This window comes from Duganella sp. Root336D2, assembly GCF_001425005.1.
Classification (GTDB): domain Bacteria; phylum Pseudomonadota; class Gammaproteobacteria; order Burkholderiales; family Burkholderiaceae_D; genus Rugamonas.
In genome coordinates this window covers 1-110,470 of the sequence record NZ_LMDB01000005.1, presented here as the reverse complement: position 1 = coordinate 110,470, position 110,470 = coordinate 1, and the positions used below count along the sequence as shown (strand labels likewise).

Here is a 110,470-nt window from a genome sequence, read left to right as displayed (position 1 = left end):
AGGTAGGCCAGGCCCGTACTCGTCGTCACGGACATTCGCGCTCGGCGCAAGGAACTGTTGCACCAGGTAGGCATTGGCACCGTGGATTTCCACGCCGTCGGCGCCGGTTTCGATTGCACGGCGTGCGGCCATGCGGAAGTCGTCCACTGTCTGTCGTACTTCGGCGGTACCGAGCGCGCGCGGCACTCGAATATCCTGCATGAACAGGCGGCCGCCTTTGGCGTGCACCGCATCCGCGACCTTCTTCCAGCCCTCGGCGTGGGCATCTGTATGGATGCCGGGCGTCGCCATATAACCCTGGCCATCTTCCGAAGGCTGGGTGCCCTCGGTGACGATCAGGCCCATGTCGGCGCGCTGGGCATAGTATTCCGCTGCGAGCTCGCCCGGCATGCCGTCGAACTGTGCGCGGCTGCGCGTCATTGGGCCTATGGCAAGGCGGTTGGCCAGGGTATAGCGGCCGACGCGGACGGTTTCAAACAGTTTGCTCACGGCGCCGGAGATGTTCTGGGCATCCCGAATTCAACGATTTCGCGCCGGATCGCCGCGCTCGAAAAGACCATCGGCCTGCGGCTGCTGCATCGCACGACCCGCAAAATCGAATTGACGGAAGCGGGACAAATCTATTTCGAACGCTGCAAGCGCATCGTCGACGAAGCGCGCCTGGCGTATGAACAACTGGGCGGCATGCTGGCGCAGCCGACCGGCGTACTACGCGCCTCACTGCCGGTGGATTTTGCACAGACCTATCTTGCGCCCCTGATTGCGGAATTCGCGCAACTGTACCCCGGCATCACCTTCGACCTGGACTTGACGCCGCGCCGCGTGGACCTGGTCAGCGAACCATATGACATAGCGATACGCATGGGTGAATTGGCGGACTCACAACTGATCGCGCGCCAGCTTGCCCTGCTGACGCCGAAGCTGTACGCCTCGCCCGGCTACCTTGCGCAACATGGCGAACCGTCCGAAGCGGCCAGCCTCGCGCCACATTCCTGCCTGGGATTGGTGAAGTCCAGTACCTGGACCCTGCTCGATGGCGAGCAAAGCGTGCCTGTCACTGTCGGCAGCCGCTTCGCCATCAACAGTGTTGGCCTGATACGCCGCATGGCGACGCTCGATATGGGGATCCTGCTGCTGCCGGACGAAATCGTTGCTGACGATGTTGCGGCAGGACGCTTGCAACGCGTCCTGCCGCAATGGCATGGCAAACCGACGCCGGCGTACGCCCTGACCGAGACCCGGCTGGTGCCGGCCAAGACGCAGCGCTTTATTGAATTCCTGCGAGAGCGGCTGGCGCGGCAGGGCTGACTTCCTCTTTGCGGACGTATGCCAGGCGGTACAGCAAGGGCAATAGCAGCAGCGTCAGCGCAGTGGAAGACAGCACGCCGCCAATCACCACAGTCGCCAGCGGGCGCTGGACTTCGGCGCCGGTGCCGGTGGCAATCGCCATCGGCACGAATCCAAGCGATGCCACCAGGGACGTCATCAACACGGGCCGCAAGCGCACCAGTGCGCCGTTGCGTACCGCATCGGCCAGCGGCTGCCCCTGCTCGCGCAAGCTGCGGATGAAGGAAATCATCACCAACCCATTCAGCACCGCGACGCCGGACAATGCGATAAAGCCGACGGCTGCCGATATCGACATCGGAATGCCGCGCATCCAGAGTGCGAAAATGCCGCCTGTCAGCGCAAACGGAATGCCGGTGAACACCAGCGCGCCATCGCGTGCATTGTTAAACATTAGGAACAGCAGCGCAAACACCAGCGCGAGCGATGCCGGTACCACCACCTTCAGGCGTTGCGCGGCATTCTGCAGGTTTTCAAACTGCCCCCCCCAGGCCAGCCAGTAGCCGGCCGGCAGCTTCACGCCTTTCAGGATCGCTTGCTGCGCTTCTTCGACGAAGGAGCCGATATCGCGGTCCTGCATATTGACCGTGACCACCACGCGGCGCTTGCCCTGCTCGCGGCTTAGCTGGTTCGGGCCCGGCGCCGTGTCGAAGCTGGCGATTTCGGCCAGCGTGACGTAAGCTGGCCGCGCGCCATCCTTCTTCGGCAACGGCACCGGCAGGCGCTTGAGCAGTTCGATGTCCGAGCGCAGCGTTTCCGGCAGCCGCACCACGATGTCGAAACGGCGGTCGCCTTCGAACATGGCGCCGGCTTCGCGGCCGGCTGTGGCAGTGGCGATCAGCTCCTGCACCTCGGCGATGTTCAGCCCAAGACGCGCGGCGCGTTCGCGGTCGACCTGAATCTGCAGCATCGGCAGGCCGCTGGTCTGTTCGACCTTGACCCCGGAGGCGCCTGGAATCCTGTTGAGGATCGCGCCGATTTCGGTGGCTTTTGCGTTCAGCACGTCAAGGTCGTCGCCGAATACCTTGACCGCTACGTCGCTGCGCACGCCGGAAATCAGTTCGTTCACGCGCAGCTGGATCGGCTGGCTGAATTCATAGCTGTTGCCCGGCAGTTGCTCCAGCGTGGCGCGGATTGCCGCCAGCAGTTCTTCGCGGCTGCGCTTCGGCTTCGGCCATTCCTTCTCCGGCTTGAGCATGATGTAGCCGTCCGAAATGCTTGGCGGCATAGGGTCCGATGCGATTTCCGCCGTACCGGTACGGGCAAAGACGTTGGCAATTTCGGGGAACTTCGCCACCAGCGTTTTTTCAATCTGCTGCTGCATCTGCACCGATTGTCCCAAGCCGGTGCCGGGAATGCGCACGGTCAGCACAGCGAAATCGCCTTCGTTCAGGTTGGGCACGAACTCGGTGCCCAAGCGCGTTGCCAGCAGCACGGACAGGGCAAGCACCAGGCCGGCGGCGGTAAAGACGACCGGGCGGTTGGCCATCACGTAGTCGAGCAGTTCGCCGTAGCGGCGTTTGGCTGCCAGCATCAGGCGCCCTTCTTCCTCACTCACCGGTTTGTTCATGAATAGCGCCACGGCAGCGGGCACGAAGGTTATCGACAGCAGCATCGCACCCAGCAAAGCCGTGACGACGGTGAAGGCCATCGGGTGGAACATCTTGCCTTCGATCCCGGAGAGCACGAAGATCGGCAGGTACACGATCATGATGATCAACTGCCCAAACAGCAGCGGCCTGCGCGCCTCGTGGGCGGCGGCAAAGACTTCCGCAAAGCGCTCTTCGCGCGTCAGGGTCCGCCCCGCCTGCTGCTGCGCATGCGCCAGGCGTCGTACGCAGTTCTCCACGATCACCACGGCGCCATCGACAATGATGCCGAAATCGAGTGCACCAAGGCTAAGCAGGTTGGCGCTGACGTTGTTGGCCACCATGCCGGTGAAGGTAAACAGCATCGACAGCGGGATCACCATCGCCGTGATCAGCGCAGCGCGCAGGTTGCCGAGAAAGAGGAACAGCACGCCGATCACCAGCACCGCGCCTTCCAGCAGGTTGCGCTTGACGGTGTCGATTGCTTTCTCGACCAGCACCGTGCGGTTGTACACCGGCGTGGCCGAAACGCCGGCCGGCAGGCTGCGGTTGATGTCGACCATCTTCTTGTCGACTGCAAGCGCCACAGCGCGGCTGTTTTCGCCGATCAGCATGAAGACGGTGCCGAGCACCACCTCGCGCCCGTTGCGGGTGGCGGCTCCGGTGCGCAGTTCCGCACCAACACCCACCGTTGCAATGTCGGCGACGCGCACGGCCACGCCGTCGATGGTGGAGACCACGATATTGCCGATGTCGGCCACGGACTTGAGCTGGCCCGGGGCGCGCAGCAGGTACTGTTCGCCCTCTTTCTCGATATAGCCTGCGCCGACGTTGCCGTTATTGCGTTCCAGCGCCGTCACCACGTCCGACAGGTTCAGGCCATACGACGCCAGTTTGGCGGGAGTCGGTGCGACCAGGTATTCCTTGTCGTAGCCGCCGATCGAGTTGATCTCGGTGACGCCGGGTACATTGCGCAGTTGCGGCTTGATGATCCAGTCCTGGATTTCACGCAGGTCGGTCGGCGTGTAAAGTGTGCCGTCAGGCTTGCGCGCATCCGGCGCTGCATCCACCGTCCACAGGTAGATCTCGGACAGACCGGTGGCAATGGGACTCATGGTCGGCGTCAAGCCCACTGGAAGCTGGCCGCGCGCGTCCTGGATGCGCTGGCTGATCAACTGGCGGGCGAAGTGGATGTCGGTGCCATCCTTGAATACGACCGTGATCTGCGACAGTCCATAGCGCGATAAAGACCTGGTCTGCTCGAGGCGCGGCAGGCCGGCCATCAGCGATTCGATCGGGAAGGTGATGCGCTGTTCCACTTCCAGCGGCGAGTAGCCGGCGGCAGCGGTGTTGATCTGCACCTGGACGTTGGTAATGTCCGGCACAGCGTCAATCGGCAGCTTCTTGTAATTCAGCGCGCCCAGCACGGCCATGGCCAATACCGCGAACATGACCAGCCAGCGGTGGCCTATGCAAGCCTGGATAATTCTGCTTAACATGGCGGCTCCTTAATCTTCATGCTCGGCTGTGCCCTTGCCCTGCTCCGCCTTGACGGTGAAGCTGTGAGCGGCGGCGTACCTGGAATCCTTGCGCAGGCCCGAAGTGAGTTCCACCAGCTTGCCATCGGAGCGGCCGACCGTGACCGGCACCGGCGTGAACGCCTGGCCATCACGCTGGAAGACGACCTGCGTGCCGTTCAGCACTTGCAGCGCTTCTTTTTCCACGGCGACCGCCACTTCAGCCGAGCCGGTGACCACGTCCACGTCAACGAACAGGCCGGGACGCCAGGCCAGCTGCGGATTCTCCAGCACCACGCGGGCCCGCGCGGCACGCGTTTGTTCGCCGATCATGGCACTGACGAAACTCACCTTGCCATTGACTGCGGCACCGGAGGCAGCCGAATGCAGCACGGCGTCCGTGCCGACCTTGACGATCTCGAGGTCCTTCGCAGGCACCACGACTTCCGCCCAGACCTGGCGCAGGTCGGAAACGGTGAAGATCTTGGTTTCCGCACCAATCGCCTCACCGACGGCAATATGTTTGTCGACGATCAGGCCATCGAAAGGTGCGCGTATTTCCAGACGGTTGAACGGGCCCTTGCCTGAGCCGCTGGCACCGATCGCCACCAGCTTCTGGCGCGCGTTCTGCACGGCGATGCTGGCTTCATGCCATTCCTGCTCCGCCTTCAGGTAGTCCTGGCGTGCAGAGACCTTGTCTTCCCACAGCTTCTTTTCGGATTCATAGACCGAACGCGCAAGCGCTGCGCGCTTTTCGGCCGCGGCCAGGCTGCTGCGTTGCTCCGACACGTCGGCGCTGGCGACGACTGCCAGCAGTTCGCCCTTGCGTACCTGCTGGCCAAGATTGGCCAGCACTTCCTGCACGATACCGTCGACGCGCGGCGTGACGTGGGCGGTGCGGTCTTCGTTCAGTTTGACTTCGCCCGGAAGGCGAACGAAGGTTTCAAGCCGCGCGGCGCCGGCGGTGCGCACCTTGATATCGGCCGCGGCGACCTGCGCATCGGTGAACGGAATTGGCTGCGTGCCGCCGGCAGCGCCGCCGGCCGGGTGTTCGTCGTGATGTTCGCTGGCCTCGGCATCGGCCTTCGCAGCCGGGGCGATGCGCTCCCAGCCCAAAACGCCGCCCGCAAACAGGGCGGCAACGGCCACCATGGCCGCAATAGTAATTTTCTGACGCTTGTTCATTTTGAATCCTTGGAGTCCAGGTTGCCAACCAGTTTTGCCAGGTCGGCCCGGGCCCGGTAGAAGTCTGAAATAGCCCGCAGGTGCTGGCCCTGCGCCTGCACCCAGGTACGCTGTGCATCAAGCACTTCAACGTAATTGAATTTGCCGGCCTCAAAGCCTTTCATCGCCGCATCGGCTGCATATTGGGCGCCGGGCAGCACGTCCTCGCGCACCAGGCGCTCCTGCTGCATGGCCGATTGCATGCGCGCATGGGCCTGCAGCGCCTCCGCCCGAACGCGCTGGCGAGTGGCTTCCAGCTCCGAGCGGGCCTTGTCAGTGCGGCGCTCGGCTGCCAGGGTCGCACCCTGGTTGCGGTTGAAAAGCGGCAGCGGTACGGACAAGCCGATGATGTTCTGCCGCACGCGATCGCGCTCGGGTCCCTCGCTGCGCTTGCTGCCGACGATCAGCGCAACATCGGGCATGCGGGCGGCGCGCTCCATGCGCAGTGATGCCGCGCCTGCGTCGACTTCCGCGACGGCCCGCTCGATTGCAGGGGCGGAAGCGATAAGGTCTTCAAGCTGCGCACCGTGCGGGCCGGCTTCGGCCGGCGTTGCGGGCGCGGCCAGCGCCCCGATTTCGCTGCCCGTGTTGCCAAGCAGGCTGGCCAGCTTGATGCGTGCTTCGTCCAATTCACGCTGGGCGGTCACGCCTTCCATGCGCCAGTTGGCTTCCGCCACCCGCGCCCGCGCCTCTTCGACTGGGGAGACTTTGCCCGCCAATACGCGCCGTGCCGCCGCGTCGCTGGAACGGCGTCCGCTTTCACTGACCTGCGCCGCCAGGGCGAGATGCTGCTGGGCGAGATAAGTTTGATGGTAGGCGGCGACAACTTCCGCCTCGATCCGCGCCCGGCCAACGGCCAGGTCCAGAGTCGCCGCACGGCTGCCGGCCTGCGCCGCCGCCATGCGCGCGGCGCGCTTGCCGCCCAGTTCAAGCGGGATCGATAGCTGGACGGTCGAAGATCCGCCTTCGCTGGTTTTCCCTTCGCGCAGGTAGTCCAGCGAAGGATTGGGCAACAGCGACGCCTGGCGTCCGGCTGCGTCGACGGCAGAAACTTCCAGTCCCAGCGCTTGCAGCTCGGGATTGCTTTGCCGCGCACGTTCCAGTGCTTCGGCAAGCGTCAATGATGGTTGCGCCCATGCCGGGGCCAGGCAAATAGCCGCCAGCAAAGGCACGCAAATAGCTTTCACAATTTTGCTCCTTGATGATTGATGGGGAACGGCTGCATGCGGCAGCCGGATCAATCAGCGGAGCCTGTCGGGACGCGGAGGAATGTCCGGAATGAAGGAATAGATAGGGGGCTCAGTTGAAGCCATCGGGGCAATCGACTCGACTTGCTGCCGCATGTCGGCCAGGTTGGCAACAAACGGCGCGTGGGAATGGTGGCAGAAGTCGCACTGCGTGCAGCAGGCACTGTCCGTACCCTGCGCATCGGCCGCGGCGGCAACATGTTCGTCGAGCTGCGACACCTTGATTTTCAGGCAGCAGCTATCCGTTGCCGCCAGGGTCGCCTGGAGCGGCAGCACTAACAACAGCAGGATAACGAGGACGCGCCGGATATTCATGAAGCCGAATTATAGCAATTATCGATAGCGGTGCAGCAGCCGGTCGACGGTGCCGTCGGAAACCAGGCTGCCGATGGCACGCTGGACCTCGCGGAAAGGGATCGCGGATTTCTGCGAAAACGCGCACTGCGCCTTGAACGGGTCGAACTCAAAATCGATGCGCAGCTTGTGCTGCGGCTCGGAGTGCATCAGGTATTCGGCCGTCATGCGTCCCATGATTGCGTATTGCATGCGCCCATGCTGGATTTTCGAGATATTCAGTTCCATCGAAGGCGCATCTTCGCGCACAAAAGCACGGCCCAGCGCCGCATCGATCATCGAGTACGAATATCCAAGCACCGTGCCCACCGGTTTGTTCGCCAGGTCGGACAGGGCCCGGACCGGAGGAGCTTCGGGTCGTGAAACCAGCACGCCCGAATCGGGCATCAAGGGCTGGCTCCAGTTGAATGGGCCGGGCAGCCAGCGCGGCAGCACATAGCAAACGCCATCGGCACGGCCGCTCACCAGGTATTCGGAGACGCGCTTGGCCGGAACGCTGAGATAGCGGGCCTGCAGCCCCATTCGCTGCGCAATGCTGTCGCCCAGGTCCTTGAGCAGGCCATCGGCCAGGTCCCCGTCCTGGAAACGGGACAGGGGCATATTGTGATTGGTCGCCGCGATGAAGACCATCTCACCCTGGCCGGCAACTGCTGCAGGGCTCAAGGCAAGCAGCAGACACAGTGGCGCAAGACGAGAACGTAACATATTGGCATGATATCAGACGAGCTTGACCCAAGTCATGGATCGTGTGCGGCAACCGGGCGCAAACTTGTGCCAACATCAACACAGGAGGACATCATGTCTTATCGCACCATCGTAGTCCATGCCGACCGCGCGGCCAATGCCGAAGCCCGCATCGCGTTGGCAGCGGCCATCGCCGCCCGCGAAGAAGCCCACCTGGTCGGCGCCGCGATGACCGGCATGCCGCGCTCCATGCTGGCCGGCCGCAGCTATGAAGGCAGCGGCGTGTTCCTGGCCGACTACCTGCAGCGCGCCGAAGAACGCGTGCAAGTTGCGCTGGATCAGTTCAAAGGCCTGGCGGAGCGCCTTGGCGTCCCCTCTTACGAAGCGCGCAGCAGCAATGACGATGAATATGCGGGCCTGTGCATGCAAGCGCGCTACGCAGACCTGGTCGTACTGGGACAGGCTGCCGCCTCGGACAGCGATGAAGGCAGCCTGCTGCCCGACTTGCCGGACTACGTGCTATTGAATTGCGGGCGCCCGGTGCTGCTGGCGCCACGCGCCGGCCGCTTCCCGACCATCGGCAAGCGTGTGATGGTGGCCTGGAACGGCAGCATGGAAGCGGCGAAGGCAGTAACCGCCGCCCTGCCCTTGCTGCGCGGCGCCGAACAGGTAACGCTGGCGGTGCTGGGAAACAGCGCGGACACCCTGGGCGAGTCGCCCGGCGCCGATATCGCCCTGTACCTGGCGCGGCACGGCGTGAAGGTGGAGGTCCTGCGCAGGCCGGAACCGGTCGATCCCGGCAAGGCTATCCTGTCGCTGGCGGCCGACTTCAATGTCGACCTGCTGGTCATGGGCGCCTACGGCCATAGCCGCTTTCGCGAAATGATGCTGGGCGGCGCCACGCGCAGCATACTGGCAACGGCAACGCTGCCAGTATTGATGGCGCACTAATCAGGCGGTCAGCACGCCGCGGCGCATCTGGTCCAGTTCAATCGACTCGAACAGGGCCTTGAAGTTGCCTTCGCCGAAGCCCTGGTTGCCCTTGCGCTGGATGAACTCGAAGAACACCGGGCCCAGCTGGTTTTCGGAGAAGATCTGCAACAACAGGTCGCCCGGCTTGCCGTCGATCAGGATCTTGCGCTCGCGCAGGGCCTGCAACTGCTCGCCATGGCCGGGAATGCGGCGGTCGACCAGCTCGTAGTAGGTGTCGATGGTGTCGAGCAGCTTCACGCCGGCGCCGCGCAGGCTGTCCACGGTCGCGTACAGGTTGTCGCTGCCCATGGCGATGTGCTGGATGCCTTCGCCGCGATACGCATCGAGGTACTCCTGGATCTGGCCGGCGCGATCGGTGCCTTCTTCGTTGATCGGAATGCGCAGCTTGCCGCACGGGCTGGTCATGGCCTTCGACTTGACGCCGGTCACCTGGCCTTCGATGTCGAAATAGCGCACTTCGCGGAAATTGAACAGGCGCTCGTAGAATTCGGCCCACTCGCCCATGCGGCCGCGGTGCACGTTGTGGGTCAGGTGGTCGATATAGGTCAGGCCATGGCCTTTCGGGTTCTGGTCGACGCCTGGAATCGGCTCGAAGTCCACATCGTAGATGCTGATATTGCCGTTGCCCGGCCAGCGGTCCACCAGGTAGATCAGCGAATCGCCGATGCCTTTGATGGCCGGCAGGTTCAGCTCCATCGGGCCCGCCTTGCTTTCGAAGCCCCAGGCGCCAAGGCGCAGCGCGCGCTTGTACGCATAAGCCGCGTCCTTCACGCGGAAGCCGATGGCGCACACCGAAGGGCCGTGCAGTTCGGCGAAGCGCTGCGCGAACGAGTCTTTTTCCGCGTTCAGCAGGAAGTTGACATCGCCCTGGCGGTACAGTGTCACGTCCTTGCTGCGATGGCGGGCGACGGCGGTAAAGCCCATCGCTTCGAAGGTTTTGCCCATTGCGACTGGGTCCGGCGCCGCGTATTCGATGAATTCGAAGCCGTCAGTGCCCATCGGGTTCTCCCACAGGGAATCGGTCATTTGCTGTCTCCGGAAATGTGTGTAGATAACGGATATACTACGCACTGATTCTGGATTTTTTGCGCATCCTGCACGGAAAGCGCACTCAATTATGCGTATTTTGCGCATGACACAAGGACCTGATGATGATTACCGTCGACCGCCACGACCTCTCGCTGCTGAACGAGCTTCAGCGCAATGGAGAAGCGACCAACGCCGCCTTGGCTGAAGTGCTGCATTTGTCAGTCTCGCAGGTGGGGCGGCGCGTGCAGCGCCTGCGCGAAGCCGGCATCATCGACCACTACGCGGCCGTGCTGGAGCCGTCCACCGTAGGGCTGGACGTGATGGCCTTCGTCCATATCACGCTCGACCGCCATGGCGAAAAGCGCGGCGACGCCTTCGAAAAGGCGATCCGCGACGTGCCGGAAGTGATGGAGTGCTTTTCCGTGACCGGAGAAGCGGACTATGTGGCGCGCGTGGTGTCGCACGACCTGGCCTCGTTCGCCGACCTGATGATGAAGGAGATCCTGCTGCTGCCCGGCGTGGTGAACGTCAAGTCGAATATCGCACTGAAGAAGGTCAAGCAATCCACCGTGCTGCCGCTTGAGCACATCGTGCGGCCGAACCCGCGCAAACAGCGCATCGAGTTCGCCCGCACATAGGATTTACTTTACTTCGAGCGCGGTCACGGTCATCGCGCCGTTCGCGTTTTCCACGGTGAAACGTACCTTATCACCCGCTTTCACCTGGTCCAGCATGGCCGCATCCTTGGCGCGGAACACCATCGTCATCGCGCCCATGCCCAGGTTTTTCAGTTCGCCATGCTTGATGGTCAGCTTGCCGGAAGCCTTGTCGACTTTCTTGATTTCGCCATCGGCCGAATCGGCAACCACCGCTGGCTGTGCATGGTCAGTGACAGTATGCTGCGCCAGCGCGGACGTAGCGGCCGCGCATGCCACCGCCAGGATCACTGCTTGCAGGGTGCTGGTAAATACTTTCATTTGCTCTCTCCTTTAATTTGATGCGCCGAGCGATTCCGTCAATCGATCAGCGCCTTCACTATGATTTTGCCGTCCGGCGCTGTCGCCTCTTGCCGTACCAGCAGCTGGGTCGCCTTCGCCAGCCAGAATTTTGCGACGCTGCCGGGGCGGTTGTAGTCGGTGGTCAGCAGCCAGCAATCGACAGCGCCTTGCGGGCCCTGGATGGTTTCGCTGCCCACCACTTTCCAGGTGTAGCGCGCCGGGGCCGCGCCGCCAGGATGATAGAACATGATGCTGGCTTCATAGCCGGCAGCGAGGGGCAAGGCTTGCAGGAATTCGATGTCGGTTTCGAAATTGAAGGTCGGCTCAAGGGAGGCGAAGTCATAATCCTCCACCGTGCGCTTGCCTTCCTTCTCGCGGATGCGCTGGTGGGTGCGCGGCTTGAACGTATCCTTGTCGAAGCGGGAGTCGAGCATCACCACGCTGCTGTTAATGCCATCCCACCGCTGGCGAATCTGCATTCCCTCAGGCAGCAGCCGGACTTCACGCGTCCAGATGTCGACCGGCGTGTTGACTTCGCCATTGCGCACATAGCGCAGCCAGTGATGCGTGCCCTCCTTCACCATGTCCATGCGCGGCAACGGCACGCCGACCTTGATCTCGGCAGCGCCGACGGAAGCGCTGCAAAGTGCGAGGATAAGCAGCCAGCATTGATGCATAACCCAGTCTCCTTAAAAGTAGTGCAATTATGCCAGCACTGCCACTTATTTGCGCAGCTGGATTTTCCGCATTTAAATCATGATCTTACCGCTCGGCTCCCTTCCTTGTTAACAGACTTTTCCACAGAAAGCGTTAACAAGTGGGGCACTTATGTTAGCTTGACGAACCCGCAATAAGAGACAAGCTGATTCCATGACTTCAAAGAGTTCGGTTGTTTGCCTTGCGCTGCTGCTGGCGCTTTCCGCTGCACAGGCCGCGCCCCGATATGCCAGCGGCCAGCACCTGCAAGTGCGCTGGGAGCAGCAGGATGGCGGCAGGGGCGGCCAGCTTGAAGTCACGAACCGGGACCGCCATTCCTTGCCCGCGCGCGGCTGGTCGATCTATTTCAACTGCACCGAATGCGCCGTAGCGGGGCCGCTGGCGGGCAAGCTGGCGCTCGATGACCTGGGTGGTACGCTATACCGCCTTCGACCCGCGCCGGGCTTCGGCGGCCTGGCGCCGGGACAGGCGTTGAACGCGGCCTACCGCTCTCCCACTGCGGACGCCAAGGTCTACCGCGCCCCTTCCGGCCTTTACCTCGTGTATGAGGCGGCACCGGACACCGCGCAAGCGATAACGGACTACCGGTTGCTGCCGCTGCCGCGCCCCGACCAGCTTGAAAAGGGCCAGGCAGTAACGGCCCAGGACCTGTATCAACGCAACGCCAGTACCATCGCGCTTCCCGCCGAGGCCTTGCCGCCCATATTCCCGACGCCGCTGCAATTGCAAAAAGGGACTGGCGCACTGCACCTTGAATCCGCGCCGGTGGTCGTTGCCGGCGACGGTTTGAAGAATGAGGCCGTCATTGCCGACAGCCTGCTCAAGCAATACTGGCCTGCAAGCGCAACCGCGCCATCCGCAGCAACGCTGCGGCTCTGCGTGGCTGCCGTCGCCGGGCAAGCTTCGCCGGAGGCGTATATGCTGGCCGTCGATGCCGGCGGCATCGCCATCACCGGCAACAGCGCCGCCGGCGTCGCGCGCGGGCTGCAATCGCTGCGCGACCTGCTGCCGCTGCCGGCTGCGGGCGGCAGGAAAGTGGTGGACCTGCCCATGCTGACGGTCACCGACGCGCCGCGCTTCGCCTATCGCGGCCTGATGCTGGACGTCAGCCGCAACTTCCAGCCCAAGCAAACCATCTTCCGCCTGCTCGAGCTGATGGCGCGCTTCAAGCTGAACACCTTCCATTTCCACCTGACCGACGACGAAGGCTGGCGCCTTGAAATCCCCGGCCTGCCGGAATTGACCAGCATCGGCGCGGTGCGCGGGCACAGCTCCAGGCCTGGAGTACGGCTGCAACCGGAATACGGCTCCGGCCCCGATGCCGCAGACCCGCACGGCAGCGGCTACTATTCCCGCGCCGACTACCTGGAGATCCTGCGCTACGCGGCAGCGCGCCACATCGAAGTGATCCCGGAAATCGAAATGCCCGGCCACGCCCGCGCCGCGGTAAAGGCGATGGAGGCGCGCTACCGGCACATGCAGGCCGCCGGCCAGGCAGGTGCCGGCAAATACCTGCTGAACGACCTCTACGACCGCTCGCAATACAAATCCGCACAGAACTACAGGGACAACGTGATGAACCCGGGCCTCGAGTCCAGCTTCACCTTTATCGAACACGTGGTGAAACAGGTCGCCGCCCTGCATCGCGAAGCCGGAACCCCGCTGCGCTCCCTCCATGTCGGCGGCGACGAAGTACCCGCCGGCGCCTGGGAAAAGTCCCCGGCAAGCCGCGCCCTGATGGCCAGCAAAAGCCTGCAAACCAAGGCTGAACTGTGGGACTACTTCTACGACCGCGTCGACGACATCCTGCGCCAGAACGGCCTTGCCACCGCCGGCTGGGAGGAACTCGGGACGCACAAGCACACACCCAATCCGCATTTCGCCCAACGCGGTTTCACGCTCTACGTCTGGAATAACGTCGGCGATTCGGCAGACCTGGGCTACCGCCTGGCCAATGCCGGCTACGACGTCGTGCTGGCCCCGGCCACCAGGCAATACCTGGACATGAGCCACAACAGGAATCCCGACGAGCCGGGGGTCAACTGGGCAGCCTATATTGAACTTGATGATGTCTACAACTTCGTCCCGCTTGACAAGAGCCTGACCGACGCCGGCCAGCGCCGCATCCGTGGCCTGGAAGCCGCGTTATGGACCGAAACCATCCGCGACCCTGCACTGATCGACTACCTGCTCATGCCGCGCCTGCTGGCCGTGGCCGAACGTGCCTGGGCGGCCCCGGCGCACAGCGACGCCTGGCCGGCCTTCGCCAACGTCCTGGGACAGCGCGTGCTGCCGCGCCTCGACCTGGAGTCCGCGCCTTTCGGCCCGGTCTACTATCGCATCGCGCCACCCGGCCTGGTGCTGGAAGGCGGCAAGGTCTACGCCAACCATGCCCTGCCCGGCCTGGCCTTGCGCTACACCAGCGACGGCAGCAAACCAACTGCCAGCAGCGCGCTGCTGCAAGGCCCGATTGCCGACCGCGGCCTGGTCCAGGTGGCAGCCTTCGACCGCAATGGCAGGCGCGGAGGAATCTCGCGCATCGACAACCGCTAAAGAAACACAACGATCTTCCGAAATGGCGTATCCTCGCCGTCGCATGATTGCTTTTAATGCAACATTCAGAAACTATTCATTTCGGGAGACTACATGAAGAAGATATTGGGCGGCTTCGCCCTGGTAATTTGCGCAGCGCATATTCCTGCCAGCGCCAACACGATTTACCTGACGCGCCACGCCGAGAAATCCGCCACCGGCACCGATCCTGTGCTGACTGCCGAAGGACAGGTACGCGCCACCAACATCGCCGCGACACTCAAGGATGCGCAGGTCAAGCACGTCTATTCGACTGCCTACCAGCGCACGCAGCAAACGGCACAGCCCCTGACCACCTACCTGAACCTGCCGGTCACCAGCTACGATGCCGGCCAGCTCGCGACGTTCGCGCAGCAGTTGCGCGGCCTGCCCGACAATGCCCTGGTGGTCGGCCATTCCGACACCACGCCGGACTTGATCCGGCAACTGGGCGGCGATCCGGGCAGCGCCATTGCCGAAACGGAGTTCGACCGCCTGTACCAGGTAACGATTGCGGCCGACGGCTCCGTTACCACCAACCTGCTGCATTCGCTTCCAAGCAGCTTGAACCTGCCATGCGCCAGCGTGTCCCTGAACCAGTCCAGCCTGACCGCCACTGCGGGCAACTGGCTGTACTTCACCATCAACGTGCCTGAGTGCGCAAATACCCTGAACGTGAACATGAGCGGCGGCAGCGGCGATGGCGACCTGTATGTCCGCTTTGGAGCGCAGCCGACTGCCAATGATTATGCCTGCCGTCCCTACAAGAGCGGCAACACGGAATCCTGCGCGCTAAGCAACCCGCAGGCGGGGACCTGGCACATCGGCATCCGCTCCTACTCGACCTTCAGCGGCGTCTCGCTGAACGCCAGCGCGGCGCAATAGACGCGCGCTCACGCGCGCTGCAAGGCCTGCCCGCTGATTTCGGACAGGCATTTGCGCAGCACATTCAAGTCCACCGGCTTGACCAGGTAATGCTGCATGCCGGCCTCGGACGCGCGGTGGCGCGCCTCCTCATGCCCCCAGCCGGTCATGGCGATGAAAACAATATCCTCGGCCCCTTCGAGTTCATGGATGCGGCGCGCCGCGTCGTAGCCCTGCATATCGGGCAGGCCGATATCCATCAGAACGGCGTGCGGATGGAAACGCTGGGCCAGCGCGATCGCGCCCTGGCCATCGTGGGCCTTGGCGACCGTATGGCCTTCCATTTCCAGCATGACCCGCAACATGTCCGCGCCGTCTTCATTGTCGTCGACGACCATGATGCGCAGCGTATCATCGGCACGGCCTTTGAAAGCGCCGGAAGCGGGCCGCTCCTTGCTGCGCCGCTCCGGTACCACAATCGGCATGCGCAGGACGAATTCGCAGCCTTCGCCGCTGCCCTCGCTGGTAACAGAGACACTCCCGCCGTGCATGCGCGTGAATCTCTGGGTCAGGCTAAGCCCTATCCCCAGTCCGCCGAGGCTGTGCGCGCGCCCGGCTTGTCCCTGCACGAACAGGTCGAAGATGCGGGAGCGCGCCTCCGCCTCAAGCCCGGCGCCATGGTCGCGCACCACGAACACGATATCCTCGCCTTCCGCCTCCGCATACAGGTGAATGGTCGACCCCGGCGGCGAGAATTTGACCGCGTTGCCCAGCACATTGGCCAGGCTCTGGACCAGGCGCGCACGATCGCCAAACAGCAGCACGCTCCCCGGTGGTTGGCGCAGGTCCAGCGTATGGCCGCCTGCATCGATCTGCTGGCGGCAGATTTCCACGGCGTGCTGCAGCACTGTCGCAGCGCCGATCCGTTCGCATTTCAGGGCCACCTTGTCGTTGGTGATGCGCGCCACGTCCAGCAGGTCGTCCACCAGGCGGGTCAGGTGACGCACCTGGCGCTCCACCACCTGGCTGATGCTGCGCACCTTGGGGTCGGTATCCGGTATGGTGTTCAGCACGTCCATCGCGGTGCGGATCGGCGCCAGCGGGTTGCGCAACTCATGGCCGAGGATGGCCAGGAATTCATCCTTGCGGCGGTCGACTTCGCGCATTTCGTATTGGCGCCGGCGCGCACGCCCCGCCGACAGGGCTGCGCTGACCAGGGTTGCCCTGCGCACCGGGCGCTCAAGCAGTGTCGCGTTGCCGACCCGTTCAAAAATCCGTTGGATAGCGGGCGAGTCCAAGCCCTCCTTGCTCAGCACCAGTACTGGTAAATCCGACCAGGCCGGCTGGCCGGCAAGATAAGCGGTGAGCTCGCACAGGAAGTCGTCGTTGAAGGCTTCTTCGATCACGAACAGCGCAGCCGCGCCCTGCTGCAGCTCATTGACGACGGAGCCCAGTTCAGGGCAGATCTGGCAACCAAGGCGCGCCTGTCCCAACACCTCTTCAATCAGACGTGCGTCCTTGCCGACAGGGGCAAAGATGACGATGCGCTGCTCCAGCTCATTCATGCTCTGCTTCATCCTTGTCTTGCGACACATTCACCGGCACCCCGGTCAGGATGCCGCGGAAGTCCTTCAGCACCGGCCCCACTTCGATGCCTTGGTCGCTAATTGAGAAAGCGCGCAAAGTGGTTTCGTGCTTGCTGCCCCGTTTCTTAAAGACCGATAAGGCCTTGTGCACCGAACCGCCTGATTCGTAGTAGCGCAGCAGCAGCACGTTATCGGCCAGGTAGCTCACGTCGACCTTGCTCCCCATCGTCCCGATCATGCTCTGCTGCACACCGACCAGCAGGGTCACGACGCCGCGCTGCCCCAGGTAGGTCAGTACTTCACGCAAATGCGTGGTCAGGAAACGTGCTTCCGGCATCGCATTCATATAGCCGTTCAGGCTGTCGATCACGATTACCTTTGCACCTTCGTCGGCAGCAGTGCAGACCGCATGTGTAAACTGGCCGGGCGACAGTTCGGCCGGGTCGACCTGGTTCACCTGAAGCAGGCCTGAAGCCAGCGGCGTGCGCAAATCCATGCCAATGCCATCCGCGCGGTTGAGCAAGGTATTGTAGGATTCTTCAAACACGAACATTGCGGCCTTCTGCCCGCGGTCCGTGACGGCTTTGACGAATTGGGCAGCAAGGCTGGACTTGCCGGTTCCCGGCGGCCCTGAGACCAGGGTACTGGAGCCCTCTTCAATCCCGCCGCCCAGCAAGGTATCGAGCAATGGCAGCCCGCTTGCCACCTGCCCCCTGCTTGCAATCTCGCGCGATTCGGAGGCCACGATGCGCGGATAGGCAACGACACCGCCGGAAATGATCACGTAGTCATGCGGCCCCCGCCGGTAGTCGATGCCGCGGTATTTCAAGACGCGCACGACGCGCCGTTCGGCGCCATAGCCCGACTCGAGCTGCTGCAGCGAGATCACGCCATGCGCGATGCTGCGCACCTGCTGGTCGCCGCCTAAAGCCGTTTTATCGTCCAGGAACAGCGCGGTGCAGGCACGCTTGGCGAAGTACTGCTTCAGCGCCAGCACATGGCGCCGATAGCGCAGGGGGCTGCCCGCCAGGAGCTGCAGTTCCGACAGTGAATCGAGCACCATGCGGGTAGGATTGAGCCGATTGATCTGCGCCAGGATCAGCCGGTTGGTTTCGCCCAGCTCGACTTCGGAGGGGTGAAACACCGTGTACTGCTCATCCGGGTCAAGTACGCCTTCGGCCGGGATGATCTCGTGCACGGTGATGCCGTCCAACGTGAAGCCATGCGACTGCGCGACCGCGCGCAGCTCCACTTCGTTTTCCGCCAGGGTGATGTAGAGCACCGGCTCGCCATGCCTGGCGCCTTCCATCAGGAACTGCAAGGCCATGGTGGTCTTGCCCGTCCCTGGCTCGCCTTCCACCAGGTAAAGCCGGTGCTTGGTCAGGCCCCCGGCCAGGATCGTGTCGAGGCCGGCAATGCCGGTCGAGATAAAGGCGTCAGTCTGCTTGTTCTGCGGCTGGAGCATGGCGGTCCTGCACGAAGATTGTCGATAAGACACTTTAGCACTTGTTGCCAATCGGCTTGTTTCGATTGCCCTTTATTTGCGCAGCGGAATTTTTTCTAATTGAATCAACTATTTAGCCTGCCGTGCCGCGCCTTGTTAACAGGGTTTTCCACAGAAAGCGTTAACAACTTCTCCTCGCCCAACAGCCACTACCAGGGACTGCCCCCGGCTGCTGACGCATGCGGAATCACGCCACCCGCTCGCGACACCGTCAAACTCAATTATTGAACAAAAATCAAAAGTGTTTAGCAAATCCTGGGCTTAATCTGCAAATATTGCCCCGGTACACTGCGATCCATTGAAAAACTCTGCGAGTCTATTCCGATGCGATCCTCTACCGCCCTGTTAGCCCTTGCCACTGGCGCTTTTGCCATCGGCACCACCGAATTCACTCCCATGGGCCTGCTGCCCGTGATTGCCGACGGCGTCCAGGTCAGCATCCCCACTGCGGGCATGCTGGTCTCCGCCTATGCCGTTGGCGTCATGGCCGGCGCCCCGGTGATGACCTTGCTGTTCAGCCGTTTCGGCAAGCGCGCCGCCCTGATGGCGCTGATGCTGATCTTCACGGCCGGCAACTTGCTGTCGGCCTTCGCGCCAAGCTATACCACCCTGCTGCTGTCGCGCCTGATCACCAGCCTGAACCACGGGGCCTTCTTCGGCATCGGCGCCGTGGTGGCAGCCAGCGTCGTACCTAAAGAAAAGCAGGCCAGCGCCATCGCGGCCATGTTCATGGGCCTGACCGTCGCCAATATCGGCGGCGTGCCTGCCGCCACCTGGATTGGCCAGCAAGTCGGCTGGCGCGTAGCCTTCGCCGGTACCGCCGTGCTTGGCCTGGTCACGATCGCCGCTCTCTGGCTGGCCTTGCCCAAGGGCGAGCCTGGCACCCCGCCCAAGCTGCGGCGCGAACTGAAAGTACTGACGCGTCCCGAAGTGCTGCTCGCCATGGGCACCACCGTGATGGGTTCCGGCGCCATGTTTGCGCTCTACACCTACGTGGCGCCAATCCTGGCCGAAATCACCCATGCCACCCCGGGCTTCGTGGCGTTTGCCCTGGTACTGATCGGCGTCGGCTTCACGCTCGGCAACAGCCTGGGCGGCCGCCTGGCCGACTGGTCGCTGGACGGCGCCACCAAGCTGATTCTGGCTGCCCTCGCCGTGACCATGGCTGTGCTGCCGCTGGTGATGACGACCGAGCTTGGCGCTGCGATTGGCCTGGTGGTGTGGGGCGCTGCGGCCTTCGGCATCGTGCCGCCGGTGCAGATGCGTGTGATGCAGGCTGCAGCACAGGCTCCCGGCCTGGCCTCGTCGGTGAACGTCGGCGCCTTCAACCTGGGCAACGCGCTGGGGGCGGCCCTGGGTGGCGTGGTGATCGGCCAGGGCCTGGGCTATGCCGCGGTGCCCCTGGTTGGCGCTGCACTGGCGGCCGGCGGCCTGGCGCTGGTCTGGCTTGGCAATGCGGGCCGCCGCAATGCATCGGCTTCCGCCGCTTCCTCGTTCTGAGCCGGGAGTCTTCATGAGCGCTTCCTTGGCTCGCCTGACTGCCGGCGGCTTCAGCATCGGCATCGAGGCTCCGCTGGATAACGACTGGACGCATGCCGGCGAGCAGGCCAGGCAACAGGACGGCCGCCTGCCCGGCGAACCGGACCTGCAGCGCCATGCCGGACTGGCGCAACTGGCGGACCGCCTGGGTTTCCGCGCCCTGTGGGTGCGCGACGTGCCCATGTACGACCCGTCCTTTGGCGATGCGGCCCAGGTGTTCGAGGTATTTTCCTATCTTGGCTACCTGGCAGGCATCACCAAAGACATCCTGCTTGGCACGGCTGCCGTGGTGCTGCCGATCCGCCAGCCCCTGCTGACGCTGAAGTCGGCGGCTACGCTGCAGCGCCTGAGCGGCAACCGCCTGGTGCTGGGCGTGGCCAGCGGCGACCGGCCGGTGGAGTACCCGCTGTTCGGCCGCGACTTCGCCGAACGCGGAAGCAACTTCCGCGAGCAGGTCGCGCTGCTGCGCGACGGCGCGCAATCCGGCCTGCCACCGGGCCTGGATGTTTTACCGCGCATGGCAGCGCCGTTGCCGCTGATGGCGGCCGGGCTGGCCCAGCAAAGCCCGGCCTGGATCGGCGCCCGCATGGACGGCAGCCTGGCCTATCCCGGCACGCCCGAGGACCATGCGCGCCGGGTAGCCGCCTGGCGCGCCGTGGCAGGCGACAAGCCGTACGCCACCTTCATTCATCTGGACTTGAGCGAAGGCGCCGATGAACCAATGCAGCGCTGGCGCTTCGGCTTCCGCGGCGGCTGCGACGCCCTGGTCGAGGAACTGGCTGCGCTACGCGCGGCCGGGGTCGACCACGTAGGCCTGCATTTCCGGCGCAACCGCCGTGCGCTGGATGAAACTTTCCACGAGATCGCCGCAGACGTGCTGCCGCTGTTCCACGCTTGAACAGTTACTTGGAAGCTGGGCACTTCTTGCGAGGCGCCCAGTCCCACTGGCCGTTGTTCTTGACCAGTTTCATTTTCCATTTGCGGTTCTCGTCGGAGGCGCAGGTTGCGCTTGCAACCAGTTCTCCATTCGGCATCCAGGCTGGCATGCCCAGGTCAACGTACCTGTAACTTTGATCGGGGGCCGAAATAAAGTTGTACCCGGTCCAGGATACCTGGCCGTTCACCGCATAGATCGTCCACACATCGCCATCCAGGCCGTCCCCGTGTTCGCTGGCGAGATAAGCGCGGCGATCTTCCGAGAACAAGACGCTTTCGCCGCCTTTCATGACGGTTCCGGTCTGTTCGTCAATCAGCTTGCCGGTGAACTCGCCGCCATCCTCGACTTTGATCAGGATGAAGCCTTCTTTACGGTCGCAAAAGTAATGGTGGACGCCGTCCAACGGCTCGTCATAGGGAGGCTTGTCCTTGAATGTCTGGACGCCGGCCTTGGTGGTGACCTTCAACAGGTGCGCACCTTTTCGAGCCACGACGCCCGAAGCGAGCCGGTTGATGCGCACCTGCTCCTTTTCCGTCCCGGATGAAGGACAATTCAGCTCAAGGGGCGCAGCCTGGAGTATCGCGCTGCAAAGCGCCAGCGAGGCGAGGAGGATTGAATGCGACAGTCTTTTCATTCTATTTGATTACATCGTCGTTCCGGAGCTGCGCATTCACCTGCACCAGGCGTTGCACGAACCGGGTTGGATTGTTGACGGGATGGTACAGGTTAGGCGCTTTGATCATTGCCACCAGGCCCACGAACTCCGGTTCAGTGAGCAAGTCCAGCGCTTTGCCGTAGTAACTGATTGCAGCGTCCTCGAATCCGTGAACCTGTTTTCCCTCCTGGGTTCCCAGATAGACCAGGGCCGCATAAGCAGCCAGCTGCCGCTGCTTGTCCAGCTTGTGGTCCAGCACCAGGGCCATCACGTCGCGCCCGATGTCGATCTTCTTGCAGCAGTCGAAGACGCCACGGTAAAAGCGCTGGAATGCGCCCGTGGCGCCATCCAACCGCGTGTCGCCAAGGTACACGCTGCGCGCCAGCGAAGAAGTAATGGTCGCCAGCCCCTGCCCGCTCCACGCACTGAGGCCCCGATGGTTGAAGAAACCCGGGTCTTCAATCTTCAGCAGGATCTCCACCTGGCGCGGCGATAGCGGCATTAGCCCGGCTTGCGGCAAGCCCCGGGCGGCAGAAGGGAAAGCCACCCAGGCCCACGCCGCGGCAATGGCAAGGTAGCTGGCAACGGCTAGCAGGAATGCCAGCAAAGCTCTACGCGCAAATTTCAATGACGGTTCCCGTTCAACTTTCGAAGGCCGCAGACTTTAGCCGAACTGAAGTCCCAAAAGTCTATCGAATAGTCACGAGTCCGGACTTTCACATCAAATGTCGTATCATGCTGGCATGTTCGAATTCCCGCCAAACGTGTGCATCGCTACGACCTGATTAGCTGTCATGACTGCGGCGTGCTGCATAGCCGCCGCCCGGTGCGTCCGCGCGAGAAGGCACGCTGCGTGCGCTGCCGTTCGGTGATGTATCGAGGCATCCATTCCGACGCGAGCCGTATGGCGGCGATCACCCTGGCCGCGCTGATCGTGTTCGTCATCGCCCAGTGTTTTCCGATCGTTGAACTGGACGTGAACGGCAACGCCTCGCGCGCCACCCTGCTCGGTTCCATCATCGTGCTGTGGCAGGGACATATGCCGCTGGTGGCGGCGGCGGTCTTCATGTTTACCGTCCTGCTGCCGGCGGTCGAACTGCTGTCGCTGCTGCACGTCACCCTGGCGCTGGCGGGCGGGCACAAACCGAAGTCGTTCAACCTCCTGCTGTATGCGATTCACCTGGCGCGGCGCTGGGGAATGACCGAGGTGCTGATGATCGGCATCCTCATCACCATCGTCAAGATGACCAGCCTGGCCACGGTAGTGCTGGAACCTGGCTTGTTTGCGTTCGCCGCGCTGACACTGATGCTGGCCATTGTGGTCTCGTTCGACCCCAAAATGCTGTGGAACCTGGGCGACGCCCTGACGCCCCAGCCTGACGTGCCGCCGCCCGTTCCGCAAGCAGCGTTGTCATGCCACGTCTGCGGCCTGGTGTCGGCTGACAACGGCGCGCGGCGCCAGGACTGCCCGCGCTGCCATGCGCGCCTGCATCACCGCCACCCCGATAGCCTGGGGCGCACCTGGGCCCTGCTGGTTGCCGCGGCCATCCTGTACATTCCCGCCAACCTGCTGCCGGTGATGTACACCCATTCCCTGTTCGGCCTGGAGGATGACACCATCATCAGCGGCGTGCTGTATTTCTGGGACAGCGGTTCGCCCGCATTGGCCGCGATCATCTTCATCGCCAGTATCGTGGTGCCGCTGCTGAAGCTGGCCGCCCTGTCGCTGCTGGCATGGACGGCGCAGCGCCGCTCGCGCTGGCGCCCCTTGCAGCGCACCGTACTGTACCGGATGGTGGAATTCGTCGGCCGCTGGTCGATGCTGGACATCTTCGTCATTACGCTGACGGTGGCCCTGGTACGCTTCCAGACCCTTGCCACCATCACCGCCGGGCCCGGGGCCCTGGCGTTTTGCGCCGTCGTGGTATTGACCATGCTGGCGTCGATGCAGTTCGACCCGCGCCTGATCTGGGATCCTGTCCCGCCAAATGGAGAAAAACATGCCTGAACACGACGGCACCCCGGCCAACACTGCCGGTGCGCCCCTGCCCCAGCCCCAGGTCGAGAAGGCCAGCCACTGGCTGCCTTCGCTGGTGTGGCTAGTGCCGCTGCTTGCGGCGCTGATCGGCATCGGCCTGGTAGCCAAATCCTATTTCGACGAAGGCCCAACCGTGGTGGTCAGCTTCCGCAGCGGCGAGGGACTTGAGGCCGGCAAGACCAAGGTGAAATACAAGGACGTGGACGTCGGCCAGGTGCGCGCGATTTCCCTGTCGCCGGACCTGAGCAAGGTACTGGTGACCATCGACATGAACAAGGATGCGCGCCGTTTCACTGCCGCCGATACCCGGTTCTGGGTGGTGAAGCCGCGCATTGGCGTGAGCGGCGTATCGGGTCTTGGCACCCTGCTGTCGGGCGCCTATATCGGCGTCGATGCGGGTAAATCAAAGGAAAGCAGCCACGATTTCACCGGACTGGAAAAAGTGCCGCAAGTGGCGGGCGACCAGAAAGGCACCTACTACACCCTGCACGGCGAATCGCTTGGCTCGATCGATGCAGGTTCGCCGGTCTTTTACCGTCGCATCCCCGCCGGCCAGGTCATCAGCTATGACCTGGAAAATAACGGCCAGGGGGTGGCGGTCAAGGTCTTCGTCAACGCGCCCTACGACCAGTACGTCGGCAAGAACACGCGCTGGTGGCACGCCAGCGGCGTGGACCTGCAGCTGGACTCCGGCGGGTTCAAGCTGAATACGCAATCAGTGGCGGCGCTGCTGGTGGGCGGCATCGGCTTTGAGTCGGTTACCGGCCGCAAGCCCGACACCGTCGCTGCCGCCGGCACCGAATTCCCGCTGGCAGCCGACCAGGCCCGCGCCATGCGCGAACCGGACGGTGCGCCGATTACCACGGTGTTCTACTTCAACCAGTCGCTGCGCGGCCTATCTCCCGGCGCACCGGTCGACTTCCGCGGCATTGTGCTGGGCGAAGTGCGCTCGGTCGGCGTCGAGTTCGATCCTGTCAAGAAGGACTTCCGCATGCCGGTGACGGTGGACATGTACCCCGGCCGTCTCGGCCGCCGGTTCCAGGAGACCGTCACCGACGACAAGGACCGTAACGCCGGCCCGCTGGTGCTCGATCGCATGGTCAGCCACGGCCTGCGCGGCCAGCTCCGTACCGGCAACCTGCTGACCGGCCAACTGTACATCGCGCTGGACTTCTTCCCCAACGCGGCGCAAGTCAAGCTGGATATGAATGCCTACCCGCTCGAAGTGCCGACCGTGCCCAATGCGCTGGACGAGCTGCAGGCGCAGATCGCCAGCATCGCCCGCAAGCTCGATAAGGTACCGTTCGACCAGATCGGCAACAATTTGCGCGACTCGCTGAAGAGCGCCGACAACCTGTTCAAAAAAGTCGACTCGCAGCTCGTGCCGGAACTGCAGTCCACGCTGGGCGAAGCGCGCCACACCTTCGGCGCGGCGCAGCAGGTGCTGCAGCAGGACTCGCCGATGCAGTCCGACCTGCGCACGGCCTTGCAGCAACTGACGCAAACGCTGCAGTCGCTCAACGAACTGTCCGATTACCTCCAGCGCCATCCGGAAGCGCTGATCCGCGCCAAACCCCAGCCCGCGAAGGAGAACAAATGATGCGCCGGCATGCCCTGTCAGGTGGTGTAGTGCTTGCATTGTCGCTGGCCGGCTGCGCCAGTCCGCCGCCGGAACGCTTCTATAGTCTCAGCAACGGCATGGAAGCCGCCGCCGGCGTACCGAATCCCGGCTACTACATCGAGGTGCAGAACGTGACGGTGCCGCAGCAGGTGGCGCGCAGCCAGCTGGTGGTGACCTCGGGCGAAGGACGCATCGACCTGCTGGAGCAGGAACGCTGGTCCTCGCCGCCGGCGTCGGAGATCGGGCAGGCGCTGTCGCTGGCCGTGTCCGGCGAACTAGGCGCCATCGACGTGTTCCGCACCCAGCCGCCGGAAAAGGCCACGCTCTACCGCATCAGCACCAATGTGCAGCGCTTCGAATCGGCGCCCGGCAAATATGCGCTGCTCGACGCCGTCTGGAGCGTGCGGCTGGCGGGCAGCGCACAGGTCCTGACCTGCCGCAGCACCGCCCGTGAAGAAGTGGCCGCCGGCTACGACGCCCTGGTGATGGGCCACCGCCGCGCCGTGGCCAGGGTTGCGGCGGACATCGCCAAGGCCGTGCGCAGCCATGCAGCGGGCAAGGCGGCCTGCCCTTCCTAGCTGCCGGACTTCTCGATCAGGATCTTCGCCGCCTCCTGGCGCAGGGCGCTGTCCTTGCCCTGGCCGTCGCCGCCGATCTCGCGCATCGTGGCCGACATATGGGCGCCGGCGGCCATGGTGCCGACGGTGCGCACCGCGGCGCCCACCAGGGGTGCACCGGGAAACGGCAGCATGCTGATCGCGGTAGCGCCCAGGTGCACGGCGGCGGTACCTGCCGCCGTTGCCTGGGCCTCGAATTTCAACCTGTCCTGCATCGCATCCGTCACCTGGCCGATGCCCTCCTTGCTGGTGGTCGCCGCGGCATAGGCGGTATCGCCAACTTTCTTCGCGGTCTCGACCATTTTGGCGGGATCGAAATTGTCCACCGCGTCCTTCACTGCGGCCTTGCCGAGCCGCGCGGCGTCGCCGCCGGTCAGCGGCGCGTGGCCGCTGACCACCTTGGCCGCCCCGAACGTCGCTTTGGCGTCGTCCTGCACGCGGTCGGCAAGCTGCTTGAGTTCCTCGGCCGTAATGACGGGATTCTGCGCCACCGTCCTGGCATCCTCTCCCAACTGCTGCATCTTGCCGAACTGCCCGCTGATGCCGCTGGCGAACGGCGAGCCGTTAACGGGTCCACGAATGGCGTCGCCAAGCCGGCCCAGGCGCTCATTACCGGTGCCCGACTGCTGGACCGGATGCGGCGGCCTTGGCGGCAAAGCCTGCGGCTGGGGCTGCGGCTGTTGCTGCGCTTCGTTGCGATGGGCCATCCGATCCAGTACGGCGCCCGCGGCGGCAGTGCCCACGGCGGTTGCAAGTCTACTTAGCATGATGCGTCCTTTCGTTTGATGGCGTGGCATTCCCCATCTGTAGCACGGCCCGGCGGAAAGTTCCCGGCCGTCTGCGGTGGAACCGGCGCCGCGCATTCCCTACTCATCTCCAGCATCGCGTCCCCCAACCCATCACTGGAGAGTGAACATGAGCATCGACGTCTACCGCAACCTGATCAACCAGATCTGCGAACACGCGCAGATTCCGGACCCGCGCGCCCTGTACGACAAAGCCGAACTCGATATCGGCGGCACCCAATTCCTGCTGCGCCACGGCGGCGAACAGGCGCCGCATATCGTCAACATCTACTGCGGCCTGGGCCCGCTGCCGGCGGAGCCGCGCGAACTCGTGCTGCAACGGCTGCTGGAAACCAACCTGCTGATGGCCGGCTCGGGCCATAACGCCACATTCGGCTACAACACCGAAATCAAGCAGGTCGTCCTGTACTGCATGCTGCCGCTGGAGCAGTCCAGCGGCATGCTCACACTGGCCATGCTGCGCCACTTCGCAGCCGTGGCCGAACAATGGCGCACCAGCTACTTCCTCGACGAAAAGGAAACCTCGAACGACAAGGGCGGCAAGGCCGCCCAAGGCGCGCGCTCGCGCCTGGACGCGCAATTGCGCCAATCCGGCAGCGGAGCGGAAGGCAGCCCGGCGTAAGACGCGTCGCGCTTTTTTCTTTCACCGTCCTTATACACTCGTCCCGAAGGAGTTCCCATGTTTGGAAATTTCCCCGGCATCGCTTCGCTCAACAACACGATCGCGATGCACCAATGGCTGCAAAACCAGAACCAGGCAAACCCCGGCCAGGCTGCCCTCCGCGCCAGGCACGCGCCGGCCAGCCAGAGCCTGCAACCCTCGTCCAGCGCGCAGCCGGGCAGCCCGGCGCATGCCGGCGCAACGGCACATGCCCAGCTGCCGCCGCACATCCAGCAGATTGCCGACGCCCTTGAAGCGCGCGACGCCGAACTGGCGGCCGTAAAAGGCCCCTTGCTGGAAGACCTTGAGCGTCATGGGCCGCTCAACCTCGACATCCTGGCCCGCCAGTTTGCCCTGGAAGGCCAGGCCCTGCGCGGCGGCCTTGGCAAGGAAGCCCTGGACAGCCTTGCTTCCGGCGCGGTGCTGCAGCGCGCCGTATCGGGCCAGGTAGCAATCGGTATGCGCGGTGCCGTCAGCGAGGAAACCCTCGATGCCATCATCAACCCGGAAGGCCATCCCGAATTGGCGCCGCCCTTGCCGCCCGAGGCGCTGGCGACGATCGCGCCCGGACTGGGCGCCCCCGGTTCCGTCGCCCTCGAAGCGAACCGCGCCACGGCCCTCGATTCGGCCTACAGGAACGTCATCGCCAGGCTGGAAGCGGACGACCCGCGCGACCAGGCCATGATCGACAACGTCAAATTGAGCCAGGCAGCTTTCAAGGTCCGCATCGCCGACCGCGAAAACCAGCTGGAACTGAATGCACTCGCCTGCCAGATCGACGTCGAGAAAGCGTCGAACAAGATTCCGGTGCCAGGCGTCCGGGGCGAAACAAAGCGCGACGCCGATACGGCAATTGCCAAACCCAGGCTGGAAGCGGCCAAGGCGGAACTGAAGGCATTCCACCAGGCCAGCAACTTCATCCTGCATGCCGAGCACCTGGACAGCCTGAAAAGCCGGGCCATCAACATCAAGGAACAGGGCGTCAAGCAGAACCTGCCCAAGATCGCCAAGGTAGCCATCGGCCAAGGCCTGCCGCAGGCGGTTTCCTCCGCCGCGCATTGGGGCTATGCCCGCAACGCGGCGCTCCTGGCATCGACCGCTGTCCTGAACGGACATGTGAATCGTCCCGCCGAACTGGTGGCCGGTGTTGTCGCGCAGGCCGTCGCGCTGGGAACGGCGCACAAGCTGGTCGGCGACATTGCACGCGATGGACTGCACAGCCTCACCGAGGTCGGGGGTTGGGTACGCCCCATCGAGACAGTGCAGGCCGAAACCTACTTCCCCGACGCGCCGCGCATCGAGTTCAACACCCAGGGCAGCCTGCACGTGCATTCCGACCACGAGCATGCTGCGCTGAACGACGCCAGCATCAAGGATAGAAAGGAATTCCAGGACCACACGCTCAAGGGCGGCTTCGGCACCCTCAAAGGCGACTTCGCCGGCTTCGCCTCGTTCGCTTCAGCCAACGCGATCCGCGATGCCTTGAGCAATGCGACGGAACTGGCCAGTTCGATCCATGCCAGGGCTTCAGCATCCTTTGCAGGCGGCGGCGCCATGGCGACCGCCCAGAACCTGATGGCCCTGTCGGACCATCACGACGGCCTGCCCACGCGCGTGTTTTCCAAGCATACCAATCCGCGTTCGGCCTTGCAGCGCATGTGGAATTCGTCGCAAAAGCTTGACCTGACACAATCGGCCAACCGGGTGGATCTGTATAGCAGGATATGGGGCGCCGGCGTCGGCATGACCATGGCCACCGCCGTTCACACCTACGTCAGCGAAGCATTGGACCGCGTCCGCGATCCGAACGGCGGCAACGCGGCGAACCGGCTTTGCCATGCCGTACTGGAAGGCTTCAAGTCCTACCTGACCCTGATGCCGTTCTTCGCCGGCATCGTTGCCGACGCGGAGGGCAAGAAACTCAATCCAGCCGGCACCTCGGCCTTGACCAACCGCGTGTTATCCGGCCCGCTGAACGCCGCCTCGCCGGTCTACCTCAAGGACGGAGCCACGGCGACGCATACGGCGCCAGCGGGCAGCTTCAAGCGCATTCCGCAGGGCGCACACAACGTATTGCGCGGCATTTCATCGTTCCCGGCCCAGACCGGCGCGGTCCTGACCGAGAAAACAGGCCAGGGGGCGATGAAGGTAGTGAAAGGCACGGTCAAGCTTCCGGCCAAGGCAATCGAGGCAGCGCGTCACAAGCAGCCGCCTCCTCCCGACGAAGAGCAAGGGCGCAAAACGCAGCAGCCATAAGGCAACCGGGTCCGGCCTGCGCCGGACCTTTTTTATCCTGTCAGCGCGTATTGCCCAGCATTTCGCGCAGTTCCAGGCGGTTGTAGGCCACGCGCAGCGCATCGCGCGCACTGATCTCCTTGCGCGCAACCAGCTGCTGCAGCACTTCGTTCAAAGGCCGCGACATGCTGTCTTCCTTGCGTTTCATATAGTCGCCGATCATGTGCAGCTTGTCCGGATCGACGATGTAAGGCGCTATCTGCTGGTTATGATTGAACACCATCTCGCTGGCCAGCACATAATTGTCGCCATTCTCGGACGGCAGCAGGCTCTGGAAAATCACGCCGATCAGGGAACTGGCCAGCATGGCCGAGCGCTGGGCGCGCTGGTCGACCGGGAAGAAGCTTAACAGTTTGCTGATGGCGCCCACCGCATTCCCGGTGTGCATGGTGGCCAGCACCAGGTGGCCGGACTCGCCGGCGTGCAGCACGGTTTCAGCCGTATCGTAATCGCGGATCTCGCCCACCATCAGCACGTCGGGCTTCTGCCGCAAAGCCTCGCGCAGGCCGCTGGAGAAGCTGGCGGTATCGACCGGCACTTCCTTCTGCGAGATGATCGACTGCTTGCGCTGCAGGGTGTATTCGATCGGTTCTTCGATGGTGACGATATGGCCGTTGCGGTTGGTGTTGATGTAGTCCAGCATGGAGGCGATGGTGGTGGTCTTGCCCGACCCGGTCGGACCGGTCACCAGGATCAAGCCCTTGTTCGATTCCAGCATGGTGCGCACATAAGACGGCAGGCCGGTACGCTCCAGCGGCAGCGGCTCCAGCGGCAGGCGGCGCACCGAGAGCGCTACCTTGGCGCCGGCGCCAAGGCGGTAGACATTGCAGCGCAGGCGGCAGTTCTGCAGCACGAAGGGGCGGTCCAGCGCCTTCTCGACAATCTTGTCTTCCCAGTCCTCGTCGATACTGTCCAACAGGGGGCGCAGTTCGCCAAGCGTCAGCGGGCCTTCGTGGAACTGCTGCCAGCCGCGCGGTGTTTTCACCATCGCGGCAGCACCCTGCTCCAGGTGGATATCGGAAAAGCTTTGCTGGCCGCTGACCAGCTGCATGAACTTCTGCTGGAAGTCGCTGGCGCGCGAAGTATCGTTGGACATCAGGGTCACCCTCTAAGATGAAATTGATTCAGGCTACGTAATTCTACACAGTTGCGCATGCAAGACACACTTCCCGGTCCTGTACCGGCGCGCGCACACGATAGCGGAGCTGGCAGCAAAAATGCAAGATTGTGTTTACTATTGCCAATTAAATTCTGTTGAGCAGGTGCGGGCCGGAGTGACTATTAAGTTTGGACGAACATGAAGATCGCATGCCATATCCAAAGTGCTGAAGTCTACGAACTGGTACACAGCGTGCTTCTGCGCGCCGGCTTCGGCGTGCAGCGCTTTGCTTCGGAAACAGCGTTGCTGCGGGGCGTGCGGCGCGACGACGTGGACCTGATCCTGATCGACCTTGCCAGCGAACCGGAGGCGGACAACAGCCTGCTGTCCTGGCTGAACATGCGCAGCGGCGACGCGACTCCGGTGCTGGTACTTTCGCCCATGCGCAGCGCCGAACTCGCGGCCCTGGTGCTGAACGCCGGTGCCGACGACTTCGTGCCGCGGCCTTTCGAAGCGGTGGAGCTGCTGGCGCGCACCAACGCCCTGCTGCGCCGCAGCGGCAATGCCCCGCAGCGGCGCAGCATCGAATACGCCGGCTACAGCCTGGAACGCGACAGCGGACGCCTGCAGTTCCTCGGCCGGCAGATCGAACTGACTCCGCGCGAATTCAGCATGGCCTGGCTGTTCTTCTCCTCGCCCGGCGTCTACATTTCGCGCAGCACCATCGGCACCGTAATCTGGAGCACGGACAGCGAAGTGGCCGGCCGTACCATCGAGCAGCACGTCTACAAGCTGCGCAAGAAACTGCAGGTCGGCGACAAGCGCATCGTCATGATCCGCACCGCCTACACCCAGGGCTATCGCCTGGAGCTGTGCACGCCGGAGTGAACCGGCCAGGCTGCGCTCAATACGCGGCATCATTCGCCCCTCCCCCGCCAGCCTGTTCGGCCAGGGCCGCTTCCGGCAGGTTCTTGCGCACCTTCAGCGCATACTTGATCCGCTTGGCCGGATCGCGCGCGTTGTAGGCGCCCACCGCTTCCCAGGTCACGCCCATGCGCTGCATGTTCTGCCCCAGTATCCAGGCGCCGACCTGGATGCTGGTGCAGGCATCGTACAGGTCCTTTTCCTCCACGCCGTACTTGCGCAGCGTCGGCAGCCAGCTGCTGTTGATCTGCATCAGGCCGATATCGTAGCTGCCGTTCTTGTTGCGGTTGATGGCGTTCGGATTCAGGCCCGATTCGGTCTTGGCGATCGCATACAGCAGGTAGGGATTGACGCGGTACCAGGTCGCCGCTTCTTCCCAGCATGCGCGCGCCGGCAGGCTGGCCAGCGAAAGGCAGGCCGCCAATGCCGCGGCGCGGCGCTTAATTCGGTGTGTAGTTTCCATTTGCATACCTGAAGGTGTGGTCCTGGCCGCAGATCAGCGGGCGCATATCGGCATCCATGACGACGGTGCCGGCTGGGAACTTCAAAACGCTGCGCCCTTCCAGGTCGCTCCATTCCCAGTAATGGCAGGCGCCGGCAGCCGCCTTGACCGACGTAAGGTTGATCGAGGGGGCCGCCATCCAGCTGCTCGCTTCTATCCTGCGCGCCAACACGGAGCGCACCACGTTGGCGTCGCGCTGCACGTCCAGGTCGCGCCCGGCCCGGAGGTCGCGCTCGCTGGCGATATCGGCGACGGCGTGGATGGTGCCCTCCGATTCGATGGCCTGGAGCGCCCGCACGTTGCGCGCTTTCACTTCGCCGGGCGCATCGAGGTTGCCGTCTTTGTCCAGGGCAAGCGGCGCCCAGACTGCGCCGTCGAAAGTAAAGGCGCGGCTCAGGTTCATCACCATGCGCACGTCGCCGCGTACGCTGCCGGCCAGCGGCAGGTCGCCCCAGGCCTCGACCGGCGCCTTCCACGACGAGGCCAGGTTCCAGTGGCCGGTGGTGTCGCAGCTAAGCAGGGTGCGCGTGCCGGCGTCCATCGCCAGGCCCGGCTCGGCCACGCCGTTGGCATTCAGGCAGGAATCCCCGGTTGCTACCAGCGCGGCGCCGCCGAACCGCATGGCCGTGTTCATGCGATTGAGTTCGGGCTTGCCCGGCACTGCGCCGCGGTACAGGAAGTCCGCCGCCAGTTGGCCGGCGCCATCGTAGAACAGGTTCGAGGCCAGGTGGCCGGCGTCGGCCGCTGTCCCCTGCAGCACAGGAGCGGCGCCGCCGGCACAGGCTATGCCGCGATAAGGCGTGGTGTCCATGCGCCAGGATGCGCCGCGCGCAAAGGCCGGCTCGCGTACTGAAATGAATCCGCTGCCGGTCCCCGCGTGCAGGGCCACTGCCGCCAGGTCCTTGTCGCCGATCGGCTTGCCGCCGCTGGTGACCACCAGCGCGTCGAACTTGCCGGGTGCGGCGGTGGCATCGGGCTGGCGCACCAGCACGCAGGTGCCCTGCTGGTAGGCATTCAGGTCGGTAAAGCCGGCCGGCAGGAAATGCCCGGCGCGCAGCTGCTCCAGGCTGACCGCCAGCACCGCAGCGGCGGTCGGCGTGGCGGCCTTGATCTCGTCGTGGTGGGCCTGCATATAGCGCTCGGCCGCATGCACCACCTGCGCCTGGTAATAGGCGGCCTGCTGGCCGCGCAGCTCGTCAAGGGAGTTGTCGCTCATGCCGGTCAGGCCAAGCAGCAGCACGGCGCCGACGGCCAGCGCCGCCAGCAGCTCCAGCATGCCCACGCCGGATTGGCGGCGAGGGGCCGTCATGGCGCCACCGCCAGCCACACCGGTACACCGTCCGGCAAAGCCAGGCTGGCCAGAGCCGCCAGCGGGATGCCGGTGTCGCCGTAGACCGGCGACTGCAGGTTGGCGGCACCGCGCCGGTAGCTGCCGGCCAGCACCGAGTTGCGGGCCAGGCGCACGATTTCACGCGTCAATTCACGCCGCGGCGATTGGCGGGCGTAGATGTAAATGGTGCCGCCGGCATCGCGATAGTTACCCCAGGGAGTAGCGGGCGGCGCCTCCAGCAGGGGCCAGGCGCGCAGCACGCCGCTGGCTTTCAGCGTATCGATGCTGACGCTGGTGGCGCGCAGGTCATTCGCCTGGAAATAGGCCACCACCGCGCTGCGGTAGTTCGCCATGCCTTCGGCGCTGGCCTCGGCCAGGTGCTGCTGCCCGTCCGCAGCCTGGCGCTCGGCCAGCGCCACGTAGGCGCCCGCCATCGACATCACCAGAGCCAGTATCACGACATTCCACATGCTGCCTCCCCCGCGTGCTTTGATACGCCTCAGGCGCCCTTGAACGTCACGGCATTGCCGGCGCCGCCGGCCACCGTGCACACCGTGGTTGCATCGCTGACCGAAACCGGGAAGCTGGTGATGGCCTTGCCGCCCCCGCTGATCTCGACCCAGCCGCTGGCGCCGCTGATCAGGTTGACGCAGACATCCTTGGGTACCGCTGCATAAGTGATCTCGAAGCCGGCGGCGGTTCCCATTACCGTGACGGCGCCGCCCCAGCTGTTTTTCAGGGCGTTGCCTTCGGTGTTCCTGGCCAATGTGCCGGGAATGGCGTTGGCGGCGATCAGCGTCGGCACCAGGCTCTCCACCGGATACGATTGGCCGATGTACAGCTTGCGCACGGCGGTGCGCATGGCCACCGCCTCCTCTGTGGCCTGGTTCGACTTGGCGCTGCTGAACGCGCCGCCCAGCAGCGACACAGCGCCCAGCACCACCACGGCGGCGATGCCCAGGTAGGCGATGCCTTCCAGCAGGGAGGCGCCGCGCTGGCGGAACGGCGATGGCATGCGGCCGGAACGTTGCTGCAATTGGTACAGGTGATTCATGGTCATGCCTCCATTTGTGTAACTGGTCTGTCAGGTAAATCTGCCGGGCATCAGCCGATGCCGCGCGTGGCGGCGGCGATTTCCTGCTGGATGCCGAAGAAGCCGGTCACCAGCCAGGCGATCACCAGTGCCAGGGTGACGATGGCGAAGCCGTTCAATACTTTCATGCGCAAGGCGACTGCCTCCACGCCCTCCTCCATCCATTCCGCTGCCAGCAGCTTGAGCGCTTCCGAAAAACCTTTGTAGTCGGCGTACACGCACAGGTCGTCGATGATGGCGGGTGAAGGAAAGCCGTAGCCCGCATGGCGCAGCGCTTCGCCGCAATTGAGGCCGGAGCGCACGCCCATCAGCGCGCCGTCCAGGCGTTCCCGCAGCCAGGGCTCGGACTTGAGCGACAGCCGCGCCAGCGACTTCTCCACCGTGACGCCGGCCGCCTGCAGGGCGGCAAACGCCATCAGGAAGCCGCTGCCGACGATCAGGCGATAGATCGAGAACGGCGCGAAGCGGTCGAAAAACACCCGCATGTTGCCGCGCCATAGAGGCAGCGACGCCAGCATGGCGGCAATCAAGGCCACCGCTCCCACCACGGCGAACAGCATCCAGTCCTGCACCCAGAGCGACATGCGGTAGAGCGACAGCGCTGCGCCGTGCCAGCCGGCCGGATCGACCAGGCGCGTGAACTGCGGGATCACCAGGGCCCCGAACAGCCAGATGTACAGTGCGATCATGACCAGGATGGCAAGCGGGTAGGCGGCGCCGCCCAGGATCTCGGTCTTGATGCGGCGCCCGGCCTGCACCACGTCGACCAGCGCATGCAGGCTGCCTTCCAGGCGGCCGGACTGTTCGCCCGCCATGATGATCATCTGCTCGGTGCCGGGCACCCACCAGGCCAGGCCGTCCGACAGCAGCTGGCCGTTCTGCACCATGCGCCGGCAGTCGTCCAGCACCAGCGACAGGGTGCTGTCGCCGCCCGGGCCGGCATTGCGCCGCGCCAGTTCCTCCAGGATGCGCAGCAGCGGCAGGCCGCCGGCCAGCATCTTGGCGACCTTGCGGTACAGGCGCACCCGCTCGGGGGCGCTGAACTGGGTGCGCGCCCAGTAGCGCATGATTTCAACGCGCATCGCAGCCCTCCTCCACCACCTGCAGTCGGCGCCGCGCCAGGGCCGCGCCGGCGTTCAGGTGGCCCAGCACCTGTTCCGCCATGCGCGGATCAACCAGGCCCGCCGCCACCTTTTCCACCGCATGTTCGACCATGGTGCGCCCGCCCGAGCGCAGCCAATAGCCCAGGGCCGCAGCCTTGTCGCCGCGCCGCACGTGGCTGAAAAACTCGTCGTCCGGCAGGATGATCTCGGCCACCACCGTGCGCCCGATGCTGCCGTGTCCTGCGCAATGCTCGCAACCTGCCCCGGTCACGTGCACGCGCCGCAGGTCGGCCACCACTTCGCGCAGCCTGCCCATGACGGCGGGCGGCAGCGGAGCCGGAGCGGCGTGCAGGGGCAGCTTGCAGTGCGGGCACAGAGCCTTGACCAGGCGCTGGCTGATCAGGCCAGTGACCACCGTGTGGTCGGCCACCTGGCTGGCAGCCAGGCCCAGGTCAAGCAGGCGGTCGGCAATTGACAGCGCGCTGTTGGCGTGGATGGTGGTCCAGACCTGGTGCCCGGTCATCGCCGCGCGCACCGCGTTCTGGGCCGAGGCACGGTCGCGCACCTCGCCCACCATGATGGTGTCCGGGTCGAGCCGCATGGCGTTGGAAATGGCAGCGGCAAACAGGCGCGACCGCTCGTCTTCGGAGCCGGCATTGGTGACCGAGGTCTGCACCGCGCCATCGATCGGGTATTCGACCGGGTCCTCGATGGTGAGCACGTGGCGCCGGCCTTCCGCCTCGGCGATCTGGCCCGACAGGATGCGCTGCAGCGTGGTCGACTTGCCCGAGCCGGTCGGTCCGCCGATGATGTTCATGCCGATCGGCTGTTCCTTCAGCTGCTGCAGCATGGCGGCCTGCTGCTCGCTGAAGCCAAGCGGACACAATTCGCCGTCGCCGGCATCCAGGTACAACAGGCGCAGCACCATCAGCGTGCCTTCATTGGTCGGCACGGTGGCGATACGCACGCCGTGCAGCTCGGGCGGCAGCTTGTCGCGGTCGGCGATGCTGGCATCCTGGCGCTCGGTCGGCTTGTAGGAACTGTCGGAGACCGAGGCCATGGCGCCGTACAAGGTGGCCAGCAGGCGCTCGCCGTACTCGCGCGTCTGCACCCCGACCGGTGCCAGGTCGCCGCGCACGCGGAACAGGATTTCGGTGGCGCGCTGGCGCACGCGGATGTGGATGTCGGAAGCGCGCGCGGCGCAGGCGCGGCTCAGCAAATCCTTGGCCGTCACCTGCATCATCGAGTGTTCCTGGCGCCGCTCCACCAGCGAGCCATTGCCGCTGGCGTACAGGTGGCGCAGCTCGTCGATCTTCGCGTGCTCGACGCGGAACGGCTTCTGCATGCGCTGCAAACGCGCCTGGTAGGACAGCACGTGCGCATTCATGTCCTGCCCGACGGCCACCAGCAGGCGGCCGTCGGCCAGCAGGCACACCAGCTTGCGCTCCTCGGCGCTGGCTTCGTACTGGCCGGCATGGCTCAGCACCGCCGCTCCTTGCGGCGCTTCCGCCTGCGTGCTGCCAGAAGGCTGCGTGCCGGCCTGCATGCCTGGCAGCGCAATGCGCAGTTTCATCGCGCGCTCCTTGGTGCTGCCGCGACCGGCATCGGTGCCGGCGTGCCCGGATTGAAAGCGTTGACCTGCTGGGTGTAGCCGGACAGGCGGATGCGTTTGCGTCCCGGCGCGCTGGCCATCACTTCATTGTTCTGGATCGAGACGATGCGCATGCCGCCCGGCAGTACGCTGCCGACCTGCACCTCGGCCACGCTGCCGTTGGACATTTCCAGGGTGGCGAACATGGTGTCGCCCAGCCCTTCAACGGCGCGCACCACCGGGTCGCCGACCACCACGGGCTGGCTCAGCATGGCGCCCATGGTCTGCTTGGCGGCGATCTCGTTCTGTTTGGTGATGATGGAAGACTGCACCTCGAGCTGCTTTTCGCGGGCCCGCAGCAGCATGGTTTCCGCCTCGATGCGGGTCAGGCTGGCGGCCGTGCTCTCAGCGCGGACAGGCGCCGGCGGCAGCATGCAGAGTGCCAGCGTCAGCGCAGCGACGCCCCTGGTCCGATTATTTTGCATAAATGACTCCTTCAAGTAACCACGCCATACCGCGATAGCTGATCTTTTCAATGCGCACCCCGGGCCGCTCCAGCATTGCCGCCAGTTGTTGCGGCGCCACGCCCTGCGCATCGAGCTGGAAGCCGAAGGCTTGCCAGTCCTGCGTCGCCGGTCCCTCCGCTGCCGCTGCTCCGATGGAGGCGGCAACCGGTGCCGCCGCCCGCTTGTTGAGGCGCAAGGACAGTCCGAGGTTCTGCATCTGCGCCATCAGGGGTTCGATCGCCTGCGGCGCCGCCAGCAACTCCTCGCCGCGCGCCGCCGGCAACGCGGCCAGCACCCCGTTCAGCGTCGCCTTGTCGCCGGTCGGATCGATCACGGCCTGCGGCACCGCGTCGCGCAAGGTGGCCACCGTGGCGGCATTGCGCGACCACGCGTAGCTGAACTGGCCGCGCGTGCAGCTGTATTCGTCGAGCCGCCAGCCGCCGGGCGTCAGGTGGTCCAGGCGGTCGAAGCAGGCGCGGAATGCGGCCGATGGCAAAGGCTGGCCGATCCACGGCCGCTGCGCTGCGGTGGGCGCGGCGGCGCGCTGCGCCAGCACGAGCTGCGCAGCCTCGCGCCGCGCCTGCCACTGCTTCCATCCGAAGAACAGGCCCGCGCCCACCACGGCCAGCGCGACACCGGCGGCCAGGCGCCACTCCGGCGCCCGCTGGGCGGCGATCGGGCGCAGGCGCCACCAGCGGAAGATGCGCAGGCTGCCGTCCTTGCGGTGCGGCAGCAGGCTTTCGATGCGGCGCGCATTGAAGTTGTGGAAACCCTGCCCGGCCAGGCTTTCGTCGCCGATCACCACGTTCCAGCCGCCCAGCGCATAATCGCCGTACAGGCGTTCCAGCACTTCCTCCTTGCTGCCGGCGAAGTCGCCGTTGGGCAGGAAATTGGCGTCGCGCACGGCGAAATAAGCCCACTTCCCGTCCGGCAGCTGCAAGGCGGCCAGCCAGTTGTGCACCGGTTGCAGCAGGCCGTCGTAAAAAGCGCCCTCCATGGCGACGGTCTTCGATACCGCCGCCCCCAGCGAGTACAGGGTGCGTGCCGCGCCGTCGCTGCTTTGCGCATAGCCGGCCTGCGCGGTCGACTGGTCGCGCCGCACCACCATCAGGTCGGAGCCGATCTTGCGCCCCAGCTCCAGCGCTTCACGCTGCAGTTCTCGCGGCCGCGACAGCGACTGCCAGAACAGGCCGCAGACGAAGCGCGTCTTGTCGATCTGGATGATATGGATGCCCATGCTGCCCTCCTCAGGTACCGGCCATGGCCATCGGGGTGATCAGCACCACGATCACTTCCTTGTTGCTTTTGGCCTTGACGCCGCCGCCCAGCAGGTAGTTGTTCGGTTTGCCCACGCCCTGGCGGTCGACGTTTTCGTCGGTCTGCTCAAAGCCGCCGATCACCAGGGTTTCGCCCGACTTCATCGACACGCGCTGCAGGAAGTTGCGGGTATCGAGCTCCGGCGACTCGATGCGGCTGCCGTTGCTCTCGATCACGCGGATGCTGCGCAGGGTCGAGATATCGATCGAGAACTGCAGCATCACCGCGCCGTTGTTGAGGACGTGCGGCAGGATGCTCATGTTGAAGCCGGCCGTCACCACGCCCGGCACCATGGTTGTGGTGGTACCGACCTGCGCCACGATCGCGGTCTGCGAACTTTGCAGGTAGGTGGTCTGGCGCGCCACCTGCACCGGCACCGGCTGGTTGTTCAGCGTGACCACCGACGCCGTGGTCTGGCGCCGCACCTTGCCCTGTTCCGCCAGCGCTTTGGCGACCACGGTACTGCCGCTGAAGCGCGAGTTGCCGACGATCCCGGCCGACAGCGCCGACGCCCCCTGGGTGGTGTTGAAGGTGTTCTGCAGGCCGTACTTGTTTTTCAGGCTGTTGTACACCAGGTTCCAGTTGATGCCGAACTCGTCGCCCTGCTCCAGGCTGACCGACAGCACCGTAACGTTCATCACAATCTGGCGCGACAGGGCCTGGTTGGCGCTTTCGATATAGCTGCCGATGCGGTCCAGCGTATCGGGCGTGTCGACCACCGTGATGCTGCCGGTGGCCGGCGCAGCCAGCACCTTGCCATGCGGGGAAAGCATCACTTTCACCGCGTTCTCGATGCCGTTGTAGACCGACAGCTTGGATACCACGCCGGTATTCTGGCTATTGTTGGCCGAGACCGAGCTGCCGCTGTTGCCGCCCGTGCCTCCCGAGCCGCCGCCCGATCCGCCGCCGGCCAGGGAAGCCGCGCCGCTGGTGACCGACGCGGCAAACGAAGCATCGCCCGGCACGGCGCTGATCTGGAAGGTGCGCGCGTCGGTATGGTAGAACTGGATCACGCCGTCGGCATACTTCCAGGAGACGCCGAAACGCGCTGCGATCGTATCCAGCAAGCCCTTGAAAGAACCGTTGGCATAGCTGACGCGGATACCGCCCTGCAGGTCGGGCTGGAAGCTGACACTGGCGTCGGCGGCGCCGCTGCGCAGCGGCGCATCGCCGGCCACTGCCTGCTCGCCAGGCATGCCCTGCGGCAGCGGCAGCGCAGGCACGCCCGCCGGCTGGCGCATGGCTGGCGGCGACGGCAGGCGCCCGCCGCCGCGCTTGAAGGCGCTGGCGGCGACACTGGACGCATCGGCGTTGACCCGGCTCGGGATGCCCGAGCGCAGCGTCAGGCGCTCCGCCAGTTCGGACAGGGAATAGATGCTGCGGTCGAACGTCGCCGGCTGGTAGAACACGGCCGGCAGCGGCGGCTGCCCCAGCTTGACCACGTTCTTGCCCAGCCAGATGCCCGGTTCGTGCACCACGCGCGCCGATGCCGGCACCACGGCCCCGCGCGCATTGCGGCCCACTTCCTTGACCAGGCCCGACGTCGTTCCATCGGCGGCATCGGCGTTCGCCGACACCCGGTCGGCCAGGTCGGAGCAGCCGCTCAGGGACAGCACGGCGCAGGCCAGCACAGGCAGGCATTTCATGATCGGGCGGCGCATCATTGCACACCCCGGCCGATGATGCGCAACACCTTGTTGCCCTTGTAGAAAACGGCCTTGATCGGCATTTCAGCGCTGTCCATGCTGCCGACTACCGTGGCGATAGCTTCTTCAAAGCTGCCTGGCACGGTGGTGCGCACCTGCACCGCGTAGTCGACCGGCAGCTCCCATAGCAATTGCCAGCCGGCCGCGCCGGCCCAGCGCGCCAGCGCCGCATTCAGGGTCTTGTCGGCCGGGACGATGTCCCAGGCATCGGGTGCGGCGCGTACGGCCGGCTCGCCGGCCGGCGCCGCGACCGCAATGGCGCGGCCTTTGCCTGCGGCAGGGCGCAGCGCAGCTTTGGCAGGCTTGCCGCTTGCCGCGGCTTTCGCCGGTTCTGCGGCAAACGTGCCGCAGCACAGCGATAGGCCAAGCGCCGCGAAGGAGACCCTGGCCGCGCCATTCAACGTGATATTGAGGTTCAACGCTCTTCCTCCTGATGGCCATTGCTGGCAGATGACATCGACGAAGCCTTGCCGTCGCCAGGAGCGCTTGCATCGCAAGTGCGCCAGGGCTAAGAGGAATATAGTCGAAAGTACATTCCGAATTTCTCAACAAGGCTCAACAATCCTCACCCCGCAGGGAGGCGCGCATCAACGCTGGTCGGGGCTGACGGCGGCGGGGATCAAGGCCCAGGGCGAACGTTCGCCCGAAGGGGGCGCGGGAGCGCGCATCTTCGCCGGCGCGGCATCCTTGCCGGCCGGCGGCGCCGGCAGCGGCAAGGGCAAGGGCAGCTGCGTGGTGGCCGATTTTCCCGGTGCAGGGGGCGGCGGCAGCGCCGCCAGCTGGCGCGCGGCCTCCGCTGGAACCCCAGCCCGCCGGGCGCCGCCGGCCGCCGGCGCCGTGAATGCCCGGTCCGGGCCACTGATGCGCGGCGTGATCAGGAACAGCCGTTCGCGCGTACTGCGCGACTCGGTCTGGTTGCGGAACAGGCCGCCGACCAGGGGCAAGTCGCCCAGCACGGGGGTCTTCTGCTTGTCCGTCGCCATCCGCTCGGCGCGGTAGCCGCCGATCATCAGGGTCTGCTGCAGGTTCACGATCGCTTGCGTGCTGATGGTCGAGCGCGTGACGCGCACGTTGCTGCGCGAGTCCTTGCCTGGGCCGCTGTTGCCGGCGCCGTCGAGGGAGCCGTCCTCGATATCGACTTCCAGGTGCACCTTGGCGCCGTCCGCCTCGCGGATCAGGCGCGGGATTACGCGCAGCATGGTGCCGGCCGTGATGTCGGCCAGGTCGGCCACGCGCTCGCCCACCAGCGGCACGTAGGCGGTCTGGCTCAGGTCCAGCACCGCCGCCACGTTATCCAGCGTCAGCACGGTCGGTGTCGCCAATACGCGCGCCTCGCCCTTCGCTTCCAGCGCCTTCAGGCGGGCGTAGAAGCGATTGATGTTGCTGATCAGGAGCGTAGCCCCCGGCAGCGGCAGGTCGCTTCCCTGCGACTCGCCAGCCGTGGAATTGAACGTCAGGTTGCTGGTGCCGGCCCGCACGCCCCATTCCACGCCCATCTCGGCCAGGTTGCTGCGGTCCATGTCGATGATCAGCGCTTCGATCTCGATCTGCTGCGGCGGCACGTCAAGTTCGGCGATCAGGCTGGCATACATCTCGCGCTGCTGCACGTCGTCGTAAATCAGGATGGCGTTCATCGCCGCACTGGCTTCAATGCGGGGCTTGCCGTTTTCCGGGGCGCTGCCCTGCGGCTTCCTGCCGGAACCCTCGCCCTGCGGCGGCGTGGCGGGCAACGGCGCATTGCCGCCCTGGCCCGCAGAGAAGATCGGCACGAAGGCGTTGCCGCCGCGCGGTGCTTCCTGCACGCCGCGCTCGCTCCCCTTCGGCCGGTGCGAACGTTTCGGGCTGCCGACGTCGAACTGGTTGGTGTCGGCCAGCTTTTCGGCCGTAGCGGGTCCCAAGAGCAGCCCGCTCAGGATGGTTTTCACGCCGGGGATGATTTCGCTCTGGCCGCGCGCATTGATGGTGCGGTCCATGGCGCTGGCGTATTTCAGGCGAAACACCATCACCCGCCTGCCGCGCACCTTGGCGCGCTGTTCGTCGGGCAGCAGGATCTGGCGCGCGAACTTCACGTAGCTGCGCGGGCCGCTCACGATGACCGTGCCCACGTCCGGCAGCTCCCCCCAGCCGAATCGCTCGTCGAACAGGCCCACGCCGACCATGGCCGCCTTGGCATCCTGCACCGCATCGTCGCCCAGGTCGAGCCGTACCGAAGTGTGGTCGCTGGCCGGAACGATGTACAGTACTTCGTTGTAGACGAACCAGCCGCATTGGCACAAAGGCGCCAGGCGGTTGAGGAATTCGCTGCCGCTGTTGGCGGCCAGGCGGCCGTTCATCGCTTTCTGGCCCGGCACTTCCATCGACACGCGCACGCCGTACACGCGGCCGAATTCGTCCAGCACGGCGCGCAGGCTCATGCCGCTGGCGTTGATGGCAAATCCCGTTCCCTTCCAGGAAGCGGGGATGGCTGCCAACGCGCTGGCCGGCAACAGCAGCATTGCCAGCAACAGTAGCAGGCCCCTGGCGATGGCAGGGCACTTCATCGCTGCGCTCCCGCGAACAGGGCACGGATGCGCTGCTCGCTCTGGTCGGCGGATATGTGCTGGCGGGCGCGCACAGGGGCCATCGCCGCGCGCCACATGGCGAGCTGGTTGAACAATGGCTCCAGCGCCGGCGCGGCATCCAGCCAGCTTGCCGCCTGCGGCAGCCATTGCGAGAGGACCAGTGCGCCATCGGCCCGCAGGGCCAGGCCGGCTTCGAACTGGCGGGCACCCTGGAAACCGGTACGCGCGGCTTCTTCGACCTGGGCATCGCTCGCCTCGAGCAGCAGGATGGCAGCCAGTTCGGCGCCGCCGGATGCGAGCTGCAGGCAGGCCGATTCGCCGTCGAGAACGAGGGGCGCGTCGGCCGGCAGGTCCTCGAGCCAGCGTGCGATATCGTCGCTCATGGTTTATTTCGATTCGTTGAGAACGGTTTTCAGGGGTTTCTGCAGCAGGTTGAATTGCGCGGTCATCGCGCTATGGGTCAGCGATTGCTGCTCCAGCAGGCGGGTGAATTCGCTTGGATTGGGCTTTTCGCCGTTGGCCTGGCGCCGGTAAAACTCCTGCAGCTGCTCGCCAATGCCTTCGAATTTGCGGTCAAGGCGATGCAGGGATTGCACAACGGGGTTCAGCTTGCTGGACATGGCGCTCTCCTGGAAGGTGATTTACAGGTGAGTGGCGCCGCGGGGGATGGCGGTTCGGCCCTGCGCGGGAAAATTCAGGCGGCAGCCTGCACGCCAGGCAGGTTGGCAAGCGCCTGGCGCAGGGCCGCCGCCGCCGCTGTGAAATCGGCGCGCCATTCGCCGTTGTCGGCCTCCAGCCTGCAAGTGCCCGGCTCCAGCCTGTCGTCGCTTTCGCATGGCCAGGGCAAACCATGCGGCGGCGGCATATCCTGCGGGTGCAGGCGCAGCACGGCATTCACCAGCTTGGGCGGAGCTTCGCGCAGCAGGCGGCGGCAGCCTGCTGCTGCCTTTTCCCGCGCCGTCGTTTCAAGTAGCAGCCGGTCGTACAAGGCGCCGGCCAATTCGGCGACCATGTGCTGCGCCTGGTCCACGAATTCGGCCATGGCCGCGTCCATGCCTTGCTGCAGCCGCATGGCCTGTTCCAGCACGCCCACCTGCGCCTCGTGGACAGCCTGGCGAGCCTCTTCCTGGGCTGCCGCAAGCAGTTGCTGCGCCTCCTGGCGGCCTTGCTCGACGATCTGCCCCGCCAGCACATGCGCATCGGCAGTGCGCTCGATGGCGCCGCCGCGCAGTATGCCGTGTGCCGGCTGCAGGCGTGGGTCCGCGTCCAGGCGCGCTTTGCAGAAACCGGTCATGCAGATTCTCCTTGTAATCGCCCTTTGCCGGCTTGCTCAAGGCACAAGCACCAGCAGCGCAGGCGCCTGCGCGCCGCCGCCCCGCTGGCCGCCCCTGCGGCCATGCCACGCAGGACGAACGCCGTCAGCGCAGCACCCGCATCGGCAGCCGGTTCGGCTGGCAACGACAGGCGCAGGCGGTCCCACATGCCGGGAAAGCCGGCCTCCATGGCGCAGGCAAACTCGCGCAAGCCGTCGCATTGAAGGTCCCCGCCTGGCTGGCAAAGCCTTGCGAGCGGCTGGATAGCGGCCGTGGCAAGGCTCCAGCGCCGCTCTCCAGAGTGCAGTTCGGCCAACGCACCATGCCTGCCCTCGCGTACGGCAAGCAAAGCCCCGTAGAGCCGGGCCGCATGGAGCAGCACAGCCGCCTCGCATCCGGCGAATTGCTGCCAGCCGCTGTCGAATGCGCGCGGGAAGTCAGGGCGCACGCCGTGATCGCCGCACCAGAGCCGGTAGCCCAGGCGGCGGGACAACGGCGCAGCGGCGCCGGCCCGCATCGATGGATCGAACCACCAGTCAAGGAACTCCCCGGCCGCGGCATGCGCCACAATCACTCTCCCGCCGTTGCCGGCGCGCGCCGTTTGCGCAAGCCGGCAAACAGGCGATGGTTGCGCAGCAGGCCATGGCCGGCATGGGCCATCCCCGCCAGCACCAGCACAGCCAATACCGCCAGCGCAAAACGCAGGCCGGAGGCCGATTCCTGCGCCACATGAAACGGTCCGACCTTGGTCCAGGCAGGCGGCGCGGGCGCCGCTTCAGCGGGCGTCATCACAACCGACACCTTGTTGCGTCCCTCTTCCCCGCTCAAGCCCGGTATGCTTGACGAGACCAGGCGCCGCACACGCGGCGTGATGGCATCTTCATCCAGCGGCGGCCGATAGCGTATGAACACCGCGGCCGACGACGGCTGGATCGCTTCGCCCGGGGCGATACGCTCCGGCAGCACCACGTGCACCCGCGCCGACAACACGCGGTCGAACAGCTGCAAGGTCGATTCCAGCTCCTCCGACAGGCCGTGGATGTAGCGCACGCGCTCCTCCATCGGCGAGGAGATCATGCCCTGCTTTTTGAAAACCTCGCCCAGGTTGGAGCGGCTGCGGCGCGGCAGTCCTGCCGCCTGCATGGTGCTGGTGGCGCGCGACAGGTCGGCTTCCTTGACGGTCAGGCTGACACCGGACTTGTCCTGGTGCTTTTCGACCTCGATGCCCTGTCCGGTGAGTGCAAGGACGATTTCATTGGCATCGGCGTCCTGCAGTGAAGCCTGCAGGACTACCGCCTTGCCGCAGCCGGCCAGCGCGAGTACGCAAAACGCCAGGGGGAATAGGCGATTGAGCATGGCGCTTATTGCAGCTTGGTCAGCGAATCGATGGAGCTGCCGGCACGTGAAACCACCTTCGAGATGGTTTGCACCCGCAGCTGGTAATCGTTCAGTGCCAGCATCGCATGCATCAGGTGCAGCGAATCGCCGCTGGCCGTGGCGCGTTCCAGCATGCGCGACACATATTGCTGGTGGCGGTTGACGTCGCCCGCCAGGCCGGCGGCCCGTTCGGCCATCGCGGCAGCCAGGCTGTCTTTCCCGACAGCTTGCGGCGCCAGGTCCTGCTGGGCGCCGGAACGGAACTGCTGCTGTTGCACCTGCAGCTGCACTTTGAAGGTCGCCGCGCCCTCGCCCGCCGCAGCGGACTCGGGAACCTGCGGCCCTGGCTTGCCTGCCAGGCCGGATGCGGCGCCTTGCACCGCCATGCTGAGTCGAGTGTCCACGCTGTCTCCAGAAAGAAATTCAATCCACTGCAGATGGGTGGCAAGCGGAACGCGTGCGGTTCCCTCACAATTGCTCCTGCGGATCGAGGCAGTACACACCGCCGCAGCCGTGGCTGTCGGCCGGGTCGCAGCCGGCACCGCCGCAGCGCCGTTCGCAGGCCAGCCGAGAGCCCGGGCGCACCGGCGGCAGCGCCGCTGCGGGTTTCGGCAGCAGCCGGCGCAGCAAGGGATGGGCCTGGCCGCCCGCCATGGCGAGATGCCGCGCCCGGTCTTCCCCGTCGGACTCGCCCGCACCATCCGGCTCCTGCGCCCGCCCGGGAAGTGGGAGCGCCGGCACGCCGTCATCGCACATCGCATCGGCGTCCAGTGCGACGGACTCCGGCTTGTACAGCAGGCAGCCGCCCGCCATCTGCGAACGCGGGGGGCGCGGCCGCGGTGCTTTGGCCTGCTTGCAGTGCGGCGCTGGCGGCGCTTCCGCTTGCGCCGCCGGAGCGGGCGGCGACTGCCCCAGCATCTCCTTGCTCTTAATGCGCATTACGGTCTCCTTGCGCCGCCGCTTCGTCCGCACTCCAGCCCGGCAGGCCTGGCGGCGGATAGCCATGTTCTTCCAGCTCCACTTCGCCGCCCTGCTGCCCCATGCGCTGCAGTTCCAGCACCACGGCGAAAACCTGGGCTACCGCTTCGTAGCTGGCGCGCGGCACGTCCATGTCCGGCTTGCAGCCGGCATACAGGGTGCGGGCCAGCCACACATGGCGGATAACCGGTATGCCGCGCAGGCGGGCGCGCGCCATCATGGCCTGCGCCGTCGCGTCGCGCCCCTTGGCCAGCACCCGCGGCACCATGCCAGCCTCGGGATCGTAGAACAGCGCCACCGCGAAGTGGCTCGGGTTGACCACCACGGCATTGGCGTCGTCGGTGCGTTCCACCGGCGCCTCGTTGGCCCATTGGCGCGCCAGCTGCTTGCGCTGCCCCTTGACCATCGGGTCACCCTCCGATTCCTTGTACTCGCGCTTGATCTCCTCCATGTCCATCATCAGCTCTTTCTTGTGGAAGTACTTCTGCGTCGCGAAATCGATCGCAGCCAGGCCCAGGCAGATGATGACGACAGAGTGGAAGATGGACTTCAGTACCGCGATGAAGCCAAAGTAGGCATCCTTCGGTTCGCCGGTGGAGAGCTGGACGATCGCCGGCAGCGCGCCGCGCGCCAGCACGTACACCGTCCAGCCGATCAAGGCAGCCTTGCCGACAGCGATCAGCAGTTCGACCAGCTTCTTCTTCGAGAACAGCTGCTTGAAGCCGTTGACGGGATTCAGCTTGTCGAACTTGGGGGTGACCGCTTCCGGCGCGATCAGGACACCGAACTGCCCCCAATGCGCCGCAACGCCTGCCACGATGCAGATCAGGAAGCAGCAGAAAGTAACGATCAGCAGGGTGCCCGCGGCCTGCAGCATATCCCACAGCGTAGCCTCGAAAGGACGCCCCACACTGGCGATCCCCAGCTCGAACAGTCCGTCCAGCTTTTCGCGCCACAGTGGCTCTGTCGCGAAAGCCGCTTCCGCCACAGCGACCAGGGTTGCCAGCCGGGCCAGGTCGCGGCTGGACGCGACCTGGCCCTTCTTTCGGGCATCGTCGATCTTCTTGTCTGTGGGCTCTTCGTTCTTTTCTTCGCTCATGCTGCGCTCCTCGCGAGGCGGTCACGGCCCGTGCCGGGCGCCCAGCAGGCTGGCCGCAAGGTCCAGCAGGTTGGAGAAGTCGCCTGCTACGTGATGCGACAGGGTCGGCCAGTACAACAGCAGGATCACCACGCCCGTCAGGCTTTTGATCGGCGACGAAGCGAACGACACCTGCAGGTTGGGCGCAAACACGCCGATCAGGGCAAAGGCCAGTTCGATCAGGATCAATGGAATGATTACGGGCGCGCCGTACACCACGATGTGCCAGAAAAGCTCGCCGAAACGCTTGACCAGCAAGTCCAGATGCCCCGCCTCGTACGGCGGCGCCAGCGACCAGGCAGGCCAGGCCGCGTAGCTTTCGACGAGGATGCGCGCCAGGGCGACGAACAGGCCGGCCTGCACCATCACCAGCACGACAGCCTGCACCATCACGCCGCCGATGATGCTGGCATCGCGGTCGACCCCGGCGTTGTTGCTCTGGATCTGGATCGGCGAACGCTGGCTGTCCAGGATCGAGCCGACCGACTGCACCGCCCACAGCGGCATGGTCGTCAATACCCCCAGCAGCAGGCCGATGGCAGCCTCCTTGAAGATCAGCATGCTGCAGGTCAGCATATCGGGCCCGAAACGCTGCACCGCATAATAGGTCGGCAGCGCGGCCGGCAGCGCAATGGCCATTGCGGCCATGTTCTTCGCCATGCCGGTCAGGACGTTCAGGCCAAACCCCGGCAATATCACCAGGCACACCAGCACGCGCGGCGTCACCAGTGCCAGCGCCACCAGTGCATTCTGTATATCGAGCAGCAACGACGATTGCATTGCTTAGCGCCCCACGGCGGGCAGCATGGTGAACGCCAGGTCCGTGAGCTGGATCAGTTGCACGCCGATCCAGCGTCCCATGCTCGCCAGGGTAACGGCGACGGCCACCAGCTTGACCACATAGGGCAAGGTCTGGTCCTGGATCTGCGTCACCGCCTGCACCAGCGAGACGGTCACGCCGCACAGGGTTGCGATGACCAGCGGCGGCGCGGAAAGCATCACGGCCAGCCACAGGCCCTGCTGGAAAAAGTTCAAGGTATCTGCCACGGGGTTCCTTTCAGGCGTAAGAGGCGGCCAGCGCATGCAGCAGCTTGCCCCAGCCGCCAACCAGGGTAAACAGCAGCAGCTTGAGCGGAATGGTGATGGTTTGCGGGCTGACCTGCTGCATGCCGAGCGCCATCAACAGGTTCGATACCAGCAGGTCGATCACCACGAACGGGATGTAGATCAGGAAGCCGATTTCGTAACCGGCCTGCAGCTCGGAAACCACAAAAGCCGGAATCAGTACCAGCAGGTCGTTGTTGCGCGCCTGTTTCGCATAGTCCTCCGGCCACAGCTTCTTTGCCGATGCCAGGAACAGTTCGCGCTGGTCCGGATTGCCATGCTTGATCATGAATGCGCGCAACGGCTCGAAAGCGTCGATCGCCTTGGCCAGGCCTGGCGGCGCCTGCACAGCGGTTCCCGGCGGCGCCGGCTGCGCCATGCGCTGCCCGATCTGCTGGATCGTCGGCGCCATGATGAAGCCGGTCAGCACCAATGCAATACCGTAGATCGCCAGCGTGGGCGGCACTTGCTGCACGCCGATGGCGCTGCGCAGCACCAGCATGACCATGGACAGCTTCAGGAAGGACGTCGTCGTGACCACCAGCAGCGGGATCAGTGCCAGCCCCGCCAGCATCAGCGAGAATGAGACGACGTCCGTCTGTCCGTTCATCATGCCGCACTCCAGGACGTGATGCGCACCCCCAGGCGTCCATCGACGTCCACCGCCTCGCCGCGCCCAAGGTGGCGGCCGGCGCACACGATGGCGATACTGTCGGCACTGCCCTGGGAAAGCTGCAGCACGGCGCCGCTGGCCAGGGTGCGCAGCTGGCCCAGGCTCAGCTGGAGCGTGCCCAGTTCAAAACTGAGGGCCAGCGGCAGCTGGTCCAGGGCAGCATCCTGTATGCCGCCCGCTTCGTCTTCGCTGTCGTAGTTCAATTGCGTCTCCATGGTGAGTATGGTGAGCAGGCCTGGCGCCGCATAGCGCACCCGCGCCTGCATGCCGCCAAGCGGCAGGCGGCCCAGGCCCTGCGTATCGAAACGGGTGCTGTCCGGCAGGATGATGTCGCCCACGCCCAGTTCCTGCAGCGCCGATGGCGCCAGGACGTGGCTGGCCAGCGTGACCGGCAGCGAAATGCGCAGCGTTGCCAATGCTCCCAGCGGCTGCGCCCTGGGCTGCCATTGGTGGCGTTCCAGCAGGGCGAGCCAGGATTCGGGCGTGGCGCCGATGCGCGCACCGGTCATATGCGCGCCATCGTCAAGACGCAGGTACATGGCGGTCAGCGCGAACCCTGCTGGCGGCACCGCGCCGCGCCGCAGCGTACGCATGCCGCCCAGCGGCGTGCCCGCCAGGCGGCCCAGCAGCGCTCCATCGATCCACTCGCGCTGGGCCACCGGCGCCTGCGCCGCCGCCATGGGGTCGATCCCGGTCAGGCCATGCAGCAGCGCCGCGCCGTCCTCCAGGTAGAACATTCCATGCGGGCCCTCCAGTCCGATAGCGGTGCTGCCGGCTTCCGGCTGCGGATCGGCGGGCAGCGCGGCGCATTCGAGGTGCAGCGCCATGCCGGCATGGCTGCACCACAAGCCGCATGCCACGCGGCGGCTCAATGCAGCACTGGCGGCGCCGATCGCATCTTTCTGCAATCGCACGGTCTTCGCATGCGCGGCAGGCAGCCACTCCGTTTCAGCCATTTCGGCCCTCCGCTTAGAGTATGGTCAGGGTCACATCCTTTCCTATACGTCGCTCCAGGCGGGCGGTTAGTTCCTTCTGCTGGCTACGCAAGCGATCCGCGAGATTCTTGCCAGCAGGTTTCAGGTGATAGCTCACAGTGCACGGACCGGCATCGACTGCCACGCCCATCATCTCGCCCCCTGGCAGCTGCACTTCAAAGATGCCGCTGCAGTCACCAGCAGGAAGCAGGGCCACGATGTCTTCGGCGTCGAACGCCTCGGCACCTGGCGGCGCCGCGCCGGACAGCGCCGGTTCGGCATCGCCTTCCCCGCCGCTATCGCCACCGTCGCTGCTGCGACCCTGCCCGTCGCCGCTCCCGCCCTGGCCGGTACGCCAGGCGCCGTGGTCTTCGGCCAGCTGCTCGCGGACAGGATTGGGGGCGGCGCGAACCGTCCGTGGAGGCTCGGACCGGGCCGGTGCGGCCGGCTTGCCGTACGCCCGCGCCGGCCTTGGCGCAGCCTGTGCCGTTGCTGCCGGCTGCGCCGCGGCGGTGGTGGCAAAGCGCCATGCCGGCTGCTGCCCCGTGCGGACATTCGGCCGGCCCGGCAACAGCTCGTCCAGACAGCGGCCCGGCAGTACGGGAGGCAGACGGTTCATCCTCACTCCCCGGCCAGCCGGCTCAATGCTTTCAGCTCATCGCGCATGACGCCAAGCTTTTCCTGCTGCTTCTGGGCGCGCCGCGCCTCGGCGCGTGCTTCGAAAAAGCGCGCGCCTGCAAGCCGGGATTGACGCACAGCCTCATGGCAGCGCAGGTTCAGGCTGGCCGCTTCTTCATTCATGCGCGCATGGCGGGCCTTGGCAACGTGAAACTCACCCGTGGTGATTGTCATCTGCAGGAACCGCGCACGCGACTCCTGCCAGAACTGCGCGGCCTGGTGGACAGCTTCGCGCTTGCGCAATTTATAGTCGTGCAGCGCCTGGCGGCTGCTGCGCCAGCTCTCGCGGGCGCTGCTGCGTTCACGTTCGAGCCGCGCCAGTCTTTGCTTGCGCACGTGAAGCAGCTGGTCCAGGCTGCGGTCCGGCCGCCTGGGTTCAGCCACATCGACGACTTCCCGCTTGCCGCGCCTCATGCCTGCATCCCCATCAGGGTATCAAGCGTTTCCTGGAAAGGCGTGCCGCTGCCGCTGCCGGTGTACTGGCGCAGGAACTCGAGCTGCGCAGGGCGCAACTGCATGGCGCGGTCGGCCGCCGCGTCGGCCCCCGGCTGGTATTCGCCGAGACGAATCAACAGCTCCATCTCCTGGTAGCGCGATAGCAGTTCGCGGAACTGGCCGGCCGCGGCGCGGTGTTCGCGCGAGGTCACATTGCTCATCACGCGGCTGATGCTGGCCAATACGTCGATCGCCGGGTAATGGCCCTGCTCCGCCAGCTTGCGCGTCAGGAGGATGTGCCCGTCCAGCAGGGACTTCGCCTCGTCCCCGATCGGGTCCGAAGACGATTCGCCATCGACCAGCACCGTGTACATGGCGGTAATGGCTCCTTCCGGTGTGCTGCCGGCACGTTCGATCAGGCGCGGCAACATGGTGTAGACCGACGGGGTGAAGCCGCCGCGTGCCGGCGGTTCGCCCGCCGCCAGGCCGATTTCGCGCTGGGCCCGCGCAAAACGGGTCAGCGAGTCGACCAGCAGCAATACCTTTTTGCCGCGCGCACGGAACGCTTCGGCAATGGCGGTAGCGGTAAACGCCGCGCGCGCCCTTTCCATCGAGGTACGGTCGGAAGTGGCGCAGACGATCACGGTCTTGCGCACCAGTTCTTCATCGAGCTCGTGCTCCAGGAATTCATTCAGTTCGCGCCCCCGTTCACCAATCAGGCCGAAGACAATGGCCTCCGCCTCGCAGCCGCGCGCAATCGCCGCCATCAGGGTGGTCTTGCCGCAACCGGGTCCGGCAAATACGCCGATACGTTGCCCCAGGCCCATGGTCAGCATGCCGTCGATGGCACGCACGCCGGTAGGCAGCGGGGTGACGATACGCGGCCTTTCCACAGCCAGGGGGGCGTCGCGGATCACCGGCACCGTGGTACACCACGTGCACGCCACGTCGCTGGCGGCCGGTGCGCGGAACATCTGGCGACCGAAGCCGTCGAGCACGCTGCCCAGCAGGTGGTCGCCCACCTCGATCGTATGCGCGCGCCGCAGCGGTTCGATGACCGTGCTGCTGGAGACGCCTTCCAGCGGGCTGAGTGCCGACAGCACGGCGCAGCGCTCGGTAAAGCCGACCACTTCCGCCAGCATCGGGGCGCTGCCGCGCTGCTGGCCGTGGAGGTGGCAAAGTTCGCCGATCTGCACCGGCGGCATATGCGCTTCGATCAAGGTGCCCAGCACTTGCGCCACCTTGCCGCGGCTGGAGAAGCCGGGATGCGGCGGGAGCTGCGCACTCCACGCTGGAATTGCGGCGCGCATCTGCCGCAGGCTTGCCTCCACTCCGTTCACCAGCGCACCTCGATCGGCCCACGTCCTGCAAAGGTGATGCGGTTGCCGTCGATGGCGGTCAGGCGCACGCCCTTGTATTCGTCGCCCGGATAAAGGCGCTGGCCGTCGCTGGTCACGATGCTGGCCTGGTTGCCCGTCACCAGCTGCTGAATCTGGAATGGCAGCAAGGTATCGGCGCCGCCCAGTTGCACGTCGACCGGGAATCTGATGTCGTTCGCTTTGACGAAATCGGCCAGGATACGGCGGAAACGCAGGGTTTCCTCTTCGTCCAGCGCTCCCTTCATGCGCCATTCGCCTTCATCGAGCTGCAGTTCGAAGCGGCGCAGCATGTCCACCTCGGCCAGGCGTTTGCGGAAGGCCTGGGCCAGGGCTGCGGGCGTCGGCTTGGAGCTTTGCGGCACCACCGCCAGCGCGGCCGGTACCGGCCGCATGGCCGGCGCCGGAGCCGACCTGGCGCTGAAGGCCAGCGAGGCAGCGCCTGCCAGCACGGTGCTGGCGGCCACAGGCAGCCAGATGGCGCGGCTGCGATGCTTCCCCGGCTTTCCCTGCTTTCCAGGCGATGGCGGCGGGACCTGCGCCGCAGGCCGCGCACCCTGGCCCGGTCCTGCGCCAGGCTCAGGCCCAGGGCCGGCAACGCCGGCGGGCGGCGCCGGCGGCGGCTCGCTCCACGGAGCCGCCGCATCGGCAATGCCGATCCAGACCGCTCCGATTCGCGCGCTGGCGCCCGGCGCAAGAACATATTCCTCCAGTTCCGCGTCCGAGCCGGCAGCGCGCAGGCTTCCCTCCAGCGCCGCGAGCAGCCAGCGCTCGCCGTCATGGCGCAGCGTGGCGTGGCGGTTCGCTATGCCTGGATCAAGCAACACCACATCCGCATCGTCGCTGGCCCCGATCACGTAGCGCTCACCGCCCAGCGGCAGGCTGGCGCCGCGATGCAGTCCACTCAGGATCCGCAATTCCAGCCCGGATAGTTCGCCCATGTCTCCACCTCCACAGTTTCCGGCGCACCGATCGCGCCGCAACGATGAGTGGCAAGCCGGCTCCGGCAGGTTCCGTCAACTACGCTTCGATCATGCCGACCGGCTGGATCCGCAGGTGCTGGGTCAATTCGGAAAAGGCGAACACCGGCACCGAAAAGAACTCCTCTTCGATCAGCTTGCGCACCGAGCGGCGGATGTCCGCCGCCGTCACCAGCACTGGCGGCGCCACCGGAGAACTCACGCTGTGCGACAGCTCTCCCAGGCGGTCGAGGATCATCTGCTCGGTCTCGGGATCGATATCGAGATAGCTGCCCTGGCTGGTCTGGCGCATGGCGTTGCGCAGCAGGTCCTCCAGTTCCGGCGACAGCAGGATCACCTCGATCAGCCCGTTGCGCGCCACTTCAAAGCACAATTGGCGCTTCAGGGCCAGCCGCACATAATCGGCAATCACGTCCGGATCGCGTTCTTTGGGGGCCCAGTCCAGGGTCGTTTCCAGCAGCAGCCTGGCATTGCGCAGGGATACGCCCTCGCGTGTCAGGCGCTGCACCACTTCCGTCAGGCGCGGCAAGGTCAGGGTCTTGTTGACTTCCTTGCCAAGCTCCGGATAGCGCCGTTCTGCCCAGCGCGTGAAGCGGATCACTTCATTGACGCCGACGAACATCTGGCAGTTGCGCAGCATTTCGACTTCAATATCGGCGCCGCAAACAGCCTCCCAGCGCTGGTACTGCACGCCGGCTTCGGACAGCGCCGCTTCGTCCTCGATGCGCACCCAGGTCCGCCGGCGCCGCGAACCGGCCACTGGGGCTTCGACGGCAGTGAAGCCCAGCTCCTGCAAGCGTCCCGCCGCCTCCTGGGTCGAACCCCAACCGAGCCGGATCTCTTCGTCGATCAACGGCACCTCGGCCATCAGGAAATGCACCCGCCCTTCGGGAATGGAATGGTGGTATTCGAATTCGATAGGTTTCAGGTCGGGGATGCCGCGCCGCTCCAGCATGCCATTGCGCATGACGCGCACGGCTACGCGGATAGTCTCCGCATCGGGCGTATCGCGCATCGACTCCGGCATGCGCAGGATGAAGGGCGTGGTGGCGGAAAAGTTGGTCAGGTCGACGATGCTGGCGTTCTGCCGCTCCTTCTCCTGTGCCGCCCTCTCCTTTTCGGCGTCGGCCAGCGGCTTGAGCATGCCGATCACGCCCGCTCCAGCCAGGCCCAGTGCCAGCGTCAGGAAAACCAGGGTCGGCATGCCGGGAATGGCGCTGAACAAAAGCATGATGGCTGCCGTGGTGAGCAAGGCCTTGGGTTCCTTGAACAGCTCCCCCACAATGTCCTGGCCGATATTGCTCTCTTCGCCCTCGTCGCCATCGCCGCTCACGCGCGTGGTGATCATGCCCGCGCCGAGGGAGATCAGCAGCGCCGGAATCTGTGCAATCAGGGCGTCGCCGATGGTCAGTATCGAATACACCTGCATCGCCTGCGACGCTTCCATGCCGCGCTGCACGATGCCGATCGAGATGCCGCCCACCAGGTTGATGGCCACGATGCAGATGCCGGCAATCGCATCGCCTTTGACGAACTTCATGGCGCCGTCCATTGCGCCGTGCAGCTGGCTCTCCTGTCCCAGCTTGGCGCGTTTCTCCTTGGCCTCTTCCGCCGTCAGGATGCCGGCCCGCAGGTCGCTGTCGATCGACATCTGCTTGCCGGGCATTGCATCGAGCGAAAAACGGGCCGATACTTCGGACACCCGCTCCGAACCCTTGGTGATGACGATGAACTGCACCACCGTCAGGATCAGGAAGATCACCAGGCCCACCACCAGGTTGCCACCCACCACGAAATTGCCGAAGGTCTCGACGATATGTCCCGCGTCGGCCTCCAGCAGGATCAGGCGCGTGGTCGATACCGAGATCGCCAGCCGGAACAAAGTGGTCAGCAGCAGCACTGCCGGGAAAGTGGAAAATGCCGTCGGTCCCGGCATATACATGGCGACGATCACGATCAGCGCCGAAGCGCCAAGGCTGCAGGCGATCAGGATGTCCAGCAGCCAGACCGGCATCGGCAAGGCCAGCATGAAGACAATGCCGATCACCAGGCCGGCGGCAAGCAGCTCGGCGCGCTTGGCCACCTTGGCGGCGATCCCGTTCAGGAACAAGACGATAGCCATCGATTGCATGCTGTGATTTCCTTATGCAGGCTGGCGCCGGGAGATCAGCTCCAGGCAAGGTTGCGCACCGAACGCGCGGCGCAGTGCGGCCATGTCGGCGGACATGCCCAGCTCCGTCGCCGCGTAGCCGGCCAGCAGCAACAGGTTCTTTTCGCCAGGCCAGAGTTCCAGGCATGCGCTGGCCAGCGCATGGGCCTCCTCATGCTGCATCGCGCCGATGTGGCCCCAAACCAGGCCGATGGCCGCGCCCAGTTCTTCCGCCATTCCCGCCTTAGTGCTGCGCTGTCTCATCCTCGCCTCCCCCAGCGGTTTGCAATGCGCGATCCGGTTCGGCGTCGCTGCGCCGCATCTGCTGCCAGCGCAGCCGCAGCTGCACTGCCGTTTCCACCACCTGGACGGCGCGCAAGGCGGGACCTCGCGCTTCGAGAGGGTGCTTGAGCGCCTGCTCGATCAGCATTTTTTGCAGGCCGCGCAGCGAAGGCAGGGGGTTGCCGCGCCAGACCGGGTTATCGAAACTGAGCTCCGGCCCCACGGCTTCGGCCAGCAGCGCCAGTTTGGGATCGGCACTGGGCACCGGCGGAGGGAGCGACAAGGCTTCCTCCGCCGGCAGCAGCAAAGGCCGCGATTTGCCCGTCTGCAGCGAGGGCGCCAGGCTGTGGATCTCGCCGGCGTCGGCCAGTCCTTGCAAGCCGAGGCCTGCCGCATCGTTCAGGCGCGTGTTGATCACCGTAGCAACTCCTCGGCCGCCAGCCATTCGTGGTCGTCCAGGCCGTTCGCCTCGCTATCGGCGCAGCGGCGTACCAGGTACCAGCTGCCGTCGGCGAAAAGCGCCGGCAGCCATGCTCCCAAACGCCGCACATCGGCGCCGCGGCGGCGCAGCAGGATCCCTGCCTGCCGCGGCGGTCCTTCCCCTGCGCCCACGCCAAGCGCCAGCAGCACGCCGCGTTCCAGCGGATAGACAAACAATCGCGTGCCGCCGGCCAGCGCCGCCGTGGCCACGGCACCATGCAGGCGGGCCTGCGCGGCCAGCTGCGTATACAGCTCGTTCAGTTCTTCTTTCATTGCCTGCCCCTCATGGCATCGCGCTCGCCCCTGGAGCGCGCAGCGATACTGTCGCGCCATTCCTGTTCGCGGCGCTCCGCCTTGCTTGGCAACAGGGGAAGTTCGGAGTGCGCTGCGTGGGCCTGGCGCTGCAATTCGTCAAGCAGCTCGCGCCGGGTCGCCAGCTTGTCCGTTGCCCACAGGGTCGCAGGCAAAGCCTCCATGGCGGAGCGCAGCAGCGACCATGCCTTGCAGCGGGCCTCAGCACGCAGCGGCTTCACATCGCCCAATTGCGCCATCAAAGTGGCAGCCTTGGCTTTGCCCCAACCGGTTTCCGCAGCTGTCAACAGCTGCACCGCCAGTTCCGGCACATCCGGCTGCGCCACCAGCGCCGCCTGGTCGGCCAGGTCGCGCCGCAGCGTTTCGGCGAGTTCGAATACCGACCTGACGACGGTGAAGGCCTTTGCATCCGACATCGTCAGCCAGTAGCGCCCCATCCTGCGCTCAGGATCCCGCCGCAAATCCGCTCCCATGCCGCCCTCCCTTTAAAGTCCCGCCATCATGCGCGAGCGCAGGCTTTCCATCGCCGATACGCAGTGCTCCGCGCCGAAATTGCGTATCAGCGCCTTGAGCATGCTCAGTGGCGTCAGGGGCACGTCCACGCGGCCTTTTGCTTTGCCGCCGATCAGGAAGCGCAGTTCGCGCGTCGTCGGCAGCGGTTCTTCCGCCATCGACTCCATGGCGCCATGCAGTTCCTCGGTTTCCTGCAGCGTGTGGCGCAGGTCGCCCGAACTACGCTGCATCATGTCGCTCATCATCTCATTGAGCGCGCCTTTCAGCGCCCTCTTCCTGTAGGCGCTCAAGCCCTCCAACTGGTCGGCTTCGCGCAGTGCCTCCAGCAGGGCGTTATAGCTCTGGACCATATCGAAGCGTTCGGCAAGCATCGCTTCCGCAGCTGCCCGGCCCTGCTGGCTGCTGTCCTCGCGCAGCATCTCCAATGCACGCTGCACGGGATGCCATTCATCGTGCCCTTCGTCAAGCTGCCCCGGACTGCCCACGTGCGCTGCCTTGCTGGCCTGCTGGCTGCGTGATTTGTCGCGCAGCGAGCCGCGCGGCGCCGTCCTGACCGTCACCGGCACCCGGCGCTGTTCCAGCGTCTTGTTCAGGAAAGCCAGTTCTTCCTTCACGCCAGCCTCGATATCGACTGATTCACGTGACTTCAGGTCGACCGTCACGTGTGATTGCCGCAAGCTATTGGCGGAAGCAGCTTCCGGTTTCGCAAGCCGTGCCTGCAGCTCCAGTGCAACGGGGCTCGGGGGGGAGTTATATACGTTCTTCATGCGGCATCAGTGGCAGCGCCGGCCGGCGCGGTTCCGCACAAACGACGGTAAATCCAGACGCCTTTCCTCAACTTTTTTCAAAGTCTCATCAATGTTCACGGAAGCGCTACAGACTGCAAACCGGCTGCTATCTTTCACCTTACACAAGCCGGGGCGCCCACTGCACAAGGCGCCCTGCCCGACGATACCATCCTGCCCAGTGGGGGAACTCATGTACCAAACCATGCTTGCAGCCACCGATATCCATAGCACCGGCTACGCCGTACCGGTGCCGGTCCTTGCCAGTGCCAATGTCTTCAACCTGCCTCCGGCGCCGGCCAAGGCGCCCGGCGGCATCGACCTGGTGCATCTGTACCAGAAGCACCGCACCCACTTGCTGCGCTTTGTGCAGCGCTACCTGGGCAATCCGGGCGATGCGGAGGACGTGGTGCAGAACACCTTCGTCGAAGCTTTGCGCTGCGCCGACCAGTTCTCCGGCTTGTCCAAGCCTTCCACCTGGCTGTTCGGCATTGCCTTGAACCTTGCGCGCAACCAGGTACGCCGCAACTGCGCCGACCGTTACGAGGAAACCGACGACGGCTTCCTGGAACAGATCGTCGACACGCATGCCGATCCGGCCCTGCTGTGCGAGCTGCGCCAGATGGCGGGACTGGTGGAGAACCTGCTGGGGGAACTGCCGCAGGCCATCCGCAATACTTTCGAGGCGGTGCTGGATGGGGAAAAGAGCTACGAAGAAGCGGCCAGGGAGCTGGATATCCCGATCGGTACCGTAAGATCGCGTGTGGCCCGGGTACGCGCTGCGGCGCGCCGCCAGTGCGGACGCGAATGAAGGTTCAGCAGGCCGGAGGCTGGTCCAGCGCCAGGCTGGCATGCCAGGCCTGGGCCATGTCGGCCGTTTCCAGTATGGCATCCATCACGCTGCGCTCGTCGCCAAGGCGGGCCAGCGCAATCCTCCGTACCGCGATATGGCAGCCTTCGTCGGCGTGCCACATGCAATCCAGTCCGTCGAAGCGGGCGTTCCGGCCTAGCGGCGCGTAGCCGTCGTGGCCCTGCGCCGGCAACCGCGCCGAGATGGTGAGCCAGGCTCCCCCTTCAGCGGAATCCACCGCGGTACGCGTCACGACCAGCCCGAAGCGCAGCTCCAGGACGGGCGGAGAGGAGGCATCCTGGCCGCATAATGCGCAAAGCTCCGCCAGCAGCGCATTGGCTGCGTGGCCGGAGCCATCGAATTCCCTGCTTTCTGGATGTTCGGCTTGCACTGCGAATGCCCCATGTCGTCGCGCACGCGGCCCGGATGCCGCCCCGGGCCCGACGCTGGCCCATGGCCGGCATATTCTAGCAGGCTACCCTGTTACAGCATGTACAGTGTGCGCCAGATAGGGAGCCGCAGGGCCAGGATCGCCGCCACCGTGCGCGGCAGCCCCTCGCGCAGCTCATGCAACGCAGCTTCGGCAGGGCTGCCCGGAATGCAGCTTGCGAAGTGTCCCTGCAGCAGGCAGGCCACTTGGCGGCTGACGTCATGTGCGTCAGGCTGTGCATCGGCAGGTGCTTGCGCCAGGCATTGGTAGACCAGGCGCTGTGCCAGGCCGGAGTGCAGTCCGCCGCCCAGGCGCGGCGCGGCAAGCGCCTGGTAATGGTCGCCGAAGGTCGACTGGGCCGCGATAGCCCGGTTGAGACGCATGGCCGGCGCCGGATCGACGGTCTCGCTGCCAAGGAAGTACATCGCTGCCTTGCCGGCGGCGGCCAGGCGTGCCGCAAGGCGCGCGGTTGCCTGCAGGCTTTCGCATCGCGGGCCGGCCAGCTCCGGCAGGGATTTGGGCCCGGCTGCCAGTGCGTCGACGATCGCGCGCTGTGCCACGCTGTCGTCCCCGGGCGCGGCAGCGGGCGCTGGGGCGGTTTCCGCCACCGACGTCTGGACCAGCCCAAGCCTGGCAAGCCAGCCGGCCCGGCGTTCTTCTCCCATTCTGCGGGCGCCGCGCACGTAGACGTCTTCACGGAAGCTTGTATTGAGCAGGTAGTCGCGCATCGTTTCGCGCCAGCGGGGATCGGCAATGCCCGCCAGCAGCGCCTGCTGCGGCGCCGTCAGATAATCGTCCATGAAGGCAAGCGGCAGGTCCGCCGAACCGACGAAGTCGAGCCCTGCGGCAGCCAGCTCGCCTGCCACGTCGGCATGATAAAGCGGCTCCCAGCCGCTATTCAGGTATTCGTGCGCCAGGTAGCCGGCCTTGTCCCGCGCCAGGGAAGCCATGCGGTAACCCAATTGTTTGCTGCCGTCGAAGTAGGCGGCGCCGGCCTCCGCCAGCTTACGCGCCAGGTCGCGCGCCTGCTCCAGTTGCGCGATCCGCGGCACGGGATTGCAGTTCGCGTGCTCCAGCAACAGGCGCTGCAAGGGCAAGTTGCGGGTCCAGCCCGGCAAAGCGTTGTAGTTGACGTAGACGATGCCGCCGGGTTTCAGGTAGCGGCCGATGAAATCCACGACGCACTGGCGATTGGCGGGCGTGATCCAGCTGTAAATGCCGTACATGGTGATGTAGTCAAGCGGCGGCAGGTCGACCTTGCCAGACGCCAGCTCGGCAAAGCTGGATTCGAGCACCGTCATGTTTTCCAGCTGCGCCTCGTCCGCCAGTTGGCGCGCGGCTGCCACATGGGCAGGATTGAAGTCATTGGAATAGAAGCGGCCTTGCGGATGGCTGGCCGCCAGGATGTTCGACGTCAGGCCCATGCCCGCGCCCAGCTCGAAATACGTAAAGGTCCGGTCAGGCGGCACCGGCTCGACGCCGTTGAGGATGCAGGCAATACTCAGGTGGCTGGGACTTTGCTCGGCAAAGAACGCCGCCGGATAGTCCAGGTCCGCCACGTAGCCGTCGTTCCAATCCATTGTCACGCTCCTTGGTTGCAGATGACCGCGTGGCCGGAGTCGAGCAGCAAGCCGGCCAGCCGCGCCACTTCAAGCACGTTCTTGCCCTGCATCGCAGGCAGGTGCGCCAGCGCAGCGATGGCCTGGGGCCCGCCGGCCAAGGCATCCAGCATGGGCGCGAGAAGCGCTTCCTTCCGCCCTTCGCCCTCGGCGGCGGCCAGGGCCAGGCGGCATTTTCCCAGCCATTCCGCCTGGCGCATGGGATGCATGCGGCGCGCGCCCCTTACATAGACGTCGCGCCGGAATGCCGTATCCAGCAGGACGTCGCGCACCGTCTCGCGCAATACCGGGATAGTTTGCGCTTCCAGCAGCGCGTGCTGGGCTGGCGTCAGGTAGCGGCCGGGATCACTCCACCAAAGGTCGGCCGAGGCCACGTATTCCAGCTTGGCATCCGCCAGGGTGAGTGCCACGTCGGCGTGGTACAGGGCCTCCCAGCCGCGCTGGCTGAATTCATGGCATGCCGGACCGAAGGCGTCCAGGCGGCTGCGCATGGCAGGCGTATCGTTGTCTGCAAAATATGCCGCACTGGCGCCCCGCAGCTGTTCAACCTGGATGGCAGCATGCAGCCTGCCCTGCTCACGCGCCAGGCGCTGCAAAGGCAGGATGCTGCAGCAGCCTGGCATGGCGTTGTAGCCGACGTAGGCCACGCCGCCAGGCTTCAGGCAACGATTGAGAAGCGCAACGACCTGCTGCCGCTGATTTCGATCCAGCCAGCTATAAGCGCCGCGCAGGACGATGAAGTCCATCGGCGGCAAAGCAGCGTCCAGGTCCGTTCCCGCATCGGCTGCATGGAACGTCCCGTGCGGATGGCTGCCAGCGGCGGCAGCCTGCGCGGACCCGCCGTCGCAGCCCAGCACCAGGCAATTGAAGGCCCGGCTTAGCGGCACGGGTTCGATGCCGCCCAGCACACAGGCGAAGTTCAAGTGCTCCGGCCCAGGTTCCCACCAAAGCTTGTCCATATCGGCGTCTCCTGGCACTCAGGCTTTGCGGGTCAGGCGCCGGATGCGGTGCCAGTTGAAGCCCTCGTCGAGCGTTGTGCATTCCCGCTCGCGCGCGGGCCGTTCACGGTGCATATTCGCATTCGCGCTCATGTTGAACTCCTCTTTGGTGGGTCAGGGATCAGGTGGCGAAGTAGCGATCCCTGTCGGCGTTGCGGTAGTCCTTCATGCTCAAACGGCCGTCATGCTCACCGTTGGTGGCCGACTCCAGCTCCTTGAACAGAGCGTAGTTATCGGCCGCCATGCGCTGCGCCGCCTGCCGCACTTCTTCCGGCACCTGGATGGTATTGCCATCCTTGTCCGTGCAGTAGCCGGTGGTCGCCATCTGGCGCACCTGGTCGACATTCAGGAAACGAATACCGTGCTGCGCCTGGAATTCCTGCATGGTGCGGCTTGCCGCCGTGGCCGAATTCCGGTCGCCACTGCCCGTCCAGACTTCATCCGGATTCCTGATGTAGCGATAATCCGGCTGGTGGCCGCTGCGGCCCTGGATAGTGCCGTCCTTGACCGCTTCGGTGTAATCGCCCTGGCTCAATCTGCCGTCATGTTCACCGTTGGTTGCCGACTCCAGCTGTTTGAACAACTCGAAGTTGTTGGCCGCCATGCGCTGCGCAGCCAGTCGCACATCGTCCGGAACCGGACGGCTCCTGCCGGATTTATCCGTGTAGTAGCCTGTTTCCGCCATCTGCCGGACCTGGTTGACGTCCAGCAGATGGATGTCGTTATCTTTCTGGAAGTCCTTGATCGTCCTGGCCGCATCGGCGCGCGATGGCAGTCCTTCGAAGCCGCCCTCAGGCTCCAGCTCGAAACCGACATCACGCATAAAGCCGCTGCCCTTGCTGATCGAACCATCCTTGACCGCTTCGCCGAAGTCGCCGATGCTCAGCGAGCCGTCATGCTTGCCGTTCGTAGCGCTTTCAAGCTTCTTGAACAGCTCGAAGTCATTGGCCGCCATGGCACGGGCCGCATCCTGCACTTCCTCCGGCACCTGGATGAACTTTCCGTTCTTGTCCTTGCAGTAGCCCGTTTCGGCCATCTGCTGCAGCTGGTCGATGGACAGGTGGCTGATGCCATGCTCTTTCTGGAAATCGTTGATGGTCTTGGCAGCGCCATATTCGCTCGGGCGGTTCGACGAGATATTGCCGTTCATGATCGCGTTCATGAAGTCCAGCAGCGAAATGCCGCGCATCGTCGACGGATAGTCGGAACCGCCGTTGGCCGAAATGGTGCCATCCTTGACCGCATAGCGATAGTCCTCCTGGCTCAGCTTCCCGTCATGCTCGCCGTTCTTGGCCGATTCCAGCTTGCGGTACAGCTCACCGCCGTTGGCCATCATCTTCTGGGCCGCCAGTCGTACGTCGTCATCCACCAGGCGGGTCTTGCCGTTCTTGTCGGTGAAATAGCCCGTTTCAGCCATCTGTTTCACCTGGTCCGGCGACAGGTAGCGGATGCCGTTGTCCCTTTGGAAGGAGTTGATGGTCTTGGCTGCGCTGGATTCCGACGGTAGCTGGCTGCCGCCGTCGCCCGCAAGCAGCATGTTCCTGGCGGCGTTCTTCAGCCACGGTGGCAGGCCCAATTCGTCGAGAACGTCGGCCAGCGGATCGGACGAGCCCTGCTGACGCTGCGAAGGTGCAAACAGGATGTCGCTCGATTCCGCGCCAAGCGGCGAGCCCCCGGTAAACGACGGGCGGAAGAGGCCCGGCGTGTCGTTGTCAAAGGTGGTGGTGATCGTCGTGGTGGTAGTGGTAATCGTGGCAGACATGCTGTTTCCTTAGTCGAGTGATTAAAGGCGCGTCTACACTGCCGCCTGCGAAATCTCTTCCGCTTTCTTGATCAACTTGGTGAACACTGCCACGTTGTTGACGTCGCTCCTTGCGGCAGCGACTTCCTCCAGCTGGCGGACGTACTTCGCTTCGTTGGCGCGCGCTGAGCGTGTTCTTGAGTCGGACATTGTGACGCTCCTATTGCTGGTCGTTGATCGTCTTGGCCATCGCATTAAAGACCTTCAGCTTGGCCAGCGAAGTACCCTGCTGCGAAACCCACAGCTGGAACTCCATGGCTTCGGCGGCGCCCATCTGCGCGGCCTGGCCGAGCGGCATGGATTTGGTCTTTTCCATGGCTTGGCCCGGGCGCGCCTGCGATGGCGCGAACATGCTGTTCTGGTAACTGCTCATATGGTTCTCCTTTGATCGATGCAACAGAGGTGGAACCGGATGGTTCCACCCCTTCACCTCACTCCCTGGCGGGCTTGAGGGGGCTTAGATCAGGGACAAGGCGTTGTCCTGGCCAGCCTTCGCCAGCTTCAGTTTCGCGGCGTTGGCATTCACTGCTTCTTTTGCTGCAGCGGTAGCTTCCTGATCAGCGATAGCGCCGCCGGCGCCGATCCACGAAGTGATTGCGGTCATTCCAGACATGGTTACCTCCTTGGTTGTGGTTGAAGTTGCCGCCTTACGCATTGCGTTGCGACGGTAGCGATATGTGGAGGCCGGTGCGCCGGCAGTTCCATGCATCGAATTCGATTTTTGGTTTGCCTCTTGCGTGGAACCGTATGCCGTAAAGCCGCTACCTATCGGTGCGTTATGTAATGGAACATGCGCAGGAAAACCTCAACCATCAAAGGAGCAGATATGGGCATTCAATTTTCACCGGTCGGCGGCTTCAATTTTTCCTCCCAGGCCAGCGACCTTTTCAAGGACAGCCTGAAATTCAAGTCCAATGAAGACTTGATCAACATGCTGGGAAAGGACAACCTGAGTTCCGCTGCCCGCGACGCGATCAGTCACGAACTGGAGTCGCGCCTCAAGGCCAACCAGGCGGAAAAAAGCGGCGGTGGCGGTGGCGAGGACGAGGACGAGGACGATCTGCAAAAGCTGCTGAAGAAGCTGCAGGACGGCACCATCTCGGCGGAAGAAATGAAGAAGCTGGCGGGCATGCTGGGGGTGAGCGTCGCCACGCTGGAGAAGATCAAGGATAAGGGACGGGAAGAATCCGGAGCGGATATCACCAGCGGTTGAACAGGCTCCGGCTTGCGCTTGCGGCCTTGGGGGCCGCAAGCGCTTCACTTAGATGATGTCCTCCGCCGGGTTTGACGGCTTCTGCTCCGAGCCGCCGCCCAGGACCTTGGCAGCGGTATTGATAACTTCAGGCAGGACGGCGCGACCGATTGCGGCAAGTATTGGCAGCATTTCTGACTCCTTTCAAGGTTGATATGGTGTAGGGCAGCAGCGCCCCAAGCTGAGTGGCAGCAAACAGCGCATGCGTTCCATCGCAGCGCAACGGCAGCGCGGAACCAGCGCAGCCGGCGCAGCCACCTATCGGCAGGCCTGGTGCCGGGCGCATTTGCGCGGCCCCTGTCAGCGCTTGCCGGCGTTCTCACTTGAGACGAGCAAATGGACTACGCAGAACAACAATCACAGGCAGCTTCTCCTTCGCCGCTGGCCCATGCCGGCCAACTGGCATTCTGGCTGGACATGAATCCGGACATGCCGATCAGCGCAACGCCCTTGGCCAAGCCGGCACCGACCGCCCTGCCCGGCCTGGGCGAGCCCGGGCGCCATGTGGCGGACACCCTCGCCGAAGGTTATTTCCAGGCCGGCCCCATCATCCCGCGCAGCCATGCAGGCAAACTCGCACAAGTGATCGGCGGGCTGGTACAGCGCGGCATTCCACCTGTTTTCTGCATGGTCTACGACGCTTTCTGGCAGATGTTCGCGCCGCTCGACCCCGTCCTGCGCCAGCTACTGGGCGAGCGTTACCAGATGATGCCCACCGATATCTGGGCCTGGCACGTGGCGCCGCAGGAAAACGCCACCGGCTGGGGGCCGCACCGCGACCTGCACCACCCGCAAGCCGTCGGCGCCGATGGCCGCCCGCGGATACTCAATATCTGGATTCCGCTGACCGACGTCAGCCCCCTCAACGCCTGCATGTACGTGCTGCCGCAGAACCTGGACCGAAGCCTGGGGCCGGAGGGCGAACAGATAGAACTGGACCTGGGCGACTGGCAGAACGTGCGTGCGCTGCCCGCTCCCGCCGGCGCGCCCCTGGGATGGAATACCCACGTGCTGCACTGGGGCGGTCGCAGCAGCGCACGGGCCAGGCAGCCGCGCATCAGCGTCGGCATCTACTTTCATAACCGCGATTGCGACCTGCACGAAATCAATCCCGACACCGCCCGCACCGGCTTCGCTTCGCTCGATTTCGGACCCGGGCTGCAATTGCCGTTCGAAGCCAGGCTGCAGGCAATCGCCGGCGCAATCTATATGTACAACCGACGCATCCCCGGCGATTTCCCGGAAACCTGGGAGCACATCTTCCAGTTCGCCCGCCAGTACCGGCGCAACTGAGCTTAGCGCCGGTATTTTTTCAAGAGCGTGTTGAGGTGCGCTCGCCCGTGGGAACCGTACCAGTTCCAGATCTCCTCGGAAGCTTCGCGGTTGTTCTCGTAATAAGCCCGGTTCAACGCCAGCCACGAGTTAATGACGAGCAGCGGCTTGCGCAGGCGGATGAACTCCTTGCCGTAGCGCGCCGCCACAGGCGCGTCCATGTCCTCCGGCGTCGACAGCGAAATGGCAAAGCCGTCGATGCGCCCCAGCTTGAGTTTTTCGAAATTGAGGTCGGGATTGGAGGCGCCGGCATCGACTTCCACACCTGCGCTTTGCAGGTATTTGACGTGCGGCGCGCCTTGCGAAACACCGACGATACGCCCGCGCAAGGTGACCGCCGGATCGGCATCGACCGGCAGGTAGTCGCGCGCGCGCACAAAAACCACGACGTAAAGCGGCATGGCGCGCGCCGCATCAAGCTTGCCTTGCTTGTCGCGCGGATAAACGACATTCGGCAGTTCGCCCACCACCTGCGGATCAAACAGGGACATCGCATCGATCGCCCCCTCGTCCAGGCTTTTGTGCAGGCGCGCCGGCGGCATGCGCACCATCTGGACCCGGCAACGGGCGCTGGCCGCGGCATCGCGCGCGAGTTCGGCCAGTGCGCCAGGCGGCTCAGGAGCCTCCGGCCCGGAGCCGTTGTAATAAGGAGGCACCGCCTTGTCCGTATAGCCGTAGCGCAGCGGCTGGCAAGCGCCCTCCGCCTGCCCCACGAGCAGGAAACTTGTCAAAATGGATAACAACGGCCAGGCGCGCATCGAACTTCGGGAAAAGTGGACCCTGCAAGTATAGCGTTCGTCGCCATACACCGGCTTGGCCACTCGCCTACGTCCGGTCAGGCGTCACTCCTACATCCTGGCAGCGGGCTGCAATTATCATTGAAGCAGTAATCCTGCTGAACACGGAGGAAATCATGAGCAAGCCAAGCCAAGCCGGAAAAAATGGGCGCAACAGCAAGCTGCAAGAAACCCAGAACAGCAAAAATGCGGGCAACGCATCTTCTGCAAAAGGCAACAAGCAGTCAGCTGCATCCGAGGGCAAGTCCAGGCAACCAGGAACTGCCTCAAAATCCACGTGATCAAGCTATCGGCGGCCGGTTCTCCGGTGAGAAGTGGCTGTGCCGGCCGAAATGGTCGAGGGTCTTGTCCCAGGCCATATCGGCAGCGGCGCGTAATTGGTCGCGGCCCTTGGCTTGTGGGAACGACTCGATGAAACGATCATAGTCGGCGACGAAGTTGCGCGGATCGCCACCCGGCATGTCCATTTTCAGGTCAAGGCTGCGATCCAGCTGGTTGCCGACCCACATGGCCTCGTGCATCGAGTGGCCGCCGTCATAGTTCAGGAACATCATGGTGCCCAGCAAGGCGTCCTTCGGATCGACCTTCCCGCCCTGGTCCAGGATATCGCCCACCATGTGCATCACGATATTGGTCGATCCGGACACCCCGCTGACGAACGATACGCCATGTTCGAGTGCGGTGTGCAATTCCGGACTGGCCTGCTCCAGGTTGGGACGGTTCCGGTCTCCCGGATGCATGGCCGATTCCCTGCCGCGAACGATGTCGGGCTGGTGGTGCATGGTGATTCCTGATTTCGGCGCCATGCGGTTGGCATTGGCCGCTCCTTCCGTCAGCCGCGCGGCCGCAGGGCCCACTACATTGGCGTAATTCCGGTTCGCCTTGCCCATCCATGGCGCAGCGCCGTGGGCCTGCATGCATAGCGACATCTTGACGCTCACGTATGGAATCGCGATGCAATCAAAGCCATTGTCCATCGGTGCGCGCAACAGGCGCTTCAGCGCGCCGAGAGCATGCTCGGGGCGCGCATTGAAAAAGGCCTCAAGCTCCGGTGACTTGGTTTGCCAGCCCCGCCGCTCGTGACGCATCATGCCTTGCACCTGGAGCGCAACATCCTGCTGCGCTTGCCGCGGCAGCGCCTTCAACGCCAGGTCCAGGTGCAAAGCCAGCGCGCCCATGCCCTGTTTGACGTTCGCCGGCGGGTCGCGAACCAGTTCGGCGATCAGCACCGATTCCATGGCGCGCCCGTAGATGTTGTCGTGCAGCCGCGTCTCGTAGCCGTCCGCCGAGGCGGGGATGTCGTGGCGCAGGCGTTTCACCAGTTTGCCAAGGCCCTCCAATCCCGCTTGCCGGCAATCAGCCTCCACCTGGCGCAACCAGTCCTTGGTCTCGTCGGGCCGCAACTTGTGCTGCATGGTGCGGTCCATCGTTTCGTATCCCAGCTCTTTCAGGAACTGGCGGTGTTCGGGGCGGGCGTCGTGCCGCATATCCCGTATCGCGTAGCCGAGATGGGTCAGGCATTCCATCGGCATCCGCTTGGCCTCGCGCGGGGCGCGGGAGGGGCCCAGGTCCTTGCTCTCCTGGGCATGGACCATTTCGCCGACGTCCCTGACGATGTCGCCCAGTGCGCCCGCAGTCATCCGTGTGCGAGGATCACCCAGCCAGTCGCAGACATCCTGGATAAACTGCGCTGCGGGTGTTCCGTGCAAGTCGTAACGCCGCGTGGTGTTATGCAGCATGTTCACCGCAGCTTGCTTGCCCAACATCTCCGCGTACCGGGCGTCTGCCGGCGAAAGCGTGCCGCTATCGAGCGCAAGCTTTATCTTCGGCTCTGGCGATCCGCCGGCATTTCGCTGCCGGGGATCGTGGGCACGCGACTCATGCCCAAGTACCAGGACGTTGCCCACCATGTCGACGTTATGTTTGGTGTCCCATTTCACCATGTCCAGCACGGTGCTGTTGCAGCCTACCGATTGCGACGGCGGCCCCTCGGCTTGCGAAGTAGAGCCGCGCCATTGCGACTGCAAGGGATGTACCGTCCCGGCGCGCGGCGCAGGCATGCGCGCTGACGGCTGCGGGCTGCCTTGCGCCGGTGCGCGCGCCGGCGGCGACAAGGATTGCGTACCGCCCGCAGTCGGCGGCAAGGCTGGCAAGGGACTGTAGCCGGCTCGATTGAGCATTGCATCTCCATTCACTCTGTTCGGTCACCGAAACGACCTCACTTGGTGGCGCCAGCAACTGCTTTGGTTCCTCTTACGAATCATGGACGCTTGAGCCTGGAGCGCGCCGATGCCGCCCGCTCCCGCACGACGCACCCATGCGCATGATCGTTGATCAGCCCCATGGCCTGCATGAAGGCATAGACAGTTGTCGGCCCGACGAATTTCCAGCCCAGTTTTTTGAGCGCTTTGGAAAGGGCGATGGCCTCATCGGAAGTCGAAACGGTTTGCGGTGCGGCCATCGCATCCTGGGCCGGTTCGAACTTCCAGACGAATCGCGCCAACGATCCCTCGCTTGCGATCAGCTCTTTCGCGCGCTTGGCGTTGTTGATTACCGCTTCGATCTTGCCGCGATGGCGGACTATGCCCTCGTCCCGCAGCAGGCGCTCAACGTCCCGTTCCGAGAAACGCGCAATGCGTCCGATATCGAAGTTATGGAAAGCACGCCGGAAGTTTTCACGCTTGGCCAGAATCGTCCGCCAGCTCAGTCCTGCCTGGAACCCCTCCAGGCAGATCTTCTCGAACAGGCGGGCGTCGTCGACGACCGGAAAACCCCATTCGAGGTCGTGGTAATGCAGGAACTCCGGCGCAGCACCGCACCAACGGCATCGCGCGCCGCCATCTGGCCCAGCAAACAGTTCGCCCACCATGCTCCTCCCTAAAAAAAATGGATTAGGACACTCGTCCTACATAAATGGTAGGACGCTCCCGTCGACCTTGTCAAGCGAACATCTCATGCCGGACCCTGAATAAATTTGGCGGCGGTGTTATGCTCAGCGCGATAAATTCGTTGAGACCCGCATGAAATCCCTGGCTAACGCTATCGCACAATGGACCGAGGACGTCGAAGACTACCAGTCCCCGGTTACCAACCTGTACATGTACCGGCGCAACGAGCCGACAACGCCGAACGTTTGCCTGGTGGAGCCCAGCATCGTGATGGTCGCGCAAGGCGCCAAGCAGCTGGTGATTGGCGAACAGTGCTACCGCTATGATGCCCAGCGTTTCATGGTGACTTCCCTTAACCTCCCCGGCAGCTCGCAGGTACTGGAAGCGAGCCCGGACCACCCTTGCCTTGGCCTGGTGTATAAGCTCGACCTGCGCACCATTGCCGAACTGGCGACGCATAGCAGGCGACCAACGCCGGCCGACATTGCCATCCAGGGAGTGGCTGCTATCGGCAGCATGACGCCCGGGCTGGCCGAGCCCTTCCAGCGCTTGATCGCACTGCTGGACGAGCCCGAAGCCTTGCCAGTGCTGGCCCCTTTGATCGAACGCGAAATCCACTACCGGCTGCTGCTCAGCGACCAGTCCGCGCGCTTGCGCCAGATCGCCTCGGTTGGTACCCAGAGCTTCCGCATCGCACGAGCGCTCGACTGGCTGCGCCTGCATTACGCGCAGCCGCTGCACATCGACGAGCTGGCAGCGCACGTCAAAATGAGCGCATCCAACCTGCACCTGCATTTCCGCCAGCTGACTACAATGAGCCCCTTGCAGTACCAGAAGTGGCTGCGCCTGAATGAAGCACGGCGCCTGATGTTGAACGAGCAGCTCGATGCCGCCAGCGCTGCGTTCAAGGTCGGCTACGAAAGCCCCTCGCAATTCAGCCGCGAATACAGCCGCCTGTTCGGCGCGCCGCCCAAGCGCGATATCGACGCCATGCGGCGCGACGCTGCCGCTGCCTGATACGCCAAAGAGGATCAGGCAAGAAATCAGTGGAATCGTGCTATCAGTTGCCAAATCCCGCTCCCTAGAATGCAAGCTTGCATTTCCACATGAGCGGAGAGTACGGAATGATCACACTGAATATCAACGGCACGACGACACGCGTTGACGTCGCTGGCGACACCCCATTGCTGTGGGTGCTGCGCGATAAGCTGCAAATGACCGGCACCAAATACGGCTGCGGCATGGGCTTGTGCGGCGCCTGCACGGCGCACCTGGATGGCACCCCGATTCGCTCGTGCAGCACGCCGGTTTCGGCTGCGGTCGGGAAGAAGATCGTCACCATCGAAGGCGTCGACCGCGCGCGCATTGGCAAGGTAGTACAGGAGGCATGGAAAAAGCTGGACGTTGTGCAGTGCGGCTACTGCCAGTCCGGCCAGATCATGAGCGCTGTCGCCCTGCTGGAACGCAATCGCAAGCCATCGGACTCGGACATTGACGCCGCCATGGCCGGCAACATCTGCCGCTGCGCCACCTACGTGCGCGTCCGCGCCGCCATCCACGAAGCCGCACAGGAGCTGGCATGAACATGAATCTTCCCCGCATTGAAAACGGCAGCCGCCGCGATTTCCTGCGCAGCGCGGTACAAGCTGCGGCCGGCTTGACGCTGGCCCTGTACCTGCCTGGCACGCAGGCCGCGGCTCCTTCCGCCGCTGCAGTCCCGGAATTCGAGCCGAACGCCTTTGTCCGCATCGGGACGGACGGCATGGTCACCGTCATCGCCAAGCACGTTGAAATGGGCCAGGGTGCGTACACCGGCCTTGCCACCCTGGTAGCGGAAGAACTTGACGCGGCATGGTCCCAGGTTCGCGTGGAAGGTGCACCGGCGGACGCCCGCCGTTACAACAACCTGGCATTCGGAGCATTCCAGGGCACTGGCGGCAGTACTGCCATGGCCAACTCGTGGGAACAGATGCGCAAGGCCGGCGCCAGTGCCCGTGCCATGCTGGTCTCGGCCGCTGCGGCACAATGGAAAGTGCCTGCCGGCGAGATCCGCGTCAGCGAGGGCGTTGTCACGCACGGCGCAAACAAAGCCACCTTCGGCGAGCTGGCGCCAGCCGCAGCACTGTTGCCGGTACCGGCCGACGTGGCGCTGAAATCTCCCCGGGACTTCAAGCTGATCGGCAAGCACGCGCCGCGCAAGGACAGCGCGGACAAGGTCAATGGCCGTGCGCAGTTCACACAGGACGTGCACCTGCCAGGCATGCTGACGGCTGTTGTCGCCCATGCGCCGCGCTTTGGCGCCACGGTCAAATCCTTCGACGCCAGGAAGGCCAAGGCGATCAAGGGTGTGGTGGACGTGGTGCAAATCCCGAGCGGCGTAGCGGTGCTGGCGCATGACACCTGGAGCGCGAAAAAAGGCCGCGACGCGCTCAAGATCGACTGGGACGAATCCAGGGCGTTCAAGCTGGGCAGCGAAGATATCTTCACGCAGTTCCGCACATTGGCGCAGCAGCCTGGCCTGGTCGCCCATAGCGCCGGCGATGCCGACACCGCCCTTGCGCGGCCTGGCCGCGTGCTGCGCGCCACCTATGACTTCCCCTACCTCGCACACGCACCGATGGAGCCGCTGAACTGCGTCGTGCGCATCGGCGAAGGCGAATGCGAGTTGTGGTATGGCGCCCAGTTCCAGTCCATCGACCAGCCATCGGTCGCCGCGCTGCTTGGCTTGCCGCCTGAGAAAGTGAAGATCAACATGCTGTACGCCGGCGGCAGCTTCGGCCGCCGCGCCAGCAAGGACGCCGACTTCGTACTGGAAGCGGTGCAGATCGCCAAGGCAAGCAAATCGCGCGCACCAATCAAGATGGTCTGGCTGCGCGAAGATGACATGAAGGCCGGCTACTACCGCCCTGCCTTCCACCATGCGCTGGAGGCGTCGCTGGGCGAGGATGGCCGCCCAACGGCATGGCGCCACCGCCTCGTCGGCCAATCGATTCTGGCCGGCACTGCATTTGCCGGCATGATGATCAAGGATGGCATTGATGCTGTTTCCGTCGAGGGGGCGGCCAATCTTCCGTATGGCATTCCGGCCATGCGCGTCGAACTGCATACGCCGACAGATATCCAGGTTCCGGTGCTCTGGTGGCGTTCGGTCGGCTCGACCCATACTGCCTACTCCACCGAGACCTTTATCGACGAACTGGCGGGCACCGCCGGGCAGGACGCCGTCGCCTACCGCCTGGCGCTGCTCGACAAGCATCCGCGCCATGCGGGCGTATTGAAACTGGCCGCTGACAAAGCCGGCTGGGGCCAGCCGCTGCCGGCGGGAGCGAATGGCACGCGCCGCGGCCGCGGCGTCGCAGTGCATGAATCCTTCGGCACCTATGTTGCCGAAGTAGCCGAGGTGACCGTGAACGCCGATGGCAGCTTCACAGTCGACCGTGTCGTGTGCGCCGTCGACTGCGGCATGGTCGTTAATCCAGATGTGGTGCGCGCACAGGTCGAAGGCGGCGTTGGCTTTGCCTTGTCGGCTGCGCTGCATGGCGCCATCACGCTGAAGGACGGCGTGGTGGAGCAGTCCAACTTCCACGACTATGCGCCTATCCGCATCACCGAAATGCCGAAAGTGGAAGTGCATATCGTCCCGTCTGCCGAGAAGCCTACCGGTATTGGCGAACCGGGCGTACCGCCGCTGGCGCCTGCGCTGGCGAATGCACTGGCCGCCGCAACCGGCAAACGGGTGCGCAGCCTGCCGATCCGCACGGAGGAGTTGAAGGCCTGATGGAAAGTGTCGACTTGCAGGTGCTGGAGGCCGCCCGCCGCTGGGCGGCCGAAGGAAGGCGCTACGCGCTGATAACGGTGGCCCACACCTGGGGCTCGGCGCCCCGCCCGGCCGGATCCTGGCTCGTGATTCGCGACGATGGCCTTGCCGTCGGTTCCGTATCGGGCGGCTGCGTTGAAGACGACATCATCGCCCGCATGCGAGAAGGCCGCCTTGGCGAGCGCCTGCCATTCAGCCTGGATTATGGCGTCACCCAGGACGAAGCCGCGCGCTTCGGTCTGCCCTGCGGCGGCGCGCTGCAACTGGTGGTTGAACCGCAGCCGGACGCCGCGCAACTGAACGAACTGGCCAGCCGCCTGGAACGCGGCGAACTGGTATTGAGGGAAGTGGACCTGGCACAGGGCGCCTCAACGCAGGCCGCCGCGCGGCGCGGCGACACCCTGAACTGGGATGGCCGGCAACTGCGCACGGTGCATGGTCCGCAATGGCGCTTGTTCATCGTCGGCGCCGGCCAGATTTCCTGCTACCTTGCGCAAATGGCCCAGGCACTGGACTACGACATCACGATCTGCGAGCCGCGCTTGGAATACGGCGCTGAATGGCGCGTGCCGGGCACGAAGCTTCTCACTTCGATGCCCGATGACGCATTCCTGTCCATGCACGCCGATTCGCGCACTGCGGTCGTCGCGCTGACCCATGATCCTAAACTGGACGACATGCTGCTGTTGGAAGCCCTGCGCTCCCCTGCCTTCTATGTTGGCGCGGTAGGGTCGCGCGCCAATGACGGCAAGCGGCGCGAACGCCTGTCGCACCACTTCGACTTCACGTCCGAAGAGCTGGATCGGCTGCACGGCCCGATCGGCCTGCCCATCGGCAGCCACACGCCGCCCGAAATTGCCGTCGCCATCGTGGCGGAAATGACTGCCGTCCGCCACGGCGCGCCGATCGCCCTGCGTAACGTCCTGCCCTGAGGCCTTATCGAAGTTGCCAGACCAGGCCGAGCTTTTCAAAACCTCGAATAATCCAGCCGCCAAAATCCAGGTGCCTGGGTTCGTTCATCGCAGAGGTTGGGCGTGCATGATGGTGGCTGTGCAAACCCTCGCCCAGCAATAGCAGCGCAAAAAAGATATTGTCGCGCGATTCGTTTTCGCTGCCGGCCACCTTGTTTCCAAACATATGGCCGAACGAATTGACCGACCAGGTCAATTGGTGAAGCAAGGCGACCCGCGCAGCGCCGGCCCAGAAGATGCATCGATACAGTTCATCTTCGCCGCCCAGCCAATAGCCAACGGCGCCGGGCAAAATGAGGCCTGCCGCGACAATCGGCCAATAATAGTTCGACAGGAACGAAATGCTGCGATCGGCAAGACAATCCGGCGCATAGCGCGCTGACTGTGAGACACGTCCGTAAAGCATCCAGCCAACGTGGGCGTGGAACCAGCCTTGCAGTCGATTCGAGATGGGGCCGCGGTCGGAATACCATGGCGAATGCGGGTCGAATTGCTTGTCGGCGAAGCGATGGTGCCGCCGGTGGTCGGCCACCCAGCGGGTGATATCGCCTTGCATCGCCCAGGTTCCCAGCACGCCCAGGCACACCTTGATGAAGCCACTGGTCTTGAATGCATGATGCGTGAAATAGCGATGCATGCCGATGGCGACGCCCATCACGGTTAAAGCAAAGAAAACGGCAAAGACCAGCGCAGTCGCGACCGTTGGCGCAAGCTGCCTCCCGCCGCCGGCAGCCATGGCAGCCATCAACATCCAGGGCAAGAAAATGGAGGCCAGATTGAGAACCCTGTTACTCCAGTTTTCCTTCAGGTCTTGCGAGATACAGGGATCCTTCATCACCCACGCTCGAATTAATTCAACAACAATATACTATTATCAATCTTCCCCTCCCGCAACAAAGCTTTGGGAGGTGTCGCGCCGCAAGTCGGGCTCGGCATCGAACAGTGCCTCCAGCCAGCGCGCGAACACCTTCAGCTTGGGCGAAGCCATGCGGCCTTGCGGATAAACCAGCGAAACGGGCATCGGCGTGGGCGGCGTATCGTGCAACACCTGCACCAGCGCGCCGCTGGCGAGATGATCGCGGACAAGGTAGGTCGCCGTCTGTACCAGGCCCAGTCCCTGCAAGCCAAGCGTCGCATAAGCTTCCGCGTCGTTTGTCGCAAGGGTGCCGGGCATATCGATTTTGCGTTCGCCATCACTGGCGCTGAACGCCCAATCAAAGGGACGGCCCGTGCGTCCCGAGTAATGCAGGATCGCCTTGTGCTGCGCCAGGTCTTCAAGCGATTGCGGAGCACCATGCGCGGCCAGGTACGAAGGCGCGGCACAGCTCACGAAGCGCATGGTGCCAATCTGGCGCCCGATCAGGGCGGAGTCCTGCAGCGCCCCCACGCGCAAGGCGCAATCCACGCCGTCACGAACCAGGTCTGCCAGCCGGTCACTGAGATTCAGCACCAGCTCGACGTTCGGGTAGGCGCGGCAGAATTCCCCAAGCCGCGGTATCACCACTTTGCGTCCCACCGCGCCACCCAGCTCTACACGCAGCAGGCCCTGCGGTGTCGCGTTTTCGCTGGCGCGGAAAGGTGCCTCCGCTTCGTCCACCGCGGCGAGGATCGCCATGCAATGGCGGAAGTATGCCGTGCCGTCGCTGGTCAGCGCGAGCGTGCGCGTAGTTCGCTGCAGCAGCTGCGTGCCGAGGTAGGCTTCCAGCTTCTGGATCGTCGCTGTCAGCGCGGCGCGTGGCAGGCCGAGTGTTTCCGCCGCCTTGGTGTAGCTGTTTGCTTCCACGATGCGGACGAACGTTTGCATGGCTTTCAGGCGGTCCATGGCACTCCAATTGTTCACTTATTGTGAAAAGTATAGAGCATTTGTTGCCTAATTATCTTTTGGACCCGCTCGCGCAGAATGCCCCCATGCTTTCCACTACCGGAGTTCAAATATGAAAAATGACATTTCCCGCGGCATGGTGGCCTTGCTGGCAGGCGCCAGCGGTCTCATCGTCGCCAGCCTGTATTACGCGCAAACCCTGGTCGGCCCTATCAGCGCTGCAACCGGCCTTTCGCCTGAAGCAGCGGGCCTGATCGTGACCCTCACGCAGGCCGGCTACGCACTCGGGCTGCTGTTCGTGGTCCCATTGGGAGACCTGCTGGAAAATCGCAAGCTGGTGTTCGTTGCCCTGCTCTTTGCTGCAGCAGCACTGGCGGCAGCCGCTTCCAGCCAAACCGCAATGCAGTTCCTTGCTGCCTCGCTGGCCATCGGGCTCGGTTCTGTCGCAGCCCAGGTGCTGGTGCCCTTCGCCGCCCACCTGTCGCACGAAGCGACGCGCGGACAGACCGTTGGCAAGGTGGTGAGCGGATTATTGCTGGGGATTATGCTGGCCCGCCCCGCGGCGAGCCTGCTTGCCGATTTTGCGAGCTGGCGCGCAGTATTTGGCGCAGCCTCCGTGCTGGTGGCAGTACTGGCTTTCGTGCTGCGCGCGAAACTGCCTGAGCGCGTGCCTACCGCACCGCTTTCCTACCAGCGACTGATTGGTTCGCTGTGGCACCTGTTCCGCGACACGCCTGTGCTGCGTCGCCGTGCGGCTTATCACGCAGGCCTGTTCGGCGCCTTCAGCATGTTCTGGACGGTTGTGCCACTGGTGCTGGAAGGTGAACGCTTCCATTTGTCCCAGACCGGCATCGCATTGTTTGCCCTGGTCGGCATGGCAGGTGCTGTTGCCTCGCCCATCGCCGGCAGGCTGGCAGATAAAGGCCATACGCTGCCAGCAACCGCTGGCGCGCTCCTGCTCGGGGTTCTCGGCTTTGCGCTGCCGCTGTGGGTACCTGAATCGCGCGTCGTTGCAATCGGCATGCTGGCCATTGCTTCCATTGTGCTCGACATGGGAGTAGCTGCCAACCTCGTGCTGGGGCAGCGCGCCTTATTTGCGCTGGGCGCAGAGGTGCGCAGCCGCTTGAATGGCATCTACTTCGCAGTGTTCTTCACAGGAGGTGCACTGGGCTCGGCGACTGGCGCCTGGATCCTGGCAAACTACGGCTGGCGCGCAGCGCTGCTGGCCGGCATTACCTTCCCGGCCATCGCCCTGCTCTACTGGGTCACGGAAGCGCTGGCCTTGCGGCCACGCCATGCACCTACGCCGGCTCGACACCCTGGAACATATTGAAAACCCGGCCGGGGTCGTACTTCTTCTTGATTTTCGACAGGCGCGCATAGTTCGCACCGTAGTACGCCGGCTGCCATTCTTTCAGAAGCGGATCGAGATAGTTCACGTAAGCGCCGCCGCTGCTCCAGGCTTTCATCACACCGCGCATGCGGTTGGGGAACGTCGTGTCGTAGACGGCGCGCGACTGCCAGGTGGCGTATTCCACACTGAACAAGGCCTTGCGGTGGACAAAGGCGCTTGCATCTTCTGCGACACGGCTGATCGCACCACCCATGTGGTCGAAGATGTATGAACCGGAAATGCCGGCAGCCATGGCATCTTTCACCGACTGGTTCAACGCCGCGATGCCTGCCGCTGGCAGCAACGCGTTAAAGAAATCGGAACTCAGCACCTCGTCATAGCGGGTCTTGCGTCCTTCCGGCGAATAGCCGCTCAAGCTGCACTCCTTCAACGGAATCCCCGTGCACATGCTCCACGCCACACCGCGGTAAGGAAGCTGGCTGATGGCGGTGCTCATATCGTTGCTGGCAACACCTGTCGCAGCAAGGAAAGCGTTCCAATAAGGTTGCAGGAAACTGGAAGTGCCGAGGCAGTAGGCGGTAACGGTGCATGAGGCGCCACTTGAACCAAACTGCATGTAGATCTGCGCCCAGATATTGTCAGGCAGCGACTGCGGCCAACGCTGCCAGGCATCGAACATCGCGGCAAAATCCTGGAAACGGAAATCGGCGCGTGCGACGGTTATGTCCTCGATCCGATGGGTTTTGAAGGTAAAGGACGTGGCCACGCCGAAATTGCCGCCGCCTCCGCCACGCAAGGCCCAAAACAACTCTGGCTCCGTATGCGCATCGCAGCTAAGCAAGCGCCCATCCGCCGTCACTACCTCCGCCGCCAACAGGTTATCGCAGGTCAGCCCGAACTGCCGGTCGAGGATGCCGATGCCCCCGCCCATGGTGATGCCTGCAATGCCCACCGTCAGGCAGGTGCCGGAAGGGATGCAGACCCCGTTCGCAATCAAGGTGTCATATACCTCGGCCAGCCGCGCACCGGCTCCGACCTTGGTCGTGCCATTGGCATTGACCTGGATCGCATTCATTGGCGTGACGTTCAGTACGATGCCGGTGGTGGTCGACGTCCCGGCCCAGCTATGGCCGCCGCAGCGCGGCGTCACTGCCAGTCTATTGTTGCGCACGAAGGCCAGGCCGGTCCTGACATCCTCCACCGAATTGCACTTGATGATGGCCGCAGGTTTGGTGCCGTCGAAACGCATATTCGCCAGCAGGCTCGCGGCAGCATAGGCGCTATCGCCAGGTCGCAGCAACTGGCCGCCGAGTGAAGCCGATAAGCTGGTCCAGTTCAGCCCCGCCTCTCCCGGCGGAACCGGGGTCGAGGGACTACCGCTCGAACCACCGCCGCCGCACCCTGCCAGCAACGCTGCCGCCGCACCTCCCGATAACTCCAGAAACCGCCTGCGATCCATGTGCTCTCCCCTGATAACGCGCCAACTCGGCCGAGGGAAGTGATATTATCATTAAATCAATTAATTGGTATGTGATTGGTATACATCAATCAAAAGCCAGGGCGATAGCGAGGCCAATGAACAGCAAAGCAGTGCCACGCTGCAGTATCGCCATGCGCCGACCAGACATGATCCGCGCACCTGCTGTAGCAGCCAGCAGCACATAACTCAGGTGCGCGACAAAAGTGCACGCGACAAAGGTCAGGCTAAGCAGCAGGAAGCGCATGACATCCACCGCGCCCGGCGGCATAAATTGCGGGAACACCGCCGCGAAAAACAGGATCGCCTTGGGGTTGCTGCAAGCGACCAGCATGCCGCGCCGGAACACCGCACCGCGGCTGCTGCCCTCCGGCGCACTCGCCATGGCAGCAGCCCCCACCTGCCCCGCATTGCGCCATTGCTTGACGCCCAGCCAGGCAAGATATGCGGCGCCCGCCAGCTTGAGGGCGGAAAAAGCCGGTGGCCACGCCTTGAACAGCAAGCCCATGCCGCCCACAGCCACGCAAGAGACAAGGAATACTCCCACGGCATTGCCGGCGGAACCGTATGCAGTGCGGCGTGCGCCCAAGGTCAGCGTGGTGGAAACCGCCAGCAGCACGGCTGGGCCTGGGCTGAAGGTGGCGGCAAGGGCCATGGCAAGGAAAGCCAGCCAGAGGGAAAGGGTCATTGTTGTCATGCCGCCAGTATCCAGCCTGCAAGCAGGATTAAAAATACCCTAAAATTAACAACATCTTTAACTCAGAATTAAAAATGCATGGACAAGATGCGCAGCATGGAAGTCTTTGTGCGTGTGGTGGATGCGGGCAGCTTCAGCGCCGCAGCGCGCACGCTCGACATGTCGACCGTGATGGTCAGCAAGCACGTTGCCGCCCTCGAGCAACTGGTCGGTGCACGCCTGTTGCACCGGACCACGCGCAGCCAGAGCCTGAGCGAAATCGGCCGGCAGTACGCCGAGCAATGCCGGCATATCCTGCAACTGGTACACGCGGCGGAGACAGGCGCGCTTGCCATGCGTACGGTCCCGCGCGGCACGCTGAAGATCAGTGCACCAGCCGCATTCGGCAGCCGCTGCCTGGCGCCGGCCATGGCCGAATATCTCGAATCCAATCCCGAGGTAAACCTCGAGCTTGACCTATCCAACCGATTGTCCGACCTGGTGGAAGAAGGCCTGGATGCTGCCATCCGCATTGGCCCCTTGAAGGATTCCACCATGGTAGCGCGCCCGCTGAGGTCTTTGCAGATGATGGTGTGCGCAGCACCAGGCTATCTGGCGCGCCACGGCACGCCACGCACGCCCAGCGAACTGTCGCAGCATCGCTGCCTGGACTTTTCGCACTGGCGCCACGATGCGCGCTGGCGTCTCGGGCAGCTCGGCACAGAAGAAGGCACATCACCCCATTGTCGTATGCGCTCCAATAATGGCGAAGCCTTGCGCTTGGCAGCGGTCGCGGGCCTGGGCCTGGTGATGCAGGCCGACGCCGTGCTGGCGGACGAAATTGCCGCCGGTCGGCTGATCCCTATCCTGCTAGAGTTCTGGCCGGCGCCACGCCCAATGCACCTGATCTACCCACGCGACCGGCAGTCGACGCCCAAGCTGGCCAGCTTTGTGGAATTCGTGGTGCAGCGTTTCGGCACCACGCCTGGGGCTCGTGGGAAAACCGCCAGCTAGTCACACGGGGGTGGGCAACTCAGTTTTCCCCTATCAGGCGTCGCATAAGGAGAGATTTGAAATCTCTACGCGTATCACAAATGATATAGATATATGCGATGTTGGCCTGGATTTGGTAGATCAGCCGATTCATTCCGCTGACGACTTGCCGATATTGATGGAGATTCAGACTGCACAGCTCATCCGGAATAACACCGTTTTGTAGAAATACAGCAAATCTGGTCACGCAACCCAATTGGAATTGCAGAAAAGCTTCTCGAGGCTCCGCATTTGCAACGAATGCCTGAGGCCAACACCTTCAATCGATGGAGTGACGTCACGCATTAGGGCTGGATCGATAGAAATTGACCTGCTACCTAATTTAGTACGGCCCCGAACTGGAGTCTGCGGTTAATAACCCTTCCGCAAATTGCTTCGGTGTCAGATTCCTCGGCGTACTGTGCGGACGCTCCTCGTTGTACTCGCGGCGCCAGGCTTCGATCACCTGGCGTGCATGTCGCAGCGAGAGAAACCAGTGCTCGTTCAAGCATTCATCGCGAAACTTGCCGTTAAAACTTTCGACGTAGGCGTTCTGTTGCGGCTTGCCGGGCGCAATGAATTTCAGCTGGAGCTTGTGCTGATATGCCCATGTGTCCAAGGTTTTTCCTGCAAATTCCGGACCATTGTCTACGGTCACTGAGCTTGGTAAGCCGCGAGATTCTGCCAGGCGTTCCAGCACTGCGGCGACACGCCAACCAGGCAGCGAGGTGTCGACTTCAATTGCCAAGCATTCCTTCGTAAAGTCATCCACGATGTTCAGGCAGCGCAGGCGCCGTCCATCGACAAAGCCGTCCGAGACAAAATCCATCGACCAGCTCTGGTTAGCGCCCGTGGCCAGCACCCGGATCGTGCGCTCAACCCCAGCGATGCGTTTACGTTTCCTACGCCGAACCATCAATCCTGCCGCGTGGTACACGCGGTAGGTACGCTTGCAATTGAGCGTCCATCCTTCTCTGCGCAGCAGCACGTGCAGGCGACGGTAACCATATCGCCGTTTCTGGCCTGCGAGCGTCGTTAGCCTGGCCAGCAGTTCGTCATCGTCCGGACGCTTCGCTGCATACCGGAACAAGGATCTGGAAATCCCGATTAGCCCGCAAGCCCGTGTCACGCCCAGCGCATGGATACTCATTAAATGCGCGACGGCGAGTCGTTTCGCCTGCGGGCTTACCACTTTCGACTAACCATTCCTTTAACGCCGCGTTATCCAGCATGGCATCGGCCAGCAGATGCTTGAGCTTGGAATTTTCGGATTCAAGCTCCTTTAACCGCTGCGCTTGTGAGACCGTCATCCCGCCGAACTTCGTCTTCCAGTTGTAAAACGTCGCCTCGGCAATGCCGTATTTCCGGCTTAGGTCAGCCACCCTGGCGCCCGCCTCAGCCTCCTTCAACACGCCAATGATCTGCTCTTCCGTAAATCGCTTTTTCATGCCTGCCTCCCATGTTGTTGGCGCTGACCGAAAATTGACCCACCTAGAAGCTGTGTGCTGATCGAAAACTGACCCAGGTGTTCTACTACCCCTGCCCATAACTTAGGCAGGAGATTAATAGGTGATCACCATGGAAATGTTAGGCAAAATCCGCCGCATGCACCTGCGCGATAAGCTCTCACTGCACGAAATAGCGAAACGCACTGGTCTGTCCCGCAATACCATCCGGGCTTGGCTGCGCAAGCCCGATCCTAAGGCAGCGCCGAAGTACCAGCGCCGTCCAGTCCCACTCAAGATTGATCCTTACCGAGACTCGATAGTCCAGGCGTTGAAAGCCGACGCGCACCGCCCGAAGCATGAACGCCGGACAGCGAAGGCATTATTTGCCCAGATCCGTGCCGCCGGCTACAACGGCTGCTATCCGCAGGTAACGAAGTTTATTCGGGAATGGCGTCAGCAAGAAGGCAAGGCTCCCAAGGCATTCGTGCCGCTGCAATTCGAGCTAGGCGATGCCTTCCAGTTCGACTGGAGCGAGGAAGGTATTGTTATCGGCGGCGTTTATCGAAAGCTGCAAGTGGCCCACATGAAGCTGTGCGCCAGTCGGGCCTTCTGGCTAGTGGCCTATCCAAGCCAAGGCCACGAAATGCTGTTCGACGCGCATGCACGCTGCCTAGCAGCACTTGGCGGGGTTGCCCGACGCGGCATCTACGACAATATGAAAACGGCGGTCGACAAGGTCAACAAAGGCAAGGGGCGCATCGTCAACGCCAGATTCGCGGTCATGTGCGCACACTACCTGTTCGATCCCGACTTCTGCAACACCGCTGCCGGCTGGGAAAAGGGCGTGGTGGAGAAAAACGTTCAAGACAGCAGGCGCAGAATCTGGATCGATGCCCGCAACCGTCGTTTCGGCTCGTTCGAGGAACTCAACACTTGGCTAGGTGATCGCTGCCGGGCTTTATGGCAAGAGCTGCGCCATCCAGAGCACCGGGAATTCACGGTCGCGGAAATGCTGGAACAAGAGCAACTGCACATGATGCCCATGCCAGCGCCTTTTGATGGATACGTCGAGCAGTCGGTGCGCGTGTCTTCAACCTGCCTTGTAACTGTAGCGCGTAATCGCTATTCCGTGCCGTGTGAGTTGGCCGGCCAGGTGGTCAGTGCCCGCCTGTACCCTAATCGGGTCTGCGTTGCCGCTAGCGACACCATTGTCGCCAGCCATGTCCGCATTACCGATCGCGGCGACGTGCGTTACGACTGGCAGCATTACATCTCTCTGATCGAACGCAAGCCTGGTGCGTTGCCCAATGGAGCGCCGTTTGGCGACCTGCCTGCACCCTTGCAGAAATTACGGCACGGCTTGCTCCGCCATCCCGGTGGTGATCGACTGATGGCGCAGGTGTTGGCGGCCATCCCGGTCTCCGGACTGGATGCCGTGCTAGTGGCAGCAGAACTGGTCGTCGAATCAGGCGTCCTGTCTGTCGAACACGTCGAGAACGTGCTCGCCAGGCTGCACAGCACACCTCAACCTCCAAGCGCTGCCACGGCTCTGCAACTAACCGAGGCGCCGCTTGCCGATGCTGCGCGCTACGACAATTTGCGGGAACTGGCTCAATCGGAGGATGATCATGCGTGACCTTTCTGTTGAACTCAAGGGCCTGCGCCTGCACGGCATGGCTTTAGCTTGGAGCGAACTGGTCGCCAAAGGAGGCGCCACATTGGAAACAAGCAGTTGGCTGCTAGAGCACCTGTTGCACGCTGAGACCACTGATCGAGCAATGCGCACTGTTCGGCACCAGATGCATGTGGCAAAGTTCCCAGTGCATCGCGACTTGGCTGGCTTTGATTTTGATGCGTCTCGAGTCGATCAGAAGTTGGTACGGCAGCTGGGGACGCTGGCCTTTACCGAGACCGCCCAAAATGTTGTTCTGGTCGGCGGCCCTGGAACCGGCAAGACCCACTTGGCAACCGCTATCGCAATATCTGGGATCACCAACTACGCGAAGCGGGCCCGATTCTTCTCAACGGTTGATTTGGTCAACACGCTGGAACGCGAGAAACGCGACGGCAAAGCCGGGCGACTGGCGGCGGTACTACAGCGGGTGGATCTGGTGGTTCTCGACGAGCTTGGATATCTGCCTTTCAGCCAGGCCGGAGGAGCACTGCTGTTCCATCTCCTGTCGAAGCTGTACGAACACACCAGTGTCGTCATCACGACCAATCTGAACTTCGCGGAATGGTCTGGTGTATTTGGCGATGCCAAGATGACGACAGCATTGCTGGATCGCCTGACCCACCACTGCCACATCGTTGAAACTGGCAATGAATCCTATCGGTTCCAACATAGCAGCATGGCAGCCAAAGGAAGAATTCGGCAACGGGAGCAGAAGCGCAGTCGAAATGACGAAGTCACACCCTCCGCGCAATGATATAAATCGTTTATACCATTAACCCCCGATGCCGGACGAAGACAAGGGTGTCAGCGCAAAACGCTGACACCCTTGTCTTTTTTGTTACACTTATCCACAGTTGCCGGAAAGAATGGCAATATCCGCCCTGGGTCAAATTTCAATCAGCAGGGTGGGGCAGAATTCACGCAGCGCCAACACCGGTGCTGTCTCAGTCTCGAGCTGGTTCAGCTTGGTATAGGTGTAATTCCAGCGGCGGTCGGTCTCCGTAGCGGACGGGCGCAGGCTGGCAAGCGTGGCGCCATCCTGCCAGGCCACGGGCGTGGCGTAGCGCATCTTACGCGAGACATTGCCTTCTTTGTCGTACACCGTTTCGGTCAGGGTACCCATTGCGTCCACGCTTCCCACCTGCTGGCCTTTGCCGTTGTACAGGTAGTTGGTCGCTGCGGCGCTGCCCGCTACCGCGGCACGCAGGTCAGCCAGGCATAGACACGGCGCGCCTGCGCCCCAATCCCGCCGCAAGCTTCCAGATTCCCGGCACCGGCATCACACTCAGGGCCGGAGACGAAGTCCTGACTTACGTCGGCCGCAATCTCGAACCGCACCGCGGCTTCCCAAGTTTTATGCGCAGCCTGCCGGAAATCCTGCGCCGCAGGCCCCAGGCCCGCGTGCTGGTGATCGGCGGCGATGGCGTCAGCTATGGCGCACCACCGGCAGGCGGCGGGAGCTGGAAGGATGTCATGCGGAAGGAAATCGGCGATGCGGCCGACTGGAGCCGGGTGCACTTCCTGGGCCGCGTCCCCTATCCGCAGTTCACCAGCATCCTGGCACTGTCGCGGGCCCATATCTACCTGACTTACCCGTTCGTGCTGTCCTGGTCGATGCTCGAAGCGATGGCCTGCGGCTGCGTGGTCATTGGTTCGCGCACGGCGCCGGTGGAGGAAGTGATCCGCGATGGCGATAACGGCCTGCTGGTCGACTTCTTCTCGCCCCAGCAGATCGCCGAATGCGCCGTGCAGGTCCTGGCGGAGCCGGAAGCCTTCGCCATGGTCCGCGCACGCGCGCGCCAGAGCGTAGTGGAATGCTACGACCTGCGCTCGGTCTGCCTGCCGGCCCAGCTGGCCATGCTGGAACGGGCCAGGAACGGCGATTACAGCGTGACGGTGGCGTAAGCCTTCAGGTTGACGCTGCCCGGGATCTCGGCCATCGAGAGCACGCGCATATGCGGCACCGCGCGTTCAGCCAGGGCGCGGATATGGCGCCTCAGGTCCGGCGAGCAAAGCAGCACGGGCAGCATATTCCCCTTCATCATGCGCTCCGATTGCGCGGCAAGGCGCGACAGGAGCTGCTCCGCATAGCGCGGTTCCACTACCAGCGCGCTGCCGCTGTCGGCCGTCCGCACGCTGTCCATCAGCACTTGTTCGATGCCGGCATCCAGGGTCAATACGCTGAGCGAGGCGTGGTCGCCGATCAGGCCCTGGCAGATCGCCGGGCCCAGTTTCTGCCGCACTGCTTCGGTCAGGTAGCCCAGGTCTTTCGAATTGCGGCCGGCATCGACCAGCGTTTCGAGGATCAGCTCCAGGTTACGGATCGAGACCTTTTCGCGCAGCAGGTTTTGCAGCACTTTCTGCACGTCGCCGATGGACAGCACGGTCGGCACCAGTTCTTCCACCAGGCCAGGCTGGTCCTGGCGCACGCGCTGCAGAAGCCTGTCGGTCTCCGTCCGGGTCAGCAAGGTTGCCGACTGCTGCTTCAGGACCTCGCTCAAATGGGTGATGAAGACCGTGGTGGCATCGACCAGCGTATAGCGCGCAGCGCGGGCGATGTCCTTTTCAGCTTCTTCGATCCACACCGCCGGCAGCCCGTAGGTCGGCTCGCGCGTTTCAATCCCTTTGACCGGGCGCGCTTCGGCGCTGGCACGGATCGCCAGGGTGCGCTCCATCATGATTTCACCGCGCCCGGCCGGAACCCCGAACACTTGCAGCTCATAGGCATTGGCGCCAAGCTGCGCGCTGTCCCGGAAGCGCACGCTCGGCAGCACCATGCCCGACTCCAGGGCGTACTGCTTGCGGATCGCAGCGATGCGTTCCATGAAGACAGTCTGCTCGCCACGCACCAGCGGCGCCAGGGCGGCGCCAACGTGCACCTCGAACGGTTCCACGCGCAGCAGGTCGTAGCCGGTCTCGCCATCCTTCCCTTCGCCAGCCGAGCTGTCGGCGCTGTCTTCATCCGAAGTCCCGTTGCCGGCGGATTTGCGGCGCATCAGCCAGCCGACGCCGGCCAGCAGCGTCACCAGCAACAGCACCGGCACGGACGGAATCCCGGGCAGGAACAGCAGCACCGACAGCGCTGCCGCCACAATGAACATCGGCTTGGAAAAGGCGGTCATCTGCTTCAGCACCTCGCCGCTCAAGCTGCCGTCCGAGGCGGAGCGGGTCACGATGATACCGGTGCCCACCGCAATCACCAGCGCCGGCACCTGGGTCACGATGCCGTCGCCCACCGTCAGCAGGGTAAAGGTTTGCAGCGCCTGGTCCCAGCGCATCCCCATCTGCATGACGCCAATCACCAGGCCGCCCACGATATTGATCAGCATGATGATGATGCCGGCGATCGCATCGCCCTTCACGAACTTGCTGGCGCCGTCCATGGCGCCGTAGAAGCCGGATTCCTTTTCCAGCATCTTGCGGCGCTGCTTGGCTTCCTCCTGGTCGATGAAGCCCATGTTCAAGTCGGCGTCAATACTCATTTGCTGGCCAGGCATGCTGTCCAGGGTGAAGCGCGCGGCCACCTCGGACACGCGCTGGGCGCCATTGGTCACCACCACGTACTGCACTACCACCAGGATCAGGAACACGATCATGCCGATCACGTAATTGCCGCCCACCACGTAGGAGCCGATGGCCGAAATGACACGGCCGGCGTCGGCCTCGGACAGGATCAGGCGCGTGGCCGCCACATTCAGCGACAGGCGGAACAGCGTAGCGATCAGCAGCAGCGACGGGAAAGTCGAGAACTCGACCGGCCGCCCGATGTAGAACGTCAGCAGCAGGATCAGCATGGCAAAGCTGACGTTCGACAGGATCAGGAAGTCCAGCAGGCCAGAGGGAATCGGCACGAACAGCACGGTCAGGATGCCGACCACCAGCAGTACCAGCACCATATCGGTGTGGTTCTTGAACACCTTTTGCAACGCCAACATCATCTTGCCTTTCCAGAATTGCGCTTTGCCTCGCGCATCGTATACACCCACACCATGATGCGGGCAATTTGCGGGTACCATTTTTCCGGCACATAGCCGTCATGGCCGACTTCGCGGAACAGTGCCCGCGCCAGCGGCCGGTTCTGTACCACGGGAATACCATTGCGGCCGGCCAGTTCGCGCATGCGCGCCGCCAGCTCGCCGGCCCCTTTGGCCACCACTTGCGGTGCGCCGGAGACGCCATGCTGGTAGCTGAGCGCCACGGCCAAATGGGTCGGGTTGGTAATCAGCACGTCCGCCTGTGAGACCTTGGCCGCGGACTGGCTGCGCTTCAGCATTTCCTTGCGCAGGTCGCGCAAGCGGCCACGGATGCGTGGATCGCCTTCCCTGTTCTTGTGTTCGTCCTTCACGTCGCGCTTGCTCATGCGCATGCGCTGGCTGAACTCCCAGCGCGTGAACCCGAAGTCGAGCATGGCGATGACAATCAGCGCAGCCAGCATTTTCGCCAGCAGCGAGCCGCACAGCCCCAGCAGCGTATGCACATAGCCTTTGGCTTCCAGCGCCGGCAAGCTGGCCAGGCCGGGAATCATGTCGCGCACAATGTAGTAAGCCACGGCGCACAGCACCACCAGCTTCACGATCGATTTGCCCGCCTCGAAAAGGGTGCGTTTCGACATGATCTTCTTGAAGCCTTGCGCGGGATTCAGGCGGTTCATGTCCGGCGACAGCGGATGGAAACTGAACACGGGGCCGGTCTGCACCAGGTTGGCCAGCACCGCCACGACAATCAGCGCCAGGAACAACGGCCCCAGGATCGCCAGCATCGCCACCAGCAGTTGGCCCAGCCAGGCCGCCATCGCTTCGCTGCGCCAGTCAAGCGCCTGGGCGTGGGCCAGCATCTGCTGCTGCAGCCTAGCCGCTTCGCGCAAGGCGGCGCCGCCATAGGCATGGAACATCAGCACCAGGGCCGCCATCATCGCTGCCGCCGTGAAATCAGCACTGCGGGCGACCGAGCCCTTCTTGCGCGCCTGCTCCAGCTTGTACTGTGTCGCCTGTTCTGTCAGGTCGGAATCTTGTTCTGCCATTTAACCCAACACCTGTTCCCAATACCTGAAAATGCCGCTGTACACGCGTCCCATTGCCGGTCCCAGGCTGCCGGCCGTCAGCATCAATACCACGATGGACACCACGATCTTGACCGGCACCCCGATCACGAACATATTTATTTGCGGCAGCACCCGCGACACCATCGCCAGTGCCGCTTCCGCCAGCAGCAGGGCCAGCATCACCGGGATCACCAGCGATACGGCCAGCGAGAACATCAGCCCGAACTGGCGCACCACGGCCTCGGCCGGCAGCGCGGCCAGGCCGCTGCCGGGCGCGACCTGCTGCAGCGAATAGGCCAGCCCGCGCACGAAAGCATGGTGGCCATCCAGCGCGAAGAACACCACCACCGCCACCATATTCAGCATGGTGCCGAACAGCGGCGCGCTGCTGCGCGTGACCGGGTCGTAGACCGACCCCATGCCCAGGCCGCTCTGGATGTCCAGCACCTTGCCGGCCAGGGTGAAGGAGGCAAATCCCGCGTGCACGCCGAACGCCAGGGTGATGCCCAGCGCCAGCTCCAGCAGCGCGCCCGCAATCATCGGCCCCAGCTCCAGGCCGTGCGCCGGCAGCGGCAGGTCCAGGCTGTTGACCAGCATGACAGACAAGCCCAGTACCAGGAACACGCGCACCAGCAGCAGCCCGCCCAGCCCCGACATGATGGGCGACATCAGCAGCACGGCGCCGAGACGCAGCGTGGTATAGAACACGGCCAGCAGCCAGGCGATGTCGATGTTCAGGGTCATGCCAGATCAGAAATGCTGCGGAATCGAGGCAATCAAGCCGGTGGCATAGCCGACCAGGCGCTTCAGCATCCACGGCCCGCACACCACCAGCACCACCACGGCGGCGATGATCTTGGGGATGAAGGTCAGCGACGCTTCCTGCACCTGCGTGACCACCTGCAGGATGCTGATCAGCAGGCCGACCACCAGCGTCACCGCCAGCAAAGGGGCGGTAATCAGCAGCCCGTTCCACAGCAGTTCGGCCAGCATCTGGAGCGCGGAATCGGCACCCATGTTCAGCGGCTCTGGTAAGACTGCACGATATCGCCCATGCTGCGGCCGAACGTGCCTTCGCGCATGGACAACAGGCGCATGGCCAGGGCGTGGAAGCGCGCCGGATCCTGCAGGTCGCCATCGAGCGCCATCTGGGCGTAGCGCGCCGACAGGTTGTCGCGGTCCAGGCCGAGGGCGCGCGCAATGCTGGCCTCGGCCTCGGCACGCTTGCCGGCCATGGCCTGCACCACCGCCATGCCGCCGTGGCTCTCGCCGAAATTGCGGTCCAGGCCCAGCGCCGTTTCGAAGGCGGCAGTCGCGCCGGCCAGGTCGTTGCTGTACAGGCGGGCCCAGGCCAGCAGGTGCCAGGTACCGATATGGCCCGGCATGAAGTGCACCGCCTTTTCCAGCTGCTGCTGCGCGCTCTTCAGGTCGCGGCGCAGCATGCTGGCCATGCCCAGGCCGGCCCAGGCGCGCGCCTCGGTCGCGCTGGAAGCCAGCGCTTCCTCGAACAGCGGGACGGCGGCGTCGTTGTCGGTACGGGCCAGGGCGACCGAGCCGGCCACCACCAGCGCCTCGACGTTGCGGCCGCAGGCCAGCGAGGCCGTGCTGAGGGCTTCGGCTTGCTCCAGGTCGCCGTCGTCCAGGCACACGGCACTGGCCGCGCCCAGGAAGGCAGGCGCCTGGCTGAACGCGTCGCGGTAGCGCTGCACCAGGGCGCTTGCCTTGTCCAGGTCGCCCAGCCGGTGCAGCAGGCGCAAGGCGATGGTGACCGCGCCCGGCGCCGGGCTGGCGCCCTCACCTTCGACATACGGCGCCAGCGCGTGCCAGCCCTCTTGCCAGCGGCCCAGGAACAGGCAGGCCAGCGCAAAATTGTAGGCCAGGCCGCCATCGGCGAACCTTCCCAGCAGTCCGCCGAACAACTCGGCGGCCGGCTCCCATTGCTGCTGCGCCAGCAGCGTGTTGCCCAACATCGCGAGCAGACCCGGCTCGCCCGCATGGCGTTCGAGCGCGGCGCGCACATGGGTTTCCGCGCGCTGCGGCAGCCCGGCCGCGAAGCACAGCTCAACCACCGTCTGCAGCAGGGACAGGTTGTCGGGATCGCTAGCCAGGTAGGCTTCGTGCCGGGCCAGGCGTTCGAGTGGGGGCGTTTCTTGATGCTGCATAGTGTCTTTCGTTAGTGAGTCAGGACTGGCGCGCCAGCAAGTGGGCAATCGCCTGTTCTACCAGCTGGCCGCTGGCCGGGTCGCTTTCCATGGCCTGCTGGATGTCGTCCAGCATCTGGTGGAAGCGGGCATCATTGGCGACTTTGGTGCCAAAATGCGCCAGCAGCACCGCTTCCAGGAAGACCCGGAACGCCTTGCGGCCGCGCTGGGGATCGTCTTCAGCAATGTGGGCGACACGCAGTTCGATCAGGCTGGTCAGCCCTTCCGCCGCCTGGCGCGATGCCGCCGCCGCGCCCGGCCGGCGCCGGCGCGCCGGCGCCGCGCGGTCGAGCTGGCTGCGGATGGCCGCAACGAGCTGGGTGACCGGGCTGATCGAAGTCATGCTTTAGTGCTTGAAGTTGCCGGCATAAGCCGACAGCAGCAAGTGCTGGCCGTCGCCGTCCGCCTCGGCGCCGGTACTGTCCGCCGGCGCTGCCGCGCCTGCGGCGGCGATCCGGCTGTCCAGCTCGCCGATGATGCGCTGCATGTCGTCGTTCAGCGGCGGATTGGCATGATTCAGCTCAATCCCTTGCGCCAGCGCCGTACGTGCCCCGGCCAGGTCATCGGCAATCAGCAACAGCAGGCCGTGGCCGAAGTGCTGCAGCTCGGCCGGCACGCCGCTTTCCTCGAGGGGGCGCAGCACGCCGGCCGCGCGCTCGGCCTGGCTGGCGCCGAGCCAGAGCAAGGCCAGCTGCAGGCGCGCAGTGTACAGCGTCTGGTCAAGGGCAATCGCCGCTTCCATTTCGCCGGCGGCCCGGTCGTACATGCCCAGCTGGGCGTATTCCGCCCCCAGCAGGTAATGGGCCTGGGCGGTCGCATCGGGGCGCCCCACGGCTTCCTTCAAGTAGGCAATGGCACTGCCCGCCTCATTCCCGGCGCCGGCCTTGAGTGCCAGTTGTAACAGTTCGGCCTGGTCAAGCCCGGCGAGGATCGAATTGCTCATCTATGCGTCCAATCAAAATATCAGGTTAACGGGGTCGTCCTGCAGCATGCGCTTGCGCAGGGCGTCCAAAGCTTCCTTGTGCAGCTGGGAAATGCGCCCCCTGCTCAAGCCCAGCATATTGGCGATCTCTTCGAACGGCAGCTGCTGGAGGTAGTGGTAATGCAGCACCTGCCGCTGGCGTTCCGTCAGCTGGTGCAGCAAGGCATGGATGCGCTGCCTGAGCTGGCGCATTTCAATGCCGGCGTAGGCATTGTCGGGGTAGCCTGGCTCGTCGGCAAGATACATGCCCGAATCGTCGAGCACGAATCCCACCGCCAGGCCCACCGCCATTTCGGCCAGTTGGCCGAAGAGCGCGTCCGGGTCGGCCGGCGCTGCGCCGGCTGGCGCCAGGTCAGCCGAACGCGCCGCCAGGATGCGCTTGCGGGCCGCCGCCTGCTCCTGCGCGTCGCTGTACGACCTTATGCCGTCGAGTATAGCGCCGTTGATGCGCGCAGCGGCAAATGTCTCGAACTTGGCGCCATGCCCTGCCTCAAAACGGTCAACCGCCTGCAGCAGGCCTTCGCGCGCGAACTGCAGGAAATCGCCGAACTCCAGGCCGGCATGGGCGCGCATGCTGAACAGGCGGGCTGCCATGATGCGTGCGTACTCAAGATAGCGCTCGACCAGTTGCTGCCGCAGCGCCGGGTCGCGGCTGCCCCAGAAGCGCTGCCACAGGGCGGCGCCGGCATCCGGTTCACAGGCAAGCAAGGCGGCAGCCATGATCGGTTCTAGGCGAAAGTACCGAGCAGCGAGCGCACCACGAGATTCCAGCCGTCCATCAGCACGAACAGCAGGATCTTCAGCGGCAGGGCGATCGACGCCGGCGGCACCATCATCATGCCGAGCGCCATCAGGGCACTTGAAACGATCAGGTCCACCAGCAGGAAGGGCAGGAATACCACGAAGCCGATCTGGAAGGCGGCGCGCAGCTCGGACAGCATGAAGGCCGGCACCAGCTGGGACATGCTGATGTCGCTGACGTCCTGCGGCGGCGCCGCCTTGGCCAGCTCCACCATCAGGGCCAGGTCCTGTTCGCGGGTTTGCCGCACCATGAAGTCGCGCAATGGCGCACTGCCCTTGTCGAACGCGCTTTCGGTCGACAGCTTGCCCGCCATGTACGGCTGCAGCGCCTGCTCGTTGACCTGCTTCAGGGTCGGCGCCATGGTGAAGTAGGTCAGGAACAGCGCCAGGCTGATCAGTACAGTGTTGGGCGGCGTGTCCTGCATGCCCAGCGCCGTGCGCAGCATCGACAGCACGACGGCAATGCGGATGAAGGACGTCATCGACATCAGGATCGCCGGCGCCAGGCTGAGGACGGTCAAGCCCAGCAAGATGCGGACGGCCGCCGCAGCGTCCGTGCCGCCCTTGCCCAGCTGCACCTGTACGCCCGGCAAGGCCAGCGAAGGCTCGGCGGCAACGGCCGGCAGCGCCAGGCAAGCCAGGGCCAGCAGCAAAAAGTGGGGCCGCTTCATTGTGCATCCTTTTCCGCAGGCACGCTGTCGACGCAGCTGACGCCATGCTCCCCCTGCGCCAGCAGGTAGCGGCGGCCGGCGAACTCGACGACCGCCAGCGTGCTGCGCGGGCCGAGGCGCTGGGTTTCCAGCACGCGCAGGTGGCGCGCACCGGCGCCGGGCGGCGCCAGCTTGAGCTTCTTGCGCAGCACCTGCACCACGACAATCGCAGCCAGGGCGATCAGCAGCACGCCGACGCCGCCGCCGACGGCACTGCCGACCGGTACGTCGCTCTCGCGCTTGAACGGGATGGCCGCTGTCGAACTTGCCTGGCTGTTCATGCCTGCGCGCTTGCCTGGGCGACTTCGCTGATGCGCACGCCGAAATTGTCGTCCACCACCACCAGGTGGCCGCGCGCCACCACATTGCCGTTGACGATGACGTCGACCGGGCAATCGGCTTCCTTGTCGATCTTGAGCACCGACAGTTCTCGCAGGGCCATCAGTTCTCCCACCGTCGTGCGCGCCTCGCCCACCACCACGCTCAGGGTCACCGGCACGCTGTCCAGCAAGCCCAGCTTGCCGCCCAGCAGGGCTGGCCCCTTCTCCGGCTGCGGCTCGATGTGCACCAGTTCCACCAACTGCGTCTGGGCGGCCGCGCCGCCCTTGCTCGTACTGCTCATGCTTTTACTCCGTTCTTTGTTCCAGGCACCACTTCCAGCGCCAACTTGTTTCCGGCAACGCCGAGATGGCCGCCAAACAGCAGGCGGCCCTTATCGTCGCGCACCGCCAGCGCATCTTCGGCAAGGCTGTCCAGCCGGATGACGTCGCCCGCCTCCAGCGCCAACAGGCTGCCCAGTGTCACTTGCGCCTGGCCCACTGCCACCTGCAACGCAACGGGCTGCTGCGCCAGCAGCGCGACCAGGCTGACCGCCGGCAGCGCAGTGGCGGCGGCGCGCCGCGGCGCCAGCTGCAGCACCGCTTCATGGTTCAGCAGGCCATGGCAGGCCAGCTTGCCGATCCTCAGCTCGAACGCCAGGGCGCCCGACGCGTGGTCGCGCAAGCCGTGCGGCGCCTCCGCTTCAAGCGCCACGGTTTGTCCCAGCGCTTCGCGTGTAATGCCGTCGGCCAGCGCGGCCAGCGCCGCATCCGCCGCCGCCAGCGCCATGGCTGGCTGGCCCTGCTGCGGGGCATGGCGCCGGTCTGGCGCAAACAGCTGGCGCTGCAGTTGTCCTGCCAGCTCCGCCGGCCAGGCCAGCCACAAGCCGCGCCCGTCCGTGCCGGCACGGGCGTACTGCCACGGCGCGCTGTGCGGCGCCGCTTCCCAGGCCCGTTCGACGGCAACTTCCGGTTCGCGCATACCCCAGTCGGCCGCCCAGGCGGACAGGGCGCGCTCCAGCGTGTCGCGCACCGCGCTGAGGCGGCTGGCGCCCAGCAGCGCGTATGGACTGACTTCCATCAACGGTGGCCCTTCATATCAAACAATTGCTGGATCATGTCATTGGCTGTGCTGATCACATGGGACGACGCCTGGTAGCCGCGCTGCATCAGGATCAGGTTGCCGAATTCTTCGGCCAGGTCGACGTTCGAGCCTTCCAGATGGCCCGACTGCAGCTTGCCGAACGAGCCGTCGCCCGCATAGCCAAGGTGCAGCGCCGCGCCTTCGCGCATTTCGAAGCCGCCGGCGACCTGGTTCAGGTCCGTTTCGGACTGGAAGTCCGCCAGGGCGATACGCGGGCCCTTGGCGGTCTGGCCATTCGAATAGCGCACCGTCACGGTGCCGTCGGCGCCAATGGTCTGGTCGGTCCGCACGCCACTGCCAAAGCCGTCCTGCGTGGTCATGGCGAGCTGGGTCGACTGCCCGTTGTTCTGTACCGCGTTGAAATCCAGTTGCACCGCGAACTCGGGGTTCGTGCCGTCGGTGTAATTGAAGCTCAGGGTGCTGGAACCCGGCACGGCAAAACCGTTGGCGAATTTGATGGTGCCGCTGCCCACCTCGGTGCCGCCGCTATTGGTGACCTTGACGGTATAGTTGCCGCCGCCAGCGTTGCTGAAGCTCAGGTTGACCGTGACGTTGGAACCGGACGGCGCGATCAGGCTGACGCCATTCAGCGCCGCGGTCACCGGCGGGCTGGTCACGACGTTGGTCAGGATGCCGCCGATTTTCGCGACGGCGGTGGCTTTCGGCAAGCTGTGCTCGAGGTCGGCCAGCGTGACGTCGGACAAGTGGCCGCTGCTGTCCATTGTCTGCACCTTGTCGCCATGCGCGTTCACCAGGATGTTGTCGGCATTGAACTGGAACTGCCCAGCGCGCGAGTACAGCAGCTGGTCGTCGCGCTTGACGATGAAGAAACCGTTGCCGCCGATGGCCAGGTCGAGCGCATTGCCGGTGCTCTGGTCGGTACCGGTACGGAACATGACGCGCGTCGCCTGCGCCACCACGCCCTGCCCTTGCGCATCGCCCTGCCCGGCCGCCGGCTGGCCGCCGCCCTGCTCGAACAGCTCGGCAAACTGCAGCTGCGAACTCTTGAAGCCTGCCGTGTTGACGTTGGCCAGGTTGTTGCCGACGACTTTCAGGCCCTTCGCATGGCTCAGCAGGCCGGACGTGCCGATTAACAGCGTATCAAACATGGAATCTCCCTTGTTTTAGCGAATATTGACGACCTGGGACAGGCTGATTTTTTCCAGGAAGGAACCGCTGGTGGTGGTCACTGTCATCAGCGGCGTGCCGGAGGATACGTCCAGCGCCGTCACCTTGCCGGTGACCAGGCCGCTGCCCTGCTCCACGTCCACCGTGCGGCCCAGCATGCCCACCGACTGCATGGCGGACTGGTAGTTCAGCATGCTGTCCAGCTTCACGTTCAGCTGGCGGCTTTGCTCCAGGTTCGCAAATTGCGCGATCTGCGCCACGAATTCCTGGTTTTCCAGCGGCTTCAGCGGATCCTGGTTATTCAGCTGGGACGTCAGGATTTTCAGGAAATCCTCGATGCCGATATTGCTCGATTGCGATGCGGGACCCGCGCCCACTGCCGCAGTAGAAGAAATAGCCATTAATTGATGCTCCTTGTGCTGTCCTGTTGTGGCGCCTGGTACTGCGCCGTGTCATCTGCTTCGCTTGCCGTGCCGCGCGCGGCATCCACCTTGCGTCCGTTTACCGTCAGTGAAGCCAGGCGCCTGCCCTCGCCGCCCAGTTCACTGGCCAGGTTCTGGGCCAGGCTGCGCATCTGTTCCGCCTGCAATTCGGCGTCGCGCACGAAGGCGTGCACGCCGTCGCGTCCATAAAACAGGTGCAGCAGTTTTTTCTCGAACGGCTCGCCCGGCGCTTGCGCCTGCTGGCTGGACGGAGTCGGTTCCTGCAGTTCGCTTTCGCCCGCCGGCGCGCCATTGCGCGCTGCCAGCAAGTTCACGGCCGCGCGCTGCAGCGGAGCTGCGCCACGCAAGGCCGCGGGAGCATCGATGGCATCAACCCCGGCCTGCGCCGGCTGCGCCTCGTGCTGCCGGTCCGGCGCTGCCAAAGCCTGCACCGGCAGCGCGGCCAGCGCCGGCGCCGTCGTGCGGGCAGGCTGGGCCAGCGCGAAGGCCGGCGTGCCCGCAGCCGAAGACTGTGCCGCAGCGGCCGGCTGGGCCGCCGCTTGCGGTTCCGCTTGCTGCTGCGCCGCTGCCTGGGCCTGGGCCTGGGCCTGGGCCGCAACAGGCGCCGCGCCGGGCACCACCTGGCCGGCTTGCTCCCATGCGGCACGCTGCGCCTTGTTCGGCAAGGCATCCTGGCCGGCACGAGCGCCCGGCTGCTCATCGTCGGACGCTTGGTAAGGCTTCAATCCCTGTTCAAGCAAGGCCTGCTCCAGGTCGTACAGCCAGCGCGCATGGCGCGTACCGTCCATCTGGCGCACATCGCCGTTGCGGGCGGTGAGCGCACCGCCCGCTGCATCAATCATCGCTGTCATGCTGTCCCCCGTCCTGACTTCAACACATTCCACAATTCATCGGCGGCTTTGATGTCACCGTCCTGGCGCTGCCGCAGGAATTGCCGGCCCGCTTCGTCGCGGTGCTCTTCCACCGCATCCAGTTCGCGCCTTGCCGCCAGCATGCGCTGCCGCACGGCTTCCAGCGCCTGCACCGTCCGCTCGACGGCCTGTGCCTGCACGGCCTGGCGCAAGCGGCAATCGCCCAGGTAGCGGCCCAGTTGCGCAAAGCGTTCGGCCGGCATGGCCTGGCCGGCCTGGCTCAGCCCATTCCACTCCGCTTGCGCGGCATGCGCCAGGGCTTGCAGCCGGTCCAACTCGCGCTGCTGCACGGCCAGCTCCGCAGCGGCTGCTTGCAGCTCCGGCGCCAAGCCGTCGACTGCCCATTGGCGCGTCAGGCGCACCGGTTCCAGCGCATAACGGAATCCGCGCAGCTTCATGCACGCGTCCCGAGTGCCGCCTGCAGGCCGCCAAGGGCGCTGGCGCGCGTAGCCACTTCCGCCACCGGCTGACGCAGCACGCTGCGCAGCGCCGGCATGGCGGCCAGGGCACGGTCGATGCCGGGATTGCTGCCCGCCTTGTACGCGCCCATTTCCACCATCTGCCGGTTGCGCTCGTAGGTCGCCAGCACGTCCACCGTCTCGCCCATCAGGGCCAGCTCTTCCGCGCTTGCCAGCTCGGTGGCCAGGCGCGACGCGCTTTGCAGCACGTCAATGGCCGGGAAGTGTCCTTCGTGCGCCAGGCTGCGCGAGAGCATGATGTGGCCATCCAGCGTGGCGCGCACGATGTCCGACACCGGCTCGTTGAAATCGTCGCCCTCCACCAGCACGGTGTACAGCGCCGTGATGGCGCCGCCCTCCGCGCTGGTGCCGCAACGCTCGCACAGCGGCGGGATGTCGGCGAAGACCGACGGGGTGTAGCCGCGTGCCGTCGGCGGTTCGCCGGCGGCCAGGCCGACTTCGCGCCGCGCCATGGCGAAACGCGTCAGCGAATCCATCATCAACAGCACCTGCTTGCCCTGCTCGCGGAAATACTCCGCAATGGCGGTGGCGGCATGGGCTGCGCGCATGCGTACCAGGGCCGGCTGGTCCGAGGTCGCCACCAGCACCACGCTGCGGCGCAAGCCTTCCGGCCCGAGCTGCTTTTCAACGAAGTCGCGCACCTCGCGCCCGCGCTCGCCGATCAGGGCGATCACATTGACGTCGCTTTGCACGCCGCAGGCCAGCATGCCCAGCAAGGTGCTCTTGCCAACGCCGCTGCCGGCGAAAATGCCGACCCGCTGGCCGCAGCCGAGCGGCAGCATGGTATCGATGGCGCGCACGCCCGTTTCGAGCAGGCGGCTGATGCGCGGCCGGCTCAGGGGGTTGAGCGGCGCCGCGTGCAGGCTGCGCGTGGCCAGCGGCGGCAACGGGCCGAGGTCGTCGATCGGCGCGCCAAAGGCGTCGATCACCCGTCCCAGCAAGGCCTCGCCCACCGGCATGCCAGGCGCCTTGCCGCTGGCCACGATTTCGCAGCCGGCAGCGACGCCGCGCGGGTCTCCGTAAGGCATCAGGATTACGCGGCCCGGCCGCACGCCGACCACCTCGGCCAGCAGCCGCCCCTCGCCGCGCGGCAACAGCACTTCGCACTGTTCGCCGACCGCCGCATCCGGGCCGGCCGCCTCGATGCATTGGCCGGTGACGGCCAGCACCCGGCCCAGGCGGCGGGTCAGCGCTGCGTCACGAACGGCGTCGAGGTATTGCTGCATCAGTCGGCCACCTGGACGGTGCGGCGCGCCTCGCGCGCCGCCATCAGCGCTTCGCGCAGGGCTTGCATCTGCAGGTCCAGGCGCGCATCGAGGGTGCCGCGCGCGGTTTCGACCAGGCAGCCGCCCAGCACGACGCCGGCGTCGGGCAACAGCTGGACGCGCGGATCGGTTTCCGCGCCGGCCAGGCCTTGCAGCATTTCCAGGTCCTGGGGATGGACGTAGACACGCACCGGCTCCCCATCGCGCACCTCGCGCAAGGCTGCGGCGACAGCCGTGGCGACCAGCGCCCGTGCGGCGCCGCCCTCGCCCAGCATGCGGCACAGCGCTGCGTGCACGACTTCCACCAGCACGTCGTCCGCTTCCGCCAGCAGCGCAGCGCGGCTGGCGGCGAGGCTCTCGAGCACCTTGCGCACCTGCCCCGCCAGGGCAGCTGCATGCGCCTGCGCTTCTTCCTGCATGGCGTCCACGGCGGCGCGCGCCCTGGCCTCGCCGGCCAGCAAGCCGCGCTCTTCCGCTGCCGCACGGCGTTCGTCCAGTTCGGCTTCGAGCGCCTGTTCGCGCTGCGCGAGTTCGGCCGCGCGCCCGGCCAGCTTGTCCTGCTGCACGGCCAGGTCGGCCAGGCTGCGGCGCAGCGCCTCCTCGCCCTTGCCCAAGGCCAGGGCGCGCTCCTCCAGGGCCTGCCATTCCTCCTCGCCGGGGATGGCCGGACGCACGGCAGCCAGTGGCGGCACCGGTTTCAGTGCTTCCACCGCCGGGACCGCAGCCGGCCCCGGGGCCGCGGCACGCGAGGCCTGCGCGGCCGAACCTGGCCGCGCCAGGCGCCGCACACTGGCAATGTCGGCAGCGCGGATTATCGGGTCCATGGCCGCACCAGGCGCAGTAATGGTTTCAGCAGGCCTCGGCGGCCCGGGGCAGGCGCGGCAGGCACGCTGTCGGCCAGGCGGCGCGCGGCATCTTCCAGCAGGAAGCGCGCGAGCGCCGGCGCCGGCCGCTGCGCAGCGGCGGCTTGCACCGCCTCGCGCCGCGCCGCCGGCATTTGCGCCAGCAATTCATCGGCCCAGGACCAGGGGCCCAGCGCCAGCAACTGGCCCACCAGCGATGCAGGTTCCGCGGCCAGCAGGGCCTGCACCGGAACCAGGCCGGCACGCGCCAGCACGTCGCGCGGATTGCCGGCCGCCGGCGCCACTGGCGCCACCGCATCCGGGCCGCCCTCGAAGCCCAGCTCGCGCAACTCCTGCAGGTAGGCCTGCAGGGCCGCCTGGTCCGTGGCCGGCAATTCCGCCAGGATCAGGTCGCGGTCTTCCGCGGCCAATCCGTGCAGGACGGCCGCCGCCTGGCGATGTCCACTCATGGCTTGTGCTCCTTCGCCACCGCAGTGGCAGGCGCCGCGATCCAGCTGCGGATATCCTGCAGCAGCAACTGGCGCGTGGCCGGATCCAGGCGCGCAGCCGGCGCCTGCCTGCGGCCCGCCCGCAGTGCATAGGCGACAGCGACGGCCGCCACGATCACTGCAAGGACGGCGGTCAAGGCCCACGGCACGGAACCGGTGGCCGCGGCAGCTTCGGCCGAGGCGCGCGAAGCCGCGCTTGCCGCAGCCGAGCCAGCCAGCGCACCTTGCGCGTCGGGCGCCGCATTGCCCGCCGCCTGCGCCGGCGTCAGCAACTGCTCCATCGTATGCACCACAACGGCGTCGCCGCGTGCGGCGCTAAAGCCGGTCGCGGCCATCACCACTTCCTTCAGTTTCTCCTGCTGCTCCGCGCGCAGCGGCTGGCGCACCACGACCGCAATGGTCATGCGGCGGATGGCGCCACTGCCCGGCACGTGTTGTTCGACGCGGCGCCCGACCTGGTAATCGGCTTCGGTCAGGGTGCTGCCGCTGCCGGCTGGCTGGCCGCTGGCGACGGCCGGCGCGCCTTCACGGCTGGTCTGGCGCTCGCGCACCATGACGCCGGCTGCCGCCCCTGCTGCGCCACGGGCCGGCAGCACTTCTTCCGTCGTGACCTTGGTCTGGTCGAGGTTCAGCAGGACGTCGACGCTGGCCACGGCCTCGCCCGCGCCGAAGGTACGGTCCAGCACCTGGCTGACTTTTTTCGCCAGGTAGTCTTCGGTACCGCGCTTGAGGTCCAGCTGCGCTATCGACAATTGCTCGCCACCTTGTTCCGCTGCGACGCGGGTCAGCGCCACGCCCTGCTGGTTCAGTACCGTCACGTCGGCCGCCACAATATCGGGCACGGACGCGGCGACCAGGCGCTGGATGCCGGTCACCTGTTCCGGCGCCAACGCGTGACCCTGCTTCATGGTGACCGTCACCGAGGCCTTGGGCTTGGTGCCGCTCTTGCGGAACAGGCCCTGTTCAGGCAAGGCCAGGTGCACGCGCGCGGCCTGGATCTCCTCGATCGACAGGATGGTGCGGGTCAGTTCGCCCTGGATGGCGCGCTGGTAGTTCACCTTCTGTACGAACTCGGTCATGCCGAAGTCGGCGTTATTGAATACTTCGAATCCCACCGCCCCGTGCAGCGGCATTTCCTTGCCCATCAGCTTCAAGCGCGTCTTGTACACCAGGTCCTTCGGGACCAGGATGGTCGAGCCGCCGTCCGCCAGCTGGTAAGGCGTTTTCTGCTTGTCCAGTTCGGCCGTCATCGCCGCCGCATCAGCCGCCGCTACTTCGGAGAACAGCACCTGGTAGTCGGACCGGTAGGCCCAGAAGCCAAGCGCAGCCACCAGCGCGACTATCGCCACCACGCCCGCCGCCAATCCCGTCCGGGCACGCGGCGCCATGCCGCTCCACATCTGCATCATCGTCATCAATTACACCTGGGTACGCATTACTTCCTGGTAGGCTTCCAGCACGCGGTTGCGCACCTGGGCCAGCAGCTGGAAGGAAAGCTTCGCCTCTTCCAGCTTGATCATCACATCGTGCAGGCTGACCGGTTCGCCGGCCGCCAGCTGGCGCACGGCCAGGTCTGCCTCTGCCGCGCGCGTATTGGCCACGCCCATTTCCTGCGCAAACCAGCTGCCGAAACTGCCTTCCGGCGCTGCCGCCTGTGCCGTTGCCGGCGCCACTGTGTCCAGCGCATCCACGGCGCCGATCGCGCCGATCGCTTCCAAAGTCATTGCTGGCCTCCGATGTCCAGTGCCCGCGCCGCCATGGTCTTGGCAGCGTTCATGGCCGCGACGTTCGCCTCATAGGCGCGCAGCGCGGCGGTCATATTGACCATTTCCTGCGTGTGGTTGACGCCCGGATAGGCAACCATGCCCTGCGCATTGGCGAGCGGGTGGCCCGGTTCATGCGCCAGGCGCGGCGGCGCCGACTCCTGCACCACGCTCATGGACTGCACGCCGCCCACGGCACGGTACATGCTGCCGAATTGCTGGCTGAATCCCAGTTGCGCGGTTTGCGCCACCACGCGCATCGGGCGGTAGCCTGCTTCGCCTGGTGCGTAAGCGACGTTCATATTGGCGATATTGGCGGCGGTGGTATCGAGCCGCAGTTTTTCCAGCGCCATGCCGCTGGCGCTGATCTGGAAGAGCGCGTGATAGTCCATTTAGCGTTTTCCCTCGTTGATCGCTGTGCTCACCAGCGACATTTGCTTGCTCAGGGCCTTGAGCAGAGCCTGGTGGTGGAGGGTGTTCTCGGCCAGCGAAGCCATTTCCGTGTCGAGCGAGACCGGCTCCTGGCCGATGGACACGAACTCCGGGCGCAAGGCCGCCATCGGCAGCGTTGGCGTGCCGGCCTTCTGCTGGTCCATCAGCTGCGCCACCTGGGCTTCGAAGCTGACGCCCATGCGCTGGTAGCCGGGGGTATTGGCGTTGGCGATATTGTGGGCAATGGCCTGCTGGCGCATGATGGACGCATCCAGCGCCAGCCGCAACAGGTCCACGGTGCCCGATTCGATAATCGATTGCATAATCCAGTCCTTATTGAACGATCAGTTCCGCGTGCAAGGCGCCTGCCGCCTTCACTGCCCGCAAGATCGAGATGATGTCGCGCGTATTGGTCTTGACGCGCGTGAGCGACTGCACCAGGTCGGCGACGGTATTGCCGCCGGCAGTCACCAGGCCCGTTTCGCCGCGCTCCTCGACGTCCACCCGGCTGTTCGACACCTGCGCGGTGCGCACGCCCGCGCCGGTATTGCTGACCAGGAGCGGCTGCGACACGGTGTTGTCGGTCAGGATGCTCACTTTCAGCTCGCCGTGCGAGACCGCCACTTTGGAGATCCGCACGTCGCCGCCCGCCACCACGGTGCCGGTGCGCTCGTTGATGACCACGCGCGCACGGCGGTCCGGTTCCACGGACACGTTTTCGACGGCCATCAGGAAATCGTTCAGGCGCGAGCGGCGCGCTTCCGGGATATTGATTTCGATGCCGGAAGGATCGAGCGCCGTCGCCAGGTTGCCGCCCAGGCCGCGGTTGATCGCTGCGGCGACACGGCTGGCTGTCGTGTAGTCCGGCTCGGACAGCACGAAGGTGACGCTGTTGCCCTGCAGGGTCACGTCATTGACCACACCCCGCTCCACCGTCGCACCGCTTGGAATGGAAGCCACCGTCGGGTGGTTCTTCTGCTGCACATTGCCGTTCATGTCGTACTTGTAGCCGCCGACAGTCAGCGCTCCTTGCGCCAGCGCATAAACCTTGCCGTCCGGCCCCTTCAGCGGCGCCAGGATCAGCGTTCCGCCCACCAGGCTGCGCGCATCGCCCAGCGAAGTGACGGTCACGTCCAGCGTATCGCCTTCCCGTGCGAAAGGCGACAGGCTGGCCGTCACCATGACGGCAGCGGCGTTGCGGCTCTGCACATCTTCCGCAACTACAGTCATGTCGAAGCGCGCCAGCATATTGGCGATCGACTGGCGGGTTGCCTTGTTGCGGCTGGAATCGCCGGTGCCGGCCAGGCCGGTCACCAGGCCGTAGCCGGTCAGCGCGTTTTCACGCCAGCCCGAGACCTTGCCCAGGTCCTTGATACGAATCGTTTCGGCCTGCACCTGCACACAGGCGCACAGCCCCGCCAGCGCCAGCATGGCGCGCAGAATAAATTGACGCATAGGGATTACAAGCCAAACAGGGTCAGGAAACGCTGCCACCAGGCGGGCCGCTGGATTGCGGCCAGGTCGCCCTCGCCCGCATAGCTGATGCGCGCATTGGCGATGCGCGTCGACAGCACGACATTGGCCGCCGACACATCTTGCGGACGGATGCGGCCTTCGACCTTGATCTGCTGGCGCTCATTGTTCACTTCCAGCACCTGCTCGCCCGCCACCATCAGGTCGCCCGATTCCGTGATCTCGCGGACCGAGACGGTGAGCTGCGCCAGCACGCGGCCTTCACGCTCGGTGCGTCCGCGCCCGTCCATATCGTTATTGGTGTGCACCGACGCCGCGACCCGCTTGCCGCCGGTGCCTTGTGCGGCGAGGCCGATGCCAGCTTCGCGGCCCGCGCTGGTATTCGCGGTGCTGCTGGCGCTTGAGTTCTCATAGACCATGACGGTGATCAGGTCGCCGACCTTACGCTGCCGCAAATCGGAAGTCAGGGCCTGGTAGGCCACCGGATCATACAGGCTGGTCGCCTGCGCCACGGCAGCCTGTGCCAGCATCAGCGCCCCCATCCAATTCCACATCCTGCTCTTCATTCTTCTTTATCTTTCATCCAGCCTGACTTCACCCAGCCCGGTCACCCGCGCCATCACTACGCCGCCGCCGTTTGCCGGCCTGACCGCGATTGTTTGTCCTACCAGCGCATCGGCCTCGGCCACCGCGCCCACTTCAACCTGCATTCCAGGCCTGCCGGCCACCAGCCGCACCCTGTCGCCGCGCAATACAGCGTTAGCGGGCGCCAAATCCTTCCGCAACAGCACTTGCCCCGCACTGACTGCGTGCCGCAGCCGGCCGTTCCGCTGCAGCGCATCCGGCTCCGCCGGCTCGTCGCCGATGGCCTCGACGCGCTCCAGCTTTACTTCCACCTCGCCCTGGCCGATGCCGGCGCCTTCGGCCAAAGGCCCTCGCGCCACCAGCACTTCCTGCCAGGCCGAGATCCGCATCGGCACCACAATGGAGCGCTGCACCGCACCGCCGGCCAAAACATCAATCCACAGCGCGACGCGCCCGGGCAAGCGTGCGTTCGGCAGCGGACGCACTTGCAGCGCAAGGTCGCCTACAGGAACAGCGACTTCCGGCACTTCCGCTGCCGGCGCGGCCTCCAGCCTCGCGTAGCGGCTGCCGAAATGTTCGCGCAGGTAACGCTCCGCCTCCGCCACCAGCCGTTCGCCTGGCAAAGCCACGGCCTCGGTGCGCACGCGCACTGCCTCCGCACCGCGCCATTCGACCTGCTTGCCGCGCCAGCCCGGCTGACGGGCCAGCACATCGGCCAATTCCTGCCGGCTGCGCAAAGCGCTCTGCCCGGCCAGCGGCGCCCTGCCGACAGGCGTCGCGGCCAGCGCGGCATGGCTGGCATCCATCACTACCAGTTCTTCAATCGTGACCATCGGGCCGCGCACCGACGCTTCCTTGCGCAGTTCCAGTACGATCTCGGCGGCCGTGGCGTTCACCGCCAGCAGGAACAGCAAGCCCGCCCAAAACCGCATGACAACGATTACTTGCGCAGGTTATTGCTCATCGCGAGCATCTCGTCGGCAGCCTGGATCACCTTGACGTTGCTCTCATAGGCGCGCTGCGCCGCCATCAGGTCCACCATCTCTTCGACCAGCTTGACGTTCGAGGACTCCAGGAAGCCTTGTGCAATGCCGCCCAGGCCATCTTCGCCGGCACGTCCCAGGATCGCATCGCCGGACTGCGCCGACGGGCGATACAGGTTGCCGCCAAGGGCGACCAGGCCCTGGGTATCGGCAAAGCGCACCAGCTCTATCCGGCCGACTTCGTTGGAAGAGCCGCCCTCACGGTTGCGCACCAGAACCCGGCCATCTTGCTTGACGGTGATTTCCAACGCATCCAGGCCGACGTGGATGCCAGGCTTCAGCACATGGCCATCCGCAGTCGACAGGAAGCCGTCCTTGTCAACGATCAGCGAACCACCGCGGCTGTATGCCGGGGTGCCGTCCGTAGCGTTGACTTCAAAAAAGCCTTCGCCCTGGATCGCGATGTCCAGCGGCTGTTCGGTCTTGCGCAACTCGCCGGGGGCGAATTGCTTCACCAGCGACAGCATGCCGACGCCGCTGCCCTGCCATGCAGGACGCGCAGCATCCGCCTGCCCCGCCGGCGCGCCAAGTGCGCGATAAACCATATCCTCAAAGTTGACCCGGCCTTTCTTGAAGCCGGGCGTATTCACGTTCGCCAGGTTGTTGGCGATGGTGTCGACACTGCGCTGTTGCACGTTCATGCCAGTTGCAGCGATATAGAGCGCGTCATTCATTGCTTAAAACTCTCCGAGCTTTCTGATTGCTGAGCCAAGGACCTCGTCATAGCCTTGGGAGATGCGGTGCAGGGCTTCGAAATGGCGCACCGTCTCAGTCAGGCTGACCATTTCACGGGCGTTATCGACGTTGGAATTTTCCAGATAGCCGGAGCGCACCCGCGCAGCCACGGTGGCTGCAGCGGTTTCGAGCGAAGCGCCGCCTTGCGCGTACATGCCCGAGCCTACCGGCTCCAGGCGCTGCGCCTCGCGGAAGTACACAAGCTTCAGCTGACCGGCGACGCGCCCGTCCTGGAACACCTGTCCGGACGAATCGACGGTAAAAGGCCCGCCGGCGAGCACGATGTCGCCACTGGAACCCATGATGGGGAAATTGTTGGCGCCAACCAGGCGGCCACCTGCGTCAACACGCAGTGCGCCCTGGCGGGTGTAGCGCGGGCCATCCGGCGTCGCCACTTCAAAGAATGCTTCGCCCTCGACTGCAACATCGGTCTGCAAGCCGGTGAAGCGCATGGTACCGGCGCGCGCATCGATCGTGGACCCCGGCTGCACCGCCAATCCTTTTTCAACCTGTACGGAGAATCCCTGTTGCGCAGCTATCTGGCGCTTGTAACCTGGAGTGAGAACATTGGCGATGTTCTGGCTGATGCTCTGCATTCGCAGCAGATCTTGCTGCATGCCTTCTGCAGCGATCTTTGTGACGTCCAACTGATGATCCTTTTCCCGCGCAACGGCGTTGTTACTAAGATGACACGTTCATTTGACACCCAACAAGAACGCCGATCTTAGCCGCGGGATGAAACGCAAATCCTATCCAATTGTCACAATTTGATACATATTCTTGAAAAATGCACACTCTATTTTCAAAGTAGATACAGTTTTAGTGGTAGTTGCAACATTGTGTGCAATTTATGTTAGCAAATCGCAAATACTATCGTCATGCAGTTGTTCCTGCCCTCCTCACACGACAGTATTGTTGCGCGAGGTGAACTGCGTGAAGACAAGGATCCGACGCTCAATTGCGGATCGCGGGACGCGCGAATCGACTTCAATTCGGCCTTGAGTAGCTCTTAGGATTCGATTGAGCTCATTCAACTGGGGTAACTGATCCAGCTCTTCCGACACGCTACTTCCTAGCGCATTGCCGAATGCATCATGCAATCCGACCGCAAATAGTTGGTGCTTGCGTCAAACTCACCGTGAGCCGGCCGCAGATTCGGCCGACTCTTCGAATTGGGCACCAACCGACTTTCTAAAGGCGAGCCCTGAGACGCTAAATTCGCCTTGCCGTTAGCTTGAAGCCAGTAGCTCGGCCTGACATGCTCGACCTCGGGTGCAGCGCGTCATCAACTGAAAACACATCCCCGCGGACACGAATTACGTCAAGCTCATCTAGATAAGATGTTTGTGGGCCACTGTTGAACCGGAGTTTTGCTGGATCGCCACCGACCTTGATAAACTCTTAAGTCAATCGTTCGATTTGCGCATCGTCGAGCACTCGACTCGCAGGCGTCCTTAAACCTCCATTCATTCGTTCGAACTGTGAAGATCCGGACGTGACGAGTTCGGAAATCGGCTTACTGAAATTGTCGGGAAGCACGCGCCACATTGCTCTTGTTGTGCTCCAAGCACTGGCTTGGCGATCTCTCCGCCAACAACTGCTAACGCAAGTTCCTGCGGGTCTCCTAGTAACATCATATCGACGAACACATGACTTGCTGCGGCCCGACGCAGGGCCCATGCATCGCCACGTCTCACAACATCCACTCCACGGCTTTCAAGCTCTGTGAGCGCCCCATGTTTGAGTTCACGCATCCCATCGACACCATACGAAATCCCCTTAGCTGTCGATGTGCGAGCATCCCTCGTGGTCCCCTCATCCAATATGCGATGTCAGCTGGCAGATAGGAAATAGCGGAAAATTCGACCCCCAGGGTGGTCGCTACCGCTTGAGCAGCTTGCAGGACGTCGGCCACAACTGTTCCGTCAAGCTAGACCCGATTGCATTGCCGAATGCATCACGCCATCGATAGTCGCCTGGCGTCAATCGAGCAACCTATGACGTCCGCAGTACTAGCAGGCTGCTGAAATACTGTCTCCCCATCGTACCCGATGCGGTGCAGCCAATGTTATCCTGACATCCCATTTTCCAGATCCAAGACTCAATGCGCGGCGCCGACACCTTCACCGAGAGCCTGTTCACCATGCGTAAGTTGGAGGACTTCATCCCGGCGGATCATCCATTGCGCGTGATCCGCAAGATGGCCAATACGGCGCTGGAGCGAATGAACGGTCTATTCACCGAGATGTACGAGGCCGACACCAAAGGTGGGCGCCCGAGCATTGCGCCGGAAAAGCTGTTGCGCGCCATGCTGCTGCAAGTGCTGTACAGCGTGCGCTCGGAGCGCCAGTTGATGGAGCAGGTCCAGTACAACCTGCTGTTTCGCTGGTTTATCGGGCTGTCCATGGACGACGCCGTATGGGTGCCCACCGTCTTCACCAAGAATCGTGAGCGCCTGATCAAGCACGATGCCGTGGTCGAATTTTTCAACGAGGTGCTGGCCATCGCTGAGAAAAAGGAATGGCTCTCGGGGGAACACTTCAGCGTGGACGGCACGCTGATCCAGGCGTGGGCCGGCCACAAGAGCTTCGTGCGCAAAGACGATGACGAAGGCAAAGGTGACGGCGGTAATTTCGTAAGCGTAAAGCCAGCACCGTCTGGACGTAGGAATCGCCCCCATCCATGATCGAATTTTGGCACAGCAGTTGTGCCCACAAATTCAATTATGGACACAAATTTTCAACCAGTCATTGCA

General features: G+C 64.4%; 118 protein-coding genes and 2 pseudogenes (1 of these 120 cut by a window edge). 27 read left to right on the top strand and 93 right to left on the bottom strand.

Translation table 11 applies throughout. The features are described from left to right. A pseudogene (locus ASD07_RS31380) lies at positions 1-489 on the bottom strand (alkene reductase); it reaches 277 nt to the left of the window's first position. Here ASD07_RS31380 and ASD07_RS07980 point away from each other — a divergent pair. Further along, positions 451-1,308, top strand: a complete 858-nt coding sequence (locus ASD07_RS07980) for a LysR family transcriptional regulator (protein ID WP_055927738.1) — start codon at positions 451-453, stop codon at positions 1,306-1,308. The pseudogene ASD07_RS31380 and the gene ASD07_RS07980 sit on opposite strands and share 39 nt — an antisense overlap. Here ASD07_RS07980 and ASD07_RS07975 read toward each other — a convergent pair. Genes ASD07_RS07975 through ASD07_RS07955 form a run of 5 tightly spaced genes read right to left on the bottom strand, consistent with a single transcriptional unit; the run spans position 1,268 to position 7,941 of the window. Further along, on the bottom strand, positions 1,268-4,435 hold the full coding sequence (locus ASD07_RS07975) for an efflux RND transporter permease subunit (protein ID WP_055927708.1): 3,168 nt from the start codon (positions 4,433-4,435) through the stop codon (positions 1,268-1,270). The two genes, ASD07_RS07980 and ASD07_RS07975, sit on opposite strands and share 41 nt — an antisense overlap. A gap of 9 nt (positions 4,436-4,444) precedes the next feature. Beyond that, positions 4,445-5,638, bottom strand: coding sequence for an efflux RND transporter periplasmic adaptor subunit (locus ASD07_RS07970; RefSeq protein WP_055927705.1), 1,194 nt, complete (start codon positions 5,636-5,638; stop codon positions 4,445-4,447). Continuing rightward, on the bottom strand, positions 5,635-6,864 hold the full coding sequence (locus ASD07_RS07965; RefSeq protein WP_162246545.1) for a TolC family protein: 1,230 nt from the start codon (positions 6,862-6,864) through the stop codon (positions 5,635-5,637). Before ASD07_RS07965 ends, ASD07_RS07970 begins: the two co-directional genes overlap by 4 nt. Positions 6,865-6,918: 54 nt before the next feature. Then, positions 6,919-7,239 (bottom strand): hypothetical protein, encoded by a 321-nt coding sequence (locus ASD07_RS07960; RefSeq protein ID WP_055927699.1) that lies wholly within the window; start codon positions 7,237-7,239, stop codon positions 6,919-6,921. 18 nt (positions 7,240-7,257) lie between these two features. Continuing rightward, a complete protein-coding gene (locus ASD07_RS07955) occupies positions 7,258-7,941 on the bottom strand; it encodes an ABC transporter substrate-binding protein (RefSeq protein ID WP_162246544.1) in 684 nt (227 codons plus the stop codon). A gap of 135 nt (positions 7,942-8,076) precedes the next feature. Here ASD07_RS07955 and ASD07_RS07950 point away from each other — a divergent pair, with 135 nt between their 5' ends. Further along, positions 8,077-8,913 (top strand): universal stress protein, encoded by an 837-nt coding sequence (locus ASD07_RS07950; protein WP_055927694.1) that lies wholly within the window; start codon positions 8,077-8,079, stop codon positions 8,911-8,913. Here ASD07_RS07950 and hppD read toward each other — a convergent pair whose 3' ends face one another. Continuing rightward, entirely contained in the window at positions 8,914-9,981 is a 1,068-nt protein-coding gene (gene hppD, locus ASD07_RS07945; protein WP_055927691.1) for a 4-hydroxyphenylpyruvate dioxygenase, read from the bottom strand. It abuts the gene before it with no gap. Between the two features lie 122 nt (positions 9,982-10,103). Between hppD and ASD07_RS07940 the strand changes: the two genes are divergently transcribed. Next, a complete protein-coding gene (locus ASD07_RS07940; RefSeq protein WP_055927689.1) occupies positions 10,104-10,622 on the top strand; it encodes an Lrp/AsnC family transcriptional regulator in 519 nt (172 codons plus the stop codon). A 3-nt stretch (positions 10,623-10,625) separates the two neighbouring features. On the opposite strand, the gene ASD07_RS07935 is transcribed toward ASD07_RS07940, so the two are convergent. After that, positions 10,626-10,961, bottom strand: coding sequence for a copper-binding protein (locus ASD07_RS07935; RefSeq protein ID WP_055927687.1), 336 nt, complete (start codon positions 10,959-10,961; stop codon positions 10,626-10,628). 38 nt (positions 10,962-10,999) lie between these two features. Further along, positions 11,000-11,659 (bottom strand): hypothetical protein, encoded by a 660-nt coding sequence (locus ASD07_RS07930; protein ID WP_055927684.1) that lies wholly within the window; start codon positions 11,657-11,659, stop codon positions 11,000-11,002. A gap of 193 nt (positions 11,660-11,852) precedes the next feature. Here ASD07_RS07930 and ASD07_RS07925 point away from each other — a divergent pair, with 193 nt between their 5' ends. Together ASD07_RS07925 and ASD07_RS07920 are read left to right on the top strand one after the other, a co-directional pair. Beyond that, a complete protein-coding gene (locus ASD07_RS07925; protein ID WP_055927681.1) occupies positions 11,853-14,252 on the top strand; it encodes a family 20 glycosylhydrolase in 2,400 nt (799 codons plus the stop codon). A gap of 93 nt (positions 14,253-14,345) precedes the next feature. Beyond that, positions 14,346-15,155, top strand: coding sequence for a pre-peptidase C-terminal domain-containing protein (locus ASD07_RS07920; protein ID WP_055927678.1), 810 nt, complete (start codon positions 14,346-14,348; stop codon positions 15,153-15,155). An 8-nt stretch (positions 15,156-15,163) separates the two neighbouring features. Here ASD07_RS07920 and ASD07_RS07915 read toward each other — a convergent pair whose 3' ends face one another. After that, positions 15,164-16,699: a response regulator gene (locus ASD07_RS07915; protein ID WP_055927675.1), complete on the bottom strand. Its 1,536-nt coding sequence runs from the start codon at positions 16,697-16,699 to the stop codon at positions 15,164-15,166. Further along, a complete protein-coding gene (locus tag ASD07_RS07910) occupies positions 16,692-18,185 on the bottom strand; it encodes an ATPase domain-containing protein (protein WP_055927672.1) in 1,494 nt (497 codons plus the stop codon). Before ASD07_RS07910 ends, ASD07_RS07915 begins: the two co-directional genes overlap by 8 nt. Positions 18,186-18,548: 363 nt before the next feature. Here ASD07_RS07910 and ASD07_RS07905 point away from each other — a divergent pair, with 363 nt between their 5' ends. After that, on the top strand, positions 18,549-19,724 hold the full coding sequence (locus ASD07_RS07905) for an MFS transporter (RefSeq protein WP_055927669.1): 1,176 nt from the start codon (positions 18,549-18,551) through the stop codon (positions 19,722-19,724). Positions 19,725-19,737: 13 nt separating this feature from the next. Then, complete coding sequence (locus ASD07_RS07900) at positions 19,738-20,661, top strand: TIGR03571 family LLM class oxidoreductase (protein ID WP_055927665.1); 924 nt, start codon at positions 19,738-19,740, stop codon at positions 20,659-20,661. 4 nt (positions 20,662-20,665) lie between these two features. Here ASD07_RS07900 and ASD07_RS07895 read toward each other — a convergent pair whose 3' ends face one another. Together ASD07_RS07895 and ASD07_RS07890 are read right to left on the bottom strand one after the other, a co-directional pair. Further along, positions 20,666-21,334, bottom strand: coding sequence for a hypothetical protein (locus tag ASD07_RS07895; RefSeq protein WP_156397926.1), 669 nt, complete (start codon positions 21,332-21,334; stop codon positions 20,666-20,668). A gap of 1 nt (position 21,335) precedes the next feature. Continuing rightward, complete coding sequence (locus ASD07_RS07890) at positions 21,336-21,983, bottom strand: transglycosylase domain-containing protein (protein WP_156397925.1); 648 nt, start codon at positions 21,981-21,983, stop codon at positions 21,336-21,338. A 138-nt stretch (positions 21,984-22,121) separates the two neighbouring features. Between ASD07_RS07890 and ASD07_RS07885 the strand changes: the two genes are divergently transcribed. From ASD07_RS07885 to ASD07_RS07875, 3 genes are read left to right on the top strand one after another with little or no spacing between them, the layout of a single operon-like run. Beyond that, positions 22,122-23,363 carry a paraquat-inducible protein A gene (locus tag ASD07_RS07885; RefSeq protein ID WP_055927654.1) on the top strand — a complete coding sequence of 414 codons (1,242 nt, stop codon included), beginning with the start codon at positions 22,122-22,124 and terminating at the stop codon, positions 23,361-23,363. Beyond that, the gene (locus ASD07_RS07880) at positions 23,356-24,993 is read left to right on the top strand and encodes an intermembrane transport protein PqiB (RefSeq protein WP_055927651.1); all 1,638 of its coding nucleotides are present in this window, start codon (positions 23,356-23,358) and stop codon (positions 24,991-24,993) included. The genes ASD07_RS07885 and ASD07_RS07880 overlap by 8 nt, the downstream gene beginning before the upstream one ends. Next, positions 24,990-25,592 (top strand): membrane integrity-associated transporter subunit PqiC, encoded by a 603-nt coding sequence (locus tag ASD07_RS07875; protein WP_229207092.1) that lies wholly within the window; start codon positions 24,990-24,992, stop codon positions 25,590-25,592. The genes ASD07_RS07880 and ASD07_RS07875 overlap by 4 nt, the downstream gene beginning before the upstream one ends. Here ASD07_RS07875 and ASD07_RS07870 read toward each other — a convergent pair. Beyond that, the gene (locus tag ASD07_RS07870; protein WP_156397924.1) at positions 25,589-26,398 is read right to left on the bottom strand and encodes a hypothetical protein; all 810 of its coding nucleotides are present in this window, start codon (positions 26,396-26,398) and stop codon (positions 25,589-25,591) included. The two genes, ASD07_RS07875 and ASD07_RS07870, sit on opposite strands and share 4 nt — an antisense overlap. A 148-nt stretch (positions 26,399-26,546) precedes the next feature. On the opposite strand from ASD07_RS07870, the gene ASD07_RS07865 reads away from it, so the two are divergent. Both ASD07_RS07865 and ASD07_RS07860 read left to right on the top strand, forming a co-directional pair. Beyond that, positions 26,547-27,059: a CesT family type III secretion system chaperone gene (locus ASD07_RS07865; RefSeq protein ID WP_055927645.1), complete on the top strand. Its 513-nt coding sequence runs from the start codon at positions 26,547-26,549 to the stop codon at positions 27,057-27,059. Between the two features lie 57 nt (positions 27,060-27,116). After that, positions 27,117-29,354, top strand: a complete 2,238-nt coding sequence (locus ASD07_RS07860) for a hypothetical protein (RefSeq protein ID WP_055927642.1) — start codon at positions 27,117-27,119, stop codon at positions 29,352-29,354. A gap of 40 nt (positions 29,355-29,394) precedes the next feature. On the opposite strand, the gene ASD07_RS07855 is transcribed toward ASD07_RS07860, so the two are convergent. Next, a complete protein-coding gene (locus ASD07_RS07855) occupies positions 29,395-30,489 on the bottom strand; it encodes a type IV pilus twitching motility protein PilT (RefSeq protein WP_055927638.1) in 1,095 nt (364 codons plus the stop codon). Positions 30,490-30,690: 201 nt separating this feature from the next. Between ASD07_RS07855 and ASD07_RS07850 the strand changes: the two genes are divergently transcribed. Next, on the top strand, positions 30,691-31,380 hold the full coding sequence (locus ASD07_RS07850) for a response regulator transcription factor (protein WP_055927635.1): 690 nt from the start codon (positions 30,691-30,693) through the stop codon (positions 31,378-31,380). A 16-nt stretch (positions 31,381-31,396) separates the two neighbouring features. On the opposite strand, the gene ASD07_RS07845 is transcribed toward ASD07_RS07850, so the two are convergent. The 33 genes from ASD07_RS07845 to ASD07_RS07685 form a co-directional block, all read right to left on the bottom strand. Next, positions 31,397-31,879 carry a lytic transglycosylase domain-containing protein gene (locus ASD07_RS07845; protein ID WP_055927631.1) on the bottom strand — a complete coding sequence of 161 codons (483 nt, stop codon included), beginning with the start codon at positions 31,877-31,879 and terminating at the stop codon, positions 31,397-31,399. Then, complete coding sequence (pilV, locus tag ASD07_RS07840; protein WP_055927627.1) at positions 31,857-33,227, bottom strand: shufflon system plasmid conjugative transfer pilus tip adhesin PilV; 1,371 nt, start codon at positions 33,225-33,227, stop codon at positions 31,857-31,859. Before pilV ends, ASD07_RS07845 begins: the two co-directional genes overlap by 23 nt. After that, positions 33,224-33,718, bottom strand: a complete 495-nt coding sequence (pilM, locus tag ASD07_RS07835) for a type IV pilus biogenesis protein PilM (protein WP_055927625.1) — start codon at positions 33,716-33,718, stop codon at positions 33,224-33,226. Before pilM ends, pilV begins: the two co-directional genes overlap by 4 nt. Before the next feature lie 29 nt (positions 33,719-33,747). Beyond that, on the bottom strand, positions 33,748-34,302 hold the full coding sequence (locus ASD07_RS07830) for a type 4 pilus major pilin (RefSeq protein WP_229207091.1): 555 nt from the start codon (positions 34,300-34,302) through the stop codon (positions 33,748-33,750). 50 nt (positions 34,303-34,352) lie between these two features. Beyond that, positions 34,353-35,423, bottom strand: a complete 1,071-nt coding sequence (locus ASD07_RS07825; RefSeq protein ID WP_055927619.1) for a type II secretion system F family protein — start codon at positions 35,421-35,423, stop codon at positions 34,353-34,355. Continuing rightward, the gene (locus ASD07_RS07820; protein ID WP_055927616.1) at positions 35,413-37,017 is read right to left on the bottom strand and encodes a GspE/PulE family protein; all 1,605 of its coding nucleotides are present in this window, start codon (positions 37,015-37,017) and stop codon (positions 35,413-35,415) included. The genes ASD07_RS07825 and ASD07_RS07820 overlap by 11 nt, the downstream gene beginning before the upstream one ends. Then, a complete protein-coding gene (pilP, locus tag ASD07_RS07815; protein ID WP_055927613.1) occupies positions 37,014-37,520 on the bottom strand; it encodes a type IV pilus biogenesis protein PilP in 507 nt (168 codons plus the stop codon). Before pilP ends, ASD07_RS07820 begins: the two co-directional genes overlap by 4 nt. After that, the gene (gene pilO2 / locus ASD07_RS07810; protein WP_055927610.1) at positions 37,510-38,778 is read right to left on the bottom strand and encodes a type 4b pilus protein PilO2; all 1,269 of its coding nucleotides are present in this window, start codon (positions 38,776-38,778) and stop codon (positions 37,510-37,512) included. Before pilO2 ends, pilP begins: the two co-directional genes overlap by 11 nt. A gap of 10 nt (positions 38,779-38,788) precedes the next feature. After that, entirely contained in the window at positions 38,789-40,504 is a 1,716-nt protein-coding gene (locus ASD07_RS07805) for a PilN family type IVB pilus formation outer membrane protein (protein WP_082507200.1), read from the bottom strand. Between the two features lie 14 nt (positions 40,505-40,518). Then, positions 40,519-40,983, bottom strand: a complete 465-nt coding sequence (locus ASD07_RS30005; RefSeq protein ID WP_082591339.1) for a TcpQ domain-containing protein — start codon at positions 40,981-40,983, stop codon at positions 40,519-40,521. Between the two features lie 168 nt (positions 40,984-41,151). Continuing rightward, positions 41,152-43,104, bottom strand: coding sequence for a type III secretion system outer membrane ring subunit SctC (gene sctC, locus ASD07_RS07795; protein ID WP_055927607.1), 1,953 nt, complete (start codon positions 43,102-43,104; stop codon positions 41,152-41,154). Next, positions 43,101-43,508 (bottom strand): hypothetical protein, encoded by a 408-nt coding sequence (locus tag ASD07_RS07790; protein ID WP_055927604.1) that lies wholly within the window; start codon positions 43,506-43,508, stop codon positions 43,101-43,103. Before ASD07_RS07790 ends, sctC begins: the two co-directional genes overlap by 4 nt. Before the next feature lie 3 nt (positions 43,509-43,511). Continuing rightward, the gene (locus ASD07_RS07785; protein ID WP_055927601.1) at positions 43,512-43,745 is read right to left on the bottom strand and encodes a hypothetical protein; all 234 of its coding nucleotides are present in this window, start codon (positions 43,743-43,745) and stop codon (positions 43,512-43,514) included. A gap of 74 nt (positions 43,746-43,819) precedes the next feature. Beyond that, complete coding sequence (locus tag ASD07_RS07780; protein WP_055927599.1) at positions 43,820-44,419, bottom strand: HrpE/YscL family type III secretion apparatus protein; 600 nt, start codon at positions 44,417-44,419, stop codon at positions 43,820-43,822. Then, positions 44,416-45,006: a hypothetical protein gene (locus tag ASD07_RS07775; RefSeq protein ID WP_156397923.1), complete on the bottom strand. Its 591-nt coding sequence runs from the start codon at positions 45,004-45,006 to the stop codon at positions 44,416-44,418. Before ASD07_RS07775 ends, ASD07_RS07780 begins: the two co-directional genes overlap by 4 nt. 2 nt (positions 45,007-45,008) lie before the next feature. Continuing rightward, entirely contained in the window at positions 45,009-45,794 is a 786-nt protein-coding gene (gene sctJ / locus ASD07_RS07770; RefSeq protein WP_055927593.1) for a type III secretion system inner membrane ring lipoprotein SctJ, read from the bottom strand. Positions 45,795-45,799: 5 nt separating this feature from the next. Next, complete coding sequence (locus ASD07_RS07765) at positions 45,800-46,219, bottom strand: EscI/YscI/HrpB family type III secretion system inner rod protein (protein ID WP_229207090.1); 420 nt, start codon at positions 46,217-46,219, stop codon at positions 45,800-45,802. 64 nt (positions 46,220-46,283) lie between these two features. Further along, a complete protein-coding gene (locus tag ASD07_RS07760) occupies positions 46,284-46,754 on the bottom strand; it encodes a hypothetical protein (protein WP_055927587.1) in 471 nt (156 codons plus the stop codon). Then, complete coding sequence (sctU, locus tag ASD07_RS07755) at positions 46,744-47,892, bottom strand: type III secretion system export apparatus subunit SctU (RefSeq protein ID WP_082507189.1); 1,149 nt, start codon at positions 47,890-47,892, stop codon at positions 46,744-46,746. Before sctU ends, ASD07_RS07760 begins: the two co-directional genes overlap by 11 nt. 21 nt (positions 47,893-47,913) lie before the next feature. Then, positions 47,914-48,711, bottom strand: a complete 798-nt coding sequence (sctT, locus tag ASD07_RS07750) for a type III secretion system export apparatus subunit SctT (RefSeq protein ID WP_055927584.1) — start codon at positions 48,709-48,711, stop codon at positions 47,914-47,916. A gap of 3 nt (positions 48,712-48,714) precedes the next feature. After that, positions 48,715-48,978 (bottom strand): type III secretion system export apparatus subunit SctS, encoded by a 264-nt coding sequence (sctS, locus tag ASD07_RS07745; protein ID WP_082507188.1) that lies wholly within the window; start codon positions 48,976-48,978, stop codon positions 48,715-48,717. Between the two features lie 10 nt (positions 48,979-48,988). Then, positions 48,989-49,648, bottom strand: a complete 660-nt coding sequence (gene sctR, locus ASD07_RS07740) for a type III secretion system export apparatus subunit SctR (RefSeq protein WP_055927578.1) — start codon at positions 49,646-49,648, stop codon at positions 48,989-48,991. Then, the gene (gene sctQ / locus ASD07_RS07735; RefSeq protein ID WP_055927575.1) at positions 49,645-50,664 is read right to left on the bottom strand and encodes a type III secretion system cytoplasmic ring protein SctQ; all 1,020 of its coding nucleotides are present in this window, start codon (positions 50,662-50,664) and stop codon (positions 49,645-49,647) included. Before sctQ ends, sctR begins: the two co-directional genes overlap by 4 nt. Before the next feature lie 13 nt (positions 50,665-50,677). After that, a complete protein-coding gene (locus tag ASD07_RS07730) occupies positions 50,678-51,301 on the bottom strand; it encodes a hypothetical protein (RefSeq protein WP_055927572.1) in 624 nt (207 codons plus the stop codon). A 2-nt stretch (positions 51,302-51,303) separates the two neighbouring features. After that, the gene (locus ASD07_RS07725) at positions 51,304-51,774 is read right to left on the bottom strand and encodes a hypothetical protein (RefSeq protein WP_055927569.1); all 471 of its coding nucleotides are present in this window, start codon (positions 51,772-51,774) and stop codon (positions 51,304-51,306) included. Continuing rightward, positions 51,771-53,105, bottom strand: a complete 1,335-nt coding sequence (locus ASD07_RS07720) for a FliI/YscN family ATPase (protein WP_055927567.1) — start codon at positions 53,103-53,105, stop codon at positions 51,771-51,773. The genes ASD07_RS07725 and ASD07_RS07720 overlap by 4 nt, the downstream gene beginning before the upstream one ends. 26 nt (positions 53,106-53,131) lie before the next feature. Then, positions 53,132-54,112 (bottom strand): FHA domain-containing protein, encoded by a 981-nt coding sequence (locus ASD07_RS07715; protein ID WP_055927564.1) that lies wholly within the window; start codon positions 54,110-54,112, stop codon positions 53,132-53,134. 79 nt (positions 54,113-54,191) lie between these two features. Continuing rightward, the gene (gene sctV, locus ASD07_RS07710; RefSeq protein WP_055927558.1) at positions 54,192-56,282 is read right to left on the bottom strand and encodes a type III secretion system export apparatus subunit SctV; all 2,091 of its coding nucleotides are present in this window, start codon (positions 56,280-56,282) and stop codon (positions 54,192-54,194) included. 12 nt (positions 56,283-56,294) lie between these two features. Further along, the gene (locus tag ASD07_RS07705; protein WP_156397922.1) at positions 56,295-56,564 is read right to left on the bottom strand and encodes a hypothetical protein; all 270 of its coding nucleotides are present in this window, start codon (positions 56,562-56,564) and stop codon (positions 56,295-56,297) included. After that, positions 56,545-57,000 carry a hypothetical protein gene (locus ASD07_RS07700; RefSeq protein WP_229207089.1) on the bottom strand — a complete coding sequence of 152 codons (456 nt, stop codon included), beginning with the start codon at positions 56,998-57,000 and terminating at the stop codon, positions 56,545-56,547. Before ASD07_RS07700 ends, ASD07_RS07705 begins: the two co-directional genes overlap by 20 nt. Beyond that, complete coding sequence (locus tag ASD07_RS07695) at positions 56,997-57,335, bottom strand: hypothetical protein (protein WP_055927552.1); 339 nt, start codon at positions 57,333-57,335, stop codon at positions 56,997-56,999. The genes ASD07_RS07700 and ASD07_RS07695 overlap by 4 nt, the downstream gene beginning before the upstream one ends. After that, positions 57,332-57,847: a hypothetical protein gene (locus ASD07_RS07690; RefSeq protein ID WP_055927549.1), complete on the bottom strand. Its 516-nt coding sequence runs from the start codon at positions 57,845-57,847 to the stop codon at positions 57,332-57,334. Before ASD07_RS07690 ends, ASD07_RS07695 begins: the two co-directional genes overlap by 4 nt. A 12-nt stretch (positions 57,848-57,859) precedes the next feature. Continuing rightward, on the bottom strand, positions 57,860-58,654 hold the full coding sequence (locus ASD07_RS07685; protein ID WP_156397921.1) for a hypothetical protein: 795 nt from the start codon (positions 58,652-58,654) through the stop codon (positions 57,860-57,862). Positions 58,655-58,865: 211 nt separating this feature from the next. Between ASD07_RS07685 and ASD07_RS07680 the strand changes: the two genes are divergently transcribed. Then, complete coding sequence (locus ASD07_RS07680) at positions 58,866-59,483, top strand: RNA polymerase sigma factor (protein WP_229207088.1); 618 nt, start codon at positions 58,866-58,868, stop codon at positions 59,481-59,483. Between the two features lie 4 nt (positions 59,484-59,487). Here ASD07_RS07680 and ASD07_RS07675 read toward each other — a convergent pair whose 3' ends face one another. The 7 genes from ASD07_RS07675 to ASD07_RS30705 all read right to left on the bottom strand — a co-directional run bounded on the left by ASD07_RS07675 (position 59,488) and on the right by ASD07_RS30705 (position 64,983). Then, positions 59,488-59,913: a hypothetical protein gene (locus tag ASD07_RS07675; protein WP_055927543.1), complete on the bottom strand. Its 426-nt coding sequence runs from the start codon at positions 59,911-59,913 to the stop codon at positions 59,488-59,490. Between the two features lie 92 nt (positions 59,914-60,005). Continuing rightward, the gene (locus ASD07_RS07670; RefSeq protein ID WP_055927540.1) at positions 60,006-61,532 is read right to left on the bottom strand and encodes a class I SAM-dependent methyltransferase; all 1,527 of its coding nucleotides are present in this window, start codon (positions 61,530-61,532) and stop codon (positions 60,006-60,008) included. A 2-nt stretch (positions 61,533-61,534) separates the two neighbouring features. Continuing rightward, positions 61,535-62,530 carry a class I SAM-dependent methyltransferase gene (locus tag ASD07_RS07665; protein ID WP_055927537.1) on the bottom strand — a complete coding sequence of 332 codons (996 nt, stop codon included), beginning with the start codon at positions 62,528-62,530 and terminating at the stop codon, positions 61,535-61,537. Between the two features lie 160 nt (positions 62,531-62,690). Beyond that, positions 62,691-64,331, bottom strand: a complete 1,641-nt coding sequence (locus ASD07_RS07660; RefSeq protein WP_055927534.1) for a hypothetical protein — start codon at positions 64,329-64,331, stop codon at positions 62,691-62,693. Between the two features lie 33 nt (positions 64,332-64,364). After that, a complete protein-coding gene (locus ASD07_RS31375) occupies positions 64,365-64,520 on the bottom strand; it encodes a hypothetical protein (protein WP_200953780.1) in 156 nt (51 codons plus the stop codon). Positions 64,521-64,530: 10 nt separating this feature from the next. After that, complete coding sequence (locus ASD07_RS07655) at positions 64,531-64,743, bottom strand: hypothetical protein (protein ID WP_055927531.1); 213 nt, start codon at positions 64,741-64,743, stop codon at positions 64,531-64,533. Between the two features lie 84 nt (positions 64,744-64,827). After that, positions 64,828-64,983 (bottom strand): hypothetical protein, encoded by a 156-nt coding sequence (locus tag ASD07_RS30705; RefSeq protein WP_156397920.1) that lies wholly within the window; start codon positions 64,981-64,983, stop codon positions 64,828-64,830. Positions 64,984-65,196: 213 nt separating this feature from the next. Here ASD07_RS30705 and ASD07_RS07650 point away from each other — a divergent pair, with 213 nt between their 5' ends. Next, positions 65,197-65,583: a hypothetical protein gene (locus tag ASD07_RS07650; protein WP_055927528.1), complete on the top strand. Its 387-nt coding sequence runs from the start codon at positions 65,197-65,199 to the stop codon at positions 65,581-65,583. A gap of 48 nt (positions 65,584-65,631) precedes the next feature. Here ASD07_RS07650 and ASD07_RS32035 read toward each other — a convergent pair whose 3' ends face one another. Next, positions 65,632-65,754: a hypothetical protein gene (locus ASD07_RS32035; protein ID WP_255356985.1), complete on the bottom strand. Its 123-nt coding sequence runs from the start codon at positions 65,752-65,754 to the stop codon at positions 65,632-65,634. A gap of 204 nt (positions 65,755-65,958) precedes the next feature. On the opposite strand from ASD07_RS32035, the gene ASD07_RS07645 reads away from it, so the two are divergent. Further along, on the top strand, positions 65,959-66,915 hold the full coding sequence (locus ASD07_RS07645; protein WP_055927525.1) for a phytanoyl-CoA dioxygenase family protein: 957 nt from the start codon (positions 65,959-65,961) through the stop codon (positions 66,913-66,915). A gap of 2 nt (positions 66,916-66,917) precedes the next feature. On the opposite strand, the gene ASD07_RS07640 is transcribed toward ASD07_RS07645, so the two are convergent. Further along, positions 66,918-67,685, bottom strand: coding sequence for a hypothetical protein (locus tag ASD07_RS07640; RefSeq protein WP_156397919.1), 768 nt, complete (start codon positions 67,683-67,685; stop codon positions 66,918-66,920). 182 nt (positions 67,686-67,867) lie between these two features. On the opposite strand from ASD07_RS07640, the gene ASD07_RS30700 reads away from it, so the two are divergent. Further along, complete coding sequence (locus ASD07_RS30700) at positions 67,868-68,032, top strand: hypothetical protein (protein ID WP_156397918.1); 165 nt, start codon at positions 67,868-67,870, stop codon at positions 68,030-68,032. On the opposite strand, the gene ASD07_RS07635 is transcribed toward ASD07_RS30700, so the two are convergent. Further along, on the bottom strand, positions 68,033-69,931 hold the full coding sequence (locus tag ASD07_RS07635) for a hypothetical protein (protein WP_055927520.1): 1,899 nt from the start codon (positions 69,929-69,931) through the stop codon (positions 68,033-68,035). A gap of 80 nt (positions 69,932-70,011) precedes the next feature. Continuing rightward, positions 70,012-70,620 (bottom strand): DNA-3-methyladenine glycosylase I, encoded by a 609-nt coding sequence (locus tag ASD07_RS07630; RefSeq protein ID WP_055927517.1) that lies wholly within the window; start codon positions 70,618-70,620, stop codon positions 70,012-70,014. Between the two features lie 151 nt (positions 70,621-70,771). Here ASD07_RS07630 and ASD07_RS07625 point away from each other — a divergent pair, with 151 nt between their 5' ends. From ASD07_RS07625 to ASD07_RS07610, 4 genes are all read left to right on the top strand, one after another. Next, a complete protein-coding gene (locus ASD07_RS07625) occupies positions 70,772-71,656 on the top strand; it encodes an AraC family transcriptional regulator (protein WP_055927515.1) in 885 nt (294 codons plus the stop codon). A 107-nt stretch (positions 71,657-71,763) separates the two neighbouring features. Then, positions 71,764-72,222 (top strand): (2Fe-2S)-binding protein, encoded by a 459-nt coding sequence (locus ASD07_RS07620; protein WP_055927512.1) that lies wholly within the window; start codon positions 71,764-71,766, stop codon positions 72,220-72,222. Further along, a complete protein-coding gene (locus tag ASD07_RS07615) occupies positions 72,219-74,417 on the top strand; it encodes a molybdopterin cofactor-binding domain-containing protein (RefSeq protein WP_373922075.1) in 2,199 nt (732 codons plus the stop codon). Before ASD07_RS07620 ends, ASD07_RS07615 begins: the two co-directional genes overlap by 4 nt. Further along, on the top strand, positions 74,417-75,388 hold the full coding sequence (locus tag ASD07_RS07610) for an XdhC family protein (RefSeq protein ID WP_055927509.1): 972 nt from the start codon (positions 74,417-74,419) through the stop codon (positions 75,386-75,388). Before ASD07_RS07615 ends, ASD07_RS07610 begins: the two co-directional genes overlap by 1 nt. Before the next feature lie 4 nt (positions 75,389-75,392). Here ASD07_RS07610 and ASD07_RS07605 read toward each other — a convergent pair whose 3' ends face one another. After that, on the bottom strand, positions 75,393-76,262 hold the full coding sequence (locus tag ASD07_RS07605) for an acyl-CoA desaturase (RefSeq protein WP_055927506.1): 870 nt from the start codon (positions 76,260-76,262) through the stop codon (positions 75,393-75,395). A gap of 39 nt (positions 76,263-76,301) precedes the next feature. Continuing rightward, positions 76,302-77,249, bottom strand: a complete 948-nt coding sequence (locus ASD07_RS07600; protein WP_055927503.1) for a LysR family transcriptional regulator — start codon at positions 77,247-77,249, stop codon at positions 76,302-76,304. A gap of 112 nt (positions 77,250-77,361) precedes the next feature. Here ASD07_RS07600 and ASD07_RS07595 point away from each other — a divergent pair, with 112 nt between their 5' ends. Then, entirely contained in the window at positions 77,362-78,582 is a 1,221-nt protein-coding gene (locus ASD07_RS07595) for an MFS transporter (protein ID WP_229207087.1), read from the top strand. On the opposite strand, the gene ASD07_RS07590 is transcribed toward ASD07_RS07595, so the two are convergent. Continuing rightward, positions 78,551-80,062 (bottom strand): FAD-binding oxidoreductase, encoded by a 1,512-nt coding sequence (locus ASD07_RS07590; protein WP_082507187.1) that lies wholly within the window; start codon positions 80,060-80,062, stop codon positions 78,551-78,553. The genes ASD07_RS07595 and ASD07_RS07590 overlap by 32 nt on opposite strands. An 85-nt stretch (positions 80,063-80,147) precedes the next feature. Then, a complete protein-coding gene (locus ASD07_RS07585; RefSeq protein ID WP_229207086.1) occupies positions 80,148-80,777 on the bottom strand; it encodes a LysE family translocator in 630 nt (209 codons plus the stop codon). A gap of 78 nt (positions 80,778-80,855) precedes the next feature. Between ASD07_RS07585 and ASD07_RS07580 the strand changes: the two genes are divergently transcribed. Further along, positions 80,856-81,770 (top strand): LysR family transcriptional regulator, encoded by a 915-nt coding sequence (locus ASD07_RS07580; protein WP_055927495.1) that lies wholly within the window; start codon positions 80,856-80,858, stop codon positions 81,768-81,770. 361 nt (positions 81,771-82,131) lie between these two features. On the opposite strand, the gene ASD07_RS30000 is transcribed toward ASD07_RS07580, so the two are convergent. After that, a protein-coding gene (locus ASD07_RS30000) for an IS3 family transposase (RefSeq protein WP_156397917.1) occupies positions 82,132-83,236 on the bottom strand; the annotation gives its coding sequence in 2 pieces (ribosomal slippage) (positions 82,132-82,987 and positions 82,986-83,236; 1,107 coding nt in all). A gap of 130 nt (positions 83,237-83,366) precedes the next feature. Here ASD07_RS30000 and istA point away from each other — a divergent pair. Together istA and istB are read left to right on the top strand one after the other, a co-directional pair. After that, on the top strand, positions 83,367-84,872 hold the full coding sequence (gene istA, locus ASD07_RS07565; RefSeq protein ID WP_156397930.1) for an IS21 family transposase: 1,506 nt from the start codon (positions 83,367-83,369) through the stop codon (positions 84,870-84,872). Beyond that, positions 84,865-85,665, top strand: coding sequence for an IS21-like element helper ATPase IstB (gene istB / locus ASD07_RS07560; RefSeq protein WP_055927489.1), 801 nt, complete (start codon positions 84,865-84,867; stop codon positions 85,663-85,665). Before istA ends, istB begins: the two co-directional genes overlap by 8 nt. Before the next feature lie 132 nt (positions 85,666-85,797). On the opposite strand, the gene ASD07_RS31640 is transcribed toward istB, so the two are convergent. Beyond that, the gene (locus tag ASD07_RS31640; RefSeq protein ID WP_055927486.1) at positions 85,798-86,166 is read right to left on the bottom strand and encodes a hypothetical protein; all 369 of its coding nucleotides are present in this window, start codon (positions 86,164-86,166) and stop codon (positions 85,798-85,800) included. Between ASD07_RS31640 and ASD07_RS07550 the strand changes: the two genes are divergently transcribed. Continuing rightward, the gene (locus tag ASD07_RS07550; RefSeq protein ID WP_229207094.1) at positions 86,088-86,816 is read left to right on the top strand and encodes a glycosyltransferase; all 729 of its coding nucleotides are present in this window, start codon (positions 86,088-86,090) and stop codon (positions 86,814-86,816) included. The genes ASD07_RS31640 and ASD07_RS07550 overlap by 79 nt on opposite strands. On the opposite strand, the gene flhA is transcribed toward ASD07_RS07550, so the two are convergent. From flhA to ASD07_RS07410, 28 genes are read right to left on the bottom strand one after another with little or no spacing between them, the layout of a single operon-like run. Next, the gene (flhA, locus tag ASD07_RS07545) at positions 86,795-88,849 is read right to left on the bottom strand and encodes a flagellar biosynthesis protein FlhA (RefSeq protein ID WP_055927478.1); all 2,055 of its coding nucleotides are present in this window, start codon (positions 88,847-88,849) and stop codon (positions 86,795-86,797) included. The genes ASD07_RS07550 and flhA overlap by 22 nt on opposite strands. Then, positions 88,846-89,931: a flagellar biosynthesis protein FlhB gene (locus tag ASD07_RS07540; protein ID WP_055927475.1), complete on the bottom strand. Its 1,086-nt coding sequence runs from the start codon at positions 89,929-89,931 to the stop codon at positions 88,846-88,848. Before ASD07_RS07540 ends, flhA begins: the two co-directional genes overlap by 4 nt. Continuing rightward, positions 89,932-90,696 carry a flagellar biosynthetic protein FliR gene (locus ASD07_RS07535; RefSeq protein ID WP_082507183.1) on the bottom strand — a complete coding sequence of 255 codons (765 nt, stop codon included), beginning with the start codon at positions 90,694-90,696 and terminating at the stop codon, positions 89,932-89,934. A gap of 6 nt (positions 90,697-90,702) precedes the next feature. Then, positions 90,703-90,969: a flagellar biosynthesis protein FliQ gene (gene fliQ / locus ASD07_RS07530; protein ID WP_055927473.1), complete on the bottom strand. Its 267-nt coding sequence runs from the start codon at positions 90,967-90,969 to the stop codon at positions 90,703-90,705. Positions 90,970-90,971: 2 nt separating this feature from the next. Then, on the bottom strand, positions 90,972-92,114 hold the full coding sequence (locus ASD07_RS07525; RefSeq protein WP_055927469.1) for a tetratricopeptide repeat protein: 1,143 nt from the start codon (positions 92,112-92,114) through the stop codon (positions 90,972-90,974). Between the two features lie 19 nt (positions 92,115-92,133). Next, a complete protein-coding gene (locus ASD07_RS07520; protein ID WP_055927466.1) occupies positions 92,134-92,496 on the bottom strand; it encodes a hypothetical protein in 363 nt (120 codons plus the stop codon). Positions 92,497-92,499: 3 nt separating this feature from the next. Continuing rightward, positions 92,500-93,096 (bottom strand): lipopolysaccharide assembly protein LapB, encoded by a 597-nt coding sequence (locus tag ASD07_RS07515; protein WP_055927462.1) that lies wholly within the window; start codon positions 93,094-93,096, stop codon positions 92,500-92,502. Positions 93,097-93,108: 12 nt separating this feature from the next. Beyond that, positions 93,109-93,855, bottom strand: coding sequence for a sigma-70 family RNA polymerase sigma factor (locus tag ASD07_RS07510; RefSeq protein WP_055927459.1), 747 nt, complete (start codon positions 93,853-93,855; stop codon positions 93,109-93,111). An 8-nt stretch (positions 93,856-93,863) separates the two neighbouring features. Next, positions 93,864-94,607, bottom strand: coding sequence for a flagellar type III secretion system pore protein FliP (gene fliP / locus ASD07_RS07505; protein ID WP_055927457.1), 744 nt, complete (start codon positions 94,605-94,607; stop codon positions 93,864-93,866). Continuing rightward, on the bottom strand, positions 94,604-94,927 hold the full coding sequence (locus ASD07_RS07500) for a flagellar biosynthetic protein FliO (RefSeq protein WP_055927453.1): 324 nt from the start codon (positions 94,925-94,927) through the stop codon (positions 94,604-94,606). Before ASD07_RS07500 ends, fliP begins: the two co-directional genes overlap by 4 nt. Then, positions 94,924-95,268: a flagellar motor switch protein FliN gene (gene fliN, locus ASD07_RS07495; protein ID WP_055927448.1), complete on the bottom strand. Its 345-nt coding sequence runs from the start codon at positions 95,266-95,268 to the stop codon at positions 94,924-94,926. The genes ASD07_RS07500 and fliN overlap by 4 nt, the downstream gene beginning before the upstream one ends. Beyond that, the gene (locus ASD07_RS07490) at positions 95,265-96,044 is read right to left on the bottom strand and encodes a FliM/FliN family flagellar motor switch protein (RefSeq protein WP_055927445.1); all 780 of its coding nucleotides are present in this window, start codon (positions 96,042-96,044) and stop codon (positions 95,265-95,267) included. The genes fliN and ASD07_RS07490 overlap by 4 nt, the downstream gene beginning before the upstream one ends. After that, entirely contained in the window at positions 96,044-97,216 is a 1,173-nt protein-coding gene (locus tag ASD07_RS07485; RefSeq protein ID WP_055927442.1) for a flagellar hook protein FlgE, read from the bottom strand. Before ASD07_RS07485 ends, ASD07_RS07490 begins: the two co-directional genes overlap by 1 nt. Positions 97,217-97,231: 15 nt before the next feature. Beyond that, the gene (locus ASD07_RS07480; RefSeq protein ID WP_055927438.1) at positions 97,232-97,636 is read right to left on the bottom strand and encodes a flagellar hook assembly protein FlgD; all 405 of its coding nucleotides are present in this window, start codon (positions 97,634-97,636) and stop codon (positions 97,232-97,234) included. Further along, positions 97,636-98,529, bottom strand: a complete 894-nt coding sequence (locus ASD07_RS07475) for a hypothetical protein (RefSeq protein WP_156397916.1) — start codon at positions 98,527-98,529, stop codon at positions 97,636-97,638. Before ASD07_RS07475 ends, ASD07_RS07480 begins: the two co-directional genes overlap by 1 nt. Beyond that, positions 98,526-98,987 (bottom strand): flagellar FliJ family protein, encoded by a 462-nt coding sequence (locus ASD07_RS07470; protein ID WP_055927435.1) that lies wholly within the window; start codon positions 98,985-98,987, stop codon positions 98,526-98,528. Before ASD07_RS07470 ends, ASD07_RS07475 begins: the two co-directional genes overlap by 4 nt. Further along, positions 98,984-100,294, bottom strand: coding sequence for a FliI/YscN family ATPase (locus tag ASD07_RS07465; RefSeq protein WP_055927432.1), 1,311 nt, complete (start codon positions 100,292-100,294; stop codon positions 98,984-98,986). The genes ASD07_RS07470 and ASD07_RS07465 overlap by 4 nt, the downstream gene beginning before the upstream one ends. Further along, positions 100,294-101,157, bottom strand: coding sequence for a FliH/SctL family protein (locus ASD07_RS07460; protein WP_055927428.1), 864 nt, complete (start codon positions 101,155-101,157; stop codon positions 100,294-100,296). The genes ASD07_RS07465 and ASD07_RS07460 overlap by 1 nt, the downstream gene beginning before the upstream one ends. Next, positions 101,145-101,645, bottom strand: coding sequence for a hypothetical protein (locus ASD07_RS07455; protein WP_055927425.1), 501 nt, complete (start codon positions 101,643-101,645; stop codon positions 101,145-101,147). The genes ASD07_RS07460 and ASD07_RS07455 overlap by 13 nt, the downstream gene beginning before the upstream one ends. Continuing rightward, a complete protein-coding gene (gene fliF, locus ASD07_RS07450; RefSeq protein WP_057246277.1) occupies positions 101,642-103,099 on the bottom strand; it encodes a flagellar basal-body MS-ring/collar protein FliF in 1,458 nt (485 codons plus the stop codon). The genes ASD07_RS07455 and fliF overlap by 4 nt, the downstream gene beginning before the upstream one ends. Positions 103,100-103,102: 3 nt before the next feature. Next, positions 103,103-103,408 carry a flagellar hook-basal body complex protein FliE gene (gene fliE, locus ASD07_RS07445; RefSeq protein WP_055927420.1) on the bottom strand — a complete coding sequence of 102 codons (306 nt, stop codon included), beginning with the start codon at positions 103,406-103,408 and terminating at the stop codon, positions 103,103-103,105. Next, positions 103,405-103,839: a flagellar basal body rod protein FlgC gene (gene flgC, locus ASD07_RS07440; RefSeq protein WP_055927417.1), complete on the bottom strand. Its 435-nt coding sequence runs from the start codon at positions 103,837-103,839 to the stop codon at positions 103,405-103,407. Before flgC ends, fliE begins: the two co-directional genes overlap by 4 nt. Further along, positions 103,840-104,202: a flagellar basal body protein gene (locus tag ASD07_RS07435; RefSeq protein ID WP_055927414.1), complete on the bottom strand. Its 363-nt coding sequence runs from the start codon at positions 104,200-104,202 to the stop codon at positions 103,840-103,842. A 10-nt stretch (positions 104,203-104,212) separates the two neighbouring features. Further along, complete coding sequence (locus ASD07_RS07430; RefSeq protein WP_055927410.1) at positions 104,213-105,334, bottom strand: flagellar basal body P-ring protein FlgI; 1,122 nt, start codon at positions 105,332-105,334, stop codon at positions 104,213-104,215. 5 nt (positions 105,335-105,339) lie between these two features. Further along, complete coding sequence (locus ASD07_RS07425) at positions 105,340-105,918, bottom strand: flagellar basal body L-ring protein FlgH (protein WP_082507182.1); 579 nt, start codon at positions 105,916-105,918, stop codon at positions 105,340-105,342. A 6-nt stretch (positions 105,919-105,924) separates the two neighbouring features. After that, a complete protein-coding gene (flgA, locus tag ASD07_RS07420; RefSeq protein ID WP_055927403.1) occupies positions 105,925-106,869 on the bottom strand; it encodes a flagellar basal body P-ring formation chaperone FlgA in 945 nt (314 codons plus the stop codon). A gap of 8 nt (positions 106,870-106,877) precedes the next feature. Continuing rightward, positions 106,878-107,654, bottom strand: a complete 777-nt coding sequence (gene flgG / locus ASD07_RS07415; protein ID WP_055927402.1) for a flagellar basal-body rod protein FlgG — start codon at positions 107,652-107,654, stop codon at positions 106,878-106,880. 3 nt (positions 107,655-107,657) lie between these two features. After that, entirely contained in the window at positions 107,658-108,362 is a 705-nt protein-coding gene (locus ASD07_RS07410) for a flagellar hook-basal body protein (RefSeq protein WP_057246278.1), read from the bottom strand. 1,457 nt (positions 108,363-109,819) lie between these two features. On the opposite strand from ASD07_RS07410, the pseudogene ASD07_RS07405 reads away from it, so the two are divergent. Further along, positions 109,820-110,344, top strand: a pseudogene (locus tag ASD07_RS07405) (IS5 family transposase); the annotation flags it as partial. Positions 110,345-110,470 lie beyond the last annotated feature (126 nt).

Excerpts from the sequence above, each read along its gene's own strand:
- ASD07_RS07975 (WP_055927708.1), bottom strand. The coding sequence starts at position 4,435 with ATGTTAAGCAGAATTATCCAGGCTTGCATAGGCCACCGCTGGCTGGTC.
- ASD07_RS07970 (WP_055927705.1), bottom strand. The coding sequence starts at position 5,638 with ATGAACAAGCGTCAGAAAATTACTATTGCGGCCATGGTGGCCGTTGCC.
- ASD07_RS07960 (WP_055927699.1), bottom strand. The coding sequence starts at position 7,239 with ATGAATATCCGGCGCGTCCTCGTTATCCTGCTGTTGTTAGTGCTGCCG.
- ASD07_RS07950 (WP_055927694.1), top strand. The coding sequence starts at position 8,077 with ATGTCTTATCGCACCATCGTAGTCCATGCCGACCGCGCGGCCAATGCC.
- hppD (WP_055927691.1), bottom strand. The coding sequence starts at position 9,981 with ATGACCGATTCCCTGTGGGAGAACCCGATGGGCACTGACGGCTTCGAA.
- ASD07_RS07940 (WP_055927689.1), top strand. The coding sequence starts at position 10,104 with ATGATGATTACCGTCGACCGCCACGACCTCTCGCTGCTGAACGAGCTT.
- ASD07_RS07935 (WP_055927687.1), bottom strand. The coding sequence starts at position 10,961 with ATGAAAGTATTTACCAGCACCCTGCAAGCAGTGATCCTGGCGGTGGCA.
- ASD07_RS07930 (WP_055927684.1), bottom strand. The coding sequence starts at position 11,659 with ATGCATCAATGCTGGCTGCTTATCCTCGCACTTTGCAGCGCTTCCGTC.
- ASD07_RS07925 (WP_055927681.1), top strand. The coding sequence starts at position 11,853 with ATGACTTCAAAGAGTTCGGTTGTTTGCCTTGCGCTGCTGCTGGCGCTT.
- ASD07_RS07920 (WP_055927678.1), top strand. The coding sequence starts at position 14,346 with ATGAAGAAGATATTGGGCGGCTTCGCCCTGGTAATTTGCGCAGCGCAT.
- ASD07_RS07915 (WP_055927675.1), bottom strand. The coding sequence starts at position 16,699 with ATGAATGAGCTGGAGCAGCGCATCGTCATCTTTGCCCCTGTCGGCAAG.
- ASD07_RS07910 (WP_055927672.1), bottom strand. The coding sequence starts at position 18,185 with ATGCTCCAGCCGCAGAACAAGCAGACTGACGCCTTTATCTCGACCGGC.
- ASD07_RS07905 (WP_055927669.1), top strand. The coding sequence starts at position 18,549 with ATGCGATCCTCTACCGCCCTGTTAGCCCTTGCCACTGGCGCTTTTGCC.
- ASD07_RS07900 (WP_055927665.1), top strand. The coding sequence starts at position 19,738 with ATGAGCGCTTCCTTGGCTCGCCTGACTGCCGGCGGCTTCAGCATCGGC.
- ASD07_RS07895 (WP_156397926.1), bottom strand. The coding sequence starts at position 21,334 with ATGAAAAGACTGTCGCATTCAATCCTCCTCGCCTCGCTGGCGCTTTGC.
- ASD07_RS07880 (WP_055927651.1), top strand. The coding sequence starts at position 23,356 with ATGCCTGAACACGACGGCACCCCGGCCAACACTGCCGGTGCGCCCCTG.
- ASD07_RS07875 (WP_229207092.1), top strand. The coding sequence starts at position 24,990 with ATGATGCGCCGGCATGCCCTGTCAGGTGGTGTAGTGCTTGCATTGTCG.
- ASD07_RS07870 (WP_156397924.1), bottom strand. The coding sequence starts at position 26,398 with ATGCTAAGTAGACTTGCAACCGCCGTGGGCACTGCCGCCGCGGGCGCC.
- ASD07_RS07865 (WP_055927645.1), top strand. The coding sequence starts at position 26,547 with ATGAGCATCGACGTCTACCGCAACCTGATCAACCAGATCTGCGAACAC.
- ASD07_RS07860 (WP_055927642.1), top strand. The coding sequence starts at position 27,117 with ATGTTTGGAAATTTCCCCGGCATCGCTTCGCTCAACAACACGATCGCG.
- ASD07_RS07855 (WP_055927638.1), bottom strand. The coding sequence starts at position 30,489 with ATGTCCAACGATACTTCGCGCGCCAGCGACTTCCAGCAGAAGTTCATG.
- ASD07_RS07850 (WP_055927635.1), top strand. The coding sequence starts at position 30,691 with ATGAAGATCGCATGCCATATCCAAAGTGCTGAAGTCTACGAACTGGTA.
- ASD07_RS07845 (WP_055927631.1), bottom strand. The coding sequence starts at position 31,879 with ATGGAAACTACACACCGAATTAAGCGCCGCGCCGCGGCATTGGCGGCC.
- pilV (WP_055927627.1), bottom strand. The coding sequence starts at position 33,227 with ATGACGGCCCCTCGCCGCCAATCCGGCGTGGGCATGCTGGAGCTGCTG.
- pilM (WP_055927625.1), bottom strand. The coding sequence starts at position 33,718 with ATGTGGAATGTCGTGATACTGGCTCTGGTGATGTCGATGGCGGGCGCC.
- ASD07_RS07830 (WP_229207091.1), bottom strand. The coding sequence starts at position 34,302 with ATGAATCACCTGTACCAATTGCAGCAACGTTCCGGCCGCATGCCATCG.
- ASD07_RS07825 (WP_055927619.1), bottom strand. The coding sequence starts at position 35,423 with ATGCGCGTTGAAATCATGCGCTACTGGGCGCGCACCCAGTTCAGCGCC.
- ASD07_RS07820 (WP_055927616.1), bottom strand. The coding sequence starts at position 37,017 with ATGAAACTGCGCATTGCGCTGCCAGGCATGCAGGCCGGCACGCAGCCT.
- pilP (WP_055927613.1), bottom strand. The coding sequence starts at position 37,520 with ATGCAAAATAATCGGACCAGGGGCGTCGCTGCGCTGACGCTGGCACTC.
- pilO2 (WP_055927610.1), bottom strand. The coding sequence starts at position 38,778 with ATGGGCATCCATATCATCCAGATCGACAAGACGCGCTTCGTCTGCGGC.
- ASD07_RS07805 (WP_082507200.1), bottom strand. The coding sequence starts at position 40,504 with ATGAAATGCCTGCCTGTGCTGGCCTGCGCCGTGCTGTCCCTGAGCGGC.
- sctC (WP_055927607.1), bottom strand. The coding sequence starts at position 43,104 with ATGAAGTGCCCTGCCATCGCCAGGGGCCTGCTACTGTTGCTGGCAATG.
- ASD07_RS07790 (WP_055927604.1), bottom strand. The coding sequence starts at position 43,508 with ATGAGCGACGATATCGCACGCTGGCTCGAGGACCTGCCGGCCGACGCG.
- ASD07_RS07785 (WP_055927601.1), bottom strand. The coding sequence starts at position 43,745 with ATGTCCAGCAAGCTGAACCCCGTTGTGCAATCCCTGCATCGCCTTGAC.
- ASD07_RS07780 (WP_055927599.1), bottom strand. The coding sequence starts at position 44,419 with ATGACCGGTTTCTGCAAAGCGCGCCTGGACGCGGACCCACGCCTGCAG.
- sctJ (WP_055927593.1), bottom strand. The coding sequence starts at position 45,794 with ATGCTCAATCGCCTATTCCCCCTGGCGTTTTGCGTACTCGCGCTGGCC.
- ASD07_RS07760 (WP_055927587.1), bottom strand. The coding sequence starts at position 46,754 with ATGCGCATTAAGAGCAAGGAGATGCTGGGGCAGTCGCCGCCCGCTCCG.
- sctU (WP_082507189.1), bottom strand. The coding sequence starts at position 47,892 with ATGAGCGAAGAAAAGAACGAAGAGCCCACAGACAAGAAGATCGACGAT.
- sctT (WP_055927584.1), bottom strand. The coding sequence starts at position 48,711 with ATGCAATCGTCGTTGCTGCTCGATATACAGAATGCACTGGTGGCGCTG.
- sctR (WP_055927578.1), bottom strand. The coding sequence starts at position 49,648 with ATGATGAACGGACAGACGGACGTCGTCTCATTCTCGCTGATGCTGGCG.
- sctQ (WP_055927575.1), bottom strand. The coding sequence starts at position 50,664 with ATGGCTGAAACGGAGTGGCTGCCTGCCGCGCATGCGAAGACCGTGCGA.
- ASD07_RS07730 (WP_055927572.1), bottom strand. The coding sequence starts at position 51,301 with ATGAACCGTCTGCCTCCCGTACTGCCGGGCCGCTGTCTGGACGAGCTG.
- ASD07_RS07725 (WP_055927569.1), bottom strand. The coding sequence starts at position 51,774 with ATGAGGCGCGGCAAGCGGGAAGTCGTCGATGTGGCTGAACCCAGGCGG.
- ASD07_RS07720 (WP_055927567.1), bottom strand. The coding sequence starts at position 53,105 with ATGCGCGCCGCAATTCCAGCGTGGAGTGCGCAGCTCCCGCCGCATCCC.
- ASD07_RS07715 (WP_055927564.1), bottom strand. The coding sequence starts at position 54,112 with ATGGGCGAACTATCCGGGCTGGAATTGCGGATCCTGAGTGGACTGCAT.
- sctV (WP_055927558.1), bottom strand. The coding sequence starts at position 56,282 with ATGCAATCGATGGCTATCGTCTTGTTCCTGAACGGGATCGCCGCCAAG.
- ASD07_RS07705 (WP_156397922.1), bottom strand. The coding sequence starts at position 56,564 with ATGAGACAGCGCAGCACTAAGGCGGGAATGGCGGAAGAACTGGGCGCG.
- ASD07_RS07695 (WP_055927552.1), bottom strand. The coding sequence starts at position 57,335 with ATGAAAGAAGAACTGAACGAGCTGTATACGCAGCTGGCCGCGCAGGCC.
- ASD07_RS07690 (WP_055927549.1), bottom strand. The coding sequence starts at position 57,847 with ATGGGAGCGGATTTGCGGCGGGATCCTGAGCGCAGGATGGGGCGCTAC.
- ASD07_RS07685 (WP_156397921.1), bottom strand. The coding sequence starts at position 58,654 with ATGAAGAACGTATATAACTCCCCCCCGAGCCCCGTTGCACTGGAGCTG.
- ASD07_RS07680 (WP_229207088.1), top strand. The coding sequence starts at position 58,866 with ATGTACCAAACCATGCTTGCAGCCACCGATATCCATAGCACCGGCTAC.
- ASD07_RS07670 (WP_055927540.1), bottom strand. The coding sequence starts at position 61,532 with ATGGATTGGAACGACGGCTACGTGGCGGACCTGGACTATCCGGCGGCG.
- ASD07_RS07665 (WP_055927537.1), bottom strand. The coding sequence starts at position 62,530 with ATGGACAAGCTTTGGTGGGAACCTGGGCCGGAGCACTTGAACTTCGCC.
- ASD07_RS07660 (WP_055927534.1), bottom strand. The coding sequence starts at position 64,331 with ATGTCTGCCACGATTACCACTACCACCACGACGATCACCACCACCTTT.
- ASD07_RS31375 (WP_200953780.1), bottom strand. The coding sequence starts at position 64,520 with ATGTCCGACTCAAGAACACGCTCAGCGCGCGCCAACGAAGCGAAGTAC.
- ASD07_RS07655 (WP_055927531.1), bottom strand. The coding sequence starts at position 64,743 with ATGAGCAGTTACCAGAACAGCATGTTCGCGCCATCGCAGGCGCGCCCG.
- ASD07_RS30705 (WP_156397920.1), bottom strand. The coding sequence starts at position 64,983 with ATGTCTGGAATGACCGCAATCACTTCGTGGATCGGCGCCGGCGGCGCT.
- ASD07_RS07650 (WP_055927528.1), top strand. The coding sequence starts at position 65,197 with ATGGGCATTCAATTTTCACCGGTCGGCGGCTTCAATTTTTCCTCCCAG.
- ASD07_RS32035 (WP_255356985.1), bottom strand. The coding sequence starts at position 65,754 with ATGCTGCCAATACTTGCCGCAATCGGTCGCGCCGTCCTGCCTGAAGTT.
- ASD07_RS07645 (WP_055927525.1), top strand. The coding sequence starts at position 65,959 with ATGGACTACGCAGAACAACAATCACAGGCAGCTTCTCCTTCGCCGCTG.
- ASD07_RS30700 (WP_156397918.1), top strand. The coding sequence starts at position 67,868 with ATGAGCAAGCCAAGCCAAGCCGGAAAAAATGGGCGCAACAGCAAGCTG.
- ASD07_RS07635 (WP_055927520.1), bottom strand. The coding sequence starts at position 69,931 with ATGCTCAATCGAGCCGGCTACAGTCCCTTGCCAGCCTTGCCGCCGACT.
- ASD07_RS07630 (WP_055927517.1), bottom strand. The coding sequence starts at position 70,620 with ATGGTGGGCGAACTGTTTGCTGGGCCAGATGGCGGCGCGCGATGCCGT.
- ASD07_RS07625 (WP_055927515.1), top strand. The coding sequence starts at position 70,772 with ATGAAATCCCTGGCTAACGCTATCGCACAATGGACCGAGGACGTCGAA.
- ASD07_RS07620 (WP_055927512.1), top strand. The coding sequence starts at position 71,764 with ATGATCACACTGAATATCAACGGCACGACGACACGCGTTGACGTCGCT.
- ASD07_RS07615 (WP_373922075.1), top strand. The coding sequence starts at position 72,219 with ATGAACATGAATCTTCCCCGCATTGAAAACGGCAGCCGCCGCGATTTC.
- ASD07_RS07610 (WP_055927509.1), top strand. The coding sequence starts at position 74,417 with ATGGAAAGTGTCGACTTGCAGGTGCTGGAGGCCGCCCGCCGCTGGGCG.
- ASD07_RS07605 (WP_055927506.1), bottom strand. The coding sequence starts at position 76,262 with ATGAAGGATCCCTGTATCTCGCAAGACCTGAAGGAAAACTGGAGTAAC.
- ASD07_RS07600 (WP_055927503.1), bottom strand. The coding sequence starts at position 77,249 with ATGGACCGCCTGAAAGCCATGCAAACGTTCGTCCGCATCGTGGAAGCA.
- ASD07_RS07595 (WP_229207087.1), top strand. The coding sequence starts at position 77,362 with ATGAAAAATGACATTTCCCGCGGCATGGTGGCCTTGCTGGCAGGCGCC.
- ASD07_RS07590 (WP_082507187.1), bottom strand. The coding sequence starts at position 80,062 with ATGGATCGCAGGCGGTTTCTGGAGTTATCGGGAGGTGCGGCGGCAGCG.
- ASD07_RS07585 (WP_229207086.1), bottom strand. The coding sequence starts at position 80,777 with ATGACAACAATGACCCTTTCCCTCTGGCTGGCTTTCCTTGCCATGGCC.
- ASD07_RS07580 (WP_055927495.1), top strand. The coding sequence starts at position 80,856 with ATGGACAAGATGCGCAGCATGGAAGTCTTTGTGCGTGTGGTGGATGCG.
- istA (WP_156397930.1), top strand. The coding sequence starts at position 83,367 with ATGGAAATGTTAGGCAAAATCCGCCGCATGCACCTGCGCGATAAGCTC.
- istB (WP_055927489.1), top strand. The coding sequence starts at position 84,865 with ATGCGTGACCTTTCTGTTGAACTCAAGGGCCTGCGCCTGCACGGCATG.
- flhA (WP_055927478.1), bottom strand. The coding sequence starts at position 88,849 with ATGATGTTGGCGTTGCAAAAGGTGTTCAAGAACCACACCGATATGGTG.
- ASD07_RS07540 (WP_055927475.1), bottom strand. The coding sequence starts at position 89,931 with ATGGCAGAACAAGATTCCGACCTGACAGAACAGGCGACACAGTACAAG.
- ASD07_RS07535 (WP_082507183.1), bottom strand. The coding sequence starts at position 90,696 with ATGACCCTGAACATCGACATCGCCTGGCTGCTGGCCGTGTTCTATACC.
- fliQ (WP_055927473.1), bottom strand. The coding sequence starts at position 90,969 with ATGGGTGCCGATTCCGCGCTCCAGATGCTGGCCGAACTGCTGTGGAAC.
- ASD07_RS07525 (WP_055927469.1), bottom strand. The coding sequence starts at position 92,114 with ATGCAGCATCAAGAAACGCCCCCACTCGAACGCCTGGCCCGGCACGAA.
- ASD07_RS07520 (WP_055927466.1), bottom strand. The coding sequence starts at position 92,496 with ATGACTTCGATCAGCCCGGTCACCCAGCTCGTTGCGGCCATCCGCAGC.
- ASD07_RS07515 (WP_055927462.1), bottom strand. The coding sequence starts at position 93,096 with ATGAGCAATTCGATCCTCGCCGGGCTTGACCAGGCCGAACTGTTACAA.
- ASD07_RS07510 (WP_055927459.1), bottom strand. The coding sequence starts at position 93,855 with ATGGCTGCCGCCTTGCTTGCCTGTGAACCGGATGCCGGCGCCGCCCTG.
- fliP (WP_055927457.1), bottom strand. The coding sequence starts at position 94,607 with ATGAAGCGGCCCCACTTTTTGCTGCTGGCCCTGGCTTGCCTGGCGCTG.
- ASD07_RS07500 (WP_055927453.1), bottom strand. The coding sequence starts at position 94,927 with ATGAACAGCCAGGCAAGTTCGACAGCGGCCATCCCGTTCAAGCGCGAG.
- fliN (WP_055927448.1), bottom strand. The coding sequence starts at position 95,268 with ATGAGCAGTACGAGCAAGGGCGGCGCGGCCGCCCAGACGCAGTTGGTG.
- ASD07_RS07490 (WP_055927445.1), bottom strand. The coding sequence starts at position 96,044 with ATGGAAGTCAGTCCATACGCGCTGCTGGGCGCCAGCCGCCTCAGCGCG.
- ASD07_RS07485 (WP_055927442.1), bottom strand. The coding sequence starts at position 97,216 with ATGTTTGATACGCTGTTAATCGGCACGTCCGGCCTGCTGAGCCATGCG.
- ASD07_RS07480 (WP_055927438.1), bottom strand. The coding sequence starts at position 97,636 with ATGGCTATTTCTTCTACTGCGGCAGTGGGCGCGGGTCCCGCATCGCAA.
- ASD07_RS07475 (WP_156397916.1), bottom strand. The coding sequence starts at position 98,529 with ATGACAGCGATGATTGATGCAGCGGGCGGTGCGCTCACCGCCCGCAAC.
- ASD07_RS07470 (WP_055927435.1), bottom strand. The coding sequence starts at position 98,987 with ATGAAGCTGCGCGGATTCCGTTATGCGCTGGAACCGGTGCGCCTGACG.
- ASD07_RS07465 (WP_055927432.1), bottom strand. The coding sequence starts at position 100,294 with ATGCAGCAATACCTCGACGCCGTTCGTGACGCAGCGCTGACCCGCCGC.
- ASD07_RS07460 (WP_055927428.1), bottom strand. The coding sequence starts at position 101,157 with ATGGACCCGATAATCCGCGCTGCCGACATTGCCAGTGTGCGGCGCCTG.
- ASD07_RS07455 (WP_055927425.1), bottom strand. The coding sequence starts at position 101,645 with ATGAGTGGACATCGCCAGGCGGCGGCCGTCCTGCACGGATTGGCCGCG.
- fliF (WP_057246277.1), bottom strand. The coding sequence starts at position 103,099 with ATGACGATGATGCAGATGTGGAGCGGCATGGCGCCGCGTGCCCGGACG.
- fliE (WP_055927420.1), bottom strand. The coding sequence starts at position 103,408 with ATGACTTTGGAAGCGATCGGCGCGATCGGCGCCGTGGATGCGCTGGAC.
- flgC (WP_055927417.1), bottom strand. The coding sequence starts at position 103,839 with ATGGACTATCACGCGCTCTTCCAGATCAGCGCCAGCGGCATGGCGCTG.
- ASD07_RS07435 (WP_055927414.1), bottom strand. The coding sequence starts at position 104,202 with ATGCAATCGATTATCGAATCGGGCACCGTGGACCTGTTGCGGCTGGCG.
- ASD07_RS07430 (WP_055927410.1), bottom strand. The coding sequence starts at position 105,334 with ATGCGTCAATTTATTCTGCGCGCCATGCTGGCGCTGGCGGGGCTGTGC.
- ASD07_RS07425 (WP_082507182.1), bottom strand. The coding sequence starts at position 105,918 with ATGAAGAGCAGGATGTGGAATTGGATGGGGGCGCTGATGCTGGCACAG.
- flgA (WP_055927403.1), bottom strand. The coding sequence starts at position 106,869 with ATGCGGTTTTGGGCGGGCTTGCTGTTCCTGCTGGCGGTGAACGCCACG.
- flgG (WP_055927402.1), bottom strand. The coding sequence starts at position 107,654 with ATGAATGACGCGCTCTATATCGCTGCAACTGGCATGAACGTGCAACAG.